The 90,852-nt window shown below is 61.3% G+C and carries 73 protein-coding genes, 3 tRNA genes and 1 rRNA gene; 54 read left to right on the forward strand and 23 right to left on the reverse strand.

The annotated features are described in order from the left end of the window. Positions 1–79 (reverse strand): 16S ribosomal RNA (locus A6A03_RS03955); the annotation flags it as partial. Positions 80–437: 358 nt separating this feature from the next. Between A6A03_RS03955 and A6A03_RS03960 the strand changes: the two genes are divergently transcribed. From A6A03_RS03960 to A6A03_RS03995, 8 genes are all read left to right on the forward strand, one after another. Continuing rightward, positions 438–716, forward strand: a complete 279-nt coding sequence (locus tag A6A03_RS03960) for a pyrophosphorylase (protein ID WP_066783883.1) — start codon at positions 438–440, stop codon at positions 714–716. 73 nt (positions 717–789) lie between these two features. Beyond that, positions 790–1,584, forward strand: a complete 795-nt coding sequence (locus A6A03_RS03965; protein WP_066783776.1) for a hypothetical protein — start codon at positions 790–792, stop codon at positions 1,582–1,584. After that, positions 1,581–3,671 carry a hypothetical protein gene (locus tag A6A03_RS03970; RefSeq protein ID WP_066783777.1) on the forward strand — a complete coding sequence of 697 codons (2,091 nt, stop codon included), beginning with the start codon at positions 1,581–1,583 and terminating at the stop codon, positions 3,669–3,671. The genes A6A03_RS03965 and A6A03_RS03970 overlap by 4 nt, the downstream gene beginning before the upstream one ends. Positions 3,672–3,683: 12 nt before the next feature. Then, the gene (locus A6A03_RS03975) at positions 3,684–4,016 is read left to right on the forward strand and encodes a hypothetical protein (RefSeq protein ID WP_066783779.1); all 333 of its coding nucleotides are present in this window, start codon (positions 3,684–3,686) and stop codon (positions 4,014–4,016) included. Then, positions 4,000–7,743 (forward strand): FtsK/SpoIIIE domain-containing protein, encoded by a 3,744-nt coding sequence (locus A6A03_RS03980; RefSeq protein WP_066783781.1) that lies wholly within the window; start codon positions 4,000–4,002, stop codon positions 7,741–7,743. The genes A6A03_RS03975 and A6A03_RS03980 overlap by 17 nt, the downstream gene beginning before the upstream one ends. Positions 7,744–9,742: 1,999 nt before the next feature. After that, positions 9,743–11,131 carry an FAD-dependent oxidoreductase gene (locus A6A03_RS03985; protein ID WP_066783782.1) on the forward strand — a complete coding sequence of 463 codons (1,389 nt, stop codon included), beginning with the start codon at positions 9,743–9,745 and terminating at the stop codon, positions 11,129–11,131. Continuing rightward, positions 11,131–12,273, forward strand: coding sequence for a glycosyltransferase family 4 protein (locus tag A6A03_RS03990; protein ID WP_066783783.1), 1,143 nt, complete (start codon positions 11,131–11,133; stop codon positions 12,271–12,273). Before A6A03_RS03985 ends, A6A03_RS03990 begins: the two co-directional genes overlap by 1 nt. A 287-nt stretch (positions 12,274–12,560) precedes the next feature. After that, on the forward strand, positions 12,561–13,721 hold the full coding sequence (locus A6A03_RS03995; RefSeq protein ID WP_066783784.1) for a PP2C family protein-serine/threonine phosphatase: 1,161 nt from the start codon (positions 12,561–12,563) through the stop codon (positions 13,719–13,721). Positions 13,722–14,469: 748 nt separating this feature from the next. Here the strand turns inward: A6A03_RS03995 and A6A03_RS04000 are convergent. From A6A03_RS04000 to A6A03_RS04010, 3 genes are all read right to left on the reverse strand, one after another. Then, positions 14,470–15,651 carry a thiolase family protein gene (locus A6A03_RS04000; protein ID WP_066783785.1) on the reverse strand — a complete coding sequence of 394 codons (1,182 nt, stop codon included), beginning with the start codon at positions 15,649–15,651 and terminating at the stop codon, positions 14,470–14,472. A 76-nt stretch (positions 15,652–15,727) separates the two neighbouring features. Then, positions 15,728–17,011 carry a phytoene desaturase family protein gene (locus tag A6A03_RS04005; protein ID WP_066783786.1) on the reverse strand — a complete coding sequence of 428 codons (1,284 nt, stop codon included), beginning with the start codon at positions 17,009–17,011 and terminating at the stop codon, positions 15,728–15,730. A gap of 3 nt (positions 17,012–17,014) precedes the next feature. Further along, positions 17,015–17,374, reverse strand: coding sequence for a hypothetical protein (locus A6A03_RS04010; RefSeq protein ID WP_066783790.1), 360 nt, complete (start codon positions 17,372–17,374; stop codon positions 17,015–17,017). Positions 17,375–18,557: 1,183 nt separating this feature from the next. On the opposite strand from A6A03_RS04010, the gene A6A03_RS04015 reads away from it, so the two are divergent. Then, entirely contained in the window at positions 18,558–19,394 is an 837-nt protein-coding gene (locus A6A03_RS04015) for a DMT family transporter (protein WP_066783792.1), read from the forward strand. Positions 19,395–19,443: 49 nt separating this feature from the next. Here A6A03_RS04015 and A6A03_RS04020 read toward each other — a convergent pair whose 3' ends face one another. After that, complete coding sequence (locus tag A6A03_RS04020) at positions 19,444–20,415, reverse strand: CPBP family intramembrane glutamic endopeptidase (protein ID WP_066783794.1); 972 nt, start codon at positions 20,413–20,415, stop codon at positions 19,444–19,446. Between the two features lie 196 nt (positions 20,416–20,611). Between A6A03_RS04020 and A6A03_RS04025 the strand changes: the two genes are divergently transcribed. Continuing rightward, positions 20,612–21,145: a hypothetical protein gene (locus tag A6A03_RS04025; RefSeq protein WP_066783796.1), complete on the forward strand. Its 534-nt coding sequence runs from the start codon at positions 20,612–20,614 to the stop codon at positions 21,143–21,145. Between the two features lie 40 nt (positions 21,146–21,185). Here A6A03_RS04025 and malZ read toward each other — a convergent pair whose 3' ends face one another. From malZ to A6A03_RS04045, 4 genes are all read right to left on the reverse strand, one after another. Further along, entirely contained in the window at positions 21,186–23,030 is a 1,845-nt protein-coding gene (gene malZ / locus A6A03_RS04030; RefSeq protein WP_066783798.1) for a maltodextrin glucosidase, read from the reverse strand. Then, positions 23,027–24,538: a glutamate--tRNA ligase gene (gltX, locus tag A6A03_RS04035; protein WP_066783800.1), complete on the reverse strand. Its 1,512-nt coding sequence runs from the start codon at positions 24,536–24,538 to the stop codon at positions 23,027–23,029. The genes malZ and gltX overlap by 4 nt, the downstream gene beginning before the upstream one ends. A gap of 114 nt (positions 24,539–24,652) precedes the next feature. Continuing rightward, positions 24,653–25,762 carry a glutamate 5-kinase gene (proB, locus tag A6A03_RS04040; RefSeq protein ID WP_066783802.1) on the reverse strand — a complete coding sequence of 370 codons (1,110 nt, stop codon included), beginning with the start codon at positions 25,760–25,762 and terminating at the stop codon, positions 24,653–24,655. Between the two features lie 104 nt (positions 25,763–25,866). Continuing rightward, positions 25,867–27,660, reverse strand: coding sequence for an aldehyde ferredoxin oxidoreductase C-terminal domain-containing protein (locus A6A03_RS04045; protein ID WP_066783804.1), 1,794 nt, complete (start codon positions 27,658–27,660; stop codon positions 25,867–25,869). Positions 27,661–27,777: 117 nt separating this feature from the next. On the opposite strand from A6A03_RS04045, the gene A6A03_RS04050 reads away from it, so the two are divergent. The 11 genes from A6A03_RS04050 (at position 27,778) to A6A03_RS04100 (ending at position 42,344) form a co-directional block, all read left to right on the forward strand. Beyond that, positions 27,778–29,211 carry a cyclic nucleotide-binding domain-containing protein gene (locus A6A03_RS04050; protein ID WP_066783807.1) on the forward strand — a complete coding sequence of 478 codons (1,434 nt, stop codon included), beginning with the start codon at positions 27,778–27,780 and terminating at the stop codon, positions 29,209–29,211. A 136-nt stretch (positions 29,212–29,347) separates the two neighbouring features. After that, positions 29,348–30,367 (forward strand): LacI family DNA-binding transcriptional regulator, encoded by a 1,020-nt coding sequence (locus A6A03_RS04055; RefSeq protein ID WP_172812280.1) that lies wholly within the window; start codon positions 29,348–29,350, stop codon positions 30,365–30,367. Positions 30,368–30,516: 149 nt separating this feature from the next. After that, positions 30,517–31,836 (forward strand): ABC transporter substrate-binding protein, encoded by a 1,320-nt coding sequence (locus tag A6A03_RS04060; RefSeq protein ID WP_066783810.1) that lies wholly within the window; start codon positions 30,517–30,519, stop codon positions 31,834–31,836. Positions 31,837–31,971: 135 nt separating this feature from the next. Beyond that, the gene (locus A6A03_RS04065; RefSeq protein WP_066783812.1) at positions 31,972–32,862 is read left to right on the forward strand and encodes a carbohydrate ABC transporter permease; all 891 of its coding nucleotides are present in this window, start codon (positions 31,972–31,974) and stop codon (positions 32,860–32,862) included. Positions 32,863–32,876: 14 nt separating this feature from the next. Beyond that, complete coding sequence (locus A6A03_RS04070; protein ID WP_066783814.1) at positions 32,877–33,803, forward strand: carbohydrate ABC transporter permease; 927 nt, start codon at positions 32,877–32,879, stop codon at positions 33,801–33,803. A 27-nt stretch (positions 33,804–33,830) separates the two neighbouring features. Continuing rightward, a complete protein-coding gene (locus tag A6A03_RS04075; RefSeq protein WP_066783816.1) occupies positions 33,831–35,993 on the forward strand; it encodes a glycoside hydrolase family 65 protein in 2,163 nt (720 codons plus the stop codon). Between the two features lie 247 nt (positions 35,994–36,240). Continuing rightward, on the forward strand, positions 36,241–36,897 hold the full coding sequence (gene pgmB / locus A6A03_RS21130; protein ID WP_066783818.1) for a beta-phosphoglucomutase: 657 nt from the start codon (positions 36,241–36,243) through the stop codon (positions 36,895–36,897). A gap of 196 nt (positions 36,898–37,093) precedes the next feature. Further along, positions 37,094–38,263, forward strand: a complete 1,170-nt coding sequence (locus A6A03_RS04085) for a CPBP family intramembrane glutamic endopeptidase (RefSeq protein WP_066783819.1) — start codon at positions 37,094–37,096, stop codon at positions 38,261–38,263. Positions 38,264–38,381: 118 nt separating this feature from the next. After that, positions 38,382–39,554, forward strand: a complete 1,173-nt coding sequence (locus tag A6A03_RS04090) for a CPBP family intramembrane glutamic endopeptidase (protein ID WP_066783821.1) — start codon at positions 38,382–38,384, stop codon at positions 39,552–39,554. A gap of 121 nt (positions 39,555–39,675) precedes the next feature. Next, positions 39,676–40,350, forward strand: a complete 675-nt coding sequence (locus A6A03_RS04095) for a response regulator transcription factor (RefSeq protein ID WP_076798214.1) — start codon at positions 39,676–39,678, stop codon at positions 40,348–40,350. Next, complete coding sequence (locus A6A03_RS04100) at positions 40,320–42,344, forward strand: sensor histidine kinase (RefSeq protein WP_066783825.1); 2,025 nt, start codon at positions 40,320–40,322, stop codon at positions 42,342–42,344. Before A6A03_RS04095 ends, A6A03_RS04100 begins: the two co-directional genes overlap by 31 nt. Here the strand turns inward: A6A03_RS04100 and A6A03_RS04105 are convergent. Together A6A03_RS04105 and A6A03_RS04110 are read right to left on the reverse strand one after the other, a co-directional pair. After that, entirely contained in the window at positions 42,322–43,329 is a 1,008-nt protein-coding gene (locus A6A03_RS04105; protein WP_066783826.1) for a lamin tail domain-containing protein, read from the reverse strand. The genes A6A03_RS04100 and A6A03_RS04105 overlap by 23 nt on opposite strands. Before the next feature lie 20 nt (positions 43,330–43,349). Then, positions 43,350–43,426 (reverse strand) — tRNA-Val (locus A6A03_RS04110). A gap of 663 nt (positions 43,427–44,089) precedes the next feature. On the opposite strand from A6A03_RS04110, the gene A6A03_RS04115 reads away from it, so the two are divergent. From A6A03_RS04115 to A6A03_RS04125, 3 genes are read left to right on the forward strand one after another with little or no spacing between them, the layout of a single operon-like run. Next, complete coding sequence (locus A6A03_RS04115; RefSeq protein WP_066783829.1) at positions 44,090–45,358, forward strand: CCA tRNA nucleotidyltransferase; 1,269 nt, start codon at positions 44,090–44,092, stop codon at positions 45,356–45,358. A 24-nt stretch (positions 45,359–45,382) separates the two neighbouring features. Then, positions 45,383–46,450 (forward strand): M42 family metallopeptidase, encoded by a 1,068-nt coding sequence (locus tag A6A03_RS04120; protein ID WP_245668830.1) that lies wholly within the window; start codon positions 45,383–45,385, stop codon positions 46,448–46,450. Between the two features lie 60 nt (positions 46,451–46,510). Then, entirely contained in the window at positions 46,511–47,716 is a 1,206-nt protein-coding gene (locus A6A03_RS04125; RefSeq protein ID WP_245668819.1) for a S41 family peptidase, read from the forward strand. Between the two features lie 604 nt (positions 47,717–48,320). On the opposite strand, the gene A6A03_RS04130 is transcribed toward A6A03_RS04125, so the two are convergent. Beyond that, positions 48,321–48,396 (reverse strand) — tRNA-Asp (locus tag A6A03_RS04130). Positions 48,397–48,398: 2 nt separating this feature from the next. Then, positions 48,399–48,475: transfer RNA gene (locus A6A03_RS04135), tRNA-Glu, on the reverse strand. 255 nt (positions 48,476–48,730) lie between these two features. Between A6A03_RS04135 and A6A03_RS04140 the strand changes: the two genes are divergently transcribed. From A6A03_RS04140 to A6A03_RS04170, 8 genes are all read left to right on the forward strand, one after another. Then, positions 48,731–49,615: an acyl-CoA desaturase gene (locus tag A6A03_RS04140; RefSeq protein WP_066783835.1), complete on the forward strand. Its 885-nt coding sequence runs from the start codon at positions 48,731–48,733 to the stop codon at positions 49,613–49,615. Positions 49,616–49,918: 303 nt separating this feature from the next. Continuing rightward, entirely contained in the window at positions 49,919–51,385 is a 1,467-nt protein-coding gene (locus A6A03_RS04145) for a circularly permuted type 2 ATP-grasp protein (RefSeq protein ID WP_066783836.1), read from the forward strand. 21 nt (positions 51,386–51,406) lie between these two features. Beyond that, a complete protein-coding gene (locus tag A6A03_RS04150) occupies positions 51,407–52,360 on the forward strand; it encodes an alpha-E domain-containing protein (protein ID WP_066783837.1) in 954 nt (317 codons plus the stop codon). A 33-nt stretch (positions 52,361–52,393) separates the two neighbouring features. Continuing rightward, on the forward strand, positions 52,394–53,320 hold the full coding sequence (locus A6A03_RS04155) for a transglutaminase family protein (RefSeq protein WP_066783838.1): 927 nt from the start codon (positions 52,394–52,396) through the stop codon (positions 53,318–53,320). Positions 53,321–53,930: 610 nt separating this feature from the next. Continuing rightward, on the forward strand, positions 53,931–55,316 hold the full coding sequence (locus A6A03_RS04160; protein WP_066783839.1) for a CUAEP/CCAEP-tail radical SAM (seleno)protein: 1,386 nt from the start codon (positions 53,931–53,933) through the stop codon (positions 55,314–55,316). A gap of 468 nt (positions 55,317–55,784) precedes the next feature. Continuing rightward, positions 55,785–57,098, forward strand: a complete 1,314-nt coding sequence (locus A6A03_RS04165; RefSeq protein ID WP_216636337.1) for a class I SAM-dependent methyltransferase — start codon at positions 55,785–55,787, stop codon at positions 57,096–57,098. Continuing rightward, the gene (locus A6A03_RS20730; protein ID WP_216636338.1) at positions 57,083–57,298 is read left to right on the forward strand and encodes a hypothetical protein; all 216 of its coding nucleotides are present in this window, start codon (positions 57,083–57,085) and stop codon (positions 57,296–57,298) included. The genes A6A03_RS04165 and A6A03_RS20730 overlap by 16 nt, the downstream gene beginning before the upstream one ends. Positions 57,299–57,313: 15 nt before the next feature. After that, a complete protein-coding gene (locus A6A03_RS04170) occupies positions 57,314–58,564 on the forward strand; it encodes an ATP-grasp domain-containing protein (RefSeq protein ID WP_066783840.1) in 1,251 nt (416 codons plus the stop codon). Between the two features lie 33 nt (positions 58,565–58,597). On the opposite strand, the gene A6A03_RS04175 is transcribed toward A6A03_RS04170, so the two are convergent. After that, the gene (locus A6A03_RS04175; protein WP_066783841.1) at positions 58,598–58,900 is read right to left on the reverse strand and encodes an oxidative damage protection protein; all 303 of its coding nucleotides are present in this window, start codon (positions 58,898–58,900) and stop codon (positions 58,598–58,600) included. Between the two features lie 65 nt (positions 58,901–58,965). Between A6A03_RS04175 and A6A03_RS04180 the strand changes: the two genes are divergently transcribed. The 3 genes from A6A03_RS04180 (at position 58,966) to A6A03_RS04190 (ending at position 61,985) form a co-directional block, all read left to right on the forward strand. Further along, positions 58,966–59,895, forward strand: a complete 930-nt coding sequence (locus A6A03_RS04180; protein WP_066783843.1) for a methionyl-tRNA formyltransferase — start codon at positions 58,966–58,968, stop codon at positions 59,893–59,895. A 134-nt stretch (positions 59,896–60,029) separates the two neighbouring features. Next, positions 60,030–61,106, forward strand: coding sequence for an STAS domain-containing protein (locus A6A03_RS04185; RefSeq protein ID WP_066783845.1), 1,077 nt, complete (start codon positions 60,030–60,032; stop codon positions 61,104–61,106). A gap of 105 nt (positions 61,107–61,211) precedes the next feature. Beyond that, complete coding sequence (locus tag A6A03_RS04190) at positions 61,212–61,985, forward strand: FHA domain-containing protein (RefSeq protein ID WP_066783847.1); 774 nt, start codon at positions 61,212–61,214, stop codon at positions 61,983–61,985. A gap of 80 nt (positions 61,986–62,065) precedes the next feature. On the opposite strand, the gene A6A03_RS04195 is transcribed toward A6A03_RS04190, so the two are convergent. Beyond that, entirely contained in the window at positions 62,066–62,752 is a 687-nt protein-coding gene (locus A6A03_RS04195) for a hypothetical protein (RefSeq protein ID WP_245668821.1), read from the reverse strand. A 905-nt stretch (positions 62,753–63,657) separates the two neighbouring features. Here A6A03_RS04195 and A6A03_RS04200 point away from each other — a divergent pair. The 6 genes from A6A03_RS04200 (at position 63,658) to A6A03_RS04225 (ending at position 68,830) form a co-directional block, all read left to right on the forward strand. Further along, positions 63,658–64,668, forward strand: a complete 1,011-nt coding sequence (locus A6A03_RS04200; protein WP_066783849.1) for a fumarylacetoacetate hydrolase family protein — start codon at positions 63,658–63,660, stop codon at positions 64,666–64,668. A gap of 246 nt (positions 64,669–64,914) precedes the next feature. After that, on the forward strand, positions 64,915–65,628 hold the full coding sequence (locus A6A03_RS04210) for a class I SAM-dependent methyltransferase (protein ID WP_245668823.1): 714 nt from the start codon (positions 64,915–64,917) through the stop codon (positions 65,626–65,628). A 1-nt stretch (position 65,629) separates the two neighbouring features. Continuing rightward, the gene (locus A6A03_RS20275) at positions 65,630–65,809 is read left to right on the forward strand and encodes a hypothetical protein (RefSeq protein ID WP_156525258.1); all 180 of its coding nucleotides are present in this window, start codon (positions 65,630–65,632) and stop codon (positions 65,807–65,809) included. A gap of 2 nt (positions 65,810–65,811) precedes the next feature. After that, a complete protein-coding gene (locus A6A03_RS04215; protein WP_066783853.1) occupies positions 65,812–66,426 on the forward strand; it encodes a class I SAM-dependent methyltransferase in 615 nt (204 codons plus the stop codon). Between the two features lie 41 nt (positions 66,427–66,467). Beyond that, the gene (locus tag A6A03_RS04220) at positions 66,468–66,848 is read left to right on the forward strand and encodes an EamA family transporter (protein ID WP_245668825.1); all 381 of its coding nucleotides are present in this window, start codon (positions 66,468–66,470) and stop codon (positions 66,846–66,848) included. Beyond that, the gene (locus A6A03_RS04225; RefSeq protein WP_245668826.1) at positions 66,845–68,830 is read left to right on the forward strand and encodes a hypothetical protein; all 1,986 of its coding nucleotides are present in this window, start codon (positions 66,845–66,847) and stop codon (positions 68,828–68,830) included. Before A6A03_RS04220 ends, A6A03_RS04225 begins: the two co-directional genes overlap by 4 nt. Positions 68,831–69,444: 614 nt before the next feature. On the opposite strand, the gene A6A03_RS04230 is transcribed toward A6A03_RS04225, so the two are convergent. Beyond that, complete coding sequence (locus A6A03_RS04230) at positions 69,445–69,846, reverse strand: CBS domain-containing protein (RefSeq protein ID WP_066783856.1); 402 nt, start codon at positions 69,844–69,846, stop codon at positions 69,445–69,447. Between the two features lie 211 nt (positions 69,847–70,057). Between A6A03_RS04230 and A6A03_RS04235 the strand changes: the two genes are divergently transcribed. From A6A03_RS04235 to A6A03_RS04260, 6 genes are all read left to right on the forward strand, one after another. Continuing rightward, positions 70,058–70,726: a phosphatidylserine decarboxylase gene (locus tag A6A03_RS04235; RefSeq protein WP_066783857.1), complete on the forward strand. Its 669-nt coding sequence runs from the start codon at positions 70,058–70,060 to the stop codon at positions 70,724–70,726. A 10-nt stretch (positions 70,727–70,736) separates the two neighbouring features. Beyond that, entirely contained in the window at positions 70,737–71,585 is an 849-nt protein-coding gene (locus A6A03_RS04240) for a RibD family protein (protein WP_066783892.1), read from the forward strand. Between the two features lie 35 nt (positions 71,586–71,620). Continuing rightward, positions 71,621–72,232: a sigma-70 family RNA polymerase sigma factor gene (locus A6A03_RS04245; RefSeq protein WP_066783858.1), complete on the forward strand. Its 612-nt coding sequence runs from the start codon at positions 71,621–71,623 to the stop codon at positions 72,230–72,232. A 29-nt stretch (positions 72,233–72,261) separates the two neighbouring features. After that, positions 72,262–73,014, forward strand: coding sequence for an anti-sigma factor family protein (locus tag A6A03_RS04250; RefSeq protein WP_066783859.1), 753 nt, complete (start codon positions 72,262–72,264; stop codon positions 73,012–73,014). Between the two features lie 277 nt (positions 73,015–73,291). Then, a complete protein-coding gene (locus A6A03_RS04255; RefSeq protein WP_066783861.1) occupies positions 73,292–74,818 on the forward strand; it encodes a PAS domain S-box protein in 1,527 nt (508 codons plus the stop codon). 109 nt (positions 74,819–74,927) lie between these two features. After that, a complete protein-coding gene (locus A6A03_RS04260) occupies positions 74,928–76,118 on the forward strand; it encodes a M20 metallopeptidase family protein (protein ID WP_066783863.1) in 1,191 nt (396 codons plus the stop codon). Between the two features lie 107 nt (positions 76,119–76,225). Here A6A03_RS04260 and A6A03_RS04265 read toward each other — a convergent pair whose 3' ends face one another. Together A6A03_RS04265 and A6A03_RS04270 are read right to left on the reverse strand one after the other, a co-directional pair. After that, positions 76,226–77,155 (reverse strand): MBL fold metallo-hydrolase, encoded by a 930-nt coding sequence (locus A6A03_RS04265; RefSeq protein ID WP_066783865.1) that lies wholly within the window; start codon positions 77,153–77,155, stop codon positions 76,226–76,228. Between the two features lie 826 nt (positions 77,156–77,981). Beyond that, on the reverse strand, positions 77,982–79,451 hold the full coding sequence (locus A6A03_RS04270; protein ID WP_066783867.1) for an aldehyde dehydrogenase family protein: 1,470 nt from the start codon (positions 79,449–79,451) through the stop codon (positions 77,982–77,984). Positions 79,452–79,707: 256 nt separating this feature from the next. Here A6A03_RS04270 and A6A03_RS04275 point away from each other — a divergent pair, with 256 nt between their 5' ends. Further along, positions 79,708–79,908, forward strand: a complete 201-nt coding sequence (locus tag A6A03_RS04275) for a hypothetical protein (RefSeq protein ID WP_066783869.1) — start codon at positions 79,708–79,710, stop codon at positions 79,906–79,908. Here A6A03_RS04275 and A6A03_RS04280 read toward each other — a convergent pair. From A6A03_RS04280 to A6A03_RS04300, 5 genes are all read right to left on the reverse strand, one after another. Further along, positions 79,905–80,360, reverse strand: coding sequence for a SufE family protein (locus A6A03_RS04280; RefSeq protein ID WP_066783893.1), 456 nt, complete (start codon positions 80,358–80,360; stop codon positions 79,905–79,907). The genes A6A03_RS04275 and A6A03_RS04280 overlap by 4 nt on opposite strands. Positions 80,361–80,476: 116 nt before the next feature. Beyond that, on the reverse strand, positions 80,477–80,800 hold the full coding sequence (locus A6A03_RS04285; RefSeq protein ID WP_066783871.1) for a hypothetical protein: 324 nt from the start codon (positions 80,798–80,800) through the stop codon (positions 80,477–80,479). Positions 80,801–80,875: 75 nt separating this feature from the next. Then, the gene (locus tag A6A03_RS04290) at positions 80,876–81,592 is read right to left on the reverse strand and encodes a hypothetical protein (protein ID WP_066783873.1); all 717 of its coding nucleotides are present in this window, start codon (positions 81,590–81,592) and stop codon (positions 80,876–80,878) included. Further along, positions 81,589–83,649, reverse strand: a complete 2,061-nt coding sequence (locus tag A6A03_RS04295) for a hypothetical protein (protein ID WP_066783874.1) — start codon at positions 83,647–83,649, stop codon at positions 81,589–81,591. The genes A6A03_RS04290 and A6A03_RS04295 overlap by 4 nt, the downstream gene beginning before the upstream one ends. 98 nt (positions 83,650–83,747) lie before the next feature. Further along, complete coding sequence (locus A6A03_RS04300) at positions 83,748–84,587, reverse strand: response regulator transcription factor (RefSeq protein WP_066783875.1); 840 nt, start codon at positions 84,585–84,587, stop codon at positions 83,748–83,750. A 123-nt stretch (positions 84,588–84,710) separates the two neighbouring features. Here A6A03_RS04300 and A6A03_RS04305 point away from each other — a divergent pair, with 123 nt between their 5' ends. The 6 genes from A6A03_RS04305 to A6A03_RS04325 all read left to right on the forward strand — a co-directional run bounded on the left by A6A03_RS04305 (position 84,711) and on the right by A6A03_RS04325 (position 90,675). Beyond that, positions 84,711–86,126 carry a sensor histidine kinase gene (locus tag A6A03_RS04305; protein WP_066783876.1) on the forward strand — a complete coding sequence of 472 codons (1,416 nt, stop codon included), beginning with the start codon at positions 84,711–84,713 and terminating at the stop codon, positions 86,124–86,126. Positions 86,127–86,427: 301 nt separating this feature from the next. Further along, complete coding sequence (locus A6A03_RS04310) at positions 86,428–86,805, forward strand: response regulator (protein WP_066783877.1); 378 nt, start codon at positions 86,428–86,430, stop codon at positions 86,803–86,805. Positions 86,806–86,880: 75 nt separating this feature from the next. Then, positions 86,881–87,228: a hypothetical protein gene (locus tag A6A03_RS04315; RefSeq protein ID WP_066783879.1), complete on the forward strand. Its 348-nt coding sequence runs from the start codon at positions 86,881–86,883 to the stop codon at positions 87,226–87,228. A gap of 34 nt (positions 87,229–87,262) precedes the next feature. Continuing rightward, positions 87,263–89,029, forward strand: coding sequence for a dynamin family protein (locus tag A6A03_RS04320; RefSeq protein ID WP_066783881.1), 1,767 nt, complete (start codon positions 87,263–87,265; stop codon positions 89,027–89,029). 30 nt (positions 89,030–89,059) lie between these two features. Continuing rightward, positions 89,060–89,377, forward strand: a complete 318-nt coding sequence (locus tag A6A03_RS20280) for a hypothetical protein (RefSeq protein WP_156525259.1) — start codon at positions 89,060–89,062, stop codon at positions 89,375–89,377. A gap of 2 nt (positions 89,378–89,379) precedes the next feature. Continuing rightward, on the forward strand, positions 89,380–90,675 hold the full coding sequence (locus tag A6A03_RS04325; RefSeq protein WP_245668828.1) for a glycosyltransferase family 4 protein: 1,296 nt from the start codon (positions 89,380–89,382) through the stop codon (positions 90,673–90,675). The last annotated feature ends 177 nt before the right edge of the window (positions 90,676–90,852 follow it).

Raw genomic sequence — 90,852 nt, forward strand, 5'->3', positions numbered from 1 at the left:
CAAGGCCGCTGCGTTCGACTTGCATGCATTAGGCACGCCGCCAGCGTTCGTCCTGAGCCAGGATCAAACTCTACATTGTTGGACTACGTGCGCGTTCATCACCACGCGTGCTTGTTAAGGTACCGGCTGCGAAGGCGAATAAAAAACTAGCGTCACGATTGTGACCCTAGCCGGCGACCGAGCGCCCTTCACTTGTTTGGTCTACCGTCTCGGTGAGACCGTTGCCCTCGCAACGCTGCGTAGTATAGCGAATGCCGCTGATTTTGTCAAGCGCCTTCATTGTGCGCCAGTTTACCGCATCAGAATGCAATTTGTCGCCATACAAACCGGATTGGGCGCGCCGGAAAATTGGGCGAAATTTCCGCGAATCTTTTGGCGATCTCGCGCGGTTTCATTCATGCAAGGTGTTTTTTCGCTGGCATTCACAGGAGGTTGGTATGAGCGACCGGGTACTTTCGACAGCGGCGGCGCGTGAGGCGATTGAACGGTTTCAGCGGATTGTGCAGGGGCCATTGTTGCAGCAGATTGGTGATCTGAACCGGGAAGGGCAACTTTTGTCGGATCCGAATAACTGGGATGGGCGGCTGGCGGCGCAATTCCGGGCTCATTGGGCGGAAACGCACCAAAAGTTAATGGCTATTCAGAGTGCGTTGGAGGATTTGCGCCGGCAGGTTGCCCAAATCAATCAGAACATTATGCAGGCGGGCGGGCAGTAGCAGCAGATGGCCGGCGAGATGCGCTCTCGCCGGCCCATCATACGTCATTATGGAGTGAAACGGAGAAACCGAGATGTCACTCGCTTTTCAAATCAGCCATGCCGAGTTGCTCTTGTTGTTGGGCCTGCTCGAATTGCCGCGCCCCTTTGCCCTTGGGCAGGGAACATTGCCGGCGCGGCCGGCGTTAGAGGGTGCGCTGAGCGCAGCGGCCGGCAGTCTGGTGGCGCGCAATCTCTTGGTCTTACCCGCATCGCCAGAAAGCCCGCCTACACCGCATGCCGCTTTGGCTGACATGCTCCGCACCGTCGCACTTGCCGATAGCCTGCTCATTGTGGCCAGCGGCCCGCCTACCCAGCTCGGCCATATCAGCCGCGCCGGCAATCGGTTTGTGCTGCACAGCAGTCCGGCGCCCGATGTGCATCGGTTCGAGGCGCTTACCGGCGCTGACCAAGTGACCGGCACGATGTTGGGGATGCTGGCGCCGGCCAACCTGCGTGAACCAGAGCGCCAGACGCCGTTGTTGCTTAACGGCGAAACGCTGCTGACTGCATTCAATGCGTTGCAACACAACGATGAGCACATGGCGGTTTGGGTGTTAGAGCAGCAAGGCCATCCCACAACCCTAGCGCGCAGTTTTGTCACAGCGATCGGCCCGCAACCGGCCCGCTATGCGCTGGCAGCTATCCGGCACATGCGGCAACCCCAACCGGAAGCGCGCGGCGCATTGCTGATTGCCGGACGCAACGGCGGGTGGTGGGCCGTGCCAGCATCAGATCGCGATGATCGCTTGGCGTTGTGGCCAGTCGGCGGTGATAGTCTGCGCCAACGGATAGGTGAGCTTGGCGCTTGGATCTGTGAGGCTGCATGAATACGGTCGCTGCGATTCCTGCCCAGTTGCGCCAATATGCGACGGCCATCAGCGCCGAACAGGAACAACTGCTGGCCGAAGCGCGCCGTCTGGCGACAGCGCTGAGCCATTTCGGCAGTCGCTGCCGTGAGTATGCGGTAGCGGGGGTGGACGGTCTCAGCGATTCACTATTTAGTCATTGCCGCGCCATCAACGAGGTAGCGGCATGGGTGAGCGATACCGCTAACCGGATCGAAGCCGCCGATCGCGGTGGTCTAACCTCGCCGCTCCTTGGGGCCACGGTTGCAATGATGAGCGCCGGTATCGCCCATCGCTTAGCGGGGCGGCGCCCCTTCTGGCCGGGGTTGCCCACGCTTGATCTCGGCGCGCGCCTCGCCTTCCGGTTCATTTGGGAACTGCGCGTACCGGCGCGGCCATTCGCGCCCGCCAGCCTAAGCTTACGAATCGCGACGCGGCTGGTGATGCAATGGTCAAGCCAAACAGCGAGCCGCTGGAACCCAACGTGGCTCAGCGGCGTTTGGCCGACTTTGCGCGACGGAGCCGTACAGCAAGGGCGCTGGTTGGCGCAAGCCGGCTTGGCGACGATAGCGCCATGGTTGCCTTGGCAAACGGCGCTGAGCCTGATCGCCACCCGGCAGTGGCTGGTGCAGGTGCTGGAACACCTGCACACGTGGCCAGCGCCAATCACGCTCTTGCCCCAACCCGGCTGGCCGGCGCGTTTCACTCCCGCCAGCTTCGGCGCGTTGGCCGCATGGATCGCGCCGCTCGTGTGGCAAGCCGCTCCCACCTTGTTGTCACCGGCGATCCAGCAACGGCTCAACGATGCTTGTACTGAGCTTGTCCAGCGCGGCACGAGAATGGCATGGCAATCCGCATATTTCCAAGCTATGCAATGGTTTGGGCCATGGCTGCCACTCGTGCCCAACCGGGCACAGAGTTGGCACCTGTTGCAGCAAAGTCTCGTGATGAGCGGTACGATCACCACGACCAGACCTGATCTGGCGCTGCATCCGGCAATGCTCTGGCTCATCAGCGCCCAAGCGGGCGGGATGCTTGGCCTCATTAGCGGCCCGCGGTTGCCTGCCATCATCCAAAATCCGGCTGACGTGCCGAAGCTGTTGGAAAGCGGTTTTTGGATCGACGCATTCAAATACCTATCATTGGATGAAATGCGTGTGTTGGTGAGCTACCTCGAACAGATCAACCGCGATACACGCTATAACCTAATGCTAAGGCCGCTCACACGGCCAACCGCAGGGCCGGAAGCCGAGCCAGACGGCTACGCCGATGTGAACGCAGTCTTCCCGCCGCACGAATGGATGGTTGATCCGGACCAGCCGTACCGGATCACACCGGGAGCGTTGCAGGCAACCCCGCACAGCCTGATCAGCCCCTACCTCGGCGAAGAAGTGCGGGCAGCGCGGGTCGGCAAAGACGAATACGTCATTGGGATCAGCGGTCTCAATCTCGACAATATGGCGTACGGAACCAATGGGCTGGTGTCGGTGATCGAGACGGCTAGCGGGAAAGAGCGGCTTGATCACAATGCCTACTATCAAACCGTACGTGAGCGAATCTTGCGCCTGATCGAGCAGATGCCGGCAGGCAGCACCCTCCACCTGATGGGACACAGCATGGGGGGCGGGATGTGCATTCTGTTAAGTAACGATCCGGTGGTGCAGGCGGCATTGGCCCAGCGCCAGATTCAATTAGCCAGCGTCGTCACACTGGGAGCAGTGCGCCCGCAAGGCGAATGGGATGATGTGCCGCCGGCGATTAACAACCAACCAGTGACGGTGCGGCACTACGTTGACAGTGACGATACGCTAGCGCAATCGGTCGGCGCCGGGCACGATGACGCGCGCTACCGCGATGTGGTGTTCGAGATCAACAACCACCAGCTCGATCAACCGAGTGTGGCGCATAGCGCCTACGAAACGTTCGACTACAGCCGGCTGCCGGTTGAGGCGCAGACCTTGCCGTTCACGGTTGATCCCACCGAATTCGAGTTACTGCCTCTGCCGGTGTTGCCCGAACGACCGCCGGTCGAACCCGACTGGTTTCAGGAACCGCCGTTATCGGCATAGCAGGAGCTGTCTATGTCAGGCCGGAGTGATGTCTGGTGGGATTGGAACGCCGCCGATGAGGCAAGTAGCGCATTACGGCGCATCGCGAGTGCGATCGATACGGCGGCCCAACAGCGAGCGAGCGCGGCTAATACGCTGCTAGCCGGATGGGAAGGACCGCGCCAGCGCGAATGGGCCGCGCGCCATGCTGCGCTACAGGCGGAAGCGATTCGCCTGCGCGAACGATGCTTGCACGCAGCCAATGCGATAGCCCAAGCCAGCGCGCGAGCGCGCGCCGAGCAAGATCGGATCAACCGCGAACGACAAGCCGCTCAGCAAACAACACAGTATGCAGGACAACCCTAGTTTGTTTAACCGGCCACCCCGCCTGCGCCCGCGCTGGTGCGCCGAGACGGTGGAGTTACCCGCTCCGCCTAACCCGCCGCAGCCACGCTCAGGAACTATGTGGCTACAGGCATTGTTGCCGGTGATCGCGGCATTGATATTCAGTGCCGGTGCGCTGATTGGTTACGGTTCATGGCTGGCAGCCTTGCCGGCGCTGGTGTTAGGTGTGCTCAGCAGCGGCATCACGCTCCTCAACGAGCGCGACACGACCCGGCACAACGCGCGCGACCATGCTGAGCAGCAGACGCTCTTTGCCGATCGACTAGCCGCGGCGCGCGCTCGCTTACGCCGCTTGCACGAAGAAGAGCGCGCGGCCCGGCGCTACTTAGCGCCCGATCCGGCGGAACTGTTGCGGATCGCTGGGGCCGATGGCCGGCCCCGCGCGCCAGAGCCACGGCTGTGGGAACGCCGGCTGAGCGATGATGATGCGCTGGAATTGCGGTTGGGCAGCGGAACGCTGCCGGCGACGAGCCGCGCCGTGATCCCGCCGGGAGCGCCGGCTGACCGCCGGATCGACCAGCTTCTGGCTGAATACGCCACCTTGCATCAGGTACCGATCTGCTTGCCCTTGCGCCAGCTCGGCTCGCTCGGCATTGCCGGACCGCGACCGGCGGTGGCGGGGTTAGCGTATGCATTGCTGGCGCAAGCGGCCACCTTGCATGCGCCGGCTGAACTGCGCATCGCGCTGATTGCGCAAACGAACACGGCGCCCGATTGGCAGTGGATAGCGCGCCTGCCCCACTGCCAAACCCCGGGTGAACCGCAGGCCGGGCGGATATTCGTTGCGATTGAACCGGCGGCGATCGATCGCCTCTTAACCTTCCTGCTCGACGAACTGAGCCGGCGGCGCGAAGCGGCTACGGCGCATCCAGTGCCGGTCGTGATCATCGTCGATAGCGCCGCGCTAGTCACTACCTACACCGCGCTCGGCCAGCTCCTTCGCGATGGTGGCGCGTATGGTCTGATTGTGGTAGTGTTAACCGATGATTGGGCCAACGTGCCCGAATACTGCGCAGCAGTGGTCGAAGTTGATCAGCGGATGGGCAGGTGGACGCGAGCGGGTGAAGCATGGCCGGCCACTCCCTTCCAACCCGACCTGCTCGATCGAGCCAGCATCGAGCAACTCACCAACCGGCTGGCCACAATCCGCCTGACTGAAATCGGGGCCGGCCAGCATTTGCCGCGCCATACCCGCTTGCTCGAGCTGCTTGAGCTGCCGGTCGGCGATGGCATTCCGCCCCGCTGGTTGCAACCGCCGACACTGGCATGGCACGAAGCGCCGATCGGCGCGTTGGGGGAAGGAAAGCCGTTTTCGCTCAATCTAAACGAACAATGTCACGGCCCGCACGGCATCATCGCTGGCGCAACCGGCGCCGGCAAGAGCGTGTTGTTACAAACCATCATCGTCGCGCTGGCCGCCACCCATGGCCCCGACCGGCTCAACGTGCTGCTGATCGACTTCAAAGGCGGTGCGGCGCTCGCTCCGTTTGCGCATCTCCCTCACACCACGGGATTGGTGACCGATCTCGACGATCGCTTGGCAACACGAGCCATCGCCGCCATCAGCAGCGAATTGCGCCGGCGCAAGACCAAGCTGCGCACCGTTACCGAACAGTATGGCATCCACCTTGAGAACATCGCCGATTATCGCGCGCTAGCGCGCCAACACCCGCTGGAACCGTTGCCGAACCTATTAATCGTGCTCGACGAATTTGATGAAATGGCCCGCAGTTGTCCCGATTTTGTCAGCGCACTGGTGCGCGTCGTCAAGCAAGGCCGTTCACTGGGAGTACATCTGTTGATCGCCACCCAGCAACCGGCGCGCGTAGTCAGCGACGAGATCCGCAGCCAACTGAGCTACTTCATCGCTTTGCGGCTGGGCAGCAGCGAAGACAGTCGCGAAATGTTGCAACGTCCTGACGCCGCCTTCTTGCCGCCGCAACTGCCCGGACGAGCATACGTGCGCAGCGGCGGCGAGGTGCGGCTCATGCAAGTCGCCCGGCTGGCCAGCCAACCTGACGGCCAGAGTGATCTTGAGGCGATCACCCAACGACTCTGCGCAGCCGGGCACGCTCATCTCACTGCACTTAACTGGCAACCACCGCCTATTTGGCAGCCGCCGCTACCGGCACACCTAACCCTCCATACGCCGGCGAGCGGTTTGCAGGCAGTGGCCGGCCTACTCGACATCCCGCAGCAGAGCCGGCAAATCCCATTGGTGATCGATCTCAGCGCCGGCCATTTGGCAATCTTTGGCGGGCCAGCCAGCGGCAAGAGCGTGACCTTGGCCCGCATCATCCTCGACCTTGCCGGGAGATGTGGGCCCGATGCGCTCTGGTGCTATCTGATCGATGGCGATGGCCGGCTCTTAAGCGCCTTGGCCGATCTGCCGCACGTTGGGGCCGTGGTGCAACCCTTCGATCGCGAAGCGTTACTCACTCTGTTGCGCCAACTCGACAACCACCTGCGCGAACGGCGCATGCGCGTGAGCGCCGGCCAGCCGCCGGGACCGCCGGTACTGCTGGTCATTGACCGGCTGGCAGTGGTGCGCGATGAACTGCGTGATGCCTACGGCGAGAGTGACTTAGCCGAATTGGTGCGGCTGGCCCGCAACGGGCGCGATCTGGGGTTACGGCTGATCGTGAGCGCCGAGCGGCCATCCGATCTCCCCTACCGGCTGGCGGCGCAATTCGAGCAACGGCTGGCCCTGCGGATGCCAGATCTCAACGACTACGCCGATGCCTTTGGCCAGCGACCGCCATCCCAACTGCCGCCAGCCATAGCCGGGCGCGGCTACTGGCAGCATAGCGATGAGGGTCTGTTGGAAGTACAGATTGCCCTGCCAGCCGGCAGCGTCGAAGCTGGCGACAACCGCGAGCTGGCGCTGGCTATCCGGGCCCAAGCGACGGTACTAGCACACGCCATGCCGCCAACCGCAGGCGGCCCGCCGCCGTTGGCGTTGCTGCCCGAACGCTTGGCGAAAAGCGCCTTACCGCCAGCCAGCCATTACGCTGCTGGATTAAAACTGCCAAGCGGTTGGGCAGCAGAGCCTCCCGGCCCGGCAGCACTGCGCCTCAGCCCGGAAACACCGCACGCACTGGTGATCGGGCCGCGTCGCAGTGGCAAAAGTACGGCTCTGCTCACGCTGGCCCACAGCGCATTGACGGCATCACCGCCAGCGCATCTGATCATCATCGACGGGCCGCGCCGCAGCCTCAACCAGTTGCGCGCGATCGCACCAACAATGCGCTACATCGCTGACGAAGCCGGGCTAGCGGCGCTCACCGCTGAACTCAGCGCATTGCGTCGCGAGGCAGCCAACCGGCACCTCTTGATCATTGACGATTACCACCTGTGTCGCGAACGCTGGCGCGACCACTTCACCCAAAGCTACAGCGCAACGCCCAACCTATTCAGTCAGTTGGTTGAATTGGCCCAAACCGGTAACGAACCGCTCCACTTGATCATCGCCGCCGGGATCAGCTATGCCGATGATCCGCTGCTGCGCGCACTTGACGGCGCGCGTAACGGGATCGTACTCTGGCCGGGCCGGTACGACACCGGCACACGCTTGCTCGGCCTCAATCTACCCCTGCCTGATCAGCGCCACAGCGAGCAACCGCCGGGGCGGGCGCTGTTAGTGAATGGTGATGATGAACCGGTGATGATACAGGTAGCGGGAGAGTAGAGAAGTCTCCTACATGGAGCGTCTGAGAAGCACGATTGCAGATGTAGTTTATGGCTTTGGGATAATCTGGTTCGCCCTCACCCCCAGCCCCGCTCACACTGGCGCGGGAGAGGGACAGACAGACCATTGGATCCGGCGCCCGACCCTGAAGGGCCGGGCTACTATTACGAAGCCCGCTGCGCGGGCTGCTGGCCCTCACCCCCGGCCCCTCTCTCACTCGCACGGGAGAGGGGCAGACAGACCATTGGATCCGGCACCCGGCCCTGAAGGGCCGGGCTACTATTACGAAGCCCGCTGCGCGGGCTGCTGGCCCTCACCCCCGGCCCCTCTCTCACTGAAGCGGGTTCAAGAACGGACAGAACACATGAGTGCAGACGCGGTTAATAGCTGTGAGATACGCCGGTGTACCCTCACCCCCAGCCCCTCTCCCGTGCTAGCGGGAGAGGGGCAGACAGACCATTGGATCCGGCGCCCGGCCCTGAAGGGCCGGGCTACTATTACGAAGCCCGCTGCGCGGGCTGCTGGCCCTCACCCCCAGCCCCTCTCTCACTGGAGCGGGTTCAAGAACGGACAGAACACATGAGTGCAGACGCGGTTAATAGCTGTGAGATACGCCGGTGTACCCTCACCCCCAGCCCCTCTCCCGTGCTAGCGGGAGAGGGGCAGACAGACCATTGGATCCGGCGCCCGGCCCTGAAGGGCCGGGCTACTATTACGAAGCCCGCTGCGCGGGCTGCTGGCCCTCACCCCCAGCCCCTCTCCCGTGCTAGCGGGAGAGGGAGTATAGCACTGGACGTTAAGGTATTGCACAGCGATCAACCGTTGTACTCAATCAGATGTTCTATCCGCCCCTCAACCAAGGGGGAGGGAGAAACCCAGCGCCCCGCAATGTGTGCTGATGTCATTGCGCGGGCGCGGCGGCGTGTTCGGCTGTCATTGCGAGGGAGTGGCGGCCCCCAGCGCAGCGGGGCCGCCCGACCGAAGCAATCCCCCGCTTCAGCGCGAGCGTGTGCCTGAGCGTACCGTTTCCGCTAAAGAAGGAGATTGCTTCGGGGGCATTGTTTCCGAAGCAATGATAGTTGAGGGGTAAACAGCATGGATGAGGGCAGCTATGGTTGATAGCTTGGTGATGCGCCGGTGTACCCTCACCCCCAGCCCCTCTCCCACTGGCGCGGGAGAGGGGCGCTGCTGCGTTCCGCGCGAGCAGGGCAGGTCCCACCAATGGAGCGACTCCCCCTTGCGGGGGTCGGAGGGTGAGAATGTCAACGCAAAGACGCAAAGCGAGCTAAGGCGCAGAGGTTTTAACGCAAAGGCGCGAAGCACGCAGAGGACGCAAAGAGGTGTTGGATTGGGATCATCCTCTGCGTCCTTCGCGCCCTTGGCGGTCAATACCTTGCCCTCACCCTCTGCCCCGCTCTCACTGGCGCGGGTTGAGAAGCGGACAGAACGTTTGATCGAGTACAAATGTCGATCACTGTGCGATGTCGTAACGCCCCGTGCTGCGCTCCCCCTCACCCCTCCCCCAGCGGGGGAGGGGCAAGGGGTGGGGGAATCAGCCCGCTGCGCGGGCTTCGTAAGCCTAGCCCGGCCCTAAAGGGCCGGGTGCCGGACAGATCTGTCCGCCCTTGAACTAGTGCGGGAGCGGGGAGCAGCGAACCGAGCGTTGAGGCATCGCAGAGTGATCAACAGTTGTACGCAATCAAGTGTTCTTTCCGCCTCTCAACAAAAGGGGAGAAGAGGGAGCATATACATCCGTCTGATCAAACCGAACGCTACGCTATGAAAGCTTGCCGAACAACGCTCTAACGCTCCGCTTCAGCAGAGCAGAGCATAGCGATCACTGATCGCAACGGGGTAGAGCAGCACCAGACCAAAGCCGGTTCAAGCAAGCGGTACCGCGCCGTTTGACATGACGTAAGAGACATGGTACATTGCGGGTATCTGTGCGGTATATCACAATCGGATAAGAGGCAACTATACGACAACGAAGGAGTGCGCCGTGAGTGAACCTCTGGGAAGCGCTCAGCGCCCGCTGCGCGTCGCTATTATTGGCGCCGGCCCGGCCGGTTTCTACACTGTTGAAGCTCTGCTCAAACAAAAAGATCTGGTCTGCCAAATCGATATCTTCAACCGCTTCCCTACGCCTTATGGATTGGTGCGCGAAGGGGTCGCCCCTGATCACCAGTCGATCAAAGCGGTTACGCGCATTTACGACAAGCTAGCCTCCCACGCCAGCGTTCGCTATTTTGGCAATGTCACTTTTGGGGTTGATATCACCCACGCCGACCTGCGCTCCTACTATGATCAGATCGTCTACGCCGTCGGCGCACAGTCAGATCGGCGCATGGGCATTCCCGGCGAGGATTTGTTCGGCAGCATGCCGGCAACCGCGTTCGTCGGTTGGTATAATGGCCGGCCCGACTACCGCGATCTCGAAGTTGATTTGAATGTTGAGCGGGTCGTGGTGGTAGGCAACGGCAATGTGGCGATGGATGTGACGCGCATTTTGGTGAGCGATCCCGACGAGCTGGCGAAAACCGATATTGCCGATCACGCGCTAGCCGCGCTGCGCCAGAGCAAGGTGCGCGAAGTGGTGATGCTAGGCCGGCGTGGGCCGGTGCAGGCCGCGTTCACCAACCCCGAATTGAAGGAATTTGGTGAGCTGAAAGGGGTTGACATCATCGTCGATCCGGCTGACCTCGAACTTGATCCGCTGAGTGAAGCGGCGATGGCTGAGGATAAGACCGCGGCGAAGAATGTGGAGATGCTGCGCGAGTATGCCGCCCGCGGCGACACTGGCGCGCCGCGCCGGATCGTGATGCGCTTCCTCGTTTCGCCGATTGCGATTCACGGGGTTGATGGCCGGGTGACCGGTGTGACGATCGAGCGCAACCGGCTGGTGCAGGCCGCCGATGGCAGCTTGCGCCCGCGTGGCACCGGCGTGACCGAGGAGTTGAGCTGCGGGATGATTCTGCGTTCGGTCGGGTATCGTGGCGAGCCATTGCCCGATGTGCCGTTTGATGAAGCGAGCGGCACCATTCCTAATCGCGATGGCCGGGTGCTGAATGGGCCAAATGGCGAGCCGATCCTCGGCGAGTACGTGGTCGGCTGGATCAAGCGCGGCCCGTCAGGGGTGATTGGAACCAACAAACCCGACGCGGTTGCCACGGTCAACAGCATGCTGGCAGATTTGCCCAACCTGCCGAACACGCCGCCTGCCGGCGACATTGCCAACCTGTTGCGCGAACGCGGGATTGATTTTGTCACCTTTGCCGATTGGCAACGGCTGAACGAGTATGAAACGGCGCAGGGAGCGGCGCAGGGCCGGCCACGGGTGAAGGTGACGCGGGTGGAAGAGATGATGGAGATTATCCGAGCTGGCCGCTGATGCGCATTGTGATGATCGCGCCCTTCGGCATCAAACCGAAGGGCACTCTACTGGCCCGGATGTTGCCATTGGCGCAGGCATTGCACCGGCGCGGCCACACTGTTACGATTGTGGCGCCGCCGGTGCATAATCCGGCTGATGGCGGCACGACCCGCGACTACGGCGGGGTAACGGTGACTCATACCCCCACGCCGCCTCTAGGCGGCCCGCCGGCGGCCCTCTGGCATACCGCCGCCCTCTGGCGCAGCGCGCGCCGGTTACGGCCTGATGTGCTCCACCTTTTCAAACCCAAAGGCTTCGGCGGCTTAGCAGTGCTGGCCCGCGGCAGAGTGCCGCTCGTGGTTGATTGTGACGATTGGGAAGGGCCGGGTGGATGGAACGACCTCCTGCCATATCCACCACCGGCCAAGGCATTGTTTGCGTGGCAAGAGCGCGATCTGCCACGCCGTGCTGGTGCAGTCACAGTCGTTTCGCATACGCTCGAAACCTTGGTCTGGGCCATGGGTATTCCCCCGCAGCGCGTCTTTTATTTGCCCAATGGCGCGCCACCCACTGAGCCGTTGCCGCCGCAACCAGCCCCTCACCCCACCATTGTGCTCTACACCCGCTTCTGGGAACTCGATCTGGCCGAAGTAGCCGCGGCGCTAGCAACGATTTACCGTGCCCGACCCGACGCACGCCTCTTGCTGATCGGCAAAGGCGAGCGCGGCGAAGAGCAGCAGCTTTTAGCACTAGCAACGGCGCAAGGTTGGGCGGCGATGATCGACAACCGCGGCTGGCAAGAACCGGCGGCGATTCCACGGTTGCTCGCCAGCGCCGATGTCGCGTTGGCGCCGATTCGCGACACGCTGATCAACCGCGCGCGCGGAATGGCCAAGCTGGTCGAGCTGATCGCGGCCGGGTTGCCGATCGTGGCCAGCGATGTCGGCACGGCCCGCGACTACCTCGCCCCAGACGCTGGCATCCTCGTGCCACCCGGCGATGCACAGGCGCTGGCCGCCGCCACGCTTGAATTGTTGGCCGACGAAACGGCGCGCCTCCGATTACGCGCCGCCGCAAGAGCAGCAGCACACCGCTTGGCGTGGCCTAACCTTGCCCCCATTGCCGAAGCAGCCTACCAGCAAGCCACGGTTCGCGCATAACAGCACCGCGGATAGACTATGGTATGATAGCCTCTTAGTTATAAACGTCATGACTACGATGTCTGCTTAACAACAGCATGTGGCGCGCCACAGACTGCATCTCATCGAAGCCAAGGTTCTCGCTTCCCGCAAGAGCTTCATTCCGGCATCTGTATAGAGTAAGGTCAGCGAATTGGCGCACTCTCAATGGTGCATCGCATGTTCAGTTACGAGGCACCATTGACTAACAAAGCGGGATGACTAATGATCGCTGGCAGATGCTGAAACTGGTTGCGTAACGATCGCCTATGACAGACCAACCCACCGGCCGGATACTGATCATTGACGACAGTGAACACAATCGATACCTGCTTTCGCACCAACTCCATCGGCGCGGCCACACGGTCGTCACAGCTATCCACGGGCGGCAGGGATTGGAATACGCGCAGCAGCAACCCTTCGATGTCATCCTGCTTGATCTCATGATGCCCGAAATGGATGGGTTTACGGTGCTGGATCAGCTCAAGCGCGATCCGCAGATGCGCCACATTCCGGTCATCGTGATTTCAGCGATTGATGAGATCGACGATGTGGTGCGGTGCATTGATTCCGGCGCCGAAGATTACCTCACGAAACCGATTAACACTACCCTGTTGCACGCAAAGGTACATGCTTGTCTGGAACGAAAACGGTTGCGCGACCAAGAGCAAGCGCATCTGATGGCGATCCGCTATGAACTCGATCTGGGGCGGCGCATGCAAGCCGATTTCTTGCCGGAACGGCTACCGCACATTGCCGGCTGGGAGATCGCGGCAGCGTTTGTACCGGCGCGGGAAGTGGCCGGTGATTTTTACGACGCCTTTCTCTTGCCCGATCAACGGCTGGTTTGTCTGCTTGGTGACGTGTGTGATAAAGGCGTAGGAGCGGCGCTCTTTATGGCGTTAACTCGATCGCTCTTGCGAGCCTTTGCTGAACAAGCGGTGCTGAACGGTGACGATCCACTGCGCGCGGTGGCGATGACCAATGAATATATTGCACGCCACTATCACGCGAGCCGTACCTTCTCGACCATTTTCTGCGCGATCATTGATCCGGCCAGCGGAACCGTGCGGTATGTGAATGCCGGCCACCCAGTGCCAGTGTTGATCCGTACCGATGGCGGGGTTGAAATGTTGTTAACAACCGGGCCAGCCGTCGGCTGGATCAGGAATGCGCACTTTTCCACCGAGACAACCACGCTCGAAATAGGCGATACGCTCTTCGCCTATACCGATGGCGTCACCGAGGCGCGGGCGCCCAACGGCACACTATTTGGCGAAGATCGGCTGCTGGCAACGCTCGATCCGTCATTAGGCGGCAACAATAACCGCCTCGAAGCCGTTCAACAAGCGGTTATGGCATATACTGGCCGCCAGCAGCCTGAGGATGATTTGACGATGTTGGTCGTCTGCCGGCGCAGTGCGGCATGAGATGAAGGGTTGCTTGTACCCGTGCCGCTGCGGAGCAACTATAGCGGGCGGGCCGCCCGCGCTCTGCGTGCCCCGTGGCGGGTTTAAGGGCGGACAGACGATCTGATCCGGCACCCGGCCCTGAAGGGCCGGGCTAGGGTTACGAAGCCCGCTGCGCGGGTTGTTGGCCTTCACCCCCAGCCCCTCTCCCACTGGCGCGGGAGAGGGGAGCGTGGAAGAACCACAACTAACCAATAGCTTTTTGCGAGTTTTGTGCCTTTTGGTGGCTATTCCATTATCTGGTAGCGAAGCCCGCTGCGCGGGTTGCTGGCCCTCACCCCAACCCCTCTCCCACTGACGTGGGAGAGGGGAGTGTGGAAGAGCCACAACCAACCAAATAGCTTTTTGCGAGTTTTGTGCCTTTTGGTGGCTATTCCGTTATCTGGTAGCGAAGCCCGCTGCGCGGGTTGCTGGCCTTCACCCCCAGCCCCTCTCCCACTGGCGTGGGAGAGGGGAGTGTCGCACTGGACGTTGAGGCATTGCTCCGCGATCAACCGTTGTACTCAATCAGATGTTCTGTCCGCCCCTCAACTGGCGCGGGAGAGGGGAGCGCAGTAGCGGGCTTTCCGGCATCGCCCAACGATCATACGGTTGCCATCTACAGCGAGCGGACTACCCACGTTCCTCGTAGCGCTTGTGACTTCCAACACCGGCGTTCAGTCCTCTGGGGAAGGAGCGACGTTGGCGGGCAACGTCGCTCCGGTGGGGTTTAGAACACTTCCACTTCCAGCGCGACGGCTTCACCACCCCCAAGGCACAGCGCAGCAATGCCGCGCTTGCCGCCGCGTTGGCGCAAGGCCGAGATTAGCGTCACCAACACCCGCGCGCCGCTCGCACCGATCGGATGGCCGAGCGCAATCGCGCCGCCATGGACATTCACCCGGTCGGCGTCGAGGGCCAGCGCGCGAAGATTTGCAATGACTTGGGCCGCAAACGCCTCGTTAATTTCAAACAGATCGTAATCGTCGAGCGTGCGCCCAGCCCGTTTCATCAGCCGTTCGATCGCAAACGCCGGCGCGGTGAAGACTTCGAGCGGCTTGACCGCCGCCTGCGCAGCCGCACCGATCCGGGCCAGCGGTTGCAAGCCCAATTGAGCGGCCCGGCTGGCGCTCATCAACACTACCGCCGCCGCGCCATCGGTAATGCCGGGAGCGTTGCCGGCAGTGACGGTGCCATCAGCGACAAAGGCCGGTTTGAGCTTGGCCAGCGCCGCTAGCGACGTATCGCGCCGCGGCCCTTCATCAACCGTCACCACGTTAGCCTGCCCTTTCGGCCCCGGCACCGTCACCGGCACAATCTCCTCGTCAAAAGCGCCGCGGTCTTGGGCCGCGATCGCGCGCTGGTGTGATTGCAGCGCGTAAGCATCTTGCTGTTCGCGGGTGACGTGAAAGGTGCGGGCAATCCATTCGGCGGCAGCACCCATGTGATGGTTTTCAAATGCGCACCACAACCCATCGTGAACCACGGCATCGATCACTTGGCCGTGACCCAGCCGGTAGCCGTGCCGCGCCTGCGGCAACAGGTAGGGGCCGCTGCTCATGTGCTCCATACCGCCAGCCACCAGCACGTCGGCTTCACCGGCTTTGATCAGGGCAGTGCCAACCATGACGGCTTTCAGCCCGCTGCCGCAGACCTTGTTGACCGTCAACCCGCCGACCGAGTCCGGCAAGCCGCCGCGGATCGCTGCTTGACGGGCCGGCGATTGGCCCAAGCCGGCGGTAACGACGCACCCCATAATACATTCATCGACCATTGCCGGTTCGATCCCGGCCCGTTGCACAGCAGCCCGCACGGCGGCTGCGCCTAAATCAATGGTGCCGAGACCGCTGTAGGCGCTGTTAAAGCGGCCAATCGGCGTGCGCGCTGCGCTCACAATGACCACATCGTCCATAAACTGTTCCTCACGGTGCAGGAATGGGTAGTGACAGCCACCAACAATGATACCGGATATTATAGCGGGCGATGTTTCAAGCGACCAATCCGCGCAATTGCCGGTAGAGGGACACAACGCTGCTGCCATTGTCGTACCCCGGCGGCAGCCATGGCGCTGGTCGCAACAGCCACAAACCGGCTTGCGCTGCCGGCAGGCGGGCCGGCGGGACGGTTGGATCGCGGAGCAGAGCGGTTGTCAACCCAGCCAGCTTCCCGTTCGCTAGGCTTGGCAGCGCAGTCGCAACAGCGGCTTGCAAGACCGCGCCGAATGCCTGCCGGAGCTGGCGCCGTTCATGCGGGGCGGCATGGATTAACTGCGCGGCTTCGGCGCTAGAGAGGCGCATCGCGACGGTCACCCGCCGGTGCATATCTGTTTCGATAGCCGGGGAGAGACTGATCGTCACCGGCAGCGCGGAACCGGCCACAATCTGGTAGAGGGGGGTATCAGCGGGCAGACACGAGCGTTCAACGGCAAGGTAGCCGGTCGCGATGAGCGATGAACGCACACCGGCGCGCGCGGCCAAGCGCCACGCCGCCGGGCCAAGCACGATAGCGCGAGCAAACGCCTCTTCGCCGCCGGCTAAGCGCACCCCTGCCACCCGGATCGGCGTAGTGATCAGAGCTACGGCCCGCTGTTTCGGGCGCCATTCACCGCCGGCGCGGATCAAGGCATCGGTAAAGAGGCGCATGAGCGTCGCGGCATCGCCGGCCACGATTTCGGCAGGGGGCAGGAGCGCCACGCTGCCAGCCGGCCACGGACAATGATCGCTCGCCGGCAAACCGCTGGCCGCAAGGATCGTATCCACAACGTTACGCAGCGCCGGATCGACAATACCGTAGCGGCGCAACATATCGCCGGCGGTCAGCCGTTGCTGGCGCAACACTTGTAGTTGGGCCAACGGATCGAACCGCTCGGCCAAGCGCAACGCCGCAGCAGCCGCCGTCTCTTGGGCTTGCCAAAACCGGCTGGCGGCATCGGCTTGGGCCGGAAAGAGCGCGCGCCGGAGCCGGCGCCACTGGCCCGGATCGCTAGGTACGTCAATCACCCGCTGCGCCAGATGCAACCGCCACGCCGGGTCACGCCGCGCCACCGGCAGATAGACCCCAAGACGCGCCGCAATCTGCGCATACGGCCCATCGCGCACACCGGCCCACTGCGGCGGGAGGGTATCGTGCCAAGCATTGCCGCAACGCACCACCGGCTGCAAGCCGCCGGCGCCGGTAAGCAGCACTGCGTGGCCGTCGTTGGCCAAGAGCGCAGCGAGCGCTGCCTCAGCAGCAGTGTTGCCAACGATGATGAAATCGAAGCGTGCGGACAATGCTCATCCTCCGGTCTCGTAGAGCCGCGCCACCACGATCAAGAGCATCAACAAGATGCCGGCATACGACAACCCAACCACCCGCACGGGCCGGTCACGCACCGCCAGCGCGGTGGCCGGGATAAGCGCCACCGCCACCACACCGTAGATGAGGTGTAACGCCATGCGGGCGAGATCGGCCTGCCCCAGCAAGGGAAGGCCAATAGCTGCCTGCGCTATGATCAGCAGTTGCAACATGCCACTGAGCGGCTGCATCCCGCCACGATTGCGCCATGCTACCACCAAGGCCCAGAGCACGCCAACCGCGATCACGATGGTGATGGTGAGTTGTAACCGGCTGTGCAAAGCAACGAGTCGCTCCATAACGGCGCTATTGTAGCACGACCGGCAGCGAGGCCAAATACGGTATACTGGAACTAGGCGGAACTACCGCTAAATATCATTTCGTAATAATGAGCGGTTGTCACGGTGAGCGCACACTGTGCGCGCAGCAAGCGCCTCCGCAGACGGGGCACTACCCGATCTGCATTGCACGAAATGATATGCTGATCCCCGCAATGAGTGTATGCCAAACATTAGCATTGTCGAATGCCTCATCGTCTTGATCCTCGTGGCGGTTGTGGCCGCGATTGCCTTTCGCGCCGGTTATTTTCGCGGGCGCAGGCAGTAGACGATAGATGTCTGACCGGTAGCAACGATCGTGCAGAACTAATGCCCAGTCATGAAGAGTTCAAGGGTGGGCAGAACTCATGAGTGTAAATGTGGTTGATGGCGTTGCGATGATCCGGTTCACCCTCATCCCCATACCCTCTCACACTGGCGTGGGAGAGGGGCGAGCACACCGCCGCTCCCCGGTTGTCATTGCGAGCCGCGCGTAGCGCGGCGAAGCAATCCCCTGCTAGAGCGGGAAGCATACCTGTCAGCCATTGGTCTGCGTGAAAGCGGGAGATTGCTTCGGGGGCTGCGCCCCCTCGCAATGACAGAAGGGGCTGTGCCCCCGTGAGGCGGGAGAGGAGTGTGGGGTTGAGGGATCGTCCCCCTCCAGCGGGGGAGGGGTTGGGGGTAGGGACAACGAGGTGCCGCACCGGCGGATAGGCTTACGAAGCCCGCGCAGCGGGCTGCTGGCCCGCACCCCCAGCCCCGCTCCCACTGGCGCGGGTTCAAGGGCGGACAGAACATCGGTCTGGCACCCGGCCCTGAAGGGCCGGGCTAGGGGTACGAAGCCCGCGCAGCGGGCTGCTGGCCCGCACCCCCAGCCCCGCTCCCACTGGCGCGGGTTCAAGGGCGGACAGAACATCGGTCTGGCACCCGGCCCTGAAGGGCCGGGCTAGGGGTACGAAGCCCGCGCAGCGGGCTGCTGGCCCGCACCCCCAGCCCCGCTCCCACTGGCGCGGGAGCGGGGAGCGGAGAACTGCGTGTTGAGGCATCACACAGCGATCAACGGTTGGACGCGACCAGTATAACTACCAAAAACCATAACATTTGTGAGTTTTGCGTCTTGTTGTGGCTATTCCAGAACCTCAGAGAGGCGATTTGAGACATCACTATGGGCATTATCTACGGCTTAATCGCTGCATTAGGGTGGGGAACCGGTGATTTCCTGATCACCCGCGCCACGCGCCAGATCGGCTGGCAATGGACGCTCTTGTTTGCACAGATGGCCGGTATCGTAGCCATTAGTCTGGTGCTGCTTGGTCGCGGCGATCCGCTGCCGCCGTGGGGGCCGGACTGGCTGGCCGCGGTGGCGGTCAACCTGCTCAATGTCACCGGCACCCTGTTGCTCTACCGCGCGTTCACGATCGGTACGCTAGCGATCGTCTCGCCGATTTCGGCTAGTTTTGCGGCAGTGACGGCAGCGTTGGCGCTCCTCGATGGCGAAGCGTTGGGCATGATCACGCTGGCCGGCACCGGCCTCGTGATCGGCGGGGTGGCGGTGGTGTCACGCGGGCCGGGGACAACGCACACCAATCTGCGCGGCTTGCCGGAAGCGATTGGGGTGGCGATCAGTTTTGGCCTCTTCTTTTGGTTGATCGGTGATGTCACGGCCACGTTCGGGATTGCATGGCCGGTCTTGATCGGACGGATCGTGACCGTGCTCGCGGCAGTGATCGTCCTCGCCGTTAACCGCCCGGCGTTGCCGCGGTTGACGGCGGCCCACGGCGGATTGATCATCGCAGCCAGCGCGCTCGATACCATCGCCTTTCTGAGCTTCAACACCGGCATCGCGACGGCCTACGTCAGCGTTGTCACGGCGCTAGCCTCGATCTTCAGCGCCGTGACAGTCGTGCTGGCATGGCTGGTGCTGCGCGAGCGGCTGGCGCGCAGCCAATGGCTTGGCGTGGCCGGGATTTTGGTGGGGGTCTTGTTGGTGAGTTTGGCGTGAGATATAGGTGCGGCAGTCAAACTGCCGCACTCCATCATTGGTCGTTATGCTACCGATCAACCGTCACCGGCTGGCCTGCCGGCTGCCGGCTCGTGGCCGGCCACCACCAGATGATCGCCATGCTCACCACTAGCACCAGTGTGGTGGCAATCCCGCCTTCGGGGCCGAACGCGCCGCCGGTCAGCCAATCAGGACCGGTCTCCATCAAATTGAATAGCATCCCGCCACTTGCCATCTGCCCGCTCACTTGGAGCCCGAAGAAATTACCTTGTACCCAGTTCCAGATGGAATGGAACGCGCAAATCCCCCACAACGACTCCTCGCGTAAGGCGTAGAGGGCGGCGAAGAGGCCGTAGAGAAAGAGATTCAAAAGGGCTAGCGCGCTGAGATTGGGATTGAGGCCGTGCATCGCGGCAAAGAAGAGCGATGAAATCACCACGCCAACCCAAGGCCGGTAGCGCGCCGCAAGGGCCAGCAACATCCAGCCGCGGGTGAGCACCTCTTCAGCAGCACCTTGGATCAACCAGCCGGGGATGAGCACCAACACCACCCCGCCGAGCGCTGCCCAACCCACCAGCGCCGGATCACTAGGCTCGACCGCAACAAAACCAAACGACGCTAACAAGCCGATGACGGCACAAAACGCAGCAAAACCCAAGAGCAACCCGCGCCCATACAAGAACCATGCCCGCTGCGGCTCAAGCCCGATGGTGACGATCCCCCGCCGCTCGTAGAACCGGATCCACAACCAAACGAGCAGAATCATCGCACCAAACGAGGCGGTGAGGACAAGTGACAGCCAAAAGCCAGAAACCAGCGGGGAAACAGTCGTAACCCATGTATCAAAGTAAAGGCTCTCACTGTGCAACATTATTTGCGCCAGCATCACCGGCAACGCCAGTACCTGCGAGAGGAAGCCAATGAGGATGCCTACCACGATCACGCCCCACCACGGCGTTAAGCGGCGACCGCTGCGGGCGAGATCGTAGAGACGGTTGTGCGTGAGCCATGCCGGAACCATAAGCCATTCCTTTCCGAAGAGTTGTTGAATGTGTATCGTTATCAATTTTAATAACGATAATCACGCTTTGTCAAGATGCCAACCGGCAGCGTACCGTGCTATGATAAGGCTCCATTCATGCAACAATAGCGCCCATTGACTCGTTGTACTCTTGTAGGAAAGATGAGGTGCTACAAGGAGGGAAGGGAGGCATCCCGTGAGCGATCCACAACGCCCGGACGAGTATGGCCGTTATCAACCTGACCAACAGCCATACCAACAGCCATACCAACAGCCGTACCAACAGCCGTATCAACAGCCGTATCAACCATACCAAATTCAATACCAAGCCACGCCGGGCTACCCCGCGTATGGCGCAACGAAGCCTGATGCGGTATTAGCGATCGGGATTATGGCGATTGTTGATGCCGTGCTCAGCGGCCTCAGCGGCATCGTCTGGCTGTTCACTATTTGCGGTATTCCACTGGGCATCTATTCAATCGCGGTAGCAATCTTGGCAGGGATGTACGCTTACAAACTGCTGGGCAACCCGCCGCAGCCGGTGCAACCGAACAAGACGCTGGCGATTATGCAGATCGTCAATATCATCACCGGCAATATCTTTTCAATGGTGTTCGGAATTGTCAGTTTGGTGTTCTACAACCAGCCTAATGTGCAGGCCTATTTTGCCTATCGCAACGGCCAACCGTTACCGCCCCCACCGCCGCCGTACCAGCCGCCGCAGTTCTGAGCAATACTGCACACTGTAAGGGCGGGTTTCAAACCCGCCCTTACATTACCCGCCACACCTGCGCGCCGGTCGCCGGTAGACTGCTGATGTCCACCATCCCGCTACGCACAACCGTCTCGGCGCCGGTGAAGAGTTCGCGCAAGGCAACGCCATCGGCCAGCCCAGCGTGGCGTACCGGCAATGCGCGCAAGCCATCGTCGCTGCGGCGCGCGACCACAATCAGGCGCTCTTCCGGCGCTTCGCGCTGAAAGGCGATCGTCTCGCCTTGCGCGTAGAGCTGCTGGAAACCGCCCCAGCGCAGTGCCGGCGCGCTGCGCCGCAGATGCGCCAGCCGCCGCACAAACGCCCGCAAGTCGTGATCCCACTCCGCTTCATCCCACGGCATCGTCCGCCGGCAATCGGGATCACCGCCGCCGGTCAGCCCAATCTCGTCGCCATAGTAAATGCACGGCACGCCGGGATAACAGAAGAGCAGCGTCATGGCGACCCGCACCCGCGCCAGATCGTCACCAACGATCGTGCGCAGCCGTGGGGTATCGTGGCTGCCAAGCAGGTTGAACTGCTGGGTCGCCACTTGCCACGGAATCGCTGCCCGGAAGGCTGTCCACTGGGCAGCGACCGTCTCAGTGGCAATCGGGCGCGGATCGGCTTCGGGCCGATTCGGGTTGAATTCAAACCCGCCTAGCCAGCGCCAGATCGGGAAGGTGAAGCCTTGATAGTTCATCGTGGCATCCAGCTCTTCCCCTTGCAGGTGGGGGGTGCCATCAAAGAAGTGCTCGCCGAGCAGGTAGGCGTTAGGCTGTTCGGCCTTGACCGCTCGCCGGATGCCGCGCCCGATCTTGTGACCAAGGTTGTCGGGGCCGAGCCGGCCCAGCATGTTGGCGACATCGATCCGCCAGCCATCAATGCGGTAGGGCGGGCGCAACCAGCGCCGCATAATCGCGTCGGGGCCGGCGTACATCACTTCGCGCAGGCGCACGCTGCGGTAATTGAGCTTGGGCAGCGTCTTGACCCCTAACCAGCTTTCATAGTCGTCGGGATGGCGGCGGAAGGTGAAGAATTCAGCGGTTGGCGCGCGCGGGTCGGCCTGCGCAGCCACAAACCACGAATGGGTAATGCCGCAGTGGTTGGGCACGATATCGAGCACCACTCGCATCGCGCGCTCGTCGAGCGCCTGCCGCAGCAGCAGTAAACCTGCTTCGCCGCCGAGGTGCGGGTCGATAGTCGTGTAGTCTTCGACATCGTACTTGTGGTTCGACGGCGCGCGGAAGATGGGGTTGAGATAGAGGGCCGAAACCCCCAAATCGGTCAGATAGTCGAGGCGCTGGGCAATACCTTGCAAATCACCGCCAAAAAACTCAATCTGCCCCGTCTCCCGGTTGGGCAATTCGCCCCAACGCCGCGCCACTACCGGCTTCCCTCGATAGAGATACTCGCCATCGCGCACATTGTTAGACGGATCGCCGTCGGCGAAGCGGTCGGGAAAGATTTGGTAGAACACCGCGTCGCGCACCCAATCCGGCGCGTGGTAGTTTGCCAACACCACGAAGTCGTTGGCGTCGGTTGGGTAGTGGCGGGTGACGCCGCCAGCGCTGTACCAGCGCGTGCCATCTTCAGCCCGCAGGAGGAAACGGTAATTGGTGCGCAGCATCCGGATCGGCAGCTCGCCTTCCCACCAGCGACACACCCCATTGCGGCCCAGATCGCGCATCGGCGTGATCTGCTGTTCACCGTCGGGGCAGGTGCGCACGAAGACGGCGCTAACCGGCGCATCAGCAGTGAGGCGAAGCCGGATCACGGCGGTATCGCCCAACCTCCCGCTAAAGCGCAGGTAGGCAGGCGAACCGTCGTGATGAATGCTGGCCTCCCAATGCAGCTCGCTCATGCCATCTGCTCCAGTGCAGCAATGGCCGCCGCGATCCGCGCCAGCGAGCGCTCGCGGCCCACGCCGGCCAACGTATCGAACAGCGGCGGCGCGACGCTACGCCCGGTAATGGCAATGCGGATCGCACCAAAGAGCGGCCCCGGTTTCACAGCCAGTTGCTCGCACAACCCGCGCAGCGTCGCCTCCAGCGCTGGCGGCGTCCAGTCTTCTTGCCGGCCCAGCGCCTCGTGCGCCGCGCGCAGCATAGCGATCGTCTGCGCGGCATCGTGCTTCTTGGGAATCAGGTCAGCCGGGTTGTACGTCTCGCCCGGCGTCACGTCGCGGTAAAAGAAGAGGAGCAAGTCTGGCGCTTCCTGCAATTCTTCCAGCCGCTCGTGGATGAGCGGGATCAGCCGCAACAGGTAGTCGCGCTCGGCATCGCTGGCCGGATCGCCGATCAAGCCGGCCCGCTGCATAAACGGCAACACCAGCTCGGCCACTTCCGCCGCCGTTCGCTTGCGGATGTAGATGCCGTTCATATCGCGCAGCTTTTCCGGATTCCAGCGCGCTGGCGAGGGTTGGATGCGGTCAAGGGTAAAGCGCGCAATCAGCTCGTCGCGGCTCATGATCTCGGTCACGCCGTCGTAGCTCCACCCTTGCAAGGCCAGATAATTGAGCATCGTTTCCGGCAGATAACCGCGCTCGCGGAAACGTTGCGCGGCCACGTCATCTTTGCGCTTCGACAGTTTGCCTTTGCCGTCGTGACGCAAGATCGCCGGCAAATGGGCGAAGATCGGGCGTTGCCAGCCAAAATAGTCGTAGAGCAAGACGTGGTACGGCGTGCTCGGCACCCACTCTTCGCCGCGCATCACGTGGGTAATCTTCATCAGATGGTCGTCAACCAGATGGGCAAAGTGGTAGACCGGCATCCCGGTTGATTTAATCAACACAATATCTTGCAACTGGTCATTTTGCACCACGATCTCATCACCGCCGCGGACAAGATCGCGGAAGCGGGTTTCACCTTCTAACGGCGCCTTCAGGCGCACCGTGTACGGCTTGCCGCTGGCCGCCAGCTCACGTTGCCGCTCGAGCGGCCAATCGCGTTCGGGGCCGCGGAAGCGAAACGCCTTGATCCCGGCGGCTTCGGCGGCGGCCCGCATCTGCGCCAGCTCCTCCTCGGTCGTAAACGACATATAGGCGAGACCGGCTTCGAGCAACTGGTCAATAAAGGGCCGGTAGATGCCGAGCTCAAACCGTTCCGACTGGACGTAAGGGCCATACGGGCCACCCACATCGGGGCCTTCATCCCAATCGATGCCGACCCAGCGCAGCGAAATGCTAATATCGTCGGCAGCGCCGGGCACAAACCGCTTCTCGTCGGTATCTTCGATGCGCAGAATAAACTGGCCGCCGTAGTGCCGGGCGCAGAGCCAGTTAAACAAGGCGGTGCGCACGCCGCCGATGTGCAGGCTGCCGGTTGGGCTAGGCGCAAACCGCACCCGCACCGGCCCGTCGATTGAAGTCATGAGCTACTCCTTGTCAAACCTCTGGTGCGACGTTGCTATGGAACGTCTGTATCCGCTCCTCACCCAGTGGAAGGTGTCAGGGTGAGGTCAATGACGGCGAGAGGCGTATCCCCGCTATGATCCGGCCAACACCACCATATCGTCGCGATGGACGACTTCCGGCCCATAATCATACCCTAAAACCGAGACAATCTGGTGCGAGCGCAGACCGGCGATCATACGCACATCGTTCGAGCGATACTGGGTGAGGCCGCGAGCGATTTCGCGGCCAGCAGGGTCAAAGATCCGCACTGTCTGGCCACGATCAAACTCGCCGCTCACCTCGCGAATACCGGCGGCGAGCAAGCTCTTGCCTTGGCGGGTAAGCGCCGTAGCCGCGCCTTCATCCACCACAATCCGCGAATGGCGCACCGTTTCGGCCAAGATCCAGCGTTGGCGCGCATCGGGATGGGTCGTTGCCGCCGGAAAGAAGGTGCCGATCCGCTCGCCGTTGGCCACGCGCGCGATCACATCCGGTTCGTGTCCGGCGGCGATGACCACTGCCACACCGGAACGGGTAGCGAGATCGGCGGCCTGTATCTTGGTCTGCATCCCGCCGGTGCCGCGATGCGTGCCGCTGCCGCCGGCCATCGCCCAAATCCGCTCATCGATTACCGGCACCTCGCGCAACAGCTCGGCGGTGGGATCGCTGCGCGGATCGGCGCTGTAGAGACCGGCAATATCGGTCAGGATCAAGAGCAGGTCAGCGTCGATCAAGCCGGCCACCAGCGCCGAGAGGTTATCGTTATCGCCAACCCGAATCTCGGCGGTCGCCACCGCGTCATTCTCATTGATAATCGGCACAATTCCTTGCGCAAGGCAGAGGGTGAGGGTATTGCGGGCATTGAGATACCGGCGGCGGTCACGCAAGTCGTCGCGGGTGAGCAGCGCCTGCGCCACCTGCAACCCGTACAGCTCGAAAATCTGCTCGTAGAGGTGCATCAACCGGCTCTGGCCAACCGCGGCGAACACCTGTTTGAGCGGGATGTTACTGCGCTGCCGCGGCGCAACGCCGAGCCGCTCCTTGCCGGCAGCAACTGCGCCCGACGAGACCAGCACCACTTCGTGGCCATCTGCTTTGAGACGGGCAATCTGGCGGGCCAACTCGACAAAATAGGGCCGGTGCAGCCGGTCGGTGCCAGCGGTCAGCACGCTGGTACCCAATTTGACAACAAATCTGGTCATATCAGTATGCAATGACGTTTATGAATTGATCTCGATCGTGGCATTTGGCAAGGGCCGCACAGCCGCGCATCCATCCATTTGCCGTGCCCTCTGCGTAGACAGTGCTACAGGGTTATCCCCAATTCGGCCAAGCGGGCCGGCGTCGGATCGCCACGCGCATCCCAGCCGTGCCGGGCGTAATACTCGGTCAACAACGCCTCGAGCGGCGGAGTATGGCCGGCGGTCGGCCCGCTGCTCAGCGGTTCGCGGAGATACCGGTCGGGCAAGGTGTCTTGGCTATTGCTGGCATAGCGGCGGGTAAAGAGCCGGTCAAGGGTGACAATCCGCTCGCCAATCCGTACCAGATCAGCGCCGGTAATGGCGCGTCCGGTCACTGCGCCGATCAGCGCAATCAACTCGCCGGGAGTAATCTGGTAGGCCATCAGGCCGAGCCGGCGGCAGAAGCCGCTGGCATCGAGCGCAGCAGCAAAGCGTTCATGCCAAATCAAGCGCAACGCTTTCCCCTCGCTCTCACGCGGCCCGCTGGCCGGCGGCGGCAACCATGCCGGCGGTTCAGCCACCAATTCTTCAAAGGCCATCGCATAGCGATAATCGCCGCCGATCGGACTCGTGGCCATCGCCAAGCCAATCTCGGTGAGCGCGCGCGGATCGAGCGCCGGCATCGCCAAGCCTTTCACCTGCGGAGCAAATGCCGCCGACCCCCACACCGCCTCTTGCATCTCACCCACACCAAGCGAGAGAATATCACGCTTCTCTTGGCGCTGGCTGATGCGGTCGAGGGCCGCAATCACCGCCGCGCCGTCACCCCAATTGAGCGTGCGTTGGCGTACCAAGCCCTCGTCTTGGGCTTCGGTCATAAACGCGATCGCAGCAGCGGCGGCAGCCGGATCAATCCCCAGTCGCAAACAGCGATCGGCAATCGCCAGCATTGCATCGGGGTCGGTAATGCCCACCCGGGCGGCAAAGCCGGCGATCAGTTCGAGGCTAGGCAACGGATGGGTCTCGCCGCTCTTGGTGCGCAGATCGATATAGCACGGCAACGGGCACTCGGCGCAACCCCGTTCAAGCCGCCCGCCGCGCCGCGCAATCTCGCTGAAGGTGCGGGCAATCGCGACGCCATCAGCCGGCGCGCGCGCATCGCGGCTGGTCAACGCACCAAGTTTGATCGCCGCCGGCAACAAACCGGCGCTACCGATGGCCCGGATCGCGTTCGCGGTCGGATGCTGCTCGCCGCGCTGCCGGATCGATTGCAGCACAGTCTGCATCCGGGCAGCGTCAGCGACCGGCAACAGCGCACGGTCGCGCACCACAATCGCTTTCAGCTTCTTATCGGCCATCACCGCGCCGGTGCCAGCCGGTTCGACCAGATACAGCCCCTCGGCAACAATACTGGCATACGCGACCCCAGCTTCACCGGCTGGCCCAACCGCCAGTACACGCACGTTACCGCCCAATTCAGCGGCCAGCGTGGCAGCAGTCGCCACCGTGTCGCGCCCAACTAAATGGCGGGCCGAACGCAAACGCACCGTATCGCCATCGATCAGCAGATAACACCAATCAGGCGCTTCACCGCGGATAACCAACACATCAATATTATTGCGGCGCAGTGCAGCGCCCCAATGCCCCGGCGCCCAGCCATAACCAATCCCGCCGGTGAGGGGCGAGCGGGTGCCAACCGTAAAGCCGCCAGTCGCAAAACCGGCACTGCCGGCCAGCGGCCCAGCGGCAAAGATCAGCAGATTATCCGCCGACAACGGCGGGGTATCTGGTTCCAATTGATGCCAGAGCAACCAAGCGATCGCCCCGCGCCCACCTAAATAGTCACGTTCCACTTCATCGGGCAACAACTGGCGAGCGTGGCCGCGAGCCAAATCAACGGTAAGACTGCGCAACGGCATGCGAGTATCCTGTGTGGGTGCGATTTCCGCCGTTCTATTATACCGCTCCTCGGCAACGTGTATGGTACAATGCAAGGCAGATTGCGCCATCCCCGTCATTGTACCGCAGAGCCGGCTATGTCGTCGCTGAAGCGTCCCCCCCGCAACCAACTCGATCAAGCGCGCGCTGCGCAACGCCAGCAGCGCCAGCAAGCTGCGCTCGGAGCCTTGGTCGCGCTTGACTGCTTACGCGGCGTGCCAGTGACCGAGTTGGCCATCCTCTATGAACGTGGAGTGTTTCGCGTTTTTCCTAGCGGCGCCACCGTGATCGGCCAACGCCGCGGCTATCGCTACCTCTTCTTTCTGCTGCGCGGGTCGTTGCAATTGCGCTTACGCGACAAAGATGGTCGCGAAGTGCTGATGGGGGTGCTCGGACAGGGTGATTGTTTTGGCGAAGGGCCGCTGTTCGGCAAGTTCTTCCGCCACATGAGTGCGCTCACCCAAACCTCGTGCTATGTGCTGCAAATTGAAATTGCCACGCTGCGCGATGAACTAGCGGCCTTACCCCTCTTGGCCACCGCCCTCCGCCAAGTCTATCGCCGGCGGATGGTCGAGGCCACCCTCGCCCGTATGCCAGTCCTTAGCCAGTTGCTGCCGCTCGAACGGATCGCCATCGCTGCCCGCCTGCAACCGCGCCACGTGCCGCGCGGCACGCTGGTGGTCAAGCAAGGCGAACCTGCCGACTCGCTCTACCTGATCGAGAGCGGGCAGGTGGTGATCGAGCAGAGCGGGCAGACGATCGCGAGCCTAAGCGAAGGCGATCTGTTTGGCGAAATCTCGCTGCTCACTGGCGAGCCGCACCGGGCCAATGCCCGCACCCTCACCACCACCGATCTGCTCGAACTGCCCGGCGCCGACTTCTACCGCCTGATCCAACAGTATCCGGCGCTGGAAGCCGATCTGCGCGCGATGGCCGAACGGCGGCTAAAACACTCAGCCGCGGTGCGCAGTGATACTGCGCGTGCCCGCGACATCGGGCTAGCGGTGAATCGCGGCCTGTTGCGCGCCACCCACATCCTCGTGCGCGACCCCACCCGTTGCCCACCCGGCTGCCGGATGTGCGAAACCGGCTGCGCCAGTCGCCATGGCCATAGCCGGCTGCACTTGAATGGCACGCCGATCGACCGGTTTGATGTGCTCGAAACCTGCCGCCAGTGCAGCGTCGGCGCGGAATGTGTCGAGGCGTGCCCAGAAGACGCGATCGAGCGAGTTGATACCGGCGCCTTGCGGATCACTGCCCGCTGCACCGGCTGCGGCGAATGCGTTACCGCTTGCCCCTACGACGCCGTGCAATCGGTGCCGCGCGCCAAACACACCACCGGCCCGCTCTGGGATCTCTTCCGCCGGCTGCGACAGCGCATCCGGCCCACGATTCCTCTCACCCCCACCGGCCCCACCCACCGCGCCGACAAATGCGATCTCTGCTACGGCTACACCGACCTCGCCTGCGTCACCGCCTGCCCAATTGACAACCTGCGGCTGGCCCCGGTCGAAGAAATCGTGCCGGTGTAGCGAGCACGAACGTTCGCCTGTAGAACCGCACGGCCATGCGCCATTCTAGGCGAACGTTCGCTTTACCCTCTTGACAAGTGCCATTGGCAGGTGTATGATAAAGGCGAACGTTCGCCTAGAAAGAATCGAACCGCCTATGACAGCCACTAAAGTCACGCTCAAAGACGTAGCGGCGCGCGCCGGGGTCAGCTACCAAACCGTTTCTAAGGTGCTGAACGGTGAGATGCAGGTTGCGCCTGAAACAATGGAGCGGATTCAGGCGGCGGTGCAAGAGCTTGGCTACCGGCCTAACCGCATTGCGCGCAATATGCGGGCCGGTCGCAGCTTTATGATCGGGTATTCGTGGACGCAAACCGAACCCGGTCAAGTTAATCACATCCTCGACCAATTCTTGAGCAGTATGGTGCGCGAAGCCGGCGCGGTTGGCTACTATGTTTTGCCGTTCCCCTTCCGCGAAGGCAACGCGCAGGTCGAGACCTACCGCGATCTGATCAAAAGCGGCAATGTCGACGGCTTTGTGTTGTCGAGCGTGAATTATCACGATCCCCGGATTCAGTTTCTCTTGAAACAGCAGTTTCCGTTTGTCGCGTTTGGCCGTTCCAACCCAGAATGGGATTTTGCGTGGGTTGATATTGATGGCGCCGCCGGCACGCGGCAAGCAGTGGCATATTTGATCGGGCGCGGCCATCGCCGGATCGCGATCTTGGCATGGCCCGAAGATTCGCGGGTCGGCAATGATCGCTTGCAGGGGTATCTCGATGCCATGCAAGCGGCCCAACTTGCACCCGAACCCGGCTATATCTTGCGCGGTGAGGGCACGTTCGAGGTTGGCCGGGCCATGACGTTGCACCTGCTTGATCTGCCTGCCGATCGCCGTCCGACCGCGATCATGGCCCTCAACGACACAATGGCGATTGGGGCGATGGCGGCGGCCCGCGAACGCGGCCTGACAATTGGAACCGATCTGGCCATCATCGGCTTCGATGATGCGCCGATGGCGCAGTATCTCTTCCCGCCGCTGAGCAGCGTGCGGCAGCCGATTGCCGAGGCTGGCCGCAAATGCGTCGAGCTGCTGGTGGCGCTCGTTGAGGGGCGAGAACCGGAACAACGACACGTCCTGCTCCAACCTTCCTTAATCATCCGCGCTTCGTCCTGACAACTCACGACAATTTGCGTTCCTGATCATCCGCCATTGATGGTCGGGTAGCCAGTTATTGTGTAAAAACAGGAGGGTAAAAAATGATCTAAAATCGCACTATTATTCACAACCATAATGTATCAGCTTGATATTGCAAAGGAGCACGTATGAATCGCATGATCAAATTCCTGCTCATTTTGACCGTGTTGGCGCTGGGATTGAGCGCCTGCGGCCAGACGGCTACACAACAACCCACCCCGCAACCGCAGACAATCCGTGAGACGGTGACGGTCAAGGAAACAGTTGTCGTGCCCGCCGAAAAGGTGACGGTGCGCCTGTCGGGTTGGGCTTCCAGCCCGGCGGAAACCGCGTTGCTTGAGTCGCTGCTGTATAAGTTTTCGGTCGAAAATCCCGACATTTTGGTCAAGTACGAACCGATTACCGGCGATTACAAGCAGGTGCTGCTGACCTCAATCGCGTCGGGCACCGAGCCTGATATCTTCTACGTTGATATCTTCTGGTGGCTCGAGCTAGCCGCCAACGATGCGCTGCTCCCGCTCGATGACCTCATGGCTGCCAGCGGTGTCTCGCGCAGCGATTTCATCCCGGCCCTGATTGACGCCTTCACCTACGAGGGCAAGACTTACGGCATTCCCAAGGATTTCAACACCCTTGGCATGTTTTACAACAAGGATCTGTTCGATAAGGCCGGCCTTGCCTACCCGACTGACGACTGGACGTGGAACGATCTGCGCGAGGCAGCGGCGAAGCTGACCGATCTGAGCGATCCGAACAAGCCGATCTATGGCTTCTGCACCCCGCCCGATCCGGGCCGGTTCCCGGTCTTCGTCTTCCAAGACGGCGGTACGGTGATGAACAGCGACTTCACCGATACCACGCTCGATAGCGAAGCGGCGGTAAAGGCAGCCGAGTTCTATACCTCGTTCCGCGCCAACCAGATCGGCGCCATGCCGTCGGATTTGGGTGAGGGTTGGCAGGGCACGCTCTTTGGCAAGGGCCAGTGCGCGATGGTCTACGAAGGCGGCTGGTTGATCCCCTATCTGCGCGATCAGTTCCCCAACACCAAGTACGGCGTGGTGATGCCGCCGGCTGGGCCCGGTGGCGAAGGCAACCTGATCTTCACCGTGGCGTGGGGTATCTCGGCCAACACCAAGAACGCCGAGGCGGCGTGGAAGGTGGTCAACTTCTTGACCAGCGAAGCCAGCCAGAAGGCGGTGCTTGAGAGCGGCTTTGCCCTGCCGTCACGCCAAGCGTTGCAGAACAGTGACTACCTGAAGAATAACCCCAACTCGGCGGCGATCTTCAACGGTTCGTTCTACGGCGCACGGCCTTTCTTCTGGGGAGCGGTCGGCTCGGATGTGAACGATCAGATGGCTAAGGCGCTAGAGCGCATCTTCAAAGAGAACCAGCCCGTGCCTGAAGCAATGAAGCAGGCGGCTGAGGCGATCCGCAAGGCGATGCGCTGATGGCAATGCATGGAGTGCGGCAGTTGAACTGCCGCACTCCATACGCAGGTGTTGAATAATCCGGCCAAGATGCCGCAATGGAGCGGACATGCACTGGGGTGACACCCGTACCCCGCCACCGACGGAGACGAGGCTATGCGAACGAGAACTGACCGCCGCAAATGGGTTGATGCCCTAAACGGCTATCTCTTTATTTCGCCATGGTTGATTATTTTTCTGATCTTTAGTTTGATCTCGCTGGGATACGCGGTCTATCTCTCGTTCACCGAGTACAACTTGCTCAGGCCGCCGCGCTGGTGGGGTCTCGAAGGGTACCGGCGCGTGCTGGAAGATGAACTCTTTATCTCAAAGGCGCTGCCGAATACCTTTAAGTATGTGCTGATCGTGGTGCCGATCCAGACCTTTCTCAGTCTGGTGCTGGCCTTCGCGATGGATCAGAATCTGCGTTTCCAGCGCTTCTTCCGCACCATCTTTTATTTGCCGTCGGTTACGTCGTCGGTGGTGATTTCGCTCATCTTCATCTGGATCTTCGCGCCGCAAGGCATCTTCAACCAGATCACCGGCCTGACGGTCAACTGGCTCGATGATCCGCGCACCGCGTTCTACGTGATTATGGGCATGAACATCTTTACCACCAGCGGTACGCTCATGCTCATTTTCTTAGCCGGCTTACAAGATATTCCGTTAGCCGTCTATGAAGCGGCTGAGATCGATGGTGCGAACGGTCTACAGAAATTCTTCTACATCACGGTACCGATGTTGCGTCCGGTGATCTTTTTCGTGGTGACAGTCGGCGTGATCGGGTGCTTTCAAGTCTTCGACCAGATCTTCGTCATGACCAACGGCGGCCCGCTCGACAGCACGACCACCATCACCTATCTGATCTACAAGTGGGCCTTCCGCGATACCCGCATCCAGATGGGCCAAGCCTCGGCGCTGGCGGTGATTTTGACCCTGATCATTCTAGCGGTGACGCTGTTGCAGCGGCGGGTGATTGAAGGCAGCGGCAGCGGGGCTGAGCGATAGAAAGGCAGGCGACGATGGCAGTGACAACCAGTTCTCCTCAAGCGCAGGTCTATGCGCGCACCGTCTTCTTCGACCGCCTGCGCAAGTATCTCTTCTTCGCCATGCTGGCCTTCTGGGCCGCGCTCTCGGTGGCGCCGCTCTACTTTACGCTGGTCTTCTCGTTCAAGCCGGTGGCCGATGTCTATACGCCGCCGATCTGGGCGCCGATTCCATTCACCCTTGATAACTACATCACCATTCTCGGTACCTTCCAGCTCTTCCCGCGCTGGGTGTGGAACAGCGTCTTTATCTCGGTGATCGTTACCGCCTTCCGCGTCCTTTTCTGCGCGATGGCCGGCTACGCCTTCGCACGGATCGAGTTCCCGCTCAAGAGCTTCTGGTTCAACCTGCTCTTGATCTCGATGATGATGCCGGGGGTGGTCACGCTCATCCCGTCGTTCCTGATCATCGGGCCGGGCCTGATCCGCGGCGGCTTGCAACTGGGTGATCTGCGCATCCCGACCGGCTTTGGCCTGATCGACAACCCGTGGGGCGTGATTCTGCCCGGCATGGCCGACGCCTTCGGCGTCTTTATGATGACCCAGTTCTACAAGTCGTTCCCCAAAGAGCTGGAAGAGGCAGCGATGATGGACGGTTCGGGCCGCTGGGGCACCTTCTTCCGCATCGTGCTGCCGATCAGCCAGACCCAGTTGATTACGCTCGCCCTGCTCACCTTCCAAGGAGCGTGGAATAACTTTATGTGGCCGCTGCTGGTGTTGCGCTCACCCGAACAGTTCACACTGCCGATCGGGTTGCAGTGGTTCCGCGGCGAGTACTACACGCTCTATTCGGTCATTCTGGCCGGTTCGATCTTTAACACGCTGCCCATCCTGATCATCTTCTTCGTCTTCCAGCAATACTTCGTGCGCAGCATTGCCGCCACCGGCTCGAAAGAGGGGTAAACGAGCGGCTTGACACACAGGTGAACTATGTGGATCCTTTCTGAAGACACCTTCGACCCAGCCAAACAGCACCACAAAGAGACGATCTTCACGATCGGCAACGGCTATCTCTCGACCCGCGGCGCATTCGAGGAGGGCTATCCCAACGACCGCCGCGCCACCTTTATCCACGGCGTCTTCGACGACGCGCCGATCGTGGTCACGGAGCTGGCCAACGCACCCGACTGGCTCGCGCTGCACGTCGTGCTCGACGGTGAGAAGTTCTCGCTCGCGACGGGCACAATTCTCGCCTACCGGCGCGAACTCGATTTGCAGAGCGGCGTGCTGCGGCGCGAGGTGCGCTGGCGTTCGCCGCAGGGCCGGGTGGCGACGCTGATCTTCACCCGCTTCGCGTCACTGGCCGACGAACACCTGCTGGCGCTGCGCTGCGAGATCATCCCCGAATTTGACGGGCAGGTCGAGCTGCGCGCCGCCATTAACGGCCAGATGGATAACGAAGGGTTGCTGCACTGGCGTCCGCTCGCCCAAGGCCAGCTCGCCGATGGCACGGTCTTTTTGCGCACCCGCACCCGCAAGAGCGGGATTGAAGTGGCGCTAGCAATGCGCCTGATCGGCGATGCCTCTCAAACCGCCTTCTGGGATGCCGAGAATGTGCCGACGCTGCAACAGGTCTACCCGGCGCGGGCCGGCCAGCCGATCGTGGTGACGAAGTTGGTGGGGATTGCAACCTCGCGCGATGCTGCCGCACCGCTTGAGCTAGCCCACCGCCACGTCCAAGCCGCCACCGATTGGGAGAGTGCGCTAGCCGCGCAACGGCAGGCATGGGCGCGCGAGTGGGAACGCTGCCATGTCGTGATCGAAGGCGACGACGAAGCCGATCTAGCGGTGCGCTTCAGCATCTTCCAATTGCTAATCGCCGCCCCCCGCCGCGACAACCGGGTCAACATCGGCGCCAAAACCCTCTCTGGCTTTGGCTATCGCGGCCATGCCTTCTGGGACACCGAAATCTTCATGCTGCCGCTCTTCACCTACACCGCACCCGGCATCGCGCGCAATCTGCTCGACTACCGCTACCTCACCCTGCCGGCTGCCCGCGCCAAAGCGCGCGCCGCCGGCTACGAAGGCGCGTGGTACGCTTGGGAGAGCGCCGATACCGGCGACGAGGTGACGCCAACGTGGGTGCCGGATTTCCACGACAAAAAGAAGCTGGCCCGCGTCTGGACGGGTGATCTGGCGATTCACATCTCGGCGGATGTGGCCTACGCCGTGCAGCAGTTCTGGCAGGCTACCGGCGATGATGAGTGGTACATCGAGCGCGGGGCCGAGATCGTGCTCGACACAGCCAAATTCTTCGCCTCACGGGCCGAATGGCTGGCCGAGCGCGGCTGCTACGGCTACACCGACGTGATCGGCCCCGACGAATACCACGATCACGTTAACAACAACGCCTACACTAACCTGCTGGCCCAATGGAACCTGCGCGCCGGCCTTGAGACGCTGGCATGGCTCGATCAACATGCGCCGCACAAAGCCGCCGAGTTGCGCCAACGGCTCGATCTGACGCCGGAACGCTTACAGCACTGGCAGACGGTAGCCGAAAAGATGTGCCTCAACGTGAGCGCCAACGGCCTCATCGAGCAATTCGACGGCTTCTTCAAACTGAAGGATGTCAATCTCGCCGACTACGAACCGCGCACCAAATCGATGCACGAAATCTTCGGCATCGAGGGGGCCAACGAGTATCAGGCGATCAAGCAACCCGACGTGCTGATGCTGCAATTCCTCTTGCGCGAACAGTACAGCGACAGCCAGATTCGGGTCAATTACGACTACTACACCCCCCGCACCGACCACACCTACGGCTCGTCGCTCGGCCCGCCGATTCAGGCCATCGTCGCCTGCCAGATGGGTGACGTGGCCGAAGCCTACGAACACTTCATCCGGGCCGCGCGGGCCGACTTGCGCGACGTGCGCGGCAACGCTGGCGACGGCATCCATGCCGCATCAGCGGGCGGGGTCTGGCAAGCGGTAGTGTTTGGCTTTGGCGGGTTGCGTATCCACCCCGACGGCACGTGGGAAGTGCATCCGCGCCTGCCCAGTCACTGGCGGCGGTTGACCTACCGCTTCACCTTGCGCGGGCAAACCCACACCGTCACCTGCTACCCGGATGGCAGCTACACGATGGGCTAAGACACAGACGGTTAACGCAAAGACGCTAAGGTTTTTAACGCAAAGGCGCAGAGGTTTTTAACGCAAAGACGCAAAGGTATTTGAGGTTGGGTACAAGCGTGGTGATTCAAACAATCAAAAAACTCTTTGCGTCCTTGGCGTTCTTCGCGCCTTTGCGTTTGACTTCCTTTGCGTTCTCTGCGCCCTTCGCGCCTTTGCGTTTGACTTCCTTTGCGTTCTCTGCGCCGTGGATGACGAGGACTGCGTGATGTCGATCAAAGGATTCATCTTCGATCTTGACGGTGTACTCACCGACACCGCCGAATACCATTACCGGGCATGGAAACGGCTCGCCGATGAACTCGGCATTCCGTTCACCCGCGAAGAGAACGAAGCGCTGCGCGGCATTCCACGCCGCGAGTCGCTCTTGCTGCTGCTCAAAGGGCGCACCTTCCCCGAAGCGACGCTCAACGAGCTGATGGAGCGCAAAAACAGCTACTACCTCGAATACATTCGCGAAATCTCACCCCGCGATGTCTTGCCCGGCGCGCGCGAGCTGCTGAGCGAAATCCGCGCCGCCGGTCTGAAAGCGGCGCTCGGTTCAGCGAGCAAAAACGCGCGCGAAGTGATTGAGCGGCTCGGCATCGCCGGCCTGCTCGACGCGGTTGCCGACGGCTACAGCGTCACGCGGCAGAAACCGGCGCCTGACCTCTTCTTGCACGCAGCGGCACTACTTGGCTTAGCTCCGGCGGAATGCGTCGTGGTCGAAGATGCCGCAGCCGGCGTCGAAGCGGCGCTAGCCGGCGGCTTCACCGTGATCGGGATCGGCCCGCACGAGCGAGTGGGCAAAGCGCATGTCGTGCTACCCAATCTGGCCGGCGCGCGCCTCGCCGATCTGTTAGCGCGGTTGCCGATGCATGCATGACGCACCGGCGTACCTGAACAACGATGGGAAAGGAGCCGGACAGCCGTCCGGCTCTACGGTCTTCCCGTCTGCGGGTACAGATTGGAGCCGGACAGCCGTCCGGCTCTACATGTTTGGCGTTATCCCTCTTGCCAACCAGCGTACTTTCTGTCACACTGCTCTTGCTACCGTCATTCGGTCACAAGGAGCATCTGTTATGTCAGAACCGCTGGTTCTCACCTCTGAACAACCTCCTACTCGTCGTCCGGGGCTCTGGATAGCTGGTGTAGCAGTGTACATTCTGCTCATCAGCGTTGGCTCCAGTCTTGGCGGCGAGTTGGGCATCTTTACCACCGCCAGCTTCAACGCGCTGCCCTTCGTTGGGTTGGCTGTGCTAGCTTACTTCGCCGGTTCGCAGTTCAACTGGGCATGGATCGCCACCGGTTTGTGGTTGGCGCTCGTGCTCGGCTTGGCATCGCTCTACACATTTGGTCTCGGCGTGATTACCCTGCTCGATCTGCCGCCGGGAGGGCTTAATCCAGAACAACCGCCCAATCTCGCACCAGCCGATCTGCTCAGCATCGTGCTCTTCATCTTGGGCATCTTCACCGCTATCGGCATCGGCCTGTTCACCCTGTTGCCGCCAGTACGGCGAGGATTAGCGCGGGTGTTGCCGATCGATCCCGATTCATTTGTCCATGCCATCGCATTGATGGCAATTGTCAGCATCACCCTCATGATGTTTGTGCCGCTGCTGATCACCGGCGAACCGCCCTTGCTAGCGCTGGTCAACACCATCGGCGGCTCAGAGCTGAGTGATCTGAGCGCTGATGAACAGTTACGCAGCCAGCTTTACGGCTTGGTCTGGACGATCCCGGCGGCGTTTCTGGCGGTTGGCTTTGGCATTCGCCGCAATCTGGCCGCGACCCTAGAACGGCTAGGGTTGGTACGCCCGACGCTGCGCCATCTGCTCATCGGGCTTGGGGTCGGGGTGGGATTGGCCGGGTTAATGTCGCTCGCCCTGCCGCTGATGGACTCGCTCTGGCAAGCGCTCGGCTGGCCAACCACCGACGAAGAAGCCTTCGGCGAACTGATGGCTTTCGCGATTAGCCCGATCGGGGCGCTGGTGATTGGCGTGACGGCTGGCCTTGGCGAAGAGTTAGGTGTGCGTGGCGTCTTGCAGCCGCGACTGGGGATCTGGCTCTCGAACCTCTTCTTCACCAGCCTGCACGCGTTTCAGTACCACTGGGACGCACTGCTGGTGGTGTTTGTGATTGGGATGGCATGCGGCATAGTGCGCAAGCATACCAACACCACCACCGCCGCAATCGTGCATGGAGTGTACAACTTCATTATGGTGATGCTGGCGGTAGTAACTAGCTCGTAACGGCGTTGCCGCGACACTTTTGTCACACTTTTGTTGTTGCTTATTCACGCGCTCCTTCCACCATAAAGCTGGCGAGATAATCCGCCGCATTCCTCGCGATGTGAAAGGAGAGCGTGATATGGCAGAGCAGACAATGCAGACGAGCGCATCACCCACTACACGTTGGGGACGCTGGCTCATCGGAGGCGTGTTGTATCTGGCGCTGCTCGCCACCGGTTTGCGCATTGGCGGCGAGTTGAGCGTCTTTGTGAGCGCAAGTCTCAATGTCTTACCGTTTGTTGGGCTGGCAATCCTCGCCTATTTCGCCGGTACGCGCTTCAATTGGGCATGGGTCATGAGCGGGATCTGGTTAGTGCTATTGATCGGCGTGATAACAATGTACGCCGCTGGCATAACCATGGCTGTTCTCCTTAATTTCACGCCTGATAATCTCAACCCGCCTGATCCCAGCGATCCCGCCTTCCTCACCCGGTTGCAAGCCGCCAACATTCCCGGCCTTATGCTCAGTTTTATCGGCGTGATCGGTATCAGCAGCTTGCCCCTCATCCCAGCGATCCGGCGCATCATTGCTCGCTTCATACCAATTGATCCGTCATCGTGGCTCCATACCGTGGCCCTCATCGCCGTAATATCTGTTACATTGATCATGTTCATACCATTGTTTATCGTTGGTGAACCGCCGTTGCTGATGTTCATACGGCAAACCAACGGTGAAGTACCGTCCGAGCTGAGTGATGAAGTGCAGTTGCGCGCGCAAATCTATAGCCTGATCTGGAATATTCCGGCAGCATTGCTCGCAGTGGGGTTCGGCGTCCGCCGCAACCTAGTTGAGACCTTGACCCGGCTTGGGCTAATGCGCCCAACCCTAAGCCAGCTTGCAATGAGCGCTGGTGCCGGCTTGGTGATGGCTGTCATCGTCTATGTAGGCATGCCATTTCAGCTTTCCCTTTGGCAGATGTTGGGATGGCCTACGACGGATCATGAGTCGTTTGCTAAGCTCTTAGCTTTCGCGCTCAGCCCAATTGGGGCGGTTGTGGTTGGCGTGACTGCCGGCTTGGGTGAAGAGCTGGCCATCCGTGGCGTCTTGCAGCCGCGGATGGGTCTCTGGCTCTCGAATCTCTTCTTCACGAGCTTGCATGCCTTTCAGTACCACTGGGATGCGCTATTGATAGTATTTACGGTTGGTCTTGTCTGCGGGATCATACGCAATCGTTTCAACACGACGACTGCGGCAATTGTCCATGGTGTGTATAACTGTGCACTGATCTTGATGAGCATCACGTTCGCGTGAGCGCTGAGGTTGCACAGCAGGTTTGTAGGAGCTCGTCCGTTCACAATATGGCATTAGGTTTGTAGAGTGCGACAGTTCGCCTGTCGCACTCTGCCCATCGTCAATGAGCCTGCGAGCAATTATGGCCACCATCCTGATTGTCGAAGACGAACGCGAACTAGCCCTCTTGTTGCGGCAACGCCTTGAAAGTGAAGGGCACACTGCACTCGTCGTCTATGATGGCCCAACTGCGCTAGCGCTAGCCGGACAACATCAGATTGATTTAGTCATTCTCGATTGGATGTTGCCCGGTCTCGATGGGTTGACGGTTATGCGCCGTTTGCGCGAGCGTTCGCCAGTGCCGGTCTTAATGCTGACAGCGCGTTCCGAGGAAGTTGATCGGGTGCTAGGGCTTGAAATTGGCGCCGATGATTATGTCACCAAGCCATTTAGCTTGCGCGAATTGTTAGCTCGTGTACACTCCATTCTACGCCGAGTCGAGTTGCTACGGCAACCACCGGCAGCGCCTCTTATTCGGATCGGTGATCTCACGATCGAACAAGAGGCGCGCCGGGTGACAATCGCCGGTACATCGGTTGAATTAACCGTTAAAGAATTTGACCTCCTCTGCCTGCTCGCCGCCCATCCCGGTCGCAGCTTCAGCCGCTCATACTTGCTTGATCGGATTTGGGGCATCGAGTACGACGGCAGCGATCGCACCGTCGATACCCATATTGTCCGCTTGCGCCGCAAACTTGGCGCGCTAGGAGAACGGATTGTCACGGTATGGGGCGTGGGATACCGCTTCGAGCCATAAAAGACTACCTCTTGCGCCGGGTTGGGTTCTGGCAATCGCTCGGCGAGGTGGCGGCGCTCGGCAGCGGCCTCGCGCTGCTCCCGTATCTGTTCTTCGGCAAAACATGGCCACTACTGGCCGATACAATCGCCTTTCTCAACCTCATCGCCTATGTCTACGGCGCTTGGCGTCTACAACCGGTCGCCGCTCCATGGCCAGTGCGCATTGGGCGATTTGTGCTCTGGTGCGGCCTGTTAGCCATCCTTTCCGGAACAATCACATGGCTTACCCTAGGATGGCTCGATGAGCGTAGTCTGCTCATGCGTGATATGGTTGATCTGCCGGCATACGCATCGCCGGCCCTGCTGATCATCAATGCGTTTTTGCTCGCGCTCGGCGCCACCGGCGTGCCCCGCTTCCTGATCACGATCTGGACGCTAGGCCGGCGCCATTTGCGCTGGCAACTGACTTTTGGCGCGCTATTGATTGCCGCGCTGACCAATCTCTGTATGCCGGTGGTCATGTTTGCCACCATTGCCGCCTTCAGTTTGGGAACGATCCCGGTCGTCATGCCGCTGGATCAGGCCGCAACCTTGCTGCGTGAGGCGCTCGCCACCCTGCCGGATGATGCCGAACCGCCGGCAGTGCAAGCCATGGTCGAAGGCTTATACAACGATACCACCCGCTTACCGGTTGATGAGGCGGCTCCATTTGCAGCCGCAGAAATGTGGGGGTTGCGCCGGATCAGCGTGCTCACCATCGACGGCACGATCATTGCCAGCGCCGGTGAAACGCCACTCCCAGCGGCCATGCCGCTGCCCCCGGCCATCGCCGAAACCATCCAAGCCATTCGCGCCGCTGCTCTGCAAACGGGCCAGTGTGTCACCGGCTATCCCCGCTCCGGCAGTTTGAGTGATGTTGCGGTCTGCCCGCTCAGTGCCAACCGGCTCGTGCTGATAGAACGGCAGATCGGGATGGTCGAGCAACTTGGCGCCAGTCTTGGCCGGATGGTAGCCAGTGTCTTGGTCAACCTGAGTCTGAGCTGGAGTATTATCGCCATTGTTATTGCTCTGATCATTCCGATTGCCTTCACGATCAGCTACTTCTTTGCCCGCCGCCTCACGACGCGACTTGAGCGCTTGGCTACTGCCACCCACGCGCTCGCCAGCGGCCAGAGCGAGACAGTTACGCCATTAGCCACCGGTGATGACGAGGTTGGCCAACTCACTGCCGACTTCAACGCGATGGCCGCCCAATTGCGCGCGCGCGAGCAGGCGCTGCGCGCCGCCGCCGAACGCAACGAGCAGTTGCTGGCCGCCAACAAACGCCTCATCGCAAACGTCAGCCACGAGTTGCGCAACCCCATCGCCACCTTGCGCGCGCAGGTCGAGGCATTGGTCGAAGATTACGCCGGCCAACTCCCGGCGCGCGAACTCCATGTGATTGAACACGAGCTACAACGGCTTTCGACCCTGATCGAGGATCTGTTCACCCTCGCGCGCGCTGACGCGCACCAGCTCAAACTTGATCGAACAAAGGTCGATGTGGGCGCCCTCATCCAGCGTTTGATAGCAACCTACGCCCCTCTCGCCCGCCGGCTGCATCAGATTGAAGTCGTGTGTGAGATTGAACCAGCGATACCACCCATATTGGCCGACCCCCAGCGGCTGGAACAAGTCATGATCAACCTTGTTCAGAACGCATTGCGCTATACCCCGCCGGGAGGCATTGTGATGGTGATGGCCAAAAGTGAGGGTACACAGGTAGCGATCAGCGTGATCGACACCGGGCCGGGGATTGATCCCGCCGAACACGAACTAGTCTTCGAGCGATTTTATCGCGGCGACACATCACGCGCGCGGGCCACCGGCGGCGCCGGTCTTGGTTTGGCAATCGCGCTCGAGTTAGTGCGAGCTATGCAAGGCGATCTCACGCTCACCAATGCGCCGGGGCAAGGCGCTTGTTTTACCATCACCCTTCCAGCCACCACCATTACGGCACCTGATACGAGCTAACCAACCGGCCTTGCGCATCGAGCAAGTGCGCCGTGTCACCGCTGCGCCAAACCGGCGCGCGCTGATTCCAGTAAAAATCGCCAGTGGCCAGATTGCTCGTACCACTCCCGCTGTAGAGATAGACGTCTACTTCTGGTTGGAGGATAAATGCCGGAAAGGTAAAGGTAGGCCGTTCGGGGCGTGAAATATTCACAATCCGCCAACCTTCAATCGTAAGGTCGTTGTCTTCTTCACTTCTGAGGGTGATACGTTCGTCATTTAATGTGGTTGACGTGTTGGGATCGTAAGGTTCAATCAACAACGTCACCGCCAATCCAGCCGGCACAGATGTCGGTGTGCGTGCCGGCACACTACCAGCCGAGCCGGACGTAGCGGTAGGGGAGGGCGTACTAGTAGCCCGCGCCGGTGTGACTGTACTGCCCACTGTTGGCGTGAGCGTGCTCGTGCCCCGCGTGGTTGGCGTGGGCGTGCTCGTGCCACCTGCTGCCGGCGTGGGCGTGCTTGTGCCCCGCGTGGTTGGCGTGGGCGTTTGCGTCGGGCGTGGTACAGTGGCAATGCTGGTTGCGGTGGCGGTTGGAGAGGGTTGCGAATCCGGCTGGCTGGCGACCGGGGTATCGGTTGGCACGAGCGTTGCCATCGCCGGTAACGGCACCTCAACATAGCATAGCAGACTGGCGATCACCTGTTGGCTCGCCCGCACCCGCACCTCAACCGGGTAGATGCCGGGTGGTTCGTTGGTGCGCAGCGGAATCTGCCAACTGCCCGCCGCATCGCTAAACCCGCCGCCAACTGGTTGGCCGGCAAAGAACACGATCAACCCTTGCAGCGGCGGCGCATTCGCTCCGCTCAGGGTGACGATTTGGTTGCGTGGGCAAGCGATGGGGGTCGGTTGCGCGTACACCTGTTGCGCTGCCAATGCAATAGCACTGGCCAAAGCCAGCGTTGCCAAAAGGACGATCCAAAACCGGTAGTGCTGATGTGGCATGGGGTGTGATACAACTGATGTGGTGGGCGATAGTGGATTCGAACCACTGACCTCCACGATGTCAACGTGGCGCTCTAACCAACTGAGCTAATCGCCCATGCGTGCTTTATCCTACCATTGAATGCCGGGCCTGTCAAGCGGCCCTCTTTGTCATTGCGAGGGAGTGGCGGCCCTAGCGCAGCACAGGGCCGCCCGACCGAAGCAATCTCCCCCGTCAGCGGAGTGCATGCCTGTTCAGGCGCCTCCCCCACCCCGCCTGTCATTGCGAGGGCGCGCAGCGCCCGAAGCAATCTCCCGCTTCAGCGATACACAATGCCTGAGCGATCATCGTCCGTACTCGCGGGGGATTGCTTCGCCGCCTGCGGCGGCTCGCAAAGATAGAGGGTAAGCGGCGGCTCGCAAGGACAGAGGGGGAGCGGCGGCAGGGCATGTTGACAACAACGGGACAAACCGCACCCTTCTTGTCATTGCGAGGGAGTGGCGGCCCTAGCGCAGCGCAGGGCCGCCCGACCGAAGCAATCTCCCCCGTCAGCGGCACGCAATGCCTGTGCGGGGTGTCTCCGTGCTCGCAGGAGATTGCGTCGCCGCCTGCGGCGGCTCGCACTGACGAGAAAATATCAGCAAACTACGCTTACTTTCAGCAAAGACCACTATAATGTTATAGATACCATCATACGTCCATTCACAGCAACCGTTACAGCACAACCCGCTATGATCCCGAACGTTTTCGCGTTTTTGCGGCAATGCCAAACCTCATCGTATGAATGATCTCATCTTCCGCCTCGATCCGGCCTTACAGCACCTGCTGGCCCGCGCCGCCGAGATCGCGCCAACCATTGATGCCACCATCTGGCTTGTTGGCGGGGTCGTGCGCGACCTGTTGCTCGAATTACCTATCGGGCGCGATATTGACTTGGCCGTCGAGGGCGATGTGAACCAACTGGCGTCCATCTTGGCCGAAGCATGGGGCGGCCAGATCGCTGCCCGCCATCTGCCATTTGGCACGGTAACCATCGTTGTCGATCAATGGGTGATCGACCTTGCACAGACCCGCACCGAACGCTACCCGCATCCGGCAGTCTTGCCGGAAGTGCAACCGGCGCCGATTGCCCTCGATCTCCATCGCCGCGACTATAGCATTAATGCGATGGCCATCAGATTGGCAGCCGAACATGGCCGGCTCGTGCCGATGCCGCTGTTCGACCCGCTCGGCGGCGTCGCTGATCTCGCCGATCGCCGGCTGCGTCTCTTGCATAGCCAAAGTCTGCGTGATGACCCGACCCGTCTGTTGCGCGGCGTGCGCCTCGCTTCCCGCCTCAATCTCACCCCCGATGAAGCGACCGCGGCTCAGATCGCCGATGCGCTAAAGGCAGGATACTTGGCGCTATTGACGCCAGAACGGATCCAGACCGAATTGTGCCTGACCCTCGCTGAACCCGATCCGGCAGCGGTGGTGGCGCTAGCCGACCGCTGGGGCATGACCCACCAGCTCATCCCCGGTTTGCATTGGACGCCGGCGCTCGCTGATCGCTTGGCGCGCTATCGCCGCGACGAGTACGGTATTGCTCCGCTCGCGCCGGCTGAGGTGGTGATCGCCGGATTGCTGCTCTACGACCTCAGCGACGCTGAGCTGGCAATGGTTCTGCAACGCTACCATCTCCCGGCCACCATTCGCGACCTGATCAACGAACTCATCCGATTACGTCGCTTGACCGCTGCCATCACCGCTGCCGCTAGCCCAAGCGAACTTGACCACATATTACAACCGTATAGCGTCGCGACTATCGCTGTGCTACACTACGCGACAGATACACCCATTCCGCAGCTCACGGCGCGCTATCTGCGCGAATGGCGCTTCCTGCGTCCGCCGCTCAACGGCGATGATTTGCGTGAATTGGGAGTAGCGCCGGGGCCGCAACTGGGCCGGTTATTGCGTGATCTGCGCGCCGCTGCACTCGATGGTTTGATTACCGATCGCATTGCCGCTGAACAATGGGTGCGACAACAATTAGCCGCTTCATCGAGTTGAACAAAGGAAACATCTGTGGATGCGATGCTGCAACTGTTGCGAGACTTAACCGAAGCTCCCGGCCCTTCCGGCTACGAAGGGCCGGTGCGTGAGGTGATGCGCCGCTATCTTGAGCCAATCAGCGAGATTGAGATCGACCATTTGGGCAGCATTATTGCCCGCCGCACCGGCCTCACCGATGGCCCGCGCATCGCGCTGGCCGCCCACCTCGACGAAATCGGCCTGATGGTCACGCGCATTACCGATGATGGCTTTCTCAAGTTTCAACCGCTGGGAGGCTGGTGGGATCACGTGTTGTTAGGGTTGCGCGTCGAAGTGCATACTCGCTCCGGCCCAATCATCGGCGTGATCGGCGTCAAACCGCCGCACATTTTGGGCAACGATGAACGTACCCGGCTGGTTGACAAGAAGGCGATGTACATTGATATCGGCGCTGCTTCGCGTGATGAGGCGGTGGCGTGGGGGGTGCGTCCCGGCGATCCCGTCGTGCCGGTGGGGCCATTCACCCCGATGCGCAACCCCGATCTGCTGCTGGCCAAAGCGTGGGATAACCGGGTTGGCTGTGCGATTGTAGTCGAGACGTTACGTCGCTTGGCCGGCGAACAACACCCCAATATTGTCTTCGGCATCGGCAACGCTCAAGAAGAAGTTGGTTTGCGCGGCGCGGCTACCACGACCTATATCACCAAACCCGACATCGGCTTCGCGATCGACACCGCCATCGCCGGCGATATGCCCGGCGTCGGCGCCGATGACGCTATGAGCCGGCTTGGTCAGGGGCCGGCCATCCTCTTGATCGACGGTTCGATGATCGCGCACGCCGGTCTGCGCCATCTCGTGATCGATGTCGCTGCCGAAGAAGGCATTCCACTCCAGTTCGATCTCATGCCCGGCGGCGGCACCGACGGCGGCAGGATGCACATCTTTGGCAGCGGCGTACCCACCGTGGTCATCGGGCCGCCGGTGCGCTATATCCACTCGGCATCAGCAATCGTTCATCGCCGCGACATCGAGCAAACGGTGCAATTACTCTTGGCACTGATTCGCCGGCTCGATAACGAGACCGTGCAGCGGCTACAAACGGGGATGTAAGCGATGGCCTTCATACGCATCCTTCAGGTTCGCCTCCCGCTTTGGGTAACGGGCTTTTTCTTGTTCATAACACTGATCGGCGGCCTCAGCGGCGGCATCTGGCTCGGCATCTGGCTCAGCCGGCCCCAAACCGTCAGCGCCTGCCCTGAAACCGAAACCATCTGCGCTGACTTTGCCGTCTTTTGGGATGTGTGGCGTTTAGCCCGCGAACGGTACGTTGATCCGGCTGCCGCCGACCCGGCCCGCATGCTCGAAGGCGCCGTCGATGGCATGCTGGCAACGCTCGGCGACGAAGGCCATACCCGCTTTCTCACCGCCGCTGAGGCCGCCCAATGGCAAGAGTCGCTCAGCGGCGAGTTTGAAGGCATTGGTATTTACGTCGGTGAGCGCAATGGTACATTGCTGATTTTGTCACTGATCGAGGGATCGCCAGCCGCTGCTTCCGGTCTCCGCGCCGGCGACCGCATCTTGTCGGTTGATGGTGCTGCCGTTGATGGCTGGACGATCGATCAATTAGTGGCGCGAGTGCGTGGCCCAGCCGGCACGCCGGTTACGCTTGAAGTAAGCCGGCCTGATACCGAGCCGTTGCGGTTTACCATCACGCGGGCCAAAATCACTGCGCCAAGCGTCAGTTGGGCGATGCTGCCCAATCAGATCGCCCTCATCCGTATCACCTCGTTCGACGAGCAGGCAGCCAGCGGCTTGCGCAAAGCGCTCACCGAAGCCAAAGCTGCCGGCGCGCAGCGGCTGATACTCGATCTGCGCAACAATCCGGGCGGGTTGCTCAGCGCCTTGATCACCATTGCCGGCGAATTTTTGCCGGCAGACACACCGGTACTGATCGAACGCAACCGTGATGGCTCGCAGCGCGTGACCACCACCCGCGCAGCGGGCATTGCCCAAGATCTGCCGCTGGTCGTGCTGATCAACGGCGGTTCGGCCAGCGCCGCCGAGATTCTGGCCGGCGCGTTGCAAGATGCCGGCAGAGCGGTTTTGGTGGGGGAAACAACAGTCGGTACCGGTACCGTCCTCACCCCGTTTCGACTGAGCGGCGGGGCGCAACTGCTGCTCGGCACGCAAGAGTGGCGAACGCCGGCGGGTCGCCAAATTCGCGGCAAAGGCATCGAACCGGATCAGGCGGTGGCCCAGCCGCTTGACGCGCCGATCTTGCTGCCAGCCGAAGCGCGCAACCTGAGCGCCGAAGCGTTGGCTGCGAGCGGCGATGTGCAACTGTTGGCAGCCATTGCCGCCCTCCAACGCGAGTAGAAGCAGCGCAGTAGAGCCGGACGGCTGTCCGGCTCCCCCAAAGCCGCAAAGCGAGCAAAGCCGCAGAGATTCTTAAACGCAAAGGCGCAAAGCACGCAGAGGGCGCAAAGGGAGTTGGAATAACCCTCGCCCTCTGCGACCTCTGCGGTCTTTTTTGTGCTTCTTGTGTCTTTTTGTAGCTATTCCCCGCCCCAGCGGGGGAGGGGTTTAGGGGGTGGGGGCAACCGTCAAGCCGCAAAGGGGGTAAAGGCGCAGAGATTCGTAACGCAAAGCCGCAAAGCACGCAGAGGGCGCAAAGGGAGTTGGAATAACCCTCGCCCTCTGCGGTCTTTTTTGTGCTTCTTGTGTCTTTTTGTGGCTATTCCCGCCCCAGCGGGGAAGGGGTTTAGGGGGTGGGGGCCAACAGCACCAGCCGCAAGCCACAGTAGAGCCGAACGGGCCGTCCGGCTCCGCCGAGCCGCCAAGCGCGCAAAGGCGCAGAGAGGTTGGGTACGAGTCTCACCCTCCGCGTCCTCTGCGCCCTCTGCGGTAAAAAACCTCTCGCCAACCCAACGCTAAAAACAACACCAGCCGGCAATTGCCGGCTGGTGTTGTTTCCGCCTTCTGGCGGGCCCGACGGGATTCGAACCCGCGACCTCCACCTTGACAGGGTGGCATCCTAACCGCTAGACGACGGGCCCATTGGTGACCCCAGCGGGATTCGAACCCGCGATCTCCACCTTGAGAGGGTGGCGTCCTAGGCCGCTAGACGATGGGGCCAACCCGCTCAACACGCTTGGGAGTATACCACAGGTTTGGAAATAATGCAAATCGGCCCATGGGCGTGGCGGGTAGGGGCAACGCATGCGTAGGCAACGCGTGCGTTGCCCCTACCCGCCCCATTACTCCAGTCATCCCCATTCTATCCAAACACGTGACCGCAGATTAGCCGGTAGCTACTTCTAGCCATCCTCATCGCATTCTATTCTTGTGATAGGTCGAACAAATTTCGTTACCGGCAAGGAGTGTTTCGCTATGGCTCGCACTGTTCCCGCCACCGAACCAAAACTGGAAAAATCACCGCTCGAAAAATTTGTGGTTTTGTTAATTGTGCTGTTACCCTTCCTTGGCACCATCTACGCGATGGTCATGCTCTGGCAGCAGTATGTTGATTGGCTCGATGTCACCTTGATGCTCGGGTTGTACGTTATTTCCGGTCTCGGCATCACCATCGGCTTTCACCGCATGCTCACCCACAAGAGCTTTGAAACTTCGCGCCCGCTGAAGGCGCTCTTTTTGATTATGGGGTGTATGGCGCTAGAAGGCGACCCGATTTCGTGGGCTTCGACCCACATCCAGCACCATGCCCATTCCGACGACGAAGAGGATCCGCATAGCCCGCTCGAAGGCTTGTGGCATTCGCACGTGGGCTGGCTGTTCACCCACAAAAATAACATCGAAATGTACGGCAAGTGGCTGCTGAAGGATCCAACCATCGTCTGGGTGAGCAAAACGTGGTATCTGTGGGCGGCGCTCGGCATTCTGATCCCGACCCTGATCGCGGGGTGGAGCGGCCTGATCTGGGGCGGTTTGGTGCGGATCTTCCTCACCCACCATATCACGTGGAGCGTGAATTCGATTTGCCATACCTTTGGCCGCCGCGACTACAACACGCGCGATGCGAGCCGCAACAACTTCATCGTCGGCTTGCTCGCCTTCGGCGAAGGCTGGCACAATAATCACCACGCCTTCCCCCGCTCGGCCTTCCACGGCCTGCGCTGGTGGCAGATCGATATCTCGGCCTATATCATCCGCGCCCTTGAGAAGGTGGGGCTGGTGTGGAACGTGTACCGCGTGAAGCCGGAAGATATGCACAAGCGCCAAGCGACGCCGGCCTTGCACGAGGTGATGGGCGATTAGTTGGGCAGTTGCGCTACGACTATGGAGTGCGGCAGTCAAACTGCCGCACGTCTCCTGTGCAATCCCATTAAGAAAAACAAGAAGCTACGACTATGGAGTGCGGCAGTCAAACTGCCGCACTCCATATCGTTCGCTCAGATAAGCAAGCTCTCTTGCTTCCCTCCTCCCGTTCCTAGTTGACGAAGAGCGCCATCGGCGTTACCATATTCAGTATCATTTCACGCCGGCAAATGAAGACGATCGGGCAACGTTGCCCACGGCTGGCCGGGCGCAATCACTCTGTTGAAGATATATGCGACGAGTATGCCCGACGCCACCATTCCGCTTGTTGGCCAACCGCCATTTGAACAGTACACCTTAACTGGCGCTTACGACGAGATGTTTGCGCCAGACGGCAGCGTGCGTCCGGCGTATGCTGAATTGGCCCGCCGCCTCAGCGCGCTGAGCCGGGAAGAATTGCAGCAGCGACAACGCTACGCTGATCTGACCTTCCTCAATCAGGGGATTACCTTTACGGTCTATGGCAACGAATCCGGTACCGAACGGGTCTTCCCCTACGACCTGATACCCCGCATCATCACCGCTGACGAATGGCAGCAGATCGAGCGCGGTTTAAGCCAGCGCATTATCGCGCTCAATCACTTCTTGCGCGATATTTACCACGATCAGCAGATTCTGCGCGATGGCGTCATTCCCCGCGAGCTGGTCTACAGTTGCCGCCATTACCGGCGCGAGATGCGCGGCTTGCCCGTCCCGCGCGGCGTCTACACTGCAATTGTCGGTACCGATCTGGTGCGTTTGCCCGATGGCCAGTTCGTGGTGCTCGAAGATAATCTGCGCGTGCCGAGCGGCGTCAGCTATATGCTGACCAACCGGGCAGTGATGAAACGCGCCTTTCCGCGCCTGTTCGGCGCGCATGGGGTGCGCCCGATCGACCATTACGGGCAGGCGTTGCTTGCCACCTTGCGCGCCTTGGCCCCCGACCACCGGCCTGAACCAACGATTGCGTTGCTCACCCCCGGCGTCTTTAATTCAGCCTACTTTGAACACACCTTCCTTGCCCGCCAGATGGGGATCGAGCTGGTCGAAGGGCGCGACCTGCTCGCCCACGATAATGTGGTCTATATGCGCACCACCGGCGGCTTGCGGCGGGTTGACGTGATCTACCGCCGGATCGATGACGATTTTCTCGACCCGATGGTCTTCCGGCCTGATTCGGTACTCGGCGTGCCCGGCTTGCTCAATGCCTACCGCGCCGGCAACGTCGTGCTGGCCAACGCGATTGGCACCGGCGTCGCCGATGATAAGGCGATCTATGCCTATGTGCCGGCGATCATTCGCTATTACCTCGGCGAAGAACCGATCTTGCCCAATGTGCCGACCTATCTGTGCGACCGGCCAGACGAACGCACGTATGTGCTCGAACACTTGGATGAATTGGTGGTCAAGGCAGTCGGTGAGTCGGGCGGCTACGATATGCTGATCGGCCCGCACAGCACCCGCGAGCAGCAAGCTCAATTCGCCGAACGCATCCGTGCCAATCCGCGCAACTATATCGCGCAGCCGACCCTGCAACTCTCGTGCGCGCCGTGTTTTATCGATGGCATGATCGAACCGCGCCACGTCGATCTGCGCCCGTTCATCCTCTTCGACGGCGAGGCCACCACGATTGTGCCCGGCGGGTTGACCCGCGTTGCCCTCCGGCGCGGTTCGCTGGTGGTCAATTCGTCGCAAGGCGGCGGTAGTAAGGATACGTGGGTGTTGTATTGATACTATCCGGCAGGATCATCTATGCTCTCACGAGTTGCTGACAGTCTCTATTGGATGAGCCGTTACCTTGAGCGCACCGAGCATACGGCGCGCCTGATCGGGGTTGGCCTCACCCAGATCCTCGATCAGACGCCGCAGGCGATTGCGCCGCGCTGGGGCCGGCTGCTCGCCGCGCTGCACGTCGAACCGCCAGAGACCGGTCTCGACGATCCGCAGGCTATCACCCGCCTGCTCACTACCGACGCCGCTAACCCTGCTTCACTGGTGTCGTGCATCACGTTGGCGCGCGAAAATGCCCGCCAAGTGCGCGAGCAGATCAGCTCGGAGATGTGGGAGCACATTAACCAGCTCTACCTGCGCATGCGCGCCGCAACCATCGAGCAGATCTGGCACGACGAGCCGGTCGAGTTTTATCAGATGGTCAAAGAGCGGTTGCACCTCATCCAAGGCATTACCGACGCCACCATGAACCACGGCGAGGGTTGGCGCTTCATTCAAGTCGGACGCTATCTCGAACGGATCTGGGCCACCACCTTGCTGCTCGAAGTCTTCTTTCAGCCCTACCTCAACGGTGAAGAGAGCGCCATTGACTCGATCGACTGGGTGGTGCTGCTCAAAAGTTGTACCGCCTTCGAGGCGTATTGCAAAGTCTACACTGCCGATGTGCAACCGGCCCAGATTGCTGAATTTCTCTTGTTGAACGCTGAAAGCCCGCGCTCGATCCGGTTTGCCGCCGACCAACTGCAAGATAGTCTCGAACAGATCTCGCAACTTGCCGGCGGACGCCACGCCGGTAGGGCCGAGCGGCTGGCGGGCCGGTTGCGCGCTCAACTTGATTATGGGCAAGTCGATGAGATCATTGCCGGTGATTTGCCGCTGTTCTTGCGGCAGATCCGGCAGCAATGCACCGCCATTCACGAAGCGATCTATCAAGCGTATATTACCTATCCGATCGAGCAGGCGCTACTCCGGTAGCGCACTGTTGGAGCGCTGAGCCGGCGTCACCCTATGTACTATTCGATCCTGCATAAGACGCGCTTTCGCTATAGCGCGCCGGTCACCGAAAGCCAGACCGAAGTGCGGATGTGTCCCCGTAATGAGGGAACGCAGCGTCTGATCGAGTTCCGCCTCACCACCGCCCCGTTCGCGCGCATTAATCACTACCACGACTGGCTCGGCAACGAAGTCTACCACTTCGATGTCGCGGCGGCCCACCGGCAATTGCTGATCATCGCCGAATCCATCGTCCAACTCACACCGCCGCCGCCACTGCCCGACCGGCTCGATGGCACCGCATGGCTGGCGCTCGATCAGCTATCTACCGATGACGAGTTCTGGGATTTCTTGATGCCCAGTCACTTCATCCAAACCACGCCGGCCTTGATCGATCTATCCCGTGAAATTGGCGCTGAACGCCGATCCGATCCGCTGACCTTGCTGCGCGAGATCAATCATAGCATTGCCCAAACCTTTGCTTACGCGCCACAAACCACGCGCGTCGACTCGCCGATTGACGAGGCGCTGTTGGCCCGCAAAGGGGTATGCCAAGACTTCGCCCACATTATGATTGCGCTCGTGCGGCGGATCGGCATTCCGTGCCGGTACGTCAGCGGCTACCTCTTCCATCGCACCGAAGACCACGACCGTTCGGAAGAAGACGCCACCCATGCATGGGTGGAGGCGTATTTGCCGGAAGTAGGATGGGTCGGCTTCGACCCGACTAACAACCTCATCGCCGGCGAACGCCATATCCGGGTGGCAATTGGCCGCGACTACGCCGACGTGCCGCCGACCCGCGGCATCTATCGCGGCCAAGCGACTAGCCAGCTCGAAGTCGGGGTAAAGGTGGTGCCAACCGCCGTCCACATCGACGAAACCGAAGTGTTGCCCCAAATCACCACCGCCTCCGTCCAAGCCGAATTACAACAACAGTAGGGGCACACAGCAGTGCGCCCTCCGTAGCGGCACACCGTGGTGTGCAGCACGCCCCCGCACGTCCTCCGTAGCGGCACACTGCGGTGTGCCTGTGCCCTCGCGGTGTGCCGTGCCTACCTTCTTCAAGGGCGGACAGTCCGGCACCCGGCCCTGAAGGGCCGGGCTAGGCTTACGAAGCCCGCGTAGCGGGCTGATGCCCCCACACCTTGCCCCTCTCCCACTAGCGCGTTCAAGGGCGGTCAGTCCGGCACCCGGCCCTGAAGGGCCGGGCTAAGCTTACAAAGCCCGCTGCGCGGGCTGATGCCCTCACCCCTTGCCCCGCTCCCACTAGCGCGTTCAAGGGCGGTCAGTCCGGCACCCGGCCCTGAAGGGCCGGGCTAAGCTTACAAAGCCCGCTGCGCGGGCTGATGCCCTCACCCCTTGTCCCTCCCCCGCTGGGGGAGGGGTGATGGGGAGTGCAGCACCGGGCTTTGAGACATCGCACAGCGATCTCCGGTTGTGATCGGTCAAACGTTCTGTCTGTCCCTCAACTGGCGCGGGAGAGGGGAGTGTGGTGCGCCTCACGATGCACTCTGCAACACAAACACCGTCTTGCGGTACAATAGATAACATGAACGTCTTGCTCATCTCCACCTACGAACTTGGCCACCAACCGTTGAGCCTCGCCTCGCCCGCGGCATGGTTGCGGCGGGCCGGCGCTGCCGTGACCTGCGTTGATGCCAGTGTGTCGCCGTTGACCGCGGCAATGGCGGCTGAAGCCGGGTTGATTGCTCTTTCAGTGCCTATGCACACCGCCACCCGGCTGGCGCTCGAACTGTTACCACGTCTGCGCGCTGCCGCCCCCAATGCCTTTATCGTTTGCTACGGCCTCTACGCACCGCTCAACGCGGCGATGCTGCGCGCTGCCGGCGCTGATTGCTGCCTCGGCGGCGAAGTCGAAGAACTGCTCACCACGATCTGGCAACGCTTGGCCGCCGGCGAACGTCCACCCGCCGTTGACGCCATCGCGCTCAACCGGCTCGATCTCGTTCCGCCCGATCGCAGCGGGTTGCCGCCGCTCAACCGGTACGCCACCTTAATCAACGGCGCTGAAACGCGCCTCGCCGGCTACACCGAAACGACCCGCGGCTGCAAACACCTCTGCCGCCATTGCCCGGTCGTGCCGGTCTACAATGGCCGCTTCCGCGTCGTGCCCCGCGAAACGGTACTGGCCGACATCCGCGCCCAAGTGGCTGCCGGCGCGCGCCACATTACCTTTGGCGACCCCGATTTTCTCAACGGCCCCGGCCACGTCTTGCCGATCGTGCGCGCGATGCACGCCGAGTTCCCTGACCTGACCTACGATGTGACGATCAAGGTCGAGCACATTCTGCGCTACGCCCATCTGCTGCCAGAACTGCGCGCCACCGGCTGCATCATGGCGGTCAGCGCCGTCGAAGCGCTCGATGACGAGATTCTGGCCCGCTTTGACAAACGCCACACCCGCGCCGATGTCGCCCGCGCCGTCGCGCTGCTGCGCGCCAATGACATTGCCCTCAACGCGACGTTTGTCGCGTTTACGCCGTGGACAACCCGCCAAATCTATCGCGATCTGTTGCTGGGAATCGCCGAATTGGGGTTGATCGAAAGCGTCGCGCCGGTGCAGTATGGCCTGCGCCTGCTCATCCCCGCCGGCTCGCGCCTGCTCGAACTGCCCGACGTGCGCGCGCTGGTCAGGCCATTCGACCCCGCCGGCTTGGTCTATCCGTGGCGCCACCCCGACCCAGCGATGGACACGTTGCAGCAGGCCGTGCTCGAATTGGCCCAATGCGGCGACCATTGCGGCATGTCGCGCACTGCCTTCTACCAGCGCCTGCTCGATCTGTGCGATCAGGTGATCGGGCCGGGGCCGCGCCCGGCTACCCTCCCGCCATCCTTGCCTATCCCCCGCCTCAGCGAACCGTGGTACTGCTGCGCCGAGCCGAATAATCAGCAATTGGCGGCCCGGTATTTGTGAGGTGGCGGGGTGATATTGGTGCATTGAACATCAATGTAATGTGAGCGAGGAGAGTAGGTAATTCGTACTATTCTTTGCTATAGCAAGGGTAATTAGATAAACCCCAGCATGCACGTTGGCTTCTGTCATTGCAAGGGTGGGCAAGCACTCCTCAGTACGCACGTTGGCTTCTGTCATTGCAAGGGTGGGCAAGCACCCCTCAGTACGCACGTTGGCTTCTGTCATTGCGAGGGTGGACAGGCACACCGCAATGCGGTGTGCCGGCCACCCGAAGCAATCTCCCCCGACAGCGCACATCATGCCTGTACGGGATCGATTGTCCACAATGCAAAATCCTGTTCGTAACACTCTTAAACAGAAGTATTGTCATTTTAGCCTTGAATAGAGCTATTCGCCCACCAGCATACACTTATTCATATTTTTTCGAGCAACTGGATATAACTTAGCTTGGAAAAACAAAGATACTTGGTGCTTACGCACCCTTCCAAAACCGCATTTGGCGATTTTCAGACGCCGCTGGAGCTAGCGCGAGCAGTTTGTGGGCTGATTGCGCAGACCGGATTCGATCCTGCTTCAATTCTGGAACCAACGTGTGGGATAGGGACATTTCTGCAAGCAGCGTTAGAAACGTTTCCTAACGCGCGTCGCGTGCTCGGTTTTGAGCTAAACCCGCACTATGTGTCACAGGCGCAACACGTTTACGCCAAGATACGTTCACAAGCACGGGTTGAAATCCATCAAGCTAATTTCTTTCTCACCGATTGGCAGGCACTTATTGCCACATTGTCTGAGCCAATGCTCGTGATCGGAAATCCGCCATGGGTGACCAATTCGGCATTGAGCACGCTAAACAGCGCAAATACGCCGGTGAAAGCGAATCTTGACCATCTGCGCGGCATTGATGCGCTCACCGGTAAAAGCAATTTTGACATCTCAGAATGGATGTTGCGCAAAAACCTTGAATGGCTGGATGGCAAGCACGGCATGCTGGCTGTGCTGTGCAAAACGACCGTCGCGCGTAAAGTGCTCGCGTATGCTTGGCAACGCGGGATGCGAATCGCATCGGCATCGCTGTATCACTTCGATTCGCGCGCATATTTCGGCGTCGCAGTTGACGCTTGCCTGCTGCTTGTGCATAGCCATCCTGCCGGCAACAGTCAGCAATGCGCCGTTTTCTCAACCCTTCAGACACACTATCCCGCTCGTGTGTTTGGTTGGCAAGATGGGGTCATAGTAGCTGATCTTGCCTTGTATCAGAAGTGGCGCGCTCTGTTCGGCACTGGTCTGAAAGGCTGGCGTTCAGGGATCAAGCACGATAGCAGCCAGCTCTTTGAACTGCGGGTTGAGCATGGCAAGCTCATCAATGGCTTGGGTGAGGTCGTTGATCTTGAACCTGACGTGCTCTTCCCATTGCTGAAAAGTTCTGATCTCGCCGCACGCCGGCAACCACGTCTATGGATGGTTGTCCCCCAACAAACCATGAGCGATGATCCAAGCCGTCTTCAGGTCGATGCCCCGAAAACGTGGCATTATCTGACCACCCACGCGGATTTGCTCGATAAACGTAAGAGTTCGATATATAAAAATCGTCCCCGTTTCTCGATTTTTGGCGTGGGATCGTACTCGTTTGCTCCTTGGAAGATCGCCATCTCTGGCTTATATAAAAACTCGAATTTGTTAGGGTACCACCTTACCAAGGGTGTCCGGTGGTTTTTGATGATACTTGCTATTTCTTTCCGTGCGACTCTGAAGAGGAGTGCGATCTCTTGTACGAACTCGTGATGTCCGATCCGGCGCAAGAGTTTTGGTCTGCCTTGATTTTCTGGGATGCCAAGCGTCCCATCACTGCGCAGTCGCTCAATTCGCTCAATCTGTTGGCGTTGGCCCAAATCTTGGGCAAAGAGAGTGCTACCGCCCGCGCTTTAGCCGAACGGCAGGTGGTAGAATACATGACAGGGAACTATCAACGGCTGCTTTTTTAAACGCAATTGCATCGTATGCCACCCACCCGCCCGCACCTATTACTCCTCACCACGCCATCGTCGTACCGGTTGCCGGCTTTTCTGGCCGCCGCCGAGCGGATCGGTGCGCAGGCGACGGTCGCCGAAGATACGCCGCCGGCCTTGGCCCGCCCGTTGCCGGGACGTTTGCTGATTGACTTCAGCGATCAGCCGGCTGCACTGCGCGCCATCCGTGCGTTGCACGCCGGCCAGCCGCTCACCGCGATTCTGCCGGTTGATGATAGCGGGGTTGAGTTAGCGGCGCTGGCTTGCGCCGAACTCGGCCTGCCGTTCAACCGGCCCGAAGCTGCCGCTGCCGCGCGCGACAAGCACCTGATGCGCCAACTCTTTGCTCGCGCTGGCGTGCCCTCGCCTGCATTTCGCCTCTGCACCACCGCCGATGACCTCACCACGCTAGCCCAAACCGTTCCCTTCCCCTGCGTGGTCAAACCGCTGCGGCTCAACGGTAGTCGTGGCGTGATCCGGGCCGATAACCCCGACCAATTCGTCGCCGCCGCGCGCCGGTTGGCGGCGCTGCTTGACCGGGTCGAGGGGCCGGGAACGCACGAGTTTCTGGTCGAGGAGTTTGTGCCGGGGTTTGAAGTGGCGCTAGAGGGGTTGATCGACCGCGGGCAGGTGCAGGTGTTGGCGCTGTTCGACAAGCCCGATCCGCTCGACGGGCCGTTCTTTGAAGAGACGATCTACGTCACGCCGTCACGCTTGCCGGCAGCGACCCAAGCCGCGATTTGCGACGTGACGGCGGCGGCGGCGCGAGCGGTTGGTCTCGAACAGGGGCCACTGCACGCCGAGTTGCGTATCAACGACCGTGGGCCGTGGATGATCGAGCTGGCCAATCGCAGCATTGGCGGTCTGTGTTCGCGCACGTTACGGTTCGGCGCCGATGCGCCGCTCGAAGAGTTGATCTTGCGCCAAGCCGCCGGTTTGCCGATCGAGTCGCTCAGCCGGGCCGGCCAAGCCGGCGGCGTGATGATGATCCCAATTCCGCAGGCCGGCATCTTGCGCGGGGTCTCCGGGGTGGAAGCGGCGCAAACGATTCCCAGCATCGAGTCAATCGAAATCACTGCCCCGCTCAATTACCCGTTAACCCCGCTGCCCGAAGGCGATAGCTACCTCGGCTTCATCTTCGCTCGCGGCCCCGATCCGGCCACGGTTGAAGCGGCATTGCGCGCCGCCCATGCCCAGTTGCGGTTTACGATTGTGCCGGCGATTACGTTGATGGCGCAGTAGAGACGCACGGCTGTGCGTCTCTACTGCGCCCCGTTATTTACGGCGGGGGCCGCCTTTGGCCGGCGCGGCGGATGGCGGAGTCCACCCTTCGGGCATACGCGCATTCTCACCGAAGAAGAACTCCTCCATCGCCTTCATCAGGATTTGTTGCGCGTTGGGGTCGCCAAGACTGAGACCATAATGATTGATAATCAGCGTCGCTTGCTGCGGCCACAGCCGCCACGCCTGCGCCGAGACCTGCTCGTAGATGCGCTGGCCGAGCGGGCCGGGGAACGGCGGCTGATCGAGGCCGGGCAGTTCACGACCGAGCTTGACACAATTCACCATGCGCGGCATAGGGTTTTCTTTCTTTCAAACCAGCGTGATACCATCTTCATTATACCCGAAAGAAAAGGTCGGCCATGCGAATCGTGCTCTTTGCCATGCCGGGGCCGATGGCCTTGCCCATCGTGCAACGCTTGCTGGAATTGCCGGTGGATGTGGTGGGATTGGTTCACCCGGCGCCACTGGGTCTGCCGGCGCTGACCCGCCTGCCACCGGCCACGCCAACCACCCGCCAAGAGGTGGTAACGCCAGCGAATCTGGCGACCCTCGCTGACCGGGCCGGCATCCCGCGCTGGGCCGTCGGGCGGGCCGGTCTGCCGGCGCTGGCCGGGCAGCTTGCTGCGCAACCGATCGATCTGGCGCTGGTCGCCTGCTGGCCGTGGCGCATTCTGGCTGACCTGCTGCGTCTACCGCAGCACGGCTTCCTGAACGTGCATCCCTCGCCGTTGCCCGCCCTGCGCGGGCCGGAGCCGCTCTTCTGGGCGCTGCGATTGGGATGGATGCGCACAGCAATGACGCTGCACCTCATGGACGAAGCACTTGATCACGGGCCAATTGTGCGGCAGGAATGGTTTGAGTTACCACTCGGTGAACGGCTGAGCGCGATTGAGACGCTCGCCGGACGGGTTGCCGCGCAGATGCTGCCAGCGGCGTTGGCCGATCTCGCCACCGCGGGTTGGCAACCACAGCCACAACCGGCTGGCGGGAGCTACTACCCCGCACCGCAAGCCGCCGACTTCACCTTCACCGCTGATTGGCCAGTCCAACGCGCATTCGCGTTCGTGCGCGCCGTCGCCGAATGGGGCCAACCGTTCACCTTCATCACGGCTGATGGCCAAACCATTGTCATCGCTGACGCTACTGCCTACTTGGCCGGCGAACAGCAAGCAAGGCCGATCGTTACCAGCAACGACCAAATCGCTTTACAACTGCACGATGGAATACTGCTAACGAAACCTGCTTCACGATCGCAATTCTCAGCGGTTGTACGATTAACTCATTTTTAATATTTGTCAATCCGGTCACGATGGTGATACAATGCGCAACGAGTTTGCACAAGGCAGCGCCGAATGATCCATGCCTGTGCTTACCTAAGTCTCACTTTGCAACCAAGGCAACCCGACGTCACGGAGATATTGGAATGTCCAGCCCTCAACCACCTACCATCGCTCCCACCGAACACGCCAGCACAATGATTGCCCAGTGGCGGCTGCAGATTCTCAACAATCTACTCTGGGTACTGGTTGTGCTTGGCGGTCTGGCGCTGGTCGTCGGATCGTGGTCAGACTATAACGCGATGGGTGAACGGGCGCTTCCTTATATCGCCATCTATGCTATTGCCTATGTGTTAGTTGTATCTGCGGCCGCCCTCCGCCAGCTTAGCCTGACCATCCGTGCCATTTTCGTGCTCACGATTTTAGGCGCGATGGCGACCTTTCTGCTGATCTTCTTTGGTCTCACTGGCAGCGGGCGTTTGCTCTGGATCGGCGTGGTCATGCTGGCGCTGGTGTATTTTGGCAGCCGGGGCGGGATCAGTGCGTTAGCAATATCGCTCGTAACAATGATCATTACCGCCGCCATCTATGTCTCTGGCAACGCCACCTTTGTAACGGCAGAAAACCTCGCGGTACAAGACACCATTTCTGATTGGGTTGGCGCCACGGTCGTCTACCTCGCCACCGCATCGCTTGCCCTCTTGCCATTCTTGTATCTGTTGCGGCGCATGGAAGGGCTGGCGTTGCAAGCCACGGCTGAAGCGGCCCGCGCGCGGATGCATGCCCAACAGGTTGAGGCATCTGCCGCCCAACTCGAACAGCAAACGGCGCAATTGCAGGCCACCGAACAGATGCTGCGCAATCTGGTGCAGTCACTTGAAACACCCACGGTTGAGATCGGGCGCGATGTGTTGCTGGCGCCGGTCGTCGGCCAGATTGATAGCCAACGCGCCGAACTGTTGTTGAAGCGGCTGCTTGATGTGGTCAGCGCGCGCCGGGTGCGCATGGTCGTGATCGATGTCGCTGGTGTGCCGGCCTTTGACACTATGGCCGCGCAAAGTTTGATTCAAACCGTCCAAGCGCTGCGCTTGATCGGGTGTGAAACGGTGATCACCGGCATTTCCCCCACCACCGCTCAAACCATCACCACGCTCGGCATTGACATGAACACCATCGCTACTGCCCGCTCGCCGCAAGAGGTGCTGGTGCGCGTCGCGGTGTAGCACGCGCCGATAGGAGATTTTTGCTGAATTTTTGGCCAAGCGCGCAACTTTTGCCCTCCTCGCGCGGTTTCCATGATGAGAGGATTGCTGTGCGAGGAGATTATTATGCGCCGCCGAACCCCGCTCTTGGCTCTGCTCATGCTGATCATTGTTTGGCCAGTATTGGCAGCCGCTCACGCCATCCCCCCAACTCCGCCCGCTGCCCCGCCTCGCCTCATTCTCGGCGTCGAGCAGATCTCGGCCACAGCATGGGCGCTGTTGGTTGGTTGCCCCGTTCATCCGCACGATCTGCACGTGTGGGCGGAAGCAGCGCCGCCACAGCGCCCGCAAACCCTCACCGCACTGGCGCCGGGGCGCTGGCGCGCACAATTCGACGGCGCATTGCCAACGTCAGCGATCGTGTACGGCTGCGGCCAAAGCGCCGCGCTCGTCATTGCCGCACCACTACTGCCGCAATGGCTGAACATCCTGTTCGGCATCGGTGTCGTTGCCGCAGTATTGCTCGGCGCAAGGATCATCCGCCGTCCCCGCCACACCGTGACGTCTCGATCCCAGTTACCGGCTACGAGCGTATGGCAAGCCTCTATTACCGACGAACAGGGCGAACGTGCGATCGCCCTCCCTACTGGCATGCTCACCGCCGGCAGTGATCCGGCCTGCCATCTTATCGTCTTGGGATCAGATATTGCCCTGCGCCATGCGCATCTCATCCTGACCGCGGAACAGGCCCACATCGTCGATCTCGCCAGCCCTTCCGGCGTCTTTTGCGGCCCCGTCCGGCGGCGGTTACGCCCGCACACGCCAACACCGGTTGGCGACGAGGATATCTGGCTCGGCGCCACGGTGCGCTTGCGGCTGGTCAAAAACCGAGGGGAATGAACGCAACAAACCAACTGAAGTGCGGCAGTGTGACTGCCGCACTCTATCCATCGAGTGAGGTATGGTCTACCAACGTGGGCTTACGCTACCCGCCGGCTGGCGCCGAGAAAGACCGGAGGGCGCACACGCAGCATTAAGCCAAGATCAACCAAAATATGAATGAAGATCACCGTCCAGATATCTTGATACAGATAAAAACAGAGGCTCCACCCCAAGACCAGCGCCATCTCGGCCAGCGGGCGCAATTTGCGGATGCGCATCGCTTGCGGCGAATCGTCGAGATGGGGCGGCAGGTATTGCAGCCAAAACATGCCATGAATCACACCGCCATAAATGACGAAGGCGGTAAACCCGATCGCGAAACCGAGCGGCCCCGCCAGATTTGGCCAGAACTGCATCGCGATCCCGTCGCCGATCCACGCGCCAATGCGATACACGATCGCAAAGGCAAACGTCTCGATCACGCCATTGCCGATACTGAAAATCACGGTCGGCCCCCACAAGAATGGACGGCCATCGTGACGCGCAACCAGCACATACAAGACTTGACTAAAGGCAAAACTCACCAGCAAGAACACCACGAACCACGGGTTCGCCAAGGTCGCAGGCACATTCCAACTCTTCAGCCAATCACCCAGCAAGGGGATGCCTATGACCAACGAGATGAGCCAGTAGAGCAAGATGTACTGATCTAGACGACTGAGGGCGCGTTGTTCGGTCAGCTCGTACTCCATAATGATCGTGCTCCACGTGTTTTTGATTGCCATGTACAAGTGTTGTTTATATGAAATATCTTACCACATCCAAGAGCGCTTGCCTAGAGGAAAAGTGAACAAATTGGGGCGTAGATGTGTGCATTTCTAGCTCGTTCTCTGCCGCTCGCTTATGACAGCACACGAAATCATTCCTGTTCCGCCGATATGGTACTATCATTGGGGCGCTGAGCATTACAGCCCTGACGCCAACATTGGAAATTGCTTCGATCCTAACGCGGTAAGCATGGTTGCAAGTCACATGCGGAAGCTGTGAATAACGTTTTGCTGATCGTTCCCTTTTCATTGCGCACCGCCGCAGTTGGCGAGGCAATCTCCACCGGAAAGCAAACGCATGCTCTTGAGGTTGCCAATCGCTAGGTTCAACCGTTGACACACTTGGCGCGTTATACTCGTGCAATGATCGAGCGTAAGGGTGGAAGCGCAGAAGTTTGGCTGCGACGTTTGTTTGATGTAGCCCTCACGCTTCCGGCAACGATTGCGGCAGGGCCAGAATCAACGTGGCCGAGATACCTTTCCCGCGCCCGCGCCAGAACAGTTGAGGGGCGGACAGAACATGTGGTCGATGACAGCCGTTGAGCACGGTGCAATGCCTCAAAGCGTAGCTCTACCCTCCCCTCTCCTGCGCCAGTGGGAGAGAGGCAGGGGGTGAGGGTCGGCAGCCCGCATAGCGGGCTTCGTAACCCTAGCCCGGCCCTTCAGGGCCGGGTTCCAGATCAGATGTTCTGTCCGACCTTGAGCGCCAGTGGGAGAGGGGCAGGAGGTGAAGGCAAACCGGCATATCGCAACACTATCACCCGTATCTGCACTCATACGTTCTGTCCGCCCTTGAACCAGAACAGTGCAGGGCCACGGACAAACAGGCCGAACCGGTTTCAGATTGATGTAAGGAGACGGCAGTGCGATTGGTCAGCTTCATCCCGCCCGCTGGATCCACAGCGCGAGCCGGTGTCTTGCTCGGCGATGCGATCATCGATTTAGCAGCGGCGGCAGCATTGATCAGCGAGGAGGCCGCCGCAGCGCAGTGGGATATGCTCTCGCTGTTGCGGGGCGATCACCCTGATGCCACCATCGCTGCCGCCGCCGATATTGTACAGGCGGTAATCAATGTCATGGGAGGCGCCGATCCGTCCGAAGCACCGCTCGGCGAGTTCAATTGGCACGAGGGATTGACCATTGGCGATACGGCGCTGGTGATCCCGGCCACCCAAGTGCGCCTTGTCGCCCCCTTGCCGCAGGCGGTTTCGTTGCGCGAGTTTGATGCACTCGCCGATGAGCACACGGTGATGATGCGCCGAGCGGCTGGATATTGGGTTGGCGACCGCAACTGGCCCGCGTTTCGTTTTGCCAGCCATACTACCATCCTCGGCCCCGACGAACCGATCGAGCTGCCAATGACCGAACCGCTCGATTGCGGCATGGCGCTCGGATGCGTGATCGGACGGGCCGGGCGTGATATTATGCCGGAAGATGCCGATGCGTACATTGCCGGTTATCTGTTGGTCAATGCGTGGACAATCCGCGATCCGTTGGCCGCATCACTCCGCCCGCGCGATCGCGCCACTTCGCTTGGCCCGTGGCTGGTAACGCCCGACGAGCTGGAATACTACCGCGATGACGATGGCCGGCTGATGCTGGAGTTGCGGCTGCGGCTGAACGGGCGTGAGCTTGCTCGCGCCAATACGGCGCTCATGCGGTGGTCGTTCGCCGAGCTGATCGCATTCGCCAGCCGTGATACGATGCTCTACCCCGGCGAGGTGATCGTCAGTGGCGTCGCCACCGGCGGCTGCCTGCTTGATCTGCACGGCGATGATGGCCCATGGCTGCGCGCCGGCGATGAGGTGGTGATCGAATGTGCTGAGCTGGGGCAGTTGCGCTCACCCGTTGGGCTAGGGTTAGAGTTAGAGTAACGCATCCATACCGCACTAAGCGCGCAGAGCAGGCTGTTGCTGCCAGTGCGTCGCTTCGCGCTCGGTATCGCTCTCGCAATCGCGGGGGATAGCGTCACCGCAATCGATCGCAGAACATGCCTGTTGCACGAGGCATAGCGGCGCACTGCAACCAAGCAACGAGCGGCTAGCCATAGCGCCACTTGCCAGCTTGCCCGCCATCTGGTATAGTCCGCCCCGGTTATGGAAAAGAACGAGTACACAACAATGGCAGCGGTTGAGCTGCAACACTGGTGGTACGGCGGCATGCGCGCCATCAATGCCGCTATGCTTGACCGTGTGTTTGGCGGACGTCGCGATCTGCGCATCCTCGACGCTGGCTGCGGCACCGGTGGCGACGCGCTGTTTTTGCGTCGCTACGGCACAGTGGTTGGGCTTGATCTCGCCACCGAAGCGCTCACGCTCGCGCGTGGGCGCATTCCGGGCCGGTTGGCGCGCGGGTCAGTGCTGCAACTGCCATTTGCCGATCACAGCTTTGATCTCGTCACATCGTTCGATGTGTTGTATCATCGGGCTGTGATCGACGAGCGGCAAGCGCTAGCCGAAGTACGGCGGGTCTTGCGCCGTGATGGCCGGCTGCTCATCCGGTTGCCGGCCTACGAATGGCTGCGCTCGCGCCATGATCGCCAAGTCCATACCCGCCACCGGTACACGGCTGGCGAAGTCGCGCGGTTGCTGCGTGAAAACGGCTTTACCGTCGAACAGCTTACCTACGCGCTGACGCTGCTCTTCCCAATCTCGGCAGCGGTGCGGCTGCTTGAGCGGGTGTTGCCGGAACCGCAGACTGAGTCGGCGATGGAGTTGCCTTCTCGCCCGGTCAATGCTGCGTTACGCTTGCCAATGATGCTCGAAGCGGCGTACATTGCGCGTGGCGGGAAATGGCCGTTTGGATTGTCAATCGTTGCGCTGGCGCGGGTCTAACGTGATCGCGATCACTGCCGCATCATCGCGACCGGTATCATCACTCCGGCTGTGGCAAGGGTTGCTGTGGGGATTGCCTCCCTCGCTACGGATGGATGATCGTCGTATCCACATCGACATTCCGCCGGCGATGGCCCAGCTTAGGCACCCATTGCCGGCGCCTCATTGGAAGACTGGTTAACTATGATGCTGAATCCTGTCCTCAACCGCTTAAGCGCCACGCCTGAATTGTGGAACCGGCTGCGCTGGTTGGTCGAAGCCGGCTTTACCGGCGAACATCTGGCCATTGCCCGCGAGCTACGACCGTGGCACGGCGACCACCGCCGGTTTCTCGATCTCGGCTGCGGCACCGGCGAGTTCGCAGCCGACTTTCCACCGCATCGCTATGTCGGCATTGACCCATCGCTCACTTATATCCGTTTTGCGGTTCAACGCCGGCCGGGAACGTACCTTGCCGCTAGCGGCGATGCGCTGCCGTTCACCGATCAGACCTTTGACGCCGGCCTGATCCTCGGCGTGTTGCACCATCTACCCGATAGCACTGCCCGCGCCGTGATGCGCGAAGTCTACCGGGTGATGCGGCCGGGGGCCACGGTACTGGTGATGGAAGATACGCCGCCGCCACCCGGCCAAAACCCGCTCGGCCACCTGATGCATGCGCTTGATCGCGGTGGCTATATCCGGCACGATGCCGATTATCAGGCGATGTTCGGCGATGGCTTTGACATCGCCCGCAACTATCACCTCCGCTCTGGCATTTGCGATTATGCCGTGTATGTGCTCCGCCGGCGACCATGATGATGAAACCGTTATTCGCTGTCTCAACCAAAGTGCGCACTATGCTGCTGGTTCTCGCCCTATTGATCACGGCCAGCGCCCTCACCGTGACGGGTGAGGTGTTGCTCAAGATCGGCATTAACCACGTCACCACTCACGTTGGCGCCTTCTCGCTCGAACCGCGGGTGCTGTGGGCGACGTTCACTGACTGGCGCGTTATTCTCGGCTTTGCCCTCGTCTTTGGCGGAGCCATCTTCTGGCTGGGCGTCATTTCGCGGGTAGACCTTTCCTTTGCGTACCCGTTATTGGCGCTCAATTACGTGATCATTCTGATCCCCTCGCGAATCTTGCTCAACGAGCCAATCACGATGATCCGCCTCGTTGGCGCACTGATCATTGTGATCGGCGTAATTGTGATTACATGGGGCAGCGGTAAGTCGTGACTCTGGCGCACACCTTAGCTGATCCGCGCAGGGCATTGGCAACGCGATTGCGCCACGATTGGCGGCCTGCACTCTTGCTGCTGGCGCTCGTCCTGATTGGCTGCGGTCTGGCGTACCAAACCCCGCTCAGCGTCCACCTCGCCGTTGGCGGCGATCCGCTTACCCGCCGGCGGGAAGACGATGCGCCGTTCTTGCAGATGGTGCATGCGGCTGAACCGGCATTGCCGGCGGTGGCGGCATGGTGGGAATTACCCGGCGCTGCCGATCCCTACCGCTGGACGCAACCAGAGAGTGTGATTAGTCTACCGGGTTTGGGAGGCGGATATTGGTTGGTTACAGTACGCGCACAGGGCGGGCGGCCCGACGGCGCGCCAACCGCTACCGCGTGGCAAGCCGGCGCATTGCCGCCGGTGGCATTTGAACTGCCGGCAGCGCCGAGCCGTCGCTATACGCTGCTCGTCCCCGCCGACGGAACGGTACGGCTGGTGATGCGGAGCGATGCGTTCCAAGCGGCCGGCGATCCGCGCGCGTTGGGTTTTGTCTTACGCAGTACCCACGTCCAGACGATCGGCGGCTGGCGCGCGCCGGATTGGGGCCAGCTCGGCTGGATTGGGCTGACCCTCGCGGCGGCGTGGTTGTGGAGCCACACGGCGGCGCTTCCGCCACGATGGGCGCTGAGTGTGATCAGCCTCGGCGGCGGCGCCGCGATCGCGGCGATTGCGCTGTCGCGACCGGCCTTTGCGCTGCTGACGCCAATTCTGGCGGCGCTGAGCGCCGGCGCAACCGCTATCAACGTGGGCCTCGCGCTGCGCTGGCCGCAGCAATTGGCGTGGCGACAAGCAATTGGGCTGGCACTGCTCGCTCTCATTGTGCGCTTGGCCGGTTTGCTCCACCCGCATGCGATCAGCAGCGACGCCGGCTTTCACGCGAATAACCTCTTGCGGTTCGGTCTTGGTCACGCCTTTCTCACCGCTGGCTTGCCCGCCGAAGCCGGCGGGGGCGCAGCGCCGTATCCAGCCGGGTTTTACCTCATAGCCCTCCCCTTCCAGATCCTGTTTGGCGACGATTTTGCCGCGCGCCGGCTCTTAGTGACGATCGTGGCCGCTGCGCTTGATAGTCTCTTCTGTGTGGCAATCTGGTGGTGGGTGCGGCAAGCCGGATTCGGGCAGCGAGCCGCACTCTTAAGCGCCGCTTGCTACCTCTCTGCCACCCAATCGCTCGAAGCGTTGGCAATTGGCGAGCTGGCCAACGTCGGCGGGCAAGCCCTGATCTTGCCGGCGTTGCTTGGGCTTAGTATGGGCGCAGCGTCCCACAGCAGCCACCGGCTGGCGTTGAGCGGATTGGCGCTCGCGATTGCCGCCGGTTTGATGGCCCATTCCGGCGTGACGCTCGGCTTTGGCTTACTGATCGGCTGGGCATGGTTGTTGGCATGGCGGCAGCCAGCGGCAATCGTCACCCCGGCCCGCCTCTTCATCGCTGCTGCCGGTGGGATTGCGTTAGCCCTGATCGTGATGTACACCACACCAGTGTACCTCGAACTGATCAGCGGGCGTGGCGGCCAAGGCGCGAGCGGCGGCCAAGCGCCCATGCAGATCATTACCGAAACCATCCTTGCCCTGTCCGGCTGGCAACCGCCACAACGGCGCGGATTGCCGGCGCCACTAGGTTTAGCGCTGGCCAATCTAGCCGGCCTTTGGATCATCTGGCGCACCCAGCAACCAACGACCACCGCGCTGCGCTGGCTGCTCGGCGCATGGTGGGGCGGCGCGCTCAGCGGTCTTGGCCTGCTCCTCATCGCCGACCAAGGGTTACGCTGGATGCTCTTCCTCTACCCGGCGCTGTGCATACCAGCAGGGATTGCGCTTGACCGGCTAGCGGCGCACGCCAGATGGGGCCGGGTTGCCGCCGCTGCGTGGCTGATGGCAATTATTGGGCAGGGCGCCATCCTGTGGGTTGGGCAGATTAGGGATTACCTGCATTGAACAGCGGGTTTGAAACTGCTGGCGATCGTGACGGGCGGGCGGGCCGCCCGCACTCCGTGGGAAGGAGCGCGGGCCGCTGGCCCGCGCAAGCGCGTTGCAAGAGGCACTGTCCCCACCCCCAGCCTCCCCCGCTGGGGGTGGGGCATCCCTCACCCCAGCCGCTCGCGTGCTGGTGCAGAAGAGGGATCCCGCGGGGGTGCGGGCCAACAGCCCGCGCAGCGGGCTTCGTAACCCTAGCCCGGCCCTTCAGGGCCGGGCGCCCTGCACCGCTACCGGCGGGCGAGCCGCCCGCACTCCGTGGGAAGGAACGCGGGCCGCTGGCCCGCGAACGCCCGTTGCAAGAAGACTGCCCCCACCCCCAACCCCTCCGGAGGGGCATCCCGCAACCCCAGCCCCGCTCGCTCGCTAGTGCGGAAGAGGGATCCCGCAGGGGTGCGAGCCAACAACCCACGCAGCGCGCAATTTCGCATCAGAAACGCTGTTCGTTGTGTGGTTGGGGTGTGAGGGCCAGCAACCTGCGCAGCGGTCGGGCTGCCAGCACTCCGTATCACAGCGCGTAAGGGCGGGTTTGCAACCCGCCCTTACGCTCGTTGCGATGATGCAGCAACCCGCTGCTACTCTTTGGCAATATCGCGCACCACGTCCGTCACTGACAGCACACCGATCGGGCGCAGGCCCTTTTCGCCCGGTTCGACGACCACCACCCGATGGATCCGGCGTTCCATCATCAGGCGACTGGCATGCTGCAGCGTGTCTTGGGGTGTCACCGAGACCACATCGGTAATCATAATATGGCCAGCCGTCAAACCGCGCCAATGCTTCCAGTACTGTTCGTACAGGCGTGCATTCACCAGATCGGTACGCGAGACCAAGCCGACCATATACCCTTCATCATCAACGACCACCAGTGCGCTGATGTCTTGTTCCGACATCTGACGGGCGACATCTTGGATCGGGGTCTCGCGCCGGCAGGTCAACACACCAACATGCATCACCTCGCCAACCGTCCGCTCCATGGGGCCTTCCTTTCACGACACAAAGATTCCGCAAACAGTCATGATTGCCATAGTGTAATCAATCTGACACATCGCGTCAATATGGAATGTGGTCTTGTACCTTGCATCATATCGATACGAGTCACAACCTACAAGCATTTGCACAGGCTGTCCCTTCATGCTAGAATCACCCTATCGTAAGTGATGCGTTCATCAGTCATCGGGTAGATGTATGTCAGAGCCAACGACCAATCAGCGCCAACCTGCCCTGCCCGGCCTTGATGCCGAAGCGACGGCCGTGGTCGGCATCGGTTTGGGCTTGACCGGGCTTGCCCTTGGGCTACGGCCACGGCTGGCGCCGGCAACCTTGGCGCTCACGGCCTTGGCAGCGGCGCTCTTCCGCAATCCGCGTCGCATCCCGCCCGATGAATCACGCACCGTCTTTGCGATTGCCGATGGTCGCATCCAAGGGGTGCGCGAAGTCTATGAACATCGCTTCGTCCACAGTGATTGTCTCCGCCTTACCACGGTGATCGGCCCGCTTGATGTGCCGATCTGCCGCGCTCCGGTCGCCGGGAGGGTCGCGTACATCGAGCAGGTGAGAGGTGATTACCGCCCGTTGCGCGATCCGCAAGCCCCAGAACGCAACCAACGCCTCTACATCGGCATCGAGACCGCTTGGGGGCCGTTGTTACTCTCCATTATTGCCGCCCCACTAGGGCGCTGGTTGCGCTGCGAGACAACCCAAGGTGCAACCCTTGCCGCTGGCACTCGCATCGCTAGTGTCCGGTTTGGCGGGCAAGTTGATCTCTACATCCAGCGTGATGTGATCGAACCACAGGTGACGCCGGGTGATCGCACGCTCGCCGGGCAGAGCCGGCTCGGTGCCGTGGTAGCCTGAGCGCATGCGCATGATCAGCCCATTTACCCTCTTGTTTGAAGAGGAACCCAACCACGGCCCCGGTTTGCCGGCAGAGCTGCGCGCCATCTACAGCGGCGATTGGCGACTGCCAGCGATTCCTGCCCATCGCCCCGCCGTATGGACGAACTTTGTCATCTCGCACGATGGCCGGATCGCATTCAACCAGCCGGGGTGGAACGGCGGCAATGCGATCAGCCGCAATAGCCGTCATGACCACTGGTTGATGGAACTGGTGCGCGCTCGCGCCGACGCGATCCTCGCCGGCGCCGCAACCCTGCGCGCCGCCCGCCGCCACCGTTGGGCAGCGGGGGAATTAATTGATTGGCCGGCTTTTGCCGCCTTGCGCGCCAGTGAAGAACGACCACCGCTACCAGCACTGGTAATCCTCTCGGCAACCGGTGATGTACCGGCAGCGACTGCGCTGACTTTGCCGCGATCACTCTTTCTCATCACCACCGCGCACGGCGCCGAGCGCGCGCTCGCCACCCACCCCCAGCTCACGTGTCTGGTTGGCGCCGACGGCCAGATCGATCTGCCCGCTGCCTTCGCTACGCTGCGCCAACGCTACGGCATTCGCACCCTGCTCAGCGAAGGAGGCGGGCGCACCTACGGCACTCTGCTCTTGACCCAACTTATTGATGAAGTCTTTCTGACCCTGAGCCCCATCATTGTGGGCAATCCATCCCCACCGGCGCCACCCCGCCCCGGCTTGGTCGAAGGCGTAGGGTTTGCCCCGCAGCATCCGCCGCGTCTCCGCCTGATCAGTCTCCGGCGCGCCGGCGATATGCTCTTCCAGCGCGCGCAATTGCACTTTGCAACGGCTGCCGAAACGGTATAATAGAGCGCAGGCTGGCACGGGAGACGAGCGATTGCATGGCAAACGAAGAACAACGCCTAATCAGCGCGGCGCAAGCGGGCGACCTCGAGGCATTTAACCAGATTGTGCGGCTGTACGAGACGCGCGTCTACAACCTCTGTTATCGCATGTTGGGTGATGCCGATGCAGCCGCTGATGCCACCCAAGACGCTTTTATCGCTGCTTTTCGCAATGTGCGCAACTTTCGCGGCGGCGTATTCAAAGCATGGTTGCTGCGGATTGCCACGAACGCCTGCTACGATGTCCTGCGCACGCGCAAACGACGACCAGCGGTTTCGCTTGATAGCGCGGACAACGAAGACGACAACACCCGCACCGAAGCGCCCGATCCGGGTGAGAGCCTCGATGATATGGTGGTACGGCAAGAATTGAGCGCCGCTATCCAACAAGGGTTAGCCGAACTCCCGGAAGACCAGCGCATTGTTATTATCCTGAGCGATATTCAGGGCTTAGCCTATGAGGAGATTGCGCAGATTACCGGGGTGCAATTGGGTACGGTGAAATCGCGGTTGAGCCGGGCGCGGGCCAAATTGCGCGATATCTTGCGCGCCGGGGAACTCTTGCCGGCCAAATTCCGTCTAGATGATGAGTCAGACAAATCAAAATGATACCCGGCTGATAGCCGAGTGAGAAATCGATGACAACGTCGCCAGCCCCCCAATCAGAACTGCCAGAGCGCGATCTTGAATTGCTCTCGGCCTACATAGACAACGAATTAGCCCCCGCCGACCGCACTGCGCTTGAGCAACGTCTGGCGAGCGAGCCGCGGCTGCGCCGCGAACTGGCTGAACTCCGCGCGACCCGCGACCTCTTGCGTGAACAGCCATGGGTCACGCCACCCCGGTCATTTACGCTCACCCCAGACATGGCCGGTATGCGCCCACGCCGGTTTGCCTTGCCAAGCTGGTTGCAACCGCTCAGCGGGTTGGCCGCGCTGGCGCTGGTGATGCTCATTGGTTGGCAAGTGCTGCGCCTCACCAGTGGCGCCTCTCCTGCCGGCCAACCGCAGGTGATGATGGCGCCGGAAACGACGCCGGCTGCGGTGAGCGCCGCAAGGATCGAGCCAACCGAAGCGGTCGCGGCGCCCGCGGCAGCCGCCGCGATGAATGAACGCAATGAGCAGGCCACGGAAGCGACGGCTGGAGTCCTAGCGAGCGAGCCCACAGCCGAAAAAGAAACGACGGTGATGCAACAACCCGCACAGGGAGGCGGCGCAGACGGCATTGCGCCGGGAGCAGGCGGCAACGCTGGCCCGCCGCCCGATGCGCAACGCCAAGCACCGCCACCAACCCAGCCGCCTAGCCCGCCACCGCTGCCGGTCGTGATTGTCTTGGCTCTGCTGATCCTCGTTGCCGCTGGGATTTGGTTCGTGCGCCGCAAGGCCGAGTAACCAGCCATCTGGGAACAAGAGCTTGTGTTCACCGAGTGCGGTAATTAAGTTACCGCACTCGATCATATATGGCAGCCGGTAGCGTTGCCTAGCCTGCACTCATCAAGCCGAACAAACCGGGTTAGATTTCGTTGCCACACCTGTTCCAATTGCCTCGATCTGCCATCAACGCGCAATGTTTCAGACGGTATTTGCTCAATCATCTATTAGCCACAATGTGCTATACTGAGCAAAAATAGCTATCCTCACCTCATTTGGGTATTTAGGAACCGCCGGTATGATCGCTGCCCATCTTGCTATAGCCGACGCGCTGCGCGCTTGGTGCCCCAATGTGCCTTCACCTGACCGCCCCCTCCTTGTTGCGTTGGCTGACGCGCTTAGCACCAACGACCCCTCGCATCTGCTCGCCGTGATTAGGAATGAAGGTTCGATTGCAGCCGGTTTTCAGCGGCTCGACGCCACCCGCCGCCAAGCAACCAAACTGCTGAGCGATCAACCTGCCGCTGCCGGGCCGATCGCTGATATTATTGCAGCCGCCCAGCAAATGTTGATCGCCGAAGAGGAAGCATTACTACGGCGTGAACACATGCTCAACCAGCGCCTTGAGCAGAGCTTCCTCACTTCGCCGTTAGCAACGCTCGAAGCTAACGAATATGGCATCATTATGCGCTGGAACCCGGCTGCTGAGCGCATTTTTGGCTGGAGCGCCGCCGAGGCGATTGGCAAAAACGTGGTTGAATTGCTCGTTCCCAACATTGCCCGCGAGCATGTAGAATCGATTGTGCATGCCCTGCTGAGCGGGCAAGCCGCCAATAGCCGGAACGAAAATATCACCAAAGATGGCCGGATGATCATCTGCCAGTGGTACAACGCCGTCCTCCACCATCCTGATGGCCGGGTCGCCGGCTGGTTGTCGCAAACCGAAGATATTACCGATCAGATTCGCGCCGAAGAGGCATTGCGTGAAAGCCAGCGCCGGCTCGATAGCCTGATCCGTAATTTGCCCGGCATTGCGTATCGTGTGCGCAACGACGCCAAATGGACGGCAGAGTTTATGAGTGAAGGCACGCTTGATATCACTGGCTATCCAGCGAGCGATTTTCTGCCTTCAGAAGGTCAAATGCCCCGACTCTCCTTTGGTGATCTCATTTTGCCCGAGGATGCAGAGGCAGTCAGGGAAAGTGTCCATACAGCATTAGCACAGCATCGCCAATTCGAAGTCACGTATCGTATTCGCCACGCCGATGGCAGCATCCGTTGGCTGTGGGAACGCGGTGCAGGCGTATTCGATGACGATGGCAATGTCATCGCCATCGAAGGATTTATTACCGATGTCACCGCCGAACGGCAGTCCGCCGAAGAGCGGCAAGCACTGAATGAGCGTATCATTGCGGCCCAGCAAGCAGCCCTGCGCGAATTGAGCACGCCGATCGTGCCGATCAGTCAGGGGGTGATTGCGATGCCGCTGATCGGCAGTATCGACAGCCTGCGCGCCCAGCAAATCATTGAGACACTGCTTGAAGGGGTGAACACGACCGGCGCCCACATTGTCATTCTCGATGTCACCGGCGTGCCGGTGGTCGATACCCAAGTCGCCAATACCCTTCTGCGCTCGGCGCAGGCGGTACGTTTGTTGGGGGCAGAGGTGTTACTGACTGGGATTCGCCCTGAAGTCGCCCAAACCATCGTCGGCTTGGGGTTAGATCTGAGCCATATCCGCACCATGGCGTCCCTGCAAGACGGGATCGTATACGCATTGGGCCGGCAAGAAAAAGCTCGTCCGCGCTCACAGCGCATCGTGTGACCATTGTTTGGACGACCGGCGGTGACACGTGTTGTCCCTGCGTTTGCCGGTATCTGTGAGGATACACGAGTATCGCTCGTGTTGAGTCATAAATAGTTAGGAGAGAGGTATGATGCTCGAACGCGCGCGCGCGCTGGCCGATGAAATTGTCCGCCTTCGCCGTGATATTCACGCTCACCCCGAACTCGGTTTTCAAGAGCACCGCACGGCGGCGCTCGTCGCTGACACCTTGCACGAGATCGGTGGCATTAAGGTGACGACCAGCGTGGCCAAGACTGGCGTGGTCGGTGAGCTTGGCGATGGCGATGGGCCGGTGATCGCGATCCGGGCCGATATGGATGCGTTGCCCATCCTCGAAGAGAATCAGGTTGAATATGCCTCGACCAACCCCGGTGTGATGCATGCCTGTGGTCACGATGCCCATACCGCAATGTTGCTCGGCGCCGCCCACCTCTTGCGCGAGCGGTTCGCCGCCGAGAACCTGCGCGGGAAGGTGCGCTTCCTCTTTCAGCCTTCCGAAGAGGGGTGGGACGACGAGACCAAGAGCGGCGGTCTGCGGATGGTCGAAGAGGGTGCGCTCGATGGGGTTGATGCGGTGATCGCCCTCCACGTTGATTCAACGCTGCCAGTCGGGCAAGTCACGATCCGCGGCGGCTGGACATCGGCAGCAGTGGATGATTTCAAGGGCTACATTCGCGGCACTGGCGGCCACGGCGCCTACCCGCATCTCGGCACCGACCCGGTCTTTATGCTGTCGCATGTGCTCAATGCGCTCTTCGGCATCCGCGCCCGCCTGATCAATCCGATGGAACCGGCGATCTTGAGTGTGGGGACGGTACGTGGCGGCCATGCCTCTAACGTCATCCCCAGCGAGATCTTTGTCCAAGGCACGTTGCGCAGTTTCAGCGAAGAGGTGCGGGCCAAACTCGCTCGCGAGGTCGAACGGGCCTTTGCCGTGGCCGAAGCCTTCGGCGGCAGCGCTGAGGTTAAGATTACCCGTGGCTACCCCGCCGGCTGGAATGACGAACGAGTGGCAGAATGGATGAGCAATGTGGCCGGCGAGTTTCTCGGCCCCGACGCCATTGACCGTTCACGCACCGGTATGGGAGCCGAGGATTTCGCCTATATGACCAAGAAGGCTCCCGGCGCGATGCTGATGCTCGGCGCTGCGATTGATGACGGTATCATGCGCGCCCACCACACCCCTATCTTCGACATTGACGAGCGCGCCCTGCCGGTAGGCACGGCAATCTTGGCTGAAACAGCGCTGCGCTTCTTGCGCGGTGAAGTGACGTTGTAGGGAGAAGTGGAAATAGGACACGGATGAACACAGATGCAACGGATGCGCACGGTTGGGCAGCCTCGTGCTAATCCGTTTCACCTGTGCCAATCCGTGTCCTTTGCTGCTTACCCAGCCCCCAACCCTCCCAGTTTCTGCCAATAGCGCGCCAAGCCGCGCCAACTCAGGTTGAGCGGGCCGGTCTGTTGAACAATAGCCAACTGCTCAGCCGGCGAGAGGGTGGCCGCTTCGCTAGCCAGCGCTGCCTCAAGCGCGGCGACACCGGTCGCTTCATCCTGACCGGCCAGCAGACTCTGCCGCACGATCTCGGCCCACTGCCGCAACCGCAAGCGAGCATCGGCCAAATGAAACGCCACATCATCATACGCACCAAAGTGGGTCAAGCACAGCCATTGCGGGTGTAGCCGCTCGATCAGATCGTGCGTGCGCCCCCACGCCTCCAAGTCAACATCAGGTGGCGGCGTCGCCGGACGGGTCATGCGCACGCCGGGCAAGCGTACGCCAGTATTGTCACCCACAAATGCTGCGCCGTTCGACTCGTCAAACCAGACCAGATGGTGCTTGGCATGGCCGGGAGCGTCAAAGGCGCGCAAGGTATGGCCATTGAGCCGCAACGTCTCGCCGCCGGTGTAGACCCGAATGCGTTCCGGCGCCACCGGCCGCACATCGCCCCACAATTCCTCCATCCGATCGCCGTACAGTTGGCCCGCGCTGGTGAGCAGACGTGATGGATCAATCAGATGCGGCGCGCCACGCTCATGAACATGCACCACCAGATGCGGATTTTCAGCCGCCAATAGCCCGGTCGCCCCGGCATGGTCGAGGTGAATGTGCGACAACACCACGGCTCGCAAATCGGCTACCGTGAGACCCTGCGCATCAAGCCCAGCCTTCAACGCCGGCAAGGTGCTGGCCGGCCCCGGATCGACCAGCGCCGGCTCATCACCGAGCAGAAGGAAGGTACCGATCACATGTGGACGGCCAAGATGGTAAACATCGATCAGGGCAATATTGCGTGGGGTGGGGTAGACATCCATACGGTTTGGACAATGCCTTTCTGGTACAAAATTAGCTTGTTTGTATTATATGCACAGCAATGACTGGTGGCGAATCAACAATGAGCGCCGCGCGAACGCGCGGCGCTGACGCTCTGTTCCCTACGCTGACATGTTCAAGGGCGGACAAAACACATGAGCATCGACACGGTTGATGGCTTTGAGATACGCTATTTCACCCCCAGCCCCTCTCCCGCTGGCGCGGGTTTAAGGACAGACAGAATGCACGAGTGTAGATGCGTTTGAGGGCTTTGCGATGCGTCGTTTCGCCCTCACCCCCAGCCCCTCTCCCACTGGCGCGGGTTTAAGGGCGGACCGAACATCTGTTTGGCACCCGGCCCTAAAGGGCCGGGCTACGCTTACGAAGCCCGCTGCGCGGGCTGATGCCCCCACCTCTTGCCCTTCCCCCGCTGGGGGAGGGGTGATGGGGAGCGCAGCACCGGGCTTTGAGGCATCGCACAGCGATCAACCGTTGTAATCAATCAAATGTGCTGTCCGTACCTCAACTGGCGCGGGAGAGGGGAACAGAGCGAAGCTTTGAGGCATCGCACAACGATCAACGGTTACACTCGATCGCATGTTCTGTCCGCCCCTTAACGCTGGCATGATTGTGGGACGAACCACACAGCCATGCTGCTGGCCTGCCCGCTGCTCGGGTACGGTTTGGGGGAGCCGCACGGACGTGCGGCTTTTATCCCCTGCTGGGCCTTGGGGCCAACCCCATGGCCGTGCTGCTGGTCTGCCCCTTCGCTGACGCGATATGTTTGAAGCCGCACAGCCGTGCGGCTCTACAGGCATTATTGGCGATTTACGATGATTGGCGGCCATACGGATACCACCACGGCTTGCGCGCCATGGTGAAATCCCAATGGACGTGCTTGGTTTCGAGAAATTCTTCTAACCCCTCTTCACCCAACTCGCGCGCGCCGCCGCTGAACTTCATCCCGCCAAACGGCCCGGCATCATTGTCGGTTAGGGGATCGTTGACCCAACAGGTGCCGGCCTTCACCTCTTCGTAGTACTGCTTGACCTTGCGCGGGTCGTTGGTGTAGAGATTGGCACCCAAACCGTAATCGCAATCATTGACCAGTTCGATCGCCTCATCGAAGGTGCGGTAGGTCATGATGGGAATGGTTGGGCCAAAGGTCTCTTCGCGCATAATGCGGAAGCTGTGATCGACGTTGGTTAGCACGGTCGGTTCGTAAAAGAAGCCACGGCTGAATTGCGGCGGTCGTCTCCCGCCGGTCAGGATGGTCGCACCGCGCGCCCGCGCCTCCTCGACGTGATCCTCAACCTTGGCGCGGTATTTCTCGCCGATCAGCGGGCCAATGTCGGTGTCGGGATCCATCCCCGGCCCCAACCGCAACGAACGCACAAACTCCACCAGCCGTTCGGTGAAGGGGCGGGCAATCGACTCATGCACGTAGACCCGCTCGGTACTGGTGCAGACTTGGCCGGCATTGAGCAGCGCCGCCCATGCTACGCCGGGCACTGCCACGTCGAGATCGGCGTCCTCGGCGACGATAAACGCATCTTTGCCGCCCAATTCAAGGTGCGTCTTCTTGACCCGTTCGGCGGCTAGCCGGGCAATCTCGCGCCCAGTGGCAAAACTGCCGGTGAACGCAATCATCTGGGTGCGCGGGCTGACCACCAGCTCGCGGCCCACATCACCAAAACCGGTCAGAATGTTAAGCACGCCGGGAGGCAAGTGATCGCAGCACAGCTCGGCGAAGCGCAACGTCGCCAGCGGCGTCATCTCGCTCGGCTTGAGCACGACGGTATTGCCGGCAGCCAGCGCCGGCGCCACCTTCCACGACATCAGCAACAACGGGTAGTTCCACGGCACAATCGCCGCCACCACCCCATACGGCTCTTTCAACACCATCGCCAGTTGGGTCGGCTCGACCGACGGGATCACCCGCCCGCGGCTGTTACGCTGCAACTCGGCGTAGTAGTCAAAACAGGCCGCGCACCAGCCAATCTCATCGCGGTTTTCGACCAGCGGCTTGCCGCCCTCTAGCGTCAACAGCGTTGCCAGCTCTTCGGCGTGCGCCCGCATCTTGTGGGCAATCTCGTGCAGGGCATGCGCCTTGTCATGCGCTGTCGCGCGCCGCCACTCACGAAACGCCCGTTCGGCGGCAATCATCGCCTGTTCGGCATCAGCAGCCGTTGCCCGCGGCACGTACTCGATCACCTCTTCGGTGGCCGGGTTATGCACCGGAAAGACCTCGCCTTGCGCTGCTGCCTGCCATTGACCGTTAATGAGCATTGCCGGCATGAAACCTCCTTGTTTCGCTTGGGTAATAAGTGGACGTATACTGCACCACAGAGGGCGCGGAGGAACACGGCACAACGAAGGATGTGTCATTTGTGCCCGCCCAGCGGAATCCGTGGCATCCCTGTTCATCCCTGTTCGCTGTTCAGCATGATCACAGTGTTTGTAAAGGAAATGCCATTATTTCCCAACTTGACGAAGCGCGTCATAAACTCTATAGTAGGATTGTGAGCAATAGCACAAATGGTGGAGACCTCAAATGATTATCCGGCTGTTTGATTCTGAACCGACGACTGCTACCCCCGCCTGCCAAGGGCGCCGGCGGCGCTGCCGGCTCGTGCATAGCTCGCCGCACGTCTACCGCCGCGCATTGCTCTACCGGCTCGGCATTGCCGATGGTCGCCGTCCAGCGGTGGTCTTTAATACGATTGCCCAAGCCCTGCGCAACGCTCGCGTCTAAGCCGTCCCCGCCGGTTCTTGCTCCAGCAGGCGCAAGGCCTGCCGCTTCATATAGACCAGCAGCGCGCCAATCCCGTTCAAGCGCTGCGGACTCAGCACCTGATGCAACCCCATCTGCTGGATAAAGTCGCTCGACACCGCTAGCGCCTGCGCAGGGGTTAAGCCATTCATCCCCTCGCGCAAGATGGCGGCGAAGCCACGGATCGTCGGCGCTTCCGGCGGCACATCAATATGGTAGACGATCTGATCGCCGTCGCGCTGCGCAATCACAAACACCGGCGACATGCACTCATGCACCTGCTCCATGCCGCGGTGATCGCGCAATTCGGGCGGCAATGGCGGCAACTGATCCGAAAACTCCAGCAAAAGCTCTAACTTCTCTTCACGGCTGGCCGCGCCAAAATCAGCCGCGATTTCAGCCAGCCGCGGCGGAATGAAGGTGTGGTCATTCATATTGGTGATCCCGTGTTCCTCAAGAAATGTATCGCACGCCAACCGACGCGCTGCGTAGCTAACAAGCACGGCGGCGGAACGCGCGGGTGCGTTTTCCATTCCCCGCTCCCGCCGCTTCACCGCCGTTGCAGCAGGCCGATCAACGCACCCAACACTCGCGCCCGATATTCAGTGGCGGTGGCGACATTGGCTTGGTGAATCTCGAACAGTCCGCTGTCCACCTCCAACATGCCACCCGGCCCTTCCCGCATCGGCACCGTCGCTTCGCAATCGCCATCGAGCCGGATGATGGTCTTGGCCGCCGGACGTGGTGTTTCAGCACTGGCTGCCGGCCCAACCACGACATACGATGTCGTGACCTCCATCACAGCCGCATCGGCCACGTAAGCGGCTACTTTTGCCGCGGCGCTGCGGATCGAATTTTCTAGTTCGCTGGCCATCACGATGCTCCTTAATTCGGCGCGGGAGTGGCGAGACGTTGCGGTGCAGCGTCTCTACAGGCATCATACCATCGGTTAGGGTACTTCGGCCAATACTTCTTGCACAAATTGCCAGACTGCCGGCAGCGCCATCATTGCGCCAGCCGGTGACGTAACCATAGTGGCGACGATAGCGGCGCCACGGCCGGCCAACCCGATCAAGCGCAATAGTCCGGCGCGCGAGCGGAGGGCCAGCGCCAGCGTTTGGTGGTGGAGCGCCGCTTGGGTAGCGTCAATCCCAGTAATCAGCAACGAACGGGCATCGCCGTGCCAGTTGATCCGGGTGCGCCCAATCAGTCTCCCGCCCTGCACCGTTTCGACTGTCGCATACCCGCCGAGGGCCTCGCGGGCCTGCGCGCTCAGGGCCGCAATCTGCTCTTGTGCCGCCTGCCACTGCGCTTGCACCGTATCACCCAAGCCAAAACTCGCTCCCTCCGGCTGTGCTGCCCACAACCTGTTTAGCAAGGCTTGTTCGGCGGGTGGCAGCGCCGAACTAAAACTGGCGGCCCCGCTCGCTACCCGCTGTAAACGGAGCTCGACCGTCGCCAGCGCCGCTTCGTGCGCACCGAGCTGGGCCAGCGCCGCGCGTAAGGCCGCCTGCGCCGCCGCCGGATCGTCCGGCAAGCGCGCCTGCCAGATCACATCGGGTTGTTCGCCAAGTGAAAACGAGCTACCAACGGCCTGCGCTTGCCACGGCCCCGGCGGTGCGATGGCCGCCGGCAACGGCTCGAAGACAGTAAACACCGCGTTCATTTGCCTTGCAATGCGCTCAACAGACCTGCCGCCGCTGCGGCAATGGCTTTTACCATCTCGGCCCGGTTGGCTTGCGCCTGTTGCACCATGCTCACATGGATGGCCCACAAGCGCTCATCAACCCCCTCATCGCTCAGCGGCACCAGCACTTGCGTATCGCCGTCAAGGCTCATCCGGGTGACAGCGCGGAGGGTTGCGCCGCGGAAATCGCCTTGCCGGTAGTTGATCGCCTCTGGCGTTTCGGCGACGTAGGTCTCCACCTCCAGATGGGCGGCGTCGGTAATCACCTGCTGCAACGTCGCCGCCAACCGCTCGCCGAATTGCTGCAACGACTCGGTCAGCTTCTGCACGGCTTCCGCCGGTTTGTTGCCGAATAAGCCAAAGCTGGCCGCCGCATCGGGCAACGCCACCGGAATGACCGGCGTCTCCGGCGGCAGGCTGCCGGCGGGTACCGGCACGGCTGCCTGTACAACCGGTGTGACCGGCGGTGGCGTGACCGGCGGTGGCGTGACCGGCGCTGCCGGTGGTGGCGTGACCGGCGCTGCCGGCGGTGGCTCGGCCCCAACCGGCGTGCTCGCCAAACGCGGCGCCTCGGCTACCGGCGCAGCCGTCGCCGGCGGGCACAGCCGCGCCGCCGGATCGCCGACAATGATATAACTCCGTGCATCGTTATGTTCAGTCCAGCGCGTTGCCAACTCAACCGGATCGGGGGATTGGCCCCAACGCGCGTTCTCAACCTCTTCGGTCAGCACGGTCGCCAATTCGGCGTACCGCTCGTTGAAAAACTCCAGCGCATAGCCAACCGGCGTCCCGGCAAAGAGCAACCGGCGCAAGGCGCTGCTAAACGTCTCGATCTGCTTGCCACCGCGCGCATCGCTAAACGAGAATGTCCACGCCCGTTCGACATGGCCAATGAAGGCCAGCGCACCACCGCGCGGCAAACCGAGCAAGCGGCGAGGCAAGCCAGCCACAAACGCATGCGGCGCAATGGCCGAACGAACGCCGCGCAGATGGGGAAAATCGTCGTCACGCGGGCAGCCGGCCCCAAAACAGGCAAACTGGAACACGAACGCGCCGCGCAACGAGGCATCGCTGGCGATGTCGTCACCGGCGAGGTAAAACTGCGGCGGAATCGCGCGATTGCGCCATGCCTGCGGGCCGGGCCAATCGGCGCACAAGATCGCGCCTTGATGCAGCAACTGGCGCGGATCAACCGCTTCAAACTCAACGCCATGGCTGGCGGTGAAGAGCAAGGCGGGCGGTTCGGCGTGCAACAGGTGGAGTAGCCGGTCTTTGGTGGCCTCGGCGCCGGCAATGGTCGCAAACGACCAATCGCCGCGTTGCGGATGGTTGGCCAATTCAGCGGCCAGCGGTTGCACCAACCCGTGCAAACTGCGGCTGGTCGCCATATCATCGGGGTTCTGCACCCCGGCGAACACCACGCGCCGCGGCAACGGCACCCCGTCGCGTTCAGCCTGCACCACACTGCGGGCATAGGCAGCATATTCTTCGAGCGTATCGAAGTGAATGCGCCCGACCGCATACTGCACATCGAGCTGGTACTGAAAACGGAAAGGAATCTCTTCCGGCGAACCGACCAACAACAGATAATAGGGGAACCGATCCGGATCGACCGGCCCGCTAGTCGCCGCGCCCTGCCGGCGTAAAAACGCCGCCTTGCTCTCGCCGGGCCGATAGCCTTGCGGGCCGAAACACTCGCGGTAACGCGGGCCGGCTTGCGTCTGCCGCCACTGCAACAACTCGCTAAGCGCCTCGCGCAGCGGCGCCGCATCAACCGTAGCCGGAAAGATCACTCCCCAACCGGCTTCGGCCAGATTGGTGGGATCAACCCCTTCTTTCACGCGAAACGCGCCGCTCGCATCGGCCAGATGCCGTTCGCGCAAAGCGGCGCGCTGTTCAGGGTCGGGGTCGATTTGATCGGGCGATGGCCGTTCACCGAGGATCAGGCGAGCCAACTCAGCGACTGCGAGCGGCTCGTGGGCGTACTCGCCGCGGCTCGCATTCACGCCATTGAAATAGAGCCACTCATCGGCCATGCTGCTGTCCCTAACCGCGAGCGCCGTTGCAATGCAACGGCGCTCACCTTAGCTCTCGCGAAGGAAGCCACTCGTTGGCGATTGGTGATGGAGCACGCTTAAATCTGCAAAATATACCCTTTGCCGCGCACATTCAACAAATAGCGCGGCGCGCTCGGTTCGGGTTCGATCTTCTGGCGCAGATGGTGAATATGCGGCTTAATCAGCTCACCCGCCTCAAGATCGGTCGTATCGTAGCCCTGCGCGCAGCGCACCAACTGGGTATACGACAGCATCTGCCCAGCGTGCTCGGCAAGGCAAAGCAACAGGCGAAACTCGGTCGGCGTCAGGTTGAGTGACCGCCCGTTGAGCGTCGCCGTCTGGTGCCACGTATCGAGCGTCAGCGGGCCAATTGTCAGCGTGCGTCCCGCCGGTTCGGCTGGCGCTGGAGGTGGCGCCGGAGGCGGCGGGGTTGCTGCCGGCTGCGCCGGCGCCACTGGCGGCGCCGTAACCGCCACCTTGCCACCGGTCAGCTCTTGCACTGCCGCGCCGATCGTATCCAGCAGATCGCTCTGGCGGCGACGGGCGGCCCGCTCTTCGAGACCGGCAGCCACCCGCGCCAAAATTTGATTGGGATCGCTGGTCTTCAAGAGATAATCGAAAATTCCGAACCGGATGCCTTCGATGGCCGAATCAAGCGAACCGTGCCCGGTCAAGACAATAATAATCGCATCATGACCGGCTTCGCGCACTTTGGCCACCACTTCCATTCCCTTCATGCCGGGCATCTGCAAATCGACCAGCATGAGATCAAACGGTTCCCGCTCAAACAGCGCCACCGCCTCTTCGCCGGAAGCCGCCGTGGTCACTGAATAACCGGCCCGGCTGAGCAAGGCATTCAGAGTTAAGCGGATATTTTGCTCATCATCAACTACCAACACCCGGGGCTGGTTCGTCATAAGAATTTGCGCTCCGTCCCGATTGCGACTATAGTTGGGATTATTATTGGCTTATCATAGCATGAGCTGGTAGCATGGTCAACGGTAGGCGGAAGAGCATTCCCTAGAGGGGAGCTGACGGGTATGATCGAACGCGATGATGCGGTCGCATACATTGCCAAATTGGAACGAGACTTGCAGGCGGCGCAGAGCCGGATTGCCGCGTTGGAACGAGAAGCGGAGTTGCACGCACGCTACGCCCGCGACCTTGACCGGCGACTAGCAGCCTTGTTATCGGTTTCGGCGGCGCTGTTGATTAGCCACGACATTGACGCCATCATTAGGCTTGTCGTCCAGCAGGCCGTCGAGCTCTTTCCGGGCACCGCGACCGCCCATATCTACTTGATGGATAACGAGCAAGAAGGTCGTTTACGCTTACGCGCCTCTGCGCCCGAACATGCGCCAGCGCCGGCCTTCTCGATCTTGGCCGAAATGGCGGCCAAAGCGCCGCGTGCAATCTTGCTGAGCGGGCCAGAGCTGGAATATGTCATCCACCAACAGAATACTGCCTATCCGCTGTCGATCGAGGATTGCCTCTGGCCGCAAAGCGTTTTGCTAGCGCCATTGCGCATCGAGCAACAGCGGCTCGGCGCGCTCGTTATCTGTGGCGAGCAGCTCTCGCATCTGTATCATCCGCGCGATCTGCCCTTCGTGCAAGCCTTGGCCGATTTGACCGTGATCGCGATCGACGAGGTGCAACAGCGCCAACGGGCCGCCGCCTTGCAGCGCGATCTCGTGCATACCCAATCGCTGCGCGCCGAAGCCGAAGCCCGTCTCAACGCCGCCCAAGCCCAACTGTTGCAGAGCGCCAAGCTCGCCGCTGTCGGCGAATTGTCAGCTTCGGTCGCCCACGAGATTAACAATCCGCTCTATGCCGCGCGGAATAGTCTGTATCTGGTGGAACAAGACCTGCCCCCTGACGCGCCGCAACGCACCTTTCTCGCCATTGCCCAGCAAGAGTTGGGCCGGATTGCCCGCATCATCACCCGCATGCGCGATTTCTACCGCCCCTCGCGCGGTGAGTTGACCAGCGCCAATATCAATGCCCTGTTGCGCGAGACGCTCGAATTGGTGACGACCCATCTGCGCCATAATCACGTCACCGTGCGCACCCGCTTGGCCAACGACCTGCCGCCGATTGTGGCCCACGCCGATCAACTGCGCCAAGTCTTCCTCAACGTGATTTTGAACGCTTGCGATGCAATGCCAAGCGGCGGCGAATTGACCGTCAGCAGCGAGCTGATCGCTGCTCGTGCCGGCGCGCCCGCTACGCTCGCCATTTCGATTACCGATACCGGCGTGGGTATTGCCCCCGAACACATTCCCCATCTGTTCGAGCCGTTCTACACCACCAAACCGCACGGCACCGGTCTTGGCCTCGCAATCAGCGCCCATATCGTCACCCAACACGGCGGTCGCATCACGGTTGACAGCCAGCCCGGCGTGGGCACGACCTTTACCATCTTGTTGCCGTTGGAACCGCCGGTCACGGCAAGCTAACCGGGCAGACGCTGTTGGCATGCGGCAGCCAAGCTGTTGCGTGCCAACCTACCGGATCCACGCCAACTTAGCAACCCGCTGCATCCATCCCAATAGTAATGGCCGATCCGAACCCGCCAGACAATTTCGATGATCTGGGTTAAGGAAAAATATCACAAAGTGGCAGCCGCCTTTGTTATCGCTTCACTACTGCACGTTGTTGCCTCAGGTCTCGCCGATCGCGCGGCAACCGAGTAGCATTAAGGTCAGAGCATGGCCTTCTGCTACCACCAATACACTCCATAATCTGGAAGCTGGTACCATGGCGGCTTATCGCATTCAGATATACGACGACGATCCAACCGCAGCACTCGTCACCCAGCGTGGCTTGCAGGCATTGCTTGGCGATGAGGTGATTGTGCAGGCGACAACCAACGCCAACGAAGCATGGCTGGCATGCGCCAACGGCAACGTTGATCTGCTGATTGTCGATCCCAGCCCGTATGGCGCGGCTGCCGCCTTGATCCGGGCAGTGCGCACCTATCGGCCCTACCTGCCAATCCTCGCGCTCACTGCCTACGATACCCCCGGCCTGCGCGCGCGGATGCAGGCGCTCGGTGTTGAGCTGTACGCAGCCAAACCCATCGAGCTGCGCGAGCTTGCGCCGTTAGTTTCACAGGCGCTGCATCAGGTCGTGTGACTCCTAGCCACAACGCTCTTCGCGGGTGCGCCGCTACATGTGTTATCATGCGCCATATCGGGAAAGGAGAAGCGTATGCCTGCCCTCCGCTTCGATTGGCGCTGGCTCGCATTGTTTGCTATCATCATTGTGCTTGCCAATACTCGCAGCCTGCCGTGGCCGCTCACTGCGCTGGCGTTAGCTTTGCCCGCCGGCTGGCTGCTCTATCAGGCGGCGCAGACGCTTGGCATCTCATTGCCCGGCGGGCGACCATCCACCCGCGTGACCTATTGGCGTGGCCGCCGGATCGAAACGAGCGGCCCGCCGCGCCGTAATGCGCTCTGGAATCGCGCTAACCTTGCGCCCGGCTTGCTCTACGGCGTGGTCGGGCTGGCCTTGGCGCTGGCGGCGCTGGCGGTCGTGGCCCGCAACCTCGGCATCTAATGCGCGCCTGTTGAATACTCTTGCGAGGAGCAACGTGATTACTCTGCCCTTCGGTCTCTTTCGCCGCCGCCGCTTGACGACCGAACAGCAAGATGCGCTGCTGAACGAGCTCGATGCACTCTTGCAACGAATCGAGGCGGCACTCGACCGGTTCGGCTCCGATGTTGAGACCGCTGACCGCAATGCGCTCGCCGGCAGCCGCGCCAGTTTGCGCGAGCTGTTTCTGATTGTGGTCGCCGGTGAGTTTAATTCCGGTAAATCGACCTTTCTCAACGCGCTGCTCGGTGCGCAGGTGCTGCCCGAAGGCGTTACCCCTACCACCGATGCGATTACGTTGCTCAAGTATGGCGATGAGCCGTTCGACGAACTGATCGAACCCGGTCTGCGTCTGCACCACTATCCCGCCGAGATGCTCCGCCAATTGACCGTGGTTGATACCCCCGGCACCAATGCCGTCATCCGCCAGCACGAGCGGTTGACCCGTGAATATATTCCACGCGCTGATCTGGTCATTTTTCTCACCTCGGCGGATCGCCCGTTTACCGAGAGCGAACGCGCATTTCTTGAGTTGATCAAAGAGTGGGGGAAGAAGGTGGTCGTGGTGATCAACAAAGCCGACATCCTCACCCCCGCCGAACAAGACCAAGTGGCCCAGTTTGTCCGCGAGCATGTCAACCGGGTGCTCGAACAATCACCCGAATTGTTTATGGTCTCGGCCCGCCGCGCCCTCCAAGCCCGCCAGCAAGCCGGCGACACCGCTGCCGAACAATGGCAAGCCAGCGGAATGGCGGCCATCGAACATTTCGTGGTTGACACACTCGACGAAGAGACTCGTTTCCGCCTCAAGGTGCTCTCGCCGCTCGGCGTGGCGCGCCGGATTACGACCAAGTATCTTGATGCTACCGAAGCGCGCCTCGCCACCCTGCGCGATGATATTCAGGCTATCGACCAGATCGACCGCCAACTGGCCCTGTTTGGCGATGAGTTGAAACAAGACGCCGAGTATCATCTCACCGAGATTGATCGCGTGCTGACCACGATCCAAGAGCGCGGTGATCGTTTCTGCGACGAGACGATCCGGCTCAGCCGCATCCGCGAACTCATTGACGGCAACCGGCTGCGCGCTGCGTTCGAGCAAGAGGTGATCGGCGATTCGTACCAACACCTCGACCAGCGCGTGCAAAAACTGATCGACTGGTTGATGGAAAAGAATCTGCGTTTGCAACAGAGTGTTGATGAGTTTATCCAACAACGTGCGCTGGCCCATCGCGAACGGATGCTCGGCAGCGTCGGCGGCAGTTTCGCCTACAACCGGCAAGCCTTGCTTGAGAGCATCGGCCAAGCGGCGCAGACGGCGATGGCCAGCTATAACCGGCAGGCCGAAGCCCACCAATTGGCTACCGAAGTGCAGTCATCGGTCGCGGCTACCGCCATCACCGGCGTGGGTGCGTTGGGGTTGGGCGCCACCCTCGTCGCCCTCTTCCATACCGTTTTGCTCGATATGACCGGCATTCTGGCGGCGCTGACCGTCGCCGGACTGGGGTTGGCGATCTTGCCGGCCAAACGTCGCCAAGCCAAAGAAACCATCCGCAAGAAGATCGACGAGGTGCGGAACCAGTTGCGCGCCGATCTGCGCCAGCAGATCGAGCGCGAGAGCGAGCGCACCATCTTGCAGATTCGCGAGCGCAACGCGCCGTTTATCCGCTTTGTGCGCGCTCAGCAAGAGCAGTTGATCGATCTGCAACGCACGTTTTCCGATCTCGCCGTCGCGGTTGAGAAGCTGAGCAAGCAGGCGGGCTAGGTGGAGCAGGGTTGCGCACGTACCCTTGATATGCTTGACTATCCGCGACGAGCAATGCGCTGCCGGGGAGCGCGGGCCGCTCGCCCGCCACGCATCGCGCTGGTCACCGGAGCGCGGGCCGCTCGCCCGCCACGCATCGCTCCTACCGCCGGAGCGCGGGCCGCTCGCCCGCCACGCATCGCTCCTACCGCCGGAGCGCGGGCCGCCGGAGCGCGGGCCGCTGGCCCGCTCCACCCCATTACCATTGCGCGTGGCGCTGATCTGGTGCGGAGCAAGCAGCACCGCACGGCAAAGCGATGCCCGGCGTGTACGGCAGGCCACCGCCCAGCGATGGTGAGCAAACATTGACGATGATGCGCATTCTCATCCCATCCGATGTCTTCCCGCCCGATGGACGCGGCGGCGCGGCGTGGAGCACGCACGCCCTTGCCACCGGCTTGCATGCCCGCGGCCATCAGGTGCAGATCATCGTGCCCTGCCGCCACCCATGCCGGCGACCATTGGTCGATCGGGTTGATGGCCTGCCCGTCCGGCGCGTACCCTACTACGCGCCTGCGCTGCCCTTCGTGCAAAACTACTTTCGCCACGAACGGTTCTGGCCGCGGCTGGCGCACGCCATCATCGCCGCCGGCCACGATCTCGGCGGGGTTGATGTGATCCATGCTCAGCATACCCAAGCCGCCGCCGCCGCCATCCTCGCCCGCGCCGCGCTCAAGGCGCCGGTGGTGGTGACGGTGCGCGATCATTGGCCATGGGACTACTTCGCCACCGGGTTGCACGGCAACCGTATTCCGCATCCGGGTGGCTCGTGGCCGGCGCTGGCCACCGATCTGGTTGCCCGCCTCGGCCCGCTGCGCGGCACGCTGGCCTTGCTGGCCATCCCCTATCTGCGATCGCATGTCGCCACGCGCGCCGCCCTGCTTGGCAAGGCCGACGCGGTGATCGCGCCGAGCCAGTACATCGCTCGCCGGCTGGCCGGCATCGTTGATCCGGCCCGCATCCACGTGTTGCCCAACATGGTTGACATCGCCGCTAGCGATGCGATCGCCGCCGCTGCGCCGCAGATCACGTGGGATGGGGCGCTGGTGCTGTTTGCCGGCAAGTTGGAAGCGAACAAAGGCGCTGGCGTGCTGATCGAGCTCATTGCGGCGCTGGCCTCCCGCCGGGCCGAGTTGCCGCCGCTGACCCTGCTGATCGCCGGCGATGGCGCGTTGCGGCCAGCGATTGAGGCGGCGCTCAAGGCTAGCGGCTTGCCCGGACGGGTGCTGGCATGGGTTGAGCACGACGAACTGCTCCGGCTTACGGCCCGTTGCGATCTGCTGATCTTCCCCTCGAACTGGGGCGAGCCGCTGGCGCGCGCGTTGATCGAAGCAGCGGCGCTGGGAGCGCCGATTGTAGCCATGCCGACCGGCGGCACGCCTGATATTGTCACCCACGGCGAAACCGGCATCCTCGCCCCTACCCTGCCGGCAATGGCAGCGTGGATCGTCCGCCTGCTCAACGACCCCGCCACCCGCCAGCGGCTTGGCGCCGCCGCCCGCACCGCCGCCCGCGAACGCTTCGCCACCGACCGCCTGTTGCCACGCTACGAGGCGTTGTACGCCGAGTTAGCGCAACGACGCAAAGGAGTCAATCCAAAGCAATGAAGATGCGAGCATCCGTAACTACCGCATCAGAAGCCTGATCAGAATGTCTCCTATTCTGCTGTACTCCATTTACCCAATAACTCTTTGCGGAGCCGGATAGCCGGCTCTACTGCGCCTTTGCGCTCCCCCCCTCCCCCAGCGGGGGAGGGGCCGGGGGTGGGGGCCAATCCTCCCCTC

Origin of the sequence: Chloroflexus islandicus, from assembly GCF_001650695.1 — a bacterium.
GTDB lineage: Bacteria > Chloroflexota > Chloroflexia > Chloroflexales > Chloroflexaceae > Chloroflexus > Chloroflexus islandicus.

What these genes read in the sequence shown, in the direction of transcription:
- A6A03_RS04310 (WP_066783877.1), top strand. Translation starts at nt 86,428, where the DNA reads ATGGCGGCTTATCGCATTCAGATATACGACGACGATCCAACCGCAGCA.
- A6A03_RS04105 (WP_066783826.1), bottom strand. Translation starts at nt 43,329, where the DNA reads ATGCCACATCAGCACTACCGGTTTTGGATCGTCCTTTTGGCAACGCTG.
- A6A03_RS04000 (WP_066783785.1), bottom strand. Translation starts at nt 15,651, where the DNA reads ATGGACGATGTGGTCATTGTGAGCGCAGCGCGCACGCCGATTGGCCGC.
- A6A03_RS04050 (WP_066783807.1), top strand. Translation starts at nt 27,778, where the DNA reads ATGTCGTCGCTGAAGCGTCCCCCCCGCAACCAACTCGATCAAGCGCGC.
- A6A03_RS04150 (WP_066783837.1), top strand. Translation starts at nt 51,407, where the DNA reads ATGCTCTCACGAGTTGCTGACAGTCTCTATTGGATGAGCCGTTACCTT.
- A6A03_RS04090 (WP_066783821.1), top strand. Translation starts at nt 38,382, where the DNA reads ATGGCAGAGCAGACAATGCAGACGAGCGCATCACCCACTACACGTTGG.
- A6A03_RS04235 (WP_066783857.1), top strand. Translation starts at nt 70,058, where the DNA reads ATGTCAGAGCCAACGACCAATCAGCGCCAACCTGCCCTGCCCGGCCTT.
- A6A03_RS04190 (WP_066783847.1), top strand. Translation starts at nt 61,212, where the DNA reads ATGCGCCGCCGAACCCCGCTCTTGGCTCTGCTCATGCTGATCATTGTT.
- A6A03_RS04170 (WP_066783840.1), top strand. Translation starts at nt 57,314, where the DNA reads ATGCCACCCACCCGCCCGCACCTATTACTCCTCACCACGCCATCGTCG.
- A6A03_RS04015 (WP_066783792.1), top strand. Translation starts at nt 18,558, where the DNA reads ATGGGCATTATCTACGGCTTAATCGCTGCATTAGGGTGGGGAACCGGT.
- A6A03_RS04270 (WP_066783867.1), bottom strand. Translation starts at nt 79,451, where the DNA reads ATGCCGGCAATGCTCATTAACGGTCAATGGCAGGCAGCAGCGCAAGGC.
- A6A03_RS04240 (WP_066783892.1), top strand. Translation starts at nt 70,737, where the DNA reads ATGATCAGCCCATTTACCCTCTTGTTTGAAGAGGAACCCAACCACGGC.
- A6A03_RS04275 (WP_066783869.1), top strand. Translation starts at nt 79,708, where the DNA reads ATGATTATCCGGCTGTTTGATTCTGAACCGACGACTGCTACCCCCGCC.
- A6A03_RS04100 (WP_066783825.1), top strand. Translation starts at nt 40,320, where the DNA reads ATGGGGCGTGGGATACCGCTTCGAGCCATAAAAGACTACCTCTTGCGC.
- A6A03_RS04065 (WP_066783812.1), top strand. Translation starts at nt 31,972, where the DNA reads ATGCGAACGAGAACTGACCGCCGCAAATGGGTTGATGCCCTAAACGGC.
- A6A03_RS04255 (WP_066783861.1), top strand. Translation starts at nt 73,292, where the DNA reads ATGATCGCTGCCCATCTTGCTATAGCCGACGCGCTGCGCGCTTGGTGC.
- A6A03_RS04185 (WP_066783845.1), top strand. Translation starts at nt 60,030, where the DNA reads ATGTCCAGCCCTCAACCACCTACCATCGCTCCCACCGAACACGCCAGC.
- A6A03_RS04060 (WP_066783810.1), top strand. Translation starts at nt 30,517, where the DNA reads ATGAATCGCATGATCAAATTCCTGCTCATTTTGACCGTGTTGGCGCTG.
- A6A03_RS03980 (WP_066783781.1), top strand. Translation starts at nt 4,000, where the DNA reads ATGCAGGACAACCCTAGTTTGTTTAACCGGCCACCCCGCCTGCGCCCG.
- A6A03_RS04045 (WP_066783804.1), bottom strand. Translation starts at nt 27,660, where the DNA reads ATGCCGTTGCGCAGTCTTACCGTTGATTTGGCTCGCGGCCACGCTCGC.
- A6A03_RS03995 (WP_066783784.1), top strand. Translation starts at nt 12,561, where the DNA reads ATGACAGACCAACCCACCGGCCGGATACTGATCATTGACGACAGTGAA.
- A6A03_RS04260 (WP_066783863.1), top strand. Translation starts at nt 74,928, where the DNA reads ATGATGCTCGAACGCGCGCGCGCGCTGGCCGATGAAATTGTCCGCCTT.
- A6A03_RS04305 (WP_066783876.1), top strand. Translation starts at nt 84,711, where the DNA reads ATGATCGAACGCGATGATGCGGTCGCATACATTGCCAAATTGGAACGA.
- A6A03_RS04055 (WP_172812280.1), top strand. Translation starts at nt 29,348, where the DNA reads ATGACAGCCACTAAAGTCACGCTCAAAGACGTAGCGGCGCGCGCCGGG.
- A6A03_RS20280 (WP_156525259.1), top strand. Translation starts at nt 89,060, where the DNA reads ATGCTTGACTATCCGCGACGAGCAATGCGCTGCCGGGGAGCGCGGGCC.
- A6A03_RS03975 (WP_066783779.1), top strand. Translation starts at nt 3,684, where the DNA reads ATGTCAGGCCGGAGTGATGTCTGGTGGGATTGGAACGCCGCCGATGAG.
- proB (WP_066783802.1), bottom strand. Translation starts at nt 25,762, where the DNA reads ATGACCAGATTTGTTGTCAAATTGGGTACCAGCGTGCTGACCGCTGGC.
- A6A03_RS04155 (WP_066783838.1), top strand. Translation starts at nt 52,394, where the DNA reads ATGTACTATTCGATCCTGCATAAGACGCGCTTTCGCTATAGCGCGCCG.
- A6A03_RS04325 (WP_245668828.1), top strand. Translation starts at nt 89,380, where the DNA reads ATGATGCGCATTCTCATCCCATCCGATGTCTTCCCGCCCGATGGACGC.
- A6A03_RS04180 (WP_066783843.1), top strand. Translation starts at nt 58,966, where the DNA reads ATGCGAATCGTGCTCTTTGCCATGCCGGGGCCGATGGCCTTGCCCATC.
- A6A03_RS04315 (WP_066783879.1), top strand. Translation starts at nt 86,881, where the DNA reads ATGCCTGCCCTCCGCTTCGATTGGCGCTGGCTCGCATTGTTTGCTATC.
- malZ (WP_066783798.1), bottom strand. Translation starts at nt 23,030, where the DNA reads ATGAGCGAGCTGCATTGGGAGGCCAGCATTCATCACGACGGTTCGCCT.
- A6A03_RS04145 (WP_066783836.1), top strand. Translation starts at nt 49,919, where the DNA reads ATGCCCGACGCCACCATTCCGCTTGTTGGCCAACCGCCATTTGAACAG.
- A6A03_RS04215 (WP_066783853.1), top strand. Translation starts at nt 65,812, where the DNA reads ATGATGCTGAATCCTGTCCTCAACCGCTTAAGCGCCACGCCTGAATTG.
- A6A03_RS04085 (WP_066783819.1), top strand. Translation starts at nt 37,094, where the DNA reads ATGTCAGAACCGCTGGTTCTCACCTCTGAACAACCTCCTACTCGTCGT.
- A6A03_RS03990 (WP_066783783.1), top strand. Translation starts at nt 11,131, where the DNA reads ATGCGCATTGTGATGATCGCGCCCTTCGGCATCAAACCGAAGGGCACT.
- A6A03_RS04300 (WP_066783875.1), bottom strand. Translation starts at nt 84,587, where the DNA reads ATGACGAACCAGCCCCGGGTGTTGGTAGTTGATGATGAGCAAAATATC.
- pgmB (WP_066783818.1), top strand. Translation starts at nt 36,241, where the DNA reads ATGTCGATCAAAGGATTCATCTTCGATCTTGACGGTGTACTCACCGAC.
- A6A03_RS04195 (WP_245668821.1), bottom strand. Translation starts at nt 62,752, where the DNA reads ATGGCAATCAAAAACACGTGGAGCACGATCATTATGGAGTACGAGCTG.
- A6A03_RS04120 (WP_245668830.1), top strand. Translation starts at nt 45,383, where the DNA reads ATGCTGCAACTGTTGCGAGACTTAACCGAAGCTCCCGGCCCTTCCGGC.
- A6A03_RS04020 (WP_066783794.1), bottom strand. Translation starts at nt 20,415, where the DNA reads ATGGTTCCGGCATGGCTCACGCACAACCGTCTCTACGATCTCGCCCGC.
- A6A03_RS04245 (WP_066783858.1), top strand. Translation starts at nt 71,621, where the DNA reads ATGGCAAACGAAGAACAACGCCTAATCAGCGCGGCGCAAGCGGGCGAC.
- A6A03_RS04075 (WP_066783816.1), top strand. Translation starts at nt 33,831, where the DNA reads ATGTGGATCCTTTCTGAAGACACCTTCGACCCAGCCAAACAGCACCAC.
- A6A03_RS04290 (WP_066783873.1), bottom strand. Translation starts at nt 81,592, where the DNA reads ATGAACGCGGTGTTTACTGTCTTCGAGCCGTTGCCGGCGGCCATCGCA.
- A6A03_RS04095 (WP_076798214.1), top strand. Translation starts at nt 39,676, where the DNA reads ATGGCCACCATCCTGATTGTCGAAGACGAACGCGAACTAGCCCTCTTG.
- A6A03_RS04160 (WP_066783839.1), top strand. Translation starts at nt 53,931, where the DNA reads ATGAACGTCTTGCTCATCTCCACCTACGAACTTGGCCACCAACCGTTG.
- A6A03_RS03960 (WP_066783883.1), top strand. Translation starts at nt 438, where the DNA reads ATGAGCGACCGGGTACTTTCGACAGCGGCGGCGCGTGAGGCGATTGAA.
- A6A03_RS03965 (WP_066783776.1), top strand. Translation starts at nt 790, where the DNA reads ATGTCACTCGCTTTTCAAATCAGCCATGCCGAGTTGCTCTTGTTGTTG.
- A6A03_RS03970 (WP_066783777.1), top strand. Translation starts at nt 1,581, where the DNA reads ATGAATACGGTCGCTGCGATTCCTGCCCAGTTGCGCCAATATGCGACG.
- A6A03_RS04265 (WP_066783865.1), bottom strand. Translation starts at nt 77,155, where the DNA reads ATGGATGTCTACCCCACCCCACGCAATATTGCCCTGATCGATGTTTAC.
- A6A03_RS04210 (WP_245668823.1), top strand. Translation starts at nt 64,915, where the DNA reads ATGGCAGCGGTTGAGCTGCAACACTGGTGGTACGGCGGCATGCGCGCC.
- A6A03_RS04250 (WP_066783859.1), top strand. Translation starts at nt 72,262, where the DNA reads ATGACAACGTCGCCAGCCCCCCAATCAGAACTGCCAGAGCGCGATCTT.
- gltX (WP_066783800.1), bottom strand. Translation starts at nt 24,538, where the DNA reads ATGACTTCAATCGACGGGCCGGTGCGGGTGCGGTTTGCGCCTAGCCCA.
- A6A03_RS04115 (WP_066783829.1), top strand. Translation starts at nt 44,090, where the DNA reads ATGAATGATCTCATCTTCCGCCTCGATCCGGCCTTACAGCACCTGCTG.
- A6A03_RS04285 (WP_066783871.1), bottom strand. Translation starts at nt 80,800, where the DNA reads ATGGCCAGCGAACTAGAAAATTCGATCCGCAGCGCCGCGGCAAAAGTA.
- A6A03_RS04280 (WP_066783893.1), bottom strand. Translation starts at nt 80,360, where the DNA reads ATGAATGACCACACCTTCATTCCGCCGCGGCTGGCTGAAATCGCGGCT.
- A6A03_RS04295 (WP_066783874.1), bottom strand. Translation starts at nt 83,649, where the DNA reads ATGGCCGATGAGTGGCTCTATTTCAATGGCGTGAATGCGAGCCGCGGC.
- A6A03_RS04175 (WP_066783841.1), bottom strand. Translation starts at nt 58,900, where the DNA reads ATGCCGCGCATGGTGAATTGTGTCAAGCTCGGTCGTGAACTGCCCGGC.
- A6A03_RS04070 (WP_066783814.1), top strand. Translation starts at nt 32,877, where the DNA reads ATGGCAGTGACAACCAGTTCTCCTCAAGCGCAGGTCTATGCGCGCACC.
- A6A03_RS04230 (WP_066783856.1), bottom strand. Translation starts at nt 69,846, where the DNA reads ATGGAGCGGACGGTTGGCGAGGTGATGCATGTTGGTGTGTTGACCTGC.
- A6A03_RS04220 (WP_245668825.1), top strand. Translation starts at nt 66,468, where the DNA reads ATGCTGCTGGTTCTCGCCCTATTGATCACGGCCAGCGCCCTCACCGTG.
- A6A03_RS04140 (WP_066783835.1), top strand. Translation starts at nt 48,731, where the DNA reads ATGGCTCGCACTGTTCCCGCCACCGAACCAAAACTGGAAAAATCACCG.
- A6A03_RS04010 (WP_066783790.1), bottom strand. Translation starts at nt 17,374, where the DNA reads ATGGAGCGACTCGTTGCTTTGCACAGCCGGTTACAACTCACCATCACC.